Annotated in this window: 73 protein-coding genes, 1 tRNA gene, 3 pseudogenes and 1 riboswitch; of the genes and pseudogenes, 12 read left to right on the top strand and 65 right to left on the bottom strand. The window is 49.1% G+C overall.

Going from position 1 to position 93133, the window contains the following annotated elements; translation table 11 throughout:
* Window positions 1–439: 439 nt before the first annotated feature.
* From HMPREF0980_RS13695 to HMPREF0980_RS13680, 4 genes are read right to left on the bottom strand one after another with little or no spacing between them, the layout of a single operon-like run.
* Window positions 440–1456, bottom strand: coding sequence for an NAD(P)H-dependent glycerol-3-phosphate dehydrogenase (locus HMPREF0980_RS13695; protein ID WP_049729651.1), 1017 nt, complete (start codon window positions 1454–1456; stop codon window positions 440–442).
* A gap of 12 nt (window positions 1457–1468) precedes the next feature.
* The gene (gene plsY / locus HMPREF0980_RS13690; RefSeq protein WP_049729650.1) at window positions 1469–2110 is read right to left on the bottom strand and encodes a glycerol-3-phosphate 1-O-acyltransferase PlsY; all 642 of its coding nucleotides are present in this window, start codon (window positions 2108–2110) and stop codon (window positions 1469–1471) included.
* Window positions 2111–2112: 2 nt separating this feature from the next.
* Window positions 2113–3441: a ribosome biogenesis GTPase Der gene (gene der / locus HMPREF0980_RS13685; RefSeq protein ID WP_049729649.1), complete on the bottom strand. Its 1329-nt coding sequence runs from the start codon at window positions 3439–3441 to the stop codon at window positions 2113–2115.
* Window positions 3442–3473: 32 nt separating this feature from the next.
* Window positions 3474–4781, bottom strand: a complete 1308-nt coding sequence (locus HMPREF0980_RS13680) for a DUF512 domain-containing protein (RefSeq protein WP_049729648.1) — start codon at window positions 4779–4781, stop codon at window positions 3474–3476.
* Window positions 4782–4976: 195 nt separating this feature from the next.
* On the opposite strand from HMPREF0980_RS13680, the gene HMPREF0980_RS13675 reads away from it, so the two are divergent.
* Window positions 4977–6152 (top strand): ribose-phosphate pyrophosphokinase, encoded by a 1176-nt coding sequence (locus HMPREF0980_RS13675; protein WP_049729647.1) that lies wholly within the window; start codon window positions 4977–4979, stop codon window positions 6150–6152.
* A 300-nt stretch (window positions 6153–6452) separates the two neighbouring features.
* On the opposite strand, the gene HMPREF0980_RS13670 is transcribed toward HMPREF0980_RS13675, so the two are convergent.
* From HMPREF0980_RS13670 to udp, 10 genes are all read right to left on the bottom strand, one after another.
* Window positions 6453–7892: a polysaccharide deacetylase family protein gene (locus tag HMPREF0980_RS13670; RefSeq protein WP_049729646.1), complete on the bottom strand. Its 1440-nt coding sequence runs from the start codon at window positions 7890–7892 to the stop codon at window positions 6453–6455.
* Window positions 7893–7960: 68 nt separating this feature from the next.
* Complete coding sequence (locus HMPREF0980_RS13665; protein ID WP_049729645.1) at window positions 7961–9124, bottom strand: phosphoglycerate dehydrogenase; 1164 nt, start codon at window positions 9122–9124, stop codon at window positions 7961–7963.
* A 2-nt stretch (window positions 9125–9126) separates the two neighbouring features.
* A complete protein-coding gene (serC, locus tag HMPREF0980_RS13660) occupies window positions 9127–10209 on the bottom strand; it encodes a 3-phosphoserine/phosphohydroxythreonine transaminase (protein WP_049729644.1) in 1083 nt (360 codons plus the stop codon).
* 33 nt (window positions 10210–10242) lie between these two features.
* Window positions 10243–11925, bottom strand: coding sequence for a biosynthetic-type acetolactate synthase large subunit (gene ilvB / locus HMPREF0980_RS13655; protein ID WP_049729643.1), 1683 nt, complete (start codon window positions 11923–11925; stop codon window positions 10243–10245).
* Between the two features lie 17 nt (window positions 11926–11942).
* Window positions 11943–13616, bottom strand: a complete 1674-nt coding sequence (gene ilvD / locus HMPREF0980_RS13650; RefSeq protein ID WP_049729642.1) for a dihydroxy-acid dehydratase — start codon at window positions 13614–13616, stop codon at window positions 11943–11945.
* 101 nt (window positions 13617–13717) lie between these two features.
* Window positions 13718–14800 carry a 3-isopropylmalate dehydrogenase gene (gene leuB / locus HMPREF0980_RS13645; RefSeq protein ID WP_049729641.1) on the bottom strand — a complete coding sequence of 361 codons (1083 nt, stop codon included), beginning with the start codon at window positions 14798–14800 and terminating at the stop codon, window positions 13718–13720.
* A 97-nt stretch (window positions 14801–14897) separates the two neighbouring features.
* A complete protein-coding gene (locus tag HMPREF0980_RS13640; RefSeq protein ID WP_049729640.1) occupies window positions 14898–16088 on the bottom strand; it encodes a phosphopentomutase in 1191 nt (396 codons plus the stop codon).
* A gap of 41 nt (window positions 16089–16129) precedes the next feature.
* Complete coding sequence (gene cdd / locus HMPREF0980_RS13635) at window positions 16130–16528, bottom strand: cytidine deaminase (RefSeq protein WP_147629838.1); 399 nt, start codon at window positions 16526–16528, stop codon at window positions 16130–16132.
* A gap of 45 nt (window positions 16529–16573) precedes the next feature.
* Window positions 16574–17239, bottom strand: coding sequence for a deoxyribose-phosphate aldolase (gene deoC / locus HMPREF0980_RS13630; protein WP_049729638.1), 666 nt, complete (start codon window positions 17237–17239; stop codon window positions 16574–16576).
* 2 nt (window positions 17240–17241) lie between these two features.
* Window positions 17242–18030, bottom strand: coding sequence for a uridine phosphorylase (gene udp / locus HMPREF0980_RS13625; RefSeq protein ID WP_049729637.1), 789 nt, complete (start codon window positions 18028–18030; stop codon window positions 17242–17244).
* A 133-nt stretch (window positions 18031–18163) separates the two neighbouring features.
* On the opposite strand from udp, the gene HMPREF0980_RS13620 reads away from it, so the two are divergent.
* The gene (locus tag HMPREF0980_RS13620) at window positions 18164–18838 is read left to right on the top strand and encodes an MgtC/SapB family protein (protein ID WP_049729636.1); all 675 of its coding nucleotides are present in this window, start codon (window positions 18164–18166) and stop codon (window positions 18836–18838) included.
* 51 nt (window positions 18839–18889) lie between these two features.
* Here HMPREF0980_RS13620 and HMPREF0980_RS13615 read toward each other — a convergent pair whose 3' ends face one another.
* The 4 genes from HMPREF0980_RS13615 to HMPREF0980_RS13600 all read right to left on the bottom strand — a co-directional run bounded on the left by HMPREF0980_RS13615 (window position 18890) and on the right by HMPREF0980_RS13600 (window position 24696).
* A complete protein-coding gene (locus HMPREF0980_RS13615) occupies window positions 18890–21154 on the bottom strand; it encodes a glycogen/starch/alpha-glucan phosphorylase (protein WP_049729635.1) in 2265 nt (754 codons plus the stop codon).
* A gap of 201 nt (window positions 21155–21355) precedes the next feature.
* Entirely contained in the window at window positions 21356–21658 is a 303-nt protein-coding gene (yajC, locus tag HMPREF0980_RS13610; protein ID WP_049729634.1) for a preprotein translocase subunit YajC, read from the bottom strand.
* Window positions 21659–21749: 91 nt separating this feature from the next.
* The gene (gene tgt, locus HMPREF0980_RS13605) at window positions 21750–22883 is read right to left on the bottom strand and encodes a tRNA guanosine(34) transglycosylase Tgt (RefSeq protein WP_049729633.1); all 1134 of its coding nucleotides are present in this window, start codon (window positions 22881–22883) and stop codon (window positions 21750–21752) included.
* Window positions 22884–22911: 28 nt separating this feature from the next.
* Window positions 22912–24696: a L,D-transpeptidase family protein gene (locus HMPREF0980_RS13600; protein WP_049729632.1), complete on the bottom strand. Its 1785-nt coding sequence runs from the start codon at window positions 24694–24696 to the stop codon at window positions 22912–22914.
* 160 nt (window positions 24697–24856) lie between these two features.
* Between HMPREF0980_RS13600 and aroC the strand changes: the two genes are divergently transcribed.
* The 6 genes from aroC (at window position 24857) to HMPREF0980_RS13570 (ending at window position 31334) form a co-directional block, all read left to right on the top strand.
* Complete coding sequence (gene aroC, locus HMPREF0980_RS13595) at window positions 24857–25975, top strand: chorismate synthase (RefSeq protein WP_049729631.1); 1119 nt, start codon at window positions 24857–24859, stop codon at window positions 25973–25975.
* Between the two features lie 133 nt (window positions 25976–26108).
* A complete protein-coding gene (locus HMPREF0980_RS13590; protein ID WP_049729630.1) occupies window positions 26109–26648 on the top strand; it encodes a helix-turn-helix domain-containing protein in 540 nt (179 codons plus the stop codon).
* Between the two features lie 22 nt (window positions 26649–26670).
* Complete coding sequence (locus HMPREF0980_RS13585; RefSeq protein WP_049729629.1) at window positions 26671–27744, top strand: ABC transporter ATP-binding protein; 1074 nt, start codon at window positions 26671–26673, stop codon at window positions 27742–27744.
* Complete coding sequence (locus HMPREF0980_RS13580; RefSeq protein WP_049729628.1) at window positions 27716–28564, top strand: ABC transporter permease; 849 nt, start codon at window positions 27716–27718, stop codon at window positions 28562–28564. The genes HMPREF0980_RS13585 and HMPREF0980_RS13580 overlap by 29 nt, the downstream gene beginning before the upstream one ends.
* A complete protein-coding gene (locus HMPREF0980_RS13575) occupies window positions 28564–30444 on the top strand; it encodes an extracellular solute-binding protein (protein WP_330375915.1) in 1881 nt (626 codons plus the stop codon). The genes HMPREF0980_RS13580 and HMPREF0980_RS13575 overlap by 1 nt, the downstream gene beginning before the upstream one ends.
* Window positions 30445–30458: 14 nt before the next feature.
* Window positions 30459–31334 carry an RluA family pseudouridine synthase gene (locus HMPREF0980_RS13570; RefSeq protein ID WP_049729626.1) on the top strand — a complete coding sequence of 292 codons (876 nt, stop codon included), beginning with the start codon at window positions 30459–30461 and terminating at the stop codon, window positions 31332–31334.
* A gap of 31 nt (window positions 31335–31365) precedes the next feature.
* On the opposite strand, the gene HMPREF0980_RS13565 is transcribed toward HMPREF0980_RS13570, so the two are convergent.
* The 11 genes and pseudogenes from HMPREF0980_RS13565 to ilvD (HMPREF0980_RS13515) all read right to left on the bottom strand — a co-directional run bounded on the left by HMPREF0980_RS13565 (window position 31366) and on the right by ilvD (HMPREF0980_RS13515) (window position 47010).
* The gene (locus tag HMPREF0980_RS13565; RefSeq protein WP_049729625.1) at window positions 31366–33033 is read right to left on the bottom strand and encodes a nucleoside kinase; all 1668 of its coding nucleotides are present in this window, start codon (window positions 33031–33033) and stop codon (window positions 31366–31368) included.
* A 49-nt stretch (window positions 33034–33082) separates the two neighbouring features.
* Complete coding sequence (locus HMPREF0980_RS13560; RefSeq protein WP_049729624.1) at window positions 33083–33862, bottom strand: Nif3-like dinuclear metal center hexameric protein; 780 nt, start codon at window positions 33860–33862, stop codon at window positions 33083–33085.
* Window positions 33863–33881: 19 nt separating this feature from the next.
* Window positions 33882–34574, bottom strand: a complete 693-nt coding sequence (locus tag HMPREF0980_RS13555; RefSeq protein WP_049729623.1) for a tRNA (adenine(22)-N(1))-methyltransferase — start codon at window positions 34572–34574, stop codon at window positions 33882–33884.
* Window positions 34575–34587: 13 nt separating this feature from the next.
* Window positions 34588–35701 (bottom strand): annotated as a pseudogene (gene rpoD, locus HMPREF0980_RS13550) (RNA polymerase sigma factor RpoD).
* Between the two features lie 39 nt (window positions 35702–35740).
* Window positions 35741–37510, bottom strand: coding sequence for a DNA primase (dnaG, locus tag HMPREF0980_RS13545; protein WP_049729622.1), 1770 nt, complete (start codon window positions 37508–37510; stop codon window positions 35741–35743).
* A gap of 105 nt (window positions 37511–37615) precedes the next feature.
* Window positions 37616–38623: a deoxyguanosinetriphosphate triphosphohydrolase gene (locus HMPREF0980_RS13540; RefSeq protein ID WP_049729621.1), complete on the bottom strand. Its 1008-nt coding sequence runs from the start codon at window positions 38621–38623 to the stop codon at window positions 37616–37618.
* An 18-nt stretch (window positions 38624–38641) separates the two neighbouring features.
* The gene (locus HMPREF0980_RS13535) at window positions 38642–39664 is read right to left on the bottom strand and encodes a DUF2804 domain-containing protein (RefSeq protein WP_049729620.1); all 1023 of its coding nucleotides are present in this window, start codon (window positions 39662–39664) and stop codon (window positions 38642–38644) included.
* Window positions 39661–41205, bottom strand: coding sequence for a polyphosphate:AMP phosphotransferase (gene pap / locus HMPREF0980_RS13530; protein WP_049729619.1), 1545 nt, complete (start codon window positions 41203–41205; stop codon window positions 39661–39663). Before pap ends, HMPREF0980_RS13535 begins: the two co-directional genes overlap by 4 nt.
* 303 nt (window positions 41206–41508) lie before the next feature.
* Complete coding sequence (locus HMPREF0980_RS13525; protein WP_049729618.1) at window positions 41509–44919, bottom strand: diguanylate cyclase domain-containing protein; 3411 nt, start codon at window positions 44917–44919, stop codon at window positions 41509–41511.
* A 143-nt stretch (window positions 44920–45062) separates the two neighbouring features.
* Window positions 45063–45147, bottom strand: a tRNA-Leu gene (locus HMPREF0980_RS13520).
* Between the two features lie 192 nt (window positions 45148–45339).
* On the bottom strand, window positions 45340–47010 hold the full coding sequence (gene ilvD, locus HMPREF0980_RS13515; RefSeq protein WP_049729617.1) for a dihydroxy-acid dehydratase: 1671 nt from the start codon (window positions 47008–47010) through the stop codon (window positions 45340–45342).
* A gap of 222 nt (window positions 47011–47232) precedes the next feature.
* Between ilvD (HMPREF0980_RS13515) and HMPREF0980_RS13510 the strand changes: the two genes are divergently transcribed.
* Window positions 47233–48114, top strand: a complete 882-nt coding sequence (locus tag HMPREF0980_RS13510; RefSeq protein ID WP_049729616.1) for a LysR family transcriptional regulator — start codon at window positions 47233–47235, stop codon at window positions 48112–48114.
* Between the two features lie 23 nt (window positions 48115–48137).
* Here the strand turns inward: HMPREF0980_RS13510 and HMPREF0980_RS13505 are convergent, their stop codons facing one another.
* From HMPREF0980_RS13505 to HMPREF0980_RS13490, 4 genes are read right to left on the bottom strand one after another with little or no spacing between them, the layout of a single operon-like run.
* Window positions 48138–48695 carry a DUF5662 family protein gene (locus HMPREF0980_RS13505; RefSeq protein WP_049729615.1) on the bottom strand — a complete coding sequence of 186 codons (558 nt, stop codon included), beginning with the start codon at window positions 48693–48695 and terminating at the stop codon, window positions 48138–48140.
* 27 nt (window positions 48696–48722) lie between these two features.
* Window positions 48723–49385, bottom strand: a complete 663-nt coding sequence (locus tag HMPREF0980_RS13500; protein WP_049729614.1) for a TraX family protein — start codon at window positions 49383–49385, stop codon at window positions 48723–48725.
* Between the two features lie 2 nt (window positions 49386–49387).
* Window positions 49388–51079: an alpha-amylase family glycosyl hydrolase gene (locus HMPREF0980_RS13495; RefSeq protein WP_049729613.1), complete on the bottom strand. Its 1692-nt coding sequence runs from the start codon at window positions 51077–51079 to the stop codon at window positions 49388–49390.
* Window positions 51080–51095: 16 nt separating this feature from the next.
* Window positions 51096–52106 (bottom strand): sugar ABC transporter substrate-binding protein, encoded by a 1011-nt coding sequence (locus HMPREF0980_RS13490; protein WP_049729612.1) that lies wholly within the window; start codon window positions 52104–52106, stop codon window positions 51096–51098.
* 193 nt (window positions 52107–52299) lie between these two features.
* On the opposite strand from HMPREF0980_RS13490, the gene HMPREF0980_RS13485 reads away from it, so the two are divergent.
* Window positions 52300–52635, top strand: coding sequence for a DUF1292 domain-containing protein (locus HMPREF0980_RS13485; RefSeq protein ID WP_049729611.1), 336 nt, complete (start codon window positions 52300–52302; stop codon window positions 52633–52635).
* Here HMPREF0980_RS13485 and HMPREF0980_RS13480 read toward each other — a convergent pair.
* The 24 genes from HMPREF0980_RS13480 to HMPREF0980_RS13355 all read right to left on the bottom strand — a co-directional run bounded on the left by HMPREF0980_RS13480 (window position 52618) and on the right by HMPREF0980_RS13355 (window position 80917).
* Window positions 52618–54459 carry an ATP-dependent helicase gene (locus HMPREF0980_RS13480; RefSeq protein WP_049729610.1) on the bottom strand — a complete coding sequence of 614 codons (1842 nt, stop codon included), beginning with the start codon at window positions 54457–54459 and terminating at the stop codon, window positions 52618–52620. The two genes, HMPREF0980_RS13485 and HMPREF0980_RS13480, sit on opposite strands and share 18 nt — an antisense overlap.
* 9 nt (window positions 54460–54468) lie before the next feature.
* Entirely contained in the window at window positions 54469–55926 is a 1458-nt protein-coding gene (gene gltX / locus HMPREF0980_RS13475) for a glutamate--tRNA ligase (RefSeq protein WP_049729609.1), read from the bottom strand.
* 2 nt (window positions 55927–55928) lie between these two features.
* Entirely contained in the window at window positions 55929–56669 is a 741-nt protein-coding gene (locus HMPREF0980_RS13470; RefSeq protein ID WP_049729608.1) for an SIR2 family NAD-dependent protein deacylase, read from the bottom strand.
* A gap of 52 nt (window positions 56670–56721) precedes the next feature.
* Complete coding sequence (locus tag HMPREF0980_RS13465; protein WP_049729690.1) at window positions 56722–57174, bottom strand: threonine/serine exporter family protein; 453 nt, start codon at window positions 57172–57174, stop codon at window positions 56722–56724.
* 14 nt (window positions 57175–57188) lie between these two features.
* A complete protein-coding gene (locus HMPREF0980_RS13460) occupies window positions 57189–58421 on the bottom strand; it encodes a GNAT family N-acetyltransferase (protein WP_049729607.1) in 1233 nt (410 codons plus the stop codon).
* 59 nt (window positions 58422–58480) lie between these two features.
* Window positions 58481–59434, bottom strand: a complete 954-nt coding sequence (locus HMPREF0980_RS13455) for an InlB B-repeat-containing protein (protein WP_147629831.1) — start codon at window positions 59432–59434, stop codon at window positions 58481–58483.
* A gap of 135 nt (window positions 59435–59569) precedes the next feature.
* The gene (gene grdD, locus HMPREF0980_RS13450; RefSeq protein ID WP_049729605.1) at window positions 59570–60721 is read right to left on the bottom strand and encodes a glycine/sarcosine/betaine reductase complex component C subunit alpha; all 1152 of its coding nucleotides are present in this window, start codon (window positions 60719–60721) and stop codon (window positions 59570–59572) included.
* Window positions 60722–60733: 12 nt separating this feature from the next.
* Window positions 60734–62272, bottom strand: coding sequence for a glycine/sarcosine/betaine reductase complex component C subunit beta (grdC, locus tag HMPREF0980_RS13445; protein ID WP_049729604.1), 1539 nt, complete (start codon window positions 62270–62272; stop codon window positions 60734–60736).
* A 57-nt stretch (window positions 62273–62329) separates the two neighbouring features.
* Window positions 62330–62800: a glycine/sarcosine/betaine reductase complex selenoprotein A gene (gene grdA, locus HMPREF0980_RS13440; protein ID WP_082912768.1), complete on the bottom strand. Its 471-nt coding sequence runs from the start codon at window positions 62798–62800 to the stop codon at window positions 62330–62332.
* 64 nt (window positions 62801–62864) lie between these two features.
* Window positions 62865–63182 carry a thioredoxin TrxA gene (gene trxA / locus HMPREF0980_RS13430; protein ID WP_006443888.1) on the bottom strand — a complete coding sequence of 106 codons (318 nt, stop codon included), beginning with the start codon at window positions 63180–63182 and terminating at the stop codon, window positions 62865–62867.
* Between the two features lie 13 nt (window positions 63183–63195).
* Window positions 63196–64140, bottom strand: a complete 945-nt coding sequence (trxB, locus tag HMPREF0980_RS13425) for a thioredoxin-disulfide reductase (RefSeq protein WP_049729601.1) — start codon at window positions 64138–64140, stop codon at window positions 63196–63198.
* 39 nt (window positions 64141–64179) lie between these two features.
* Window positions 64180–65490: a glycine reductase complex selenoprotein B gene (grdB, locus tag HMPREF0980_RS13415; protein ID WP_084002787.1), complete on the bottom strand. Its 1311-nt coding sequence runs from the start codon at window positions 65488–65490 to the stop codon at window positions 64180–64182.
* 18 nt (window positions 65491–65508) lie between these two features.
* The gene (locus HMPREF0980_RS13410; protein ID WP_198146271.1) at window positions 65509–66789 is read right to left on the bottom strand and encodes a glycine/sarcosine/betaine reductase component B subunit; all 1281 of its coding nucleotides are present in this window, start codon (window positions 66787–66789) and stop codon (window positions 65509–65511) included.
* A 103-nt stretch (window positions 66790–66892) separates the two neighbouring features.
* Entirely contained in the window at window positions 66893–67276 is a 384-nt protein-coding gene (locus HMPREF0980_RS13405) for a GrdX family protein (RefSeq protein ID WP_049729597.1), read from the bottom strand.
* A gap of 137 nt (window positions 67277–67413) precedes the next feature.
* Window positions 67414–67525, bottom strand: a riboswitch (glycine riboswitch).
* A gap of 152 nt (window positions 67526–67677) precedes the next feature.
* Window positions 67678–69045 (bottom strand): alanine/glycine:cation symporter family protein, encoded by a 1368-nt coding sequence (locus HMPREF0980_RS13400; protein ID WP_049729596.1) that lies wholly within the window; start codon window positions 69043–69045, stop codon window positions 67678–67680.
* A gap of 269 nt (window positions 69046–69314) precedes the next feature.
* A complete protein-coding gene (purB, locus tag HMPREF0980_RS13395) occupies window positions 69315–70748 on the bottom strand; it encodes an adenylosuccinate lyase (RefSeq protein ID WP_049729595.1) in 1434 nt (477 codons plus the stop codon).
* A 51-nt stretch (window positions 70749–70799) separates the two neighbouring features.
* On the bottom strand, window positions 70800–72227 hold the full coding sequence (purF, locus tag HMPREF0980_RS13390) for an amidophosphoribosyltransferase (protein ID WP_049729594.1): 1428 nt from the start codon (window positions 72225–72227) through the stop codon (window positions 70800–70802).
* 18 nt (window positions 72228–72245) lie between these two features.
* Complete coding sequence (gene purC / locus HMPREF0980_RS13385; RefSeq protein ID WP_049729593.1) at window positions 72246–72953, bottom strand: phosphoribosylaminoimidazolesuccinocarboxamide synthase; 708 nt, start codon at window positions 72951–72953, stop codon at window positions 72246–72248.
* A gap of 165 nt (window positions 72954–73118) precedes the next feature.
* A complete protein-coding gene (locus tag HMPREF0980_RS13380) occupies window positions 73119–73799 on the bottom strand; it encodes an amino acid ABC transporter ATP-binding protein (protein ID WP_049729592.1) in 681 nt (226 codons plus the stop codon).
* Between the two features lie 10 nt (window positions 73800–73809).
* Window positions 73810–74460: an amino acid ABC transporter permease gene (locus tag HMPREF0980_RS13375; RefSeq protein WP_049729591.1), complete on the bottom strand. Its 651-nt coding sequence runs from the start codon at window positions 74458–74460 to the stop codon at window positions 73810–73812.
* A gap of 113 nt (window positions 74461–74573) precedes the next feature.
* Entirely contained in the window at window positions 74574–75434 is an 861-nt protein-coding gene (locus HMPREF0980_RS13370) for an amino acid ABC transporter substrate-binding protein (RefSeq protein WP_049729590.1), read from the bottom strand.
* Between the two features lie 104 nt (window positions 75435–75538).
* Window positions 75539–76321: a hypothetical protein gene (locus HMPREF0980_RS13365; protein WP_049729689.1), complete on the bottom strand. Its 783-nt coding sequence runs from the start codon at window positions 76319–76321 to the stop codon at window positions 75539–75541.
* A complete protein-coding gene (locus tag HMPREF0980_RS13360; RefSeq protein WP_049729688.1) occupies window positions 76296–77579 on the bottom strand; it encodes a DUF5716 family protein in 1284 nt (427 codons plus the stop codon). The genes HMPREF0980_RS13365 and HMPREF0980_RS13360 overlap by 26 nt, the downstream gene beginning before the upstream one ends.
* Window positions 77580–77596: 17 nt before the next feature.
* The gene (locus tag HMPREF0980_RS13355; protein ID WP_198146269.1) at window positions 77597–80917 is read right to left on the bottom strand and encodes a DUF5717 family protein; all 3321 of its coding nucleotides are present in this window, start codon (window positions 80915–80917) and stop codon (window positions 77597–77599) included.
* 101 nt (window positions 80918–81018) lie between these two features.
* On the opposite strand from HMPREF0980_RS13355, the gene HMPREF0980_RS13350 reads away from it, so the two are divergent.
* Window positions 81019–82116, top strand: coding sequence for a pyridoxal phosphate-dependent aminotransferase (locus HMPREF0980_RS13350; RefSeq protein ID WP_049729588.1), 1098 nt, complete (start codon window positions 81019–81021; stop codon window positions 82114–82116).
* Between the two features lie 324 nt (window positions 82117–82440).
* On the opposite strand, the gene HMPREF0980_RS13345 is transcribed toward HMPREF0980_RS13350, so the two are convergent.
* The 7 genes and pseudogenes from HMPREF0980_RS13345 to HMPREF0980_RS13315 form a co-directional block, all read right to left on the bottom strand.
* Window positions 82441–82785: a cupin domain-containing protein gene (locus HMPREF0980_RS13345; RefSeq protein ID WP_049729587.1), complete on the bottom strand. Its 345-nt coding sequence runs from the start codon at window positions 82783–82785 to the stop codon at window positions 82441–82443.
* Window positions 82786–82921: 136 nt separating this feature from the next.
* Window positions 82922–84907 (bottom strand): ABC transporter permease, encoded by a 1986-nt coding sequence (locus tag HMPREF0980_RS13340; RefSeq protein ID WP_049729586.1) that lies wholly within the window; start codon window positions 84905–84907, stop codon window positions 82922–82924.
* The gene (locus tag HMPREF0980_RS13335; RefSeq protein ID WP_049729585.1) at window positions 84900–85667 is read right to left on the bottom strand and encodes an ABC transporter ATP-binding protein; all 768 of its coding nucleotides are present in this window, start codon (window positions 85665–85667) and stop codon (window positions 84900–84902) included. Before HMPREF0980_RS13335 ends, HMPREF0980_RS13340 begins: the two co-directional genes overlap by 8 nt.
* A 124-nt stretch (window positions 85668–85791) precedes the next feature.
* Window positions 85792–86811 carry a sensor histidine kinase gene (locus tag HMPREF0980_RS13330; protein ID WP_049729584.1) on the bottom strand — a complete coding sequence of 340 codons (1020 nt, stop codon included), beginning with the start codon at window positions 86809–86811 and terminating at the stop codon, window positions 85792–85794.
* A pseudogene (locus tag HMPREF0980_RS13325) lies at window positions 86808–87481 on the bottom strand (response regulator transcription factor). Before HMPREF0980_RS13325 ends, HMPREF0980_RS13330 begins: the two are co-directional and overlap by 4 nt.
* 199 nt (window positions 87482–87680) lie before the next feature.
* A complete protein-coding gene (carB, locus tag HMPREF0980_RS13320) occupies window positions 87681–90878 on the bottom strand; it encodes a carbamoyl-phosphate synthase large subunit (RefSeq protein ID WP_049729582.1) in 3198 nt (1065 codons plus the stop codon).
* Entirely contained in the window at window positions 90878–91948 is a 1071-nt protein-coding gene (locus HMPREF0980_RS13315) for a carbamoyl phosphate synthase small subunit (RefSeq protein ID WP_049729581.1), read from the bottom strand. Before HMPREF0980_RS13315 ends, carB begins: the two co-directional genes overlap by 1 nt.
* A 365-nt stretch (window positions 91949–92313) precedes the next feature.
* Here HMPREF0980_RS13315 and HMPREF0980_RS13310 point away from each other — a divergent pair, with 365 nt between their 5' ends.
* Window positions 92314–92820, top strand: a complete 507-nt coding sequence (locus tag HMPREF0980_RS13310) for a CarD family transcriptional regulator (RefSeq protein WP_049729580.1) — start codon at window positions 92314–92316, stop codon at window positions 92818–92820.
* 92 nt (window positions 92821–92912) lie between these two features.
* Here HMPREF0980_RS13310 and HMPREF0980_RS19255 read toward each other — a convergent pair.
* A pseudogene (locus tag HMPREF0980_RS19255) lies at window positions 92913–93133 on the bottom strand (group II intron reverse transcriptase/maturase); the annotation flags it as partial.

The raw sequence follows: 93133 nt of genomic DNA, 5'->3' as shown, positions 1-93133 counted from the left end.
AACGTTTGCAGCGAGGCGTGCACGCCGTTGCTGCAGGAAGAGCCGGAATCAGGCAAGGGATGTTATCTCACATAACAGCCCTGTACCTGATTCCGGCTCTTCCTCATTATAATTATAATTCCATTTTGCCAAAGGTTTTCACTCGCTCAGCTTTTTTATTAATATACCGGCACAGATAAATTCCTTCCGACCGCCAGTAACGTCACACAGCCGTCCCCGCCCGTGCCAGTAAAGTAGATAGCCGCTGGGGAGGCAGGGGGCAGATGCGAAGGTATAAGCGGGAGGGACGGAGAATCCTCACCAGATTCCTTGGCCCGTGGGGTGTGAGCCGCTATCGGCGAACATTCCACAGGCTTAGGAATCTGTGTGATAGTCGCAGTCCCGGACGCATCGCAGCAGATGCCCCCTGCCTCCCCAGCGGCGTCCTAATTTACGAAACTTACATTTCCTTCCACGGCAGCGCACTGTGTTCTGCCTTGCTGTCTCTGAGCATGAGCTCATTGACCGCCTCTCTCGGGTTTTTGTTTTCAAACAGGACTTTATTCACTTCCCCGATAATCGGAAGTGCTACATCATACTTCTCGCCAAGCTTCACTGCCGCTTTGGTGGAGTACACCCCTTCCACCACCATCTTCACTTCGTCCATCGCCTCCTGCATGCTCATGCCCTGGCCGATAAGATAGCCTGCCTTCCGGTTACGGCTGTGCTGGCTGGCACAAGTGACAATCAGGTCGCCGATTCCTGTCAGCCCGGTAAAGCTTTCAACCGCTCCGCCCATCTTCACGCCAAGCCTGGCAATTTCCGCAATTCCGCGGGTGATAAGTGCTGCTTTCGTATTATCTCCATAGCCGAGTCCGTCTGCGATGCCCGCCGCCAGGGCGATGACATTTTTAAGAGATCCGCCAAGTTCCATGCCGAGCATATCAGGACTCGTATATACGCGGAACACTTCATTCATGAACATCTTCTGGAGATATTCTGCCGTGTTCTTTGTCCTTGCCCCTATCACGACGCTCGTCGGTAGACCTCTCCCCACTTCCTCCGCATGGCTCGGCCCGGACAGCACTGCCACGTCTGCCTGCGGAATCTCTTCTTCAATCTGCTGGGAGAGGGTCATCAGCGTGTTCTCTTCAATCCCCTTTGCCACGTCCACGATAATCTGCCCGTCAGCCACAAAAGGCTTCATGCTGCGCGCCGTGCTTCTCGTAAATGGAGACGGCACCGCCAGCACGAGAACGTCTTTTCCTTTGATGGCCATTTCCATGTCCGTCATAAATTCCATGTCTTCTGGAAGCTTGACTCCCGGGAGCTTGCTCGCGTGCTCCCTCTTCGTGGAGAGCATCTCCACTTCTTCCTTGCTGATAGACCAGACGGCCACCTCGTGTCCGTTCTTGTGCAGCAGAAGCGCCAGTGCGGTTCCCCAGCTGCCTGCTCCCATAATACCCACTTTTGCCATAATGCATCCTCCTTATTTTCTGCCGAGACTCAGTTTATTTTCCGTCCCGTTCATTAACCTCCTTATGTTCGCCCTGTGCTTGAAGAAGGCAGACACCACGAGCAGCGCCGCTATGCCATACATCTCCCACAGATGGCTGCCCGATACGCCGAAACCTCCCATCTGCCCATACACGACAACTTCTGCCAGATATATGATTACGACAGCCAGAGAGCCGAGGGAGACATAACGGGTGCCCGCCACGATTCCGACGAACACGACAAGACAGATAAGTACCATCGTTACGTTCACCGTACTGACAATCAGCCCGGCGGTGGCCGCAATCCCCTTTCCGCCTTTGAAGCCGAGATAAAACGGATAATTATGGCCAAGCACGGCTCCCATGCCGGCATACATAGACAGTACCGGTATCATGTCCCCATGGGTCTTCCTGTAAATAAGATATACCACTACGACAGCGAACACACATTTAAAGCAGTCTCCCAAAAAGGTCACGGCGCCGGCCTTAAAGCCGAGCGTACGCAGGGCATTCGTCGTCCCCGCGTTGCCGCTCCCCTGCTTTCTGATGTCTATATGGTGGAGCCTGCCATAGATATATCCTGTCTGCAGCAGGCCAAATGCGTATCCAATCATCACACATATCAAGCGTTCCATAGCTACCGATCCTTTTCCTTTCTCTCCCGTACAAAGAATTTCAGCGAAGTGCCCTTGAATCCAAAAGCCTCGCGTATTTTATTTTCCAGATACCTCGTATAAGAAAAATGCATGAGCTCCTTGTCGTTGACAAAGATGACAAAGGTCGGCGGCTTTACCGACACTTGCGTAATGTAATATAGTTTCAGCCTCTTCCCTTTGTCGGAAGGCGGCTGCTGCATTGCAACCGCTTCCATCATGATCTCATTGAGCACACCGGTCGCCACACGAAGTGTCTGATTTTCGATAACCATGTCAATCTGATCATATAGTTTGTTCAGACGCTGTCCCGTCTCCGCTGACACATACATGATTTCGGCATAAGGCATGAACGAGAGCACCTGCCTCACACGGTGTTCATACTCACGCATGGTCTTGTCATTTTTCTCAATGGCATCCCATTTGTTCACGACGATTATGACGCCTTTGCCACGCTCATGGGCGATTCCCGCAATCTTGGCATCCTGCTCTGTCACGCCTTCTTCTGCATCGATGACGACAAGGACGACATCCGCACGCTCCACGGCAGTGACGGTACGGATAATACTGTACCGCTCCAGCTCTTCTTTGATCTTGCTCTTCCTGCGGAGCCCTGCCGTATCGATGAAAATGTATTCCCTGCCGTCATGTACGATTTCCGTATCAATGGCATCACGTGTCGTCCCCGCTACATCAGATACGATGACTCGCTGTTCTCCGAGCAGCTTGTTCACGATGGATGACTTCCCGACGTTTGGTTTTCCTACGATGGCAATCCTGGGGCGTTCGTCATCCTCCTCTTCACCGCTGTGCTCCGGAAAGTATTCCACCACACGCTCGAGCATGTCGCCGATACCGAGGCGGGAAGCCGCCGACACCGGCACCGGTTCTCCAATTCCAAGGTTGTAAAATTCATACACATCCGGCATGAACTTGTCAAAATTATCAACTTTATTTACGACGAGCACTACCGGCTTTCCGGACCTGCGCAGCATATCTGCCACTTTTGAATCGGAATCTACAAGCCCCTGCCTCACGTCTGTAATAAAAACGATGACATCTGCCGTGTCGATAGCAATCTGCGCCTGCTCTCTCATCTGAGACAGGATGACATCCTTGCTCTCCGGTTCAATGCCGCCCGTATCGATGAGCGTAAACTCCTTGTCAAGCCAGCTGACCTCCGCATAGATACGGTCTCTAGTCACTCCGGGAGTGTCTTTTACGATTGATATCATCTCGCCTGCCAGTACATTGAAAAGTGTGGATTTGCCTACATTCGGCCTCCCCACGATAGCTACAACTGGTTTACTCATATTTTTTCTCCTACTCTATATTCAATCCATGCCTATCTTATGATTGCATCTATAAAATCTCGTCCGCTTGATTTTACAATATCTGCCTGGACTTGTAAAGTCTCTTTCAGCTCGTCAATCGTCACGTCGTCGAGAAATACTTCTTCTTCGCTCCGGAACATATTGCACGGAAGCAGAAGGCGTCCGCCGAGCTCCTTCCCTTTTAGCTGGCTCATCAGATCCTGTCCGGTAATGAGGCCGGATACTGTGATGAGCTCCCCGAAGAAATCATTCCGTATCGCATATACATGTACCGTCGTGCCCGGATATTTCTCCTTAAGCCGCTCTGCCATCTTCCTGATGTACGGCTCCGCCAGATAGCCTGTCGCGACAGAAACTTCCCGCTCCTGTCCATCCCCTTCAAGCTCCGCATAAGCCTCTTCAAACTCATCTTCAAGAAGGCGCAGCATGCCGACACCGTTCTCAAGCTGAAGGTATCCGTCATACCTGTCCTCCTCCGGCATGTCCTGTCCGGCAAGGATGTACCACTCGTCGCCGGCATGTATAAAATGCAGGCCGTATTCTTCGTACAGCCTGTCCTGCCAGCGATGTATCGTCTCAAGCACTTCCAGTGCATCCACTTTTGTAAACGGTTCCAGAGGATAGAGACCGTCCCTGTATCTCGTCAGCCCTACCGGCACCACCGACACGCTCTGCAGGTGCGGCAGGTAGCGGGACATGTCGCGGATGCTCCGCTCCAGCTCTTCTCCGTCGTTGATGCCCTTGCACAGCACGATCTGCCCGTTCATCGTGATGCCGCCCTCGTACAGCCTGTCCACCTTTTTCAGCGCGTCGCCCGCGAACCGGTTGTGCAGCATCTTGCAGCGGAGTTCTGGATTCGTCGTATGGAACGATATATTGATCGGCTCCAGATGATACGATATGATACGCTCGATATCATGATCGTCCATATTTGTAAGCGTGATATAATTGCCCTGAAGGAAGGACAGGCGGGAATCATCATCCTTAAAATACAGCGTCTCTCTCATTCCTCCCGGCATCTGGTCGATGAAACAGAACATACACTTATTACGGCAGGAGCGGTACTCATCCATCAGCCCTTGTTCAAATTCTATCCCGAGATCTTCTTCATACTCTTTTTCGATTTCAAGCTCCCACTCCTCCCCGTCCGGCTTCTCAATCAATATGACGAGTTCCTCTTCGTTTACACAAAAATGATAGTCAAATACATCTTCTATTATAGTATCATTAATGGACAGCAGCCTGTCTCCGGGCTCAATTCCCATCTCCTGCGCAATGCTTCCCGGGACAATTTCCTTAATGACATGTTCGTGTCTCATACATAAGCTCCTCAGTTTTATTTTATCTTAGCCTTATTATTATACCCCACCTTCTGAAATTAGTCTACCCGAAGGCAAAAGGGTGTTGACCATCTCATGGAAAAGGTGATATAAATAAGTTATACGAACGTGTATACATATTGGACTGCTGTTTATCAGCAAGTGCAAAATATTGTTAAGATACAGGAGAATATTATGCCGAATATTAAACTTATGGAAGAAGCCCTTCCGGTAGCACCTCTTAAAATCGCGGCTCTGGAAGGCTGTAGAGAGCTTGGGCAGAAGGTAAATGATTACATCGTACGGTTTCGTCAGGATACCTTGAGAGAATCACTTGATTCTCCCCTTTTTTCCAGCTACCAGCTCGAAAATTATCTGATAGAATGTAAATGTCCGCGTTTTGGCACAGGTGAAGCGAAAGGAATTATCGGAGAATCCATACGAGGCAAAGATCTGTTCCTTATGGTCGACGTATGCAATTACAGCCTTACTTACACTGTAAACGGCCATCTGAACCATATGTCCCCGGATGACCACTACCAGGATTTGAAGAGAATCATCTCCGCCGCCACCGGCAAAGCCCACCGTATCAATGTAATCATGCCATTCTTGTATGAGAGCAGGCAGCACAAAAGGACGAAAAGGGAATCTCTTGACTGTGCCCTCGCACTGGAGGAGCTTATGGAAATGGGCGTAAGCGATATCATCACTTTTGATGCCCATGACCCGCGTGTCCAGAATGCGATTCCGCTCCAGGGCTTTGATAATTTCAATCCTCCCTATCAATTCATGAAAGCGCTGCTTCGGGCCGAGCCGGACCTCCCGGTCGACAAGGATCATCTGATGGTAGTGAGTCCCGATGAAGGTGCCATGCACCGGGCTGTATATTTCTCCAACGTACTCGGGGTAAACATGGGCATGTTCTACAAGCGTCGTGATTATTCCACCGTGGTAGGCGGCAAGAACCCTATCGTGGCCCATGAGTTCCTCGGCGATGATATCAAAGGGAAAAATGTAATCATCGTGGATGATATGATCTCCTCCGGCGAGAGTATGCTGGACGTGGCAAAGCAGTTAAAAGAACGAGGCGCGGGACGGGTATTCGTATGTACCACGTTCGGACTGTTCACAGAAGGTTTTGACAAGTTTGACGACTATTATGAAAACGGTTATATCGACAGGGTCATCACGACGAACCTAACGTACCTTCCGCCGGCCGCCTATGAAAAGCCTTATTTTGTCGTTGCAGACTTAAGCAAGTTCATCGCGCTGATCATAGACTCTCTGAACCACGACATTACGATTGGGTCCGTTTTAAATCCGACAGACAAGATTCATGCATTGCTTGATAGACACAACGCTAAAAAATAAGAGGGGACGGTAATCCCCCTCAGCAAAAAGAAGCCGGACCCCTTCGGGTCCGGCTTCTTTTTTCCCTCTCAATACTTTATAATTAGTGCCTCTCCATGTATGTCGTAAGAGCAGTCTTTTCTGTAAAGTATTTCTTTAAAGCAGAAACTAAATTCTTCATCGAATCTCACTTCCTTTTATATCAATCTTTTATTTTTCTTTCCGTTAAAAGATTAACACTTGTAGGAAGCATTGTAAAGATAAATATTTAACAAACTTTGCATATTTATGCAGGTTGTTTTTGTGCATTTTTTAACAAAGTTAAAAATCCGTATACACTCCTCCATTCTGCAGCGTATTCCCCTTCGCCGCAGCAAGTTCGGATACCGTCACAAGCTGGTATCCCTCGTCCACGAGTTTGGGAATCAGTTCCAATGCCGCATCTACGCTCTCCGTATGTATATCATGCATAAGAATGACATCCCCGTCCTTGACGCTCCCCATTACTGCATCGATTGTCTTCTGTGCATCTTTTGTCTTCCAGTCCAGCGTATCGATATTCCAGAGCATCATCGGCATGCCGGCCGCCGTCTTCATCGTACCGCTTATGGCGCCATAAGGCGGGCGAAGCAGGCTGGCCTCCTGCCCCGTGGCCTGCCGTATGTTCTCATTGGTCTTGCTTATCTCGCTCTGCACGCCCTCCTCGTCCATCTTGGACAGGTCGGCGTGGTCATAGGAATGATTGCCCAGCTCGCAGCCAAGCTCCTTCATCCGTTTCACCTGCTCCGCATAGGAAGGCACCTTTTGACCGAGCATGAAGAACGTGGCATGGGCGTTATATTTCTGGAGTGCGTCCAAAAGCTCTTTCGTCCGAGTTCCCGGTCCGTCGTCAAAGGTGAGCGCGACCATCGGCTTGTTTGGATCGATGCTGCTTTCTGTTTTAGACAGCAGCCTGCCGTCTTTATCAAACACGCACCGTGTCAGGCCGAGATATTTCTCCCCCGTCACCATCTTTGCCTCATTGTCAAAGTAATACGCCGCACCGTCCATTTCCTGCCATCCTACAGCCGCGGCGCCTTCCTCAGTAAAATAGTAACGGCTTTGTTCTATATCCTGCCAGCCTGTCTTCATGACGCCTTCTTCATCAAGATAATATATTGCCCCGTCTCTATTCATGAACCCTGTCGCTTTATTGCCATCCTCGTCGAAATAATATGTATTCCCTTTTGATACTACGAAGTCATTTATCACATAGCTTCCGTCATAGCGACGGAATCTGGAGCCTTCCCATTCTCCCACCGGATTCTTTACACGGATCAGTCCGTCTTCCACTTTGATCGAGACAAGGCCCACCCATGCAGCATCCAGCGCACCGCTGACCCTCTCATCCAGTCTTACCTGTACCGGATAGTCGCCCTCTGCCGATGCATCTGCCTGGCATTCGAGCGTGTAGCCTTTTCCAGCATTCAAGTCATCCAGCAGATCTCTGACCGTATAGCCGGACTTTCTGTCCAGCACCGCTCTGTCATTGCCTTCTCCATATATCCGGATCCCCGCCTGAGGAAGCTCTTCTCCTTGCAGTATCTCTCCGGATGTAGCCTTGATGACAATCTGCTCTTCCTGTTCTGCCGCAGCCGCTGTCCGGAATAAAAGGAACGGCATGAGACAGACGACAAAAAGAGCAAGGATTCTGAAACAGATCCCGGCCCTTCCTTCATGTCTTATATTTGTTCTCTTTCTCCTGCGTACTCTTCTTTTCATTCGTTTTTCTCCCCTGTAATGATCAACCTTCTCCCCTGTTCATTTTTAGTATACAGCCTTTCCGGCTGTTATTCAATGATTCTTACACGCCTTACCCCTTCGATCTTCAGCAGTTCGTCTGTCACGCCTTCCGGAACCTCTGAATCGATATCAATCATCGTATAAGCGAACTCGCCTTTGCTTTTATTGGCCAGGTCCGCGATATTTAGGTTTTCTTCTGCCAGCACTTTCGTAAACTGCCCGAGCATGTTCGGAATGTTGTGATGCAGCAGCACGATTCTGGCATTTTCACCTTTATATCCCATGTCGCAGTCCGGGAAATTGACGGCGTTCTTTATATTTCCGTGTTCGAGATAGTTCCTGACCTGCTTCACTGCCATCTTGGCGCAGTTATCCTCTGATTCTTCTGTGGAGGCCCCAAGGTGCGGTATGACGATAGCCCCTTTCACACCTGCCATTGCCGGTGTCGGGAAGTCTGTGACATAGTGCTTCACATGCCCCGACAGCAGCGCGTCTATCATCGCTTCTTCATCCACAAGCACATCCCTTGCAAAATTCAGTACCACAATCCCCTTCTTCATAAGGCTGAGCGCATCTGCGTCAATCATACCTTTCGTGCTGTCCAGCGCAGGCACATGAATCGTAATATAGTCGCAGTCCTTATATATCTCATCCACAGTCTTCGCATGGCGGATACTTCTGGAGAGCCTCCATGCTGAATCCACAGACACATACGGATCGTAGCCATACACATCCATCCCGAGATGTGTGGCCGCGTTTGCCACGAGCACGCCGATGGCTCCAAGGCCGATGACGCCCAGCTTCTTGCCGTCCAGTTCACAGCCGGCAAATGCTTTCTTGGCCTTCTCTGCGTCTTTGGCTATATTGCCGTCCTCTTCATTTTCCTGCACCCAGTTGATGCCGCCGATGATGTCCCGGGATGCAAGGAGCATGCCTGCAATCACAAGTTCTTTTACACCGTTGGCATTTGCCCCAGGCGTATTGAATACTACGACGCCGTTCTCAGAGCAGCGCTCAAGCGGAATATTGTTTACGCCGGCCCCGGCCCTGCCGATTGCCTTAAGGTCAGGACCGAAGTCCATCTCATGCATGGATGTGCTTCTGACGAGCACCGCATCTGCCGCTTTTGCATCACTTACCGGGACGTAGTCTTCCGTAAACTTTTCCAACCCTACGCCGGAGATTGGATTTAAGCAATGATATTTATACATGATTACAAATTCTCCTCTTCAAACTTTTTCATAAACGCAACAAGAGCTTTTATGCCTTCTTCTGGCATGGCATTGTAGATGCTGGCCCGCATGCCGCCCACGCTGCGGTGGCCTTTCAGGTTCTCGAAGCCTGCTGCCTTTGCCTCTTTCACGAATTTGGCATCCAGCCCGGCATTTCCTGTTATAAAAGTCACGTTCATCATGGATCTGTCCTTTGCCTCGACCGGACTTTTGAACATCTGGCTTTCATCCAGATAGTCATACAGAATCTTTGCTTTCCTTGCATTACGTTCTTTCATGGCTGCAAGGCCTCCCTGTCTTTTCAGCCAGCGGAATACTTTTCCGCATATGTATATGCCGTAAGCCGGGGGCGTATTGTAGAGGGAACCTGCGTCAGCATGCGTCTTATACTGAAGCATGGTCGGTGTTCCCGGAAGCACGTCGTCTGTTATGAGATCTTCTCTTATAATGACGATGACGACTCCGGCCGGCCCCACGTTCTTCTGCACGCCGCCGTATATGACCCCGTACTTTGTCACATCCACGGGTTCAGACAGAAAGCAGGACGATACGTCTGCCACGAGCGTCTTTCCCTTCGTGTCCGGAAGTTGTTTGAATTTTGTTCCGTAGATCGTATTGTTCTCACATATATATACATAGTCTGCGTCATCTGACACAGGAAGGTCTGTACAGTCTGGAATATAAGAAAATGTCTTATCCTCGGAAGAAGCGATTTTATTGGCTTTCCCGTATTTCTTCGCTTCAGCATAAGCCTTCTTGGACCACTGCCCTGTAACGATATAATCCGCGACCTTATTTTTCATCAGGTTCATCGGAATCATCGCAAACTGCTGAGACGCCCCCCCTTGCAGGAACAATACTTTGTAATTGTCAGGAATGTCCATCAGCTCTCTCAGATCAGCCTCTGCCGAGTCTATAATCTCCTGGAACGCTTTCGAACGGTGGCTCATTTCCATAACGGACATGCCCGTCCCGTTGTAGTCAAGCATTTCTGCCGCTGCTTCCGTTAACACTTCCTCCGGCAATACTGCCGGTCCTGCCGAAAAATTATACACTCTGCTCACAATACATTCCTCCACTTTCTTATTCCGTAATAATTATCTGCTCTTTTCTTCCAGATCTTTTTCGTCAAAGGCTTCGCTGATTGCCGCGCCGGGCGCCACCATCGGCCACACCTTTTCATCAGAATCAATCTGGCAGTCGATGACGACCGGCTTCCCCAGCGTAAGAGCCGCTGCGAATGCCTCTTTGAATTCCTCCTTAGTCTCAGCGCGGACGCCTGTAGCGCCGAGCGCCTCCGCCAGTTTCACGAAATCCACGTTGTCGTTCAGCACCGTAGCCGAATAACGCTCTCCATAGAAGAGGTTCTGCCATTGTCTCACCATGCCGAGCACGTGGTTGTTTACTACGACCTGGATAATCGGGATATTATAACGCGCCGCGGTCGCAATCTCATTCATGTTCATGCGGAAGCAGCCGTCCCCGGCTATATTGACGACCGTCTTGTCTGGCATGCCGATCTTTGCGCCAAGAGACGCCCCGAGGCCATAGCCCATCGTTCCAAGGCCGCCTGACGTAAGGAAGGTTCTCGGCTTCGTATACTTATAGAACTGGGCGGCCCACATCTGGTGCTGCCCTACTTCTGTTACGATGACGGCATCTCCTTTCGTCTGGCGGTATATCTCTTCCACCACGAAGGGACCGGTCAGCGTATCCTCGTGGTACTTGAGAGGATACTGTTCCTTATAGGCCATGATCTTCTCTATCCATTCAGAGTGGCACTGATCTTCAAGTCTGTCGTTCATGATGGCGAGTGCCACTTTGATATCGCCTACGACCCCGTCGGTAATCAGCACATTTTTATTCATTTCAGCAGCGTCCACATCAAACTGCAGGATTCTGGCATTCTTGGCAAATTTCTTTGCATTGCCTGTCACACGGTCGCTGAACCTTGCGCCTATAACGATGAGAAGATCGCATTCACTCACCCCATAGTTGGAGGTTTTCGTCCCGTGCATTCCAAGCATTCCGGTGTACAGAGGATCTGTCCCCGGGAATGCGCCCTTACCCATGAGGGTATCTGTGACAGGCGCATCTACCTTTTTCACGAATTCATACAGCTCCTGGCTCGCGTCTGCGAGAACCGCTCCACCGCCTACAAATATGTATGGTTTCTTTGATTTTGAGATGATCTTAAGCGCGCTCTCAATCTCTTCTTCACAGACAGCCTGCGAAGCTGTCACCGGAGCAATCTCCTGTTTTTTATACTCTGTCTTGTTGGCCGTCACATCCTTTGGGATATCGACCAGCACCGGACCGGGCCGGCCTTTTTGGGCTATCACAAATGCTTTCCTGATAGTTTCGGCCAAATCTTTTACATCTTTGACGATATAATTGTGCTTCGTTATCGGCATCGTGATGCCCGTGATGTCGATCTCCTGGAAGCTGTCTTTTCCCAGCAGAGAGACCCCGACGTTGCAGGTGATTGCCACAATCGGGATGGAATCCATGCATGCCGTCGCAATTCCGGTTACCAGGTTTGTAGCGCCCGGTCCGCTCGTCGCAAAGCACACGCCGACCTTTCCGGTTGCCCTCGCATACCCGTCGGCTGCGTGTGCAGCCCCCTGTTCATGTGATGTCAGTATATGTGTTATCTCATCACTGTGCTTATATAATTCGTCATATACATTCAGTATGGAGCCGCCCGGATAGCCGAATACGGTATCTACCCCCTGCTCCTTCAGACACTCTATAACGATTTCTGCTCCTGTCAATTGCATACCTTCGTATCTCCTATCTATTTATTCTTCGGCACTTCCAGGATGGCTCCCCTGTTGCCTGACGTAACCATGGACGCATATCTTGCCAGATATCCTGTTGTAATGCGTGGCTGTCGCGGCTCCCACGCCTTCTTTCTCTTCTCCAGCTCTTCCTCCGGCACATCCAGTTCGAGTTTCAGCCCCGGTATATCAATCTTGATGATATCCCCTTCTTCAATGAGTGCAACCGGCCCGCCGACAGCAGCTTCCGGAGACACGTGACCGATGGAAGCTCCTCTGGATGCTCCGCTGAACCGTCCGTCCGTGATGAGGGCGACGGAAGAGCCAAGGCCCATGCCGGCTATCGCGGAGGTCGGATTGAGCATCTCCGGCATACCCGGCCCGCCCTTTGGTCCCACATAGCGGATTACAACGACATCTCCTGCTGCAATCCTGCCTCCTTTGATGGCTTCGATTGCATCTTCCTCACAGTCAAATACCCTGGCAGGACCTTCGTGTACGAGCATCTCCTCTGCAACTGCGGAACGCTTCACGACGCTGCCGTCTGGTGCAAGATTTCCTTTCAGTACTGCAATTCCTCCTGTAGTACTATATGGATTGTCGATTGTTCTTATAACCTCAGGGTCTTTGTTGACCGCTCCTGCTATGTTCTCACTGACTGTCTTTCCTGTAACAGTCAGGCAATCCGTATGCAGAAGCCCTTTCTTGTTCAGCTCTGCCATGACGGCATACACGCCGCCCGCCTCGTTCAGATCTTCCATATATGTAGGTCCTGCCGGTGCAAGATGACACAGGTTCGGCGTCTTCTCGCTGATTCCGTTGGCAAAGTCTATCTCAAAATCCATCCCGATCTCATGGGCAATTGCCGGAAGATGGAGCATGCTGTTGGTAGAACAGCCGAGTGCCATATCGACCGTCAGCGCATTTAATATCGCATCTTCGGTCATGATGTCTCTTGGACGGATATCATTTTTCCACAGTTCCATCACCTGCATGCCTGCATGCTTCGCCAGACGAATCCTCTCTGAGTATACTGCAGGAATCGTGCCGTTGCCGGACAGCCCCATGCCGAGCACCTCCGTCAGGCAGTTCATGCTGTTCGCGGTATACATGCCGGAGCATGAACCACACGTCGGGCATACTTTATTCTCAAACTCGCATACATCTTCTTCCGTCATCGTTCCAGCCGTATAAGAGCCGACTGCCTCGAACATGCTGGAAAGGCTCCGCTTCTTCCCCTTCACATGTCCTGCAAGCATGGGGCCTCCGCTGACGAATATGGTCGGCACGTTGATTCTTGCAGCCGCCATCAGCAGTCCGGGCACGTTCTTGTCACAGTTAGGCACCATGACGAGCGCGTCGAACTGGTGCGCCAAAGCCATAGCTTCTGTTGAATCTGCAATCAGGTCTCTTGTCACAAGAGAATATTTCATTCCGATATGTCCCATGGCTATTCCATCACATACCGCAATAGCCGGGAACACGATTGGCGTTCCTCCCGCCATGGCAACACCCATCTTCACAGCATCAACAATCTTATCCAGGTTCATATGACCCGGAACAATCTCATTGTGCGAACTCACTATACCTACTAGCGGACGCTGTAGCTCCTCCTTCGTATAGCCGAGCGCATTGAATAAAGACCTGTGGGGTGCCTGCTGCATCCCCTTCGTTACTGTATCACTTCTCATATTATCCCTCCTGGTTAACTAATTCAGGACGTGATCTTTTTGAAAAGGGTTACGTCCCAAATTGAACTTTATGGTGTACCTATATGGATTTTGCCCTGTACCTAAATGCAATCTGCTATCAGGTTACCCATTTCTTCTGTTCCTATCTGTGTCTTTCCTTCTGACATGATGTCGATGGTACGGCAGCCTTTTTCCAGCACTTTCGCAACGGCCGCCTCTACCGCGTCTGCTTCCTTGTCAAGGTCGAAGCTGTATCTGAGCATCATTGCCATAGAAAGTATTGTCGCTATCGGATTGGCGATTCCCTTTCCTGCTATATCTGGTGCTGAGCCGCCGCTTGGCTCGTACAGTCCGAATTTCGTCTCGTTCAGGCTTGCGCTTGCAAGCATGCCGATAGAGCCGGTCACCATGCTTGCCTCGTCGGAAAGGATATCCCCGAACATATTTTCTGTCAGGATTACATCAAACTGCTTAGGATCTTTCACAAGCTGCATGGCGCAGTTATCTACCAGCATATGCTCCAGCGTCACTTCCGGATAGCCTGCCGCAACCTCTTCCACGACTTTCCTCCACAGCCTTGATGTATCGAGCACGTTTGCCTTGTCGACGCTCGTCACTTTTTTTCTTCTCTTCGCGGCAATGTCAAAGCCGCGCTTTGCAATTCTCCTGATTTCGTTCTCATTATATGTAAGCGAGTCATGTGCCGTAAGCACGCCGTCTTTTTCCCCGGTACTCCGTTCACCGAAGTACAGCCCTCCGGTCAGTTCCCGCAGGATGACCATGTCAAAACCGCCTTCCGTAATCTCTTCCTTCAACGGACATGCACCTTTCAACTCGTCATACAGCACGGCCGGCCTTAGATTCGCAAAAAGGTTCAGCTCCTTACGTATCTTAAGCAGCCCGGCTTCCGGCCGTTTGGACGGCTCAAGCCGGTACCACGGAGATGTCCCGGCATCTCCTCCGATGGAGCCCATAAGCACGGCATCGCACGCTTTTGCCGCTGCTACTGTCTCATCGGTAAGTGGAATGCCATGTACATCAATAGATGCACCTCCCATCAACAGTTGTGTATATTTACACGTATGTCCGTATACTTCCGCAACCTTATCCAGCACTTTCATAGCCTCGGTCACAATCTCAGGACCGATTCCATCTCCTTTAATCACCCCAATGTTCAGGTTCATATGCTCTCATCCTTCCTGTATAAAAATTCAGTAAAAAAATCTATAGAATTAATCATATCCTATTTTAATGTTTGTTTCAAGACTTTAATTCGCTAAATTACTCAATGAAGTGCATCAATGAATGTCCTATCGTACCTTCCGGCATCTCCACATTAAAGTTCTCCGCTATCGTGGCTCCTATCACGGCAAATGTATCCTGTTCGCCCAGGCTGCCTGACCCACCCATGGATTTAGAATACACGAGAAGCGGTACTTTCTCCCTCGTGTGGTCTGTCCCCTTATAGGTTGGATCATTTCCATGGTCTGCCGTTATCATCAGCAGGTCATCCTCCCGCAGCACATCCAGCAGCTGCCCGAGCTTTCTGTCAAAATGTTCCAGCTCCTCTGCGTAGCCCTTCGGGTTCCTCCTGTGTCCCCACAGCGCATCAAAGTCCACCAGGTTTACAAAGCAGAGACCGTGAAAGTCCCCTTCCGCCGCCTCTTCCGTCTGTTCCATGCCATGGACAGAGCTTTTGGATTTGACCGCTTCCGTTATCCCTTCACCCGCAAATATATCTTTGATCTTCCCGATAGATATCACGTCATATCCTGCTTGCTTGAGCGCGTCAAGCACTGTAGGGCCGGAAGGGTTGACCGCATAGTCGTGCCGGTTGCTCGTGCGTACGAACTCGCCTTTCTTTTTTCCTACATACGGCCTTGCAATCACCCGCCCGACTTTCCACTCATCTTTCATCGTAAGTTCCCGTGCAATCTCGCAGCACCGGTACAGCTCCTCGAGGCCGAACGTCTCCTCGTTCCCGCAGATTTGGAGAACGGAATCCGCAGAAGTATAGACAATCATATGCCCGGTCGCAATCTCTTCCTCCCCAAGCTCCTCCAGAATCTCCGTACCGCTTGCACTTTTATTGCCGATAACCTTATGGCCGGTTCTTTCTTCGAGTTCTTTTATCAGCGCTTCTGGAAAACCGGTCTCTGTAAATGTCTTGAAGGGTTTTGTCGTATATATCCCCATCATTTCCCAATGACCGGTCATCGTATCCTTTCCATTGCTCCGCTCCTTAAGCGTCCCGTAGTATCCTGCGGGATGCTCTGGGGCAGGCTCATTCGCGGACGGATGTACATTCCATAAGCCAAGCTTTGCAAGATTAGGCAGCATAAGCCCGGGAACGGTTTCCGCGATATGCCCGAGCGTATCAGCCCCCTCATCTCCGAACAGCGCCGCATCTTCCATCGCTCCGACACCGAGCGAATCCAGTACAATGACAAATATCCTGTGAAACCTCTCCATATGGCAGACCCCTTTCTATTCATATACTTATATATACTCACCTATCCCTCCAGATTACCTGGACCGAATCCCAGAGGGAGCAATTCTTCAAGCGTGTATATTTCATAATGAGCTTCATCGGCTGCAAGGATGATATAAAAATCATCCGGCCGGCAGAACTCCATCATGACCTGACGGCACACTCCGCACGGAGGGCAAATGCCGTGGCCGCCTTCCGCGTCCTCGTTTACGATGCAGATGGCCGAAAAATCCCGCTCTCCTTCACTGACCGCTTTGAACATTGCCGTGCGCTCCGCACAGTTGCCCGGAGAATAAGCGGCATTTTCAATATTGCAGCCGGTATACACAGTGCCGCTTGCTGTAAGCAGCGACGCCGCGACCTTAAAATGAGAATAAGGCGCGTAGGAAAATCCGAGCGCTTCCTCCGCTTTCTGAATCATGAGCCGTACCGGCAGTTTTTCTTTTTCCAATTCTGACACTCCCTTTTACTTTATGTCGTGGCCTTTACTCTTCGCTATCCTGACAATCCTGCTCGTTCCAAGTCTTTCTGCCCCAAGCTCCAGAAAGTCTTCCGCGTCCTGGATGGAGCGGATACCTCCCGCCGCCTTAATCTTCACATCTGCACCCACATGCTCTGCAAAGAGTCTCACATCGCCGAACGTCGCCCCCTCTGATGAAAATCCTGTCGATGTCTTGATATAATCGGCCCCTGCCCCCGTGACGATCTCGCACATCTTCACTTTCTCTTCTTCGCTGAGAAGGCACGTCTCTATAATAACCTTAAGCAGCCTGCCGTCCGCCGCCTCTTTTATCTGCCGTATCTCAGCCTCCACGCAGTCATATTTCTTATCCTTGACCCATCCGAGATTGATGACCATGTCAATCTCATCGGCTCCATTCGCCACCGCGTCCTTTGTCTCCGCCACTTTGACCGCTGTCGTGTTATACCCGTTCGGAAAGCCTATGACTGTACATACTGCCAGCTTATCACCCACGTATTCCTTAGCCGGTCTGACATAGGAAGGCGGTATGCACACAGATGCGGTATGGTATGCCATGCCGTCGTCACAGATACTGCGTATCTCTTCCCACGTGGCAGTCTGAGCCAGTAAGGTATGGTCCACGTGCTTTAGTATTTCCTCTATTTTCATAATTATTTCTCCTCCTTTTGTCTGTCTTTTTTTATTAGAATGCGGATTGCTTCGACTGCTGCCAGAATCGGCGCTTCCGTATCGTGTACGACCGGGTTCGGAAGTCCTTTTCTGGCCCGCTCCTGATTCGCCATGACGAGCATGACGGAACCGACCCTTGCGCGCAGACAGCTGCCGACGATATACAGCGCCGCCGACTCCATCTCAGAGGCGAGGCAGCCACATTTGACCCATGCGTTCCATTTCTCCATGAGCTCGTAGCCGACCGGCTTCGTGTCTGGTGAGTGCTGCCCATAAAAGGAATCCTTGCACTGAACGACACCCGTATGATAAGCGAGATTCTGATTGGCGGCGGCCTCCATCAGGGCATTGACAACTGCAATATCCGCAACAGCCGGATACTCTATGGGCGCATACTCTTTGCTCGTCCCCTCCATACGTACCGCGCCTGTCGCTATCACGATATCCCCGCTCTTTACTTCTTCCGCCATCCCTCCGCTCGTGCCGACACGGATGAATGTATCCGCACCTGTCCTGACGAGCTCTTCCATGGCAATCGCTGCGGACGGCCCTCCTATACCGGTGGACGTCACGCTAACTTTTTCACCGTCCAGACAGCCTGTATATGTGACATATTCCCTGCTGTCGGCAATCAGCCTGGCATCTTCAAAATGTGCGGCAATCTTTTCACACCTCTTTGGATCGCCCGGAAGGATAACATACCTGCCGACTTCCCCTCTGGCAACCTGTATATGATATTGTCTGTCTTTGTCCTCTGAATAGTTGATCATGTGCACATCCCCTTTCTTTTCCTCCCTATATCATATCATTCTGTCCCTTGATAAACCAGTCTTTCCTGACAATTGTATGGTTTTTTCCCTGTGCATCATATATACTTAATATATAGTAAAAGGAGGTATGGAAATGTCAGCTGCTGTTCTTATGCAATTAGAATATTTTCTACGCGTGCTTGGAGCCGCTGCCTGCGGCGCAGTAATCGGCTATGAACGAGAAAGCCACATGAAGTCCGCCGGTATCCGCACGCATGCCATCGTAGCCCTCGCCTCTTCGCTCATGATGGTCCTGTCAAAATATGGATTTTATGACATACTGGCCAGAGAGCATATCGGTCTTGATCCGTCACGTATCGCGGCGGGCGTCGTCACGGCAGTAGGATTCCTCGGTGCAGGCGTCATATTCAACCGGAAGATGAATGTGGTAGGTATCACGACTGCGGCCGGCATATGGGCAACGGTGGGCATCGGCATGGCATTCGGCGCCGGAATGTATGCTCTGAGCGTTGCTTCTTCGCTGTTTATCGTATTCCTGCAGTTTCTTTTCCACACGAGGTTCCTGTACGGCAGAAATGCAATAATGGAACAGATAACGATACAGGTTGATTCCAAAGAAGAAATCAAAGGGCTGTTGGGTGGCATCTTCTCGTCCAGCAAGATAAAGATATCCAACATCAATGCCAGACGGATAGATGATACGACGCTGGAAATCAAGCTGTATGTAAAATTCCCCGAATCTTACGATATTTATGAAATATTCACACTGTTAAAAAACAATCCACAAATCAAGTCAATTAATATATAATTTGAAAGGGGTCAGACCCCTGCGGCTGCAGGGGTCTGACCCCTTTCAAAATTACTGAAGATGCCAGATATCTTTATTATATTCTGCAATTGTTCTGTCAGATGAAAAATAACCTGCTTTTGCAATATTTGTGAGCATTTTCCTGCTCCATGCCTTGCGGTCTGCATAATCTTCATATGCCCGGTTCCTGGCCGCTATATATTCTTTCAGATCCAGCAGTGTCATGAACCAGTCTTTGTAGATCAGTTCCGCGTGTATCTGCAGCAGGTGGTATGGATCCCCTATCCTCATCATCTCAGGGCTTATGATGAAATTGATGAGGGAACGTATCTGTTCGTCATTGATATAATAGTCCGCGGCACGGTAGTCTCCTTTTGCATAATGCTCGATTACCTGGCTGCTGGACTGCCCGAAGATATAGATGTTGTCATCTCCCACCAGCTCATGTATCTCAACGTTCGCTCCGTCCTCCGTACCGAGGGTGACAGCCCCGTTCAGCATGAACTTCATATTTCCGGTGCCAGATGCCTCCTTGGACGCTAGAGATATCTGTTCTGATATGTCGCAGGCCGGTATGAGATGCTCCGCCATCGTAACATTATAATTCTCTACCATAACGACCTGGAGATATGGTGACACCTCCGGGTCATTGTCAACGAGCTCCTGCAGGCAGAGGATTAGGTGGATGATATCCTTGGCAATCTTATACGCCGGAGCCGCCTTAGCCCCAAAGATTACCGTTATCGGTGTCGACGGTATCTTTCCGGCCTTTATCTCCAGATATTTATAGATGACATATAACGCGTTCATCTGCTGCCGCTTATACTCATGAAGCCGTTTCACCTGAATGTCGAAGATAGAGTCCGGGTTCAGCTTGATTCCCTGCGTTTCTTCCAGATAACGTGCAAGCTGCACCTTCTTCTCATGCTTCACATCAAGCAGCTTCTCCAGTGCGATGTCACTCTCGATATGGCGCAGCAGCTTCTCCAGCTTGTTGGCATCTCTTCGGAAATCTTCTTCCACATATCCGCTGATCCACCGAACAAGCTCTTTGTTGCAGTGAAGGAGCCAGCGGCGGAACGTGATTCCGTTCGTCTTATTGTTAAACCGCTCCGGATAGATATCATAGAACGGCTTCAGCTCCGTATTCTTAAGAATCTCGGTATGAAGCGCCGCGACACCGTTGACGCTGTGCCCGTAATGGATATCCATATGGGCCATATGCACCCGGTTCTGCCTGTCGATGATATGCACGTTCTCATCCGGATATTTCCCTTTTATCCGAAGATCCAGCTCTTTTATGACAGGTACGATCTGCGGCGCAACCTGCTCAAGATACGCAAGCGGCCACGTCTCCAACGCCTCCGCCAGAATCGTGTGGTTCGTGTAAGCACATGTCTTCTGAACAATCTCTACCGCCTCGTTGAAATCGATATTCTTCTGTACGAGCAGACGAATCAGCTCGGGTATGACCATGGATGGATGGGTATCGTTGATCTGTATCGCAACATGCTCATGCAGCCTGCGAAGCTCGTAACCGTTTTCTTCGCATTCTTTTAATATGAGCTGGGCACCGCTAGACACCATGAAATACTGCTGATAAATCCTGAGCAGATTTCCCGCCTTATCGCTGTCGTCCGGATAGAGGAACAAAGTAAGGCTGCGGCGGATATCATTTTTATCAAAAGATATACCGTCTCCGACGATATTATCATCCACTCCCTCTACATCAAACAGGTGCAGCTTGTTCTTTCCGCTTTCATAACCCGATATGTCCATGTCATATAGGTGGGAGGTGAGCGTGAAGTCCTTGAAGGGCACCTGGAAGGTCAATCCCGTGTCCGTAAGCCAGCTGTCCTCTCCTATCCACGGATTCGGAAGTTCCTTCTGCTTATGGCCCTCGAATACCTGGCGGAACAATCCAAGGTGGTAATTGAGGCCGATACCGTCGCCTTCAAATCCGAGCGTTGCCACAGAATCCAGGAAACAGGCGGCAAGCCTTCCAAGCCCTCCGTTGCCGAGAGAAGGTTCGGGCTCAACCTCTTCAATCTTCGCCAGCTCCTTTCCGTTCTTAGCAAGCAGCTCTGCCACATCGTCATAGATGCCCAGGTTTATCAGGTTGTTAGACAGCAGCCTTCCTATGAGAAATTCTGCTGAAATATAGTATAATTTCTTTCCTCCTGTATTATACGGCGTACTTTTTAGCTTTTCCTTCGTAAATGCAAGCAGGGCGTAATAGATTTCTGCATCGTTCAAATCTTTGATTTCTCTGCCATATTTTGTTTTTGCAATTGTTTCCAGTCCGTTCAGTTCCATAACTGTCTCCTTCATTCAATCTTCTGAAATGGGTAAATAAACCATTACTACCATAATCTGTATTCATGTATTTGTCAACGATACTTTCTATCCTTAAGTATTCCTGTTTTCACACAAAATATAACCTGGGGCTCATGTAAAGCATCCGCAAAAGGGACGAAAAAAAGGAATCCTTTCCAGGATTCCTCTCATCTCTTGTCCTTATTCCACGCTTGCTTTTTCAACCTGGGCGATTGCCGCTTTCTGCATAGGGATGCGGCAGTTCTTGTTGCTGCCGAACTCCACGATTACGTCATCATCTGTAATATCAATGATTACGCCGTAAAATCCACTAGTAGTAAGTACTGTATCTCCCACTGCCATATCTGCAATCATAGCCTGCAGTCTCTTCTGCTCCTTTTTCTGCGGTCTCATAAAGACAAACCAGAAGCCTCCGAATATCAATACATATACTAAGATGAGTAAAATCCAATTACTCCCGGACTGTGCTGCTAATGCGTACATATCTTATTCCTCCTAATATCTTTAAACACTATTGCTATCATACACAAAAATGCTTTTTTCATCAAGTGCTTTTCCATATTTCATGGAAATTTTATACTTCCCGGCCTGCCATTCGTGTAAGTTTATCTGCCTTATAGTTCCTGAAGCAGCCCCTTTCGACCGCCTCTCGGATCTCTTCCATCATCGTATTGTAAAAATAGAGATTGTGCAGGACGCAGAGCCTCATCCCGAGCATTTCTTTTGCTTTCAGCAGATGCCTGATATATGCCCTTGAATAGGTCCTGCATGCCGGACAGCCACAGCCTTCTTCAATCGGACTGCTGTCCAGCTCATATCTTGCATTGAACAGGTTAAGCTTCCCGTAGTTCGTATACACATGGCCGTGCCGGCCGTTCCTGCTCGGATACACGCAGTCGAAGAAATCTACCCCTCTGTCTACTGCCTCCAGTATATTTGCCGGTGTCCCGACTCCCATCAGGTAGGTCGGCTTGTCGGCAGGCAGATAAGGTACGACGGCATCCAGAATGCGGTACATATCCTCATGAGACTCTCCCACCGCCAGACCGCCTATCGCATATCCGTCCAGGTCCATAGCCGCAATCTCTTTTGCGTGCCGTATGCGGATATCCTCATAGATACCGCCCTGGTTGATACCAAACAGCATCTGCCGCGGATTGATCGTATCCTTCCGGCCGTTCAGACGCCGCATCTCTTCTTTACACCTTCCGAGCCATCTCGTCGTGCGCTCTACGGACTTTTCCATATATGGACGGTCTGCAACGCTGGACGGACATTCGTCAAATGCCATGGCAATGGTAGAAGCCAGATTAGACTGTATCTGCATGCTCTCTTCCGGTCCCATGAATATCTTCCTGCCGTCAATATGGGAATTGAAATACACCCCTTCTTCTTTGATTCTTCTAAGCCCTGCCAGAGAAAAGACCTGGAACCCGCCCGAATCGGTCAGAATCGGCTTGTCCCAGACCATAAATTTATGGAGCCCGCCAAGTTTTTTCACCACATCGTCGCCAGGACGCACATGCAGATGATATGTATTGGAAAGCTCCACCTGTGTCTTTATTCCCTGCAGATCCTCTGTAGAAACCGCGCCCTTAATCGCCGCAGCGGTTCCTACATTCATAAATACAGGAGTCTCGATGACCCCGTGTACTGTCTGCAGCCTTCCTCTTTTGGCAAGACCATCTCGTGCCAACACTTTATACATGATCTTTACCTCTTGCTTTTTATAATTATCAGTAATGCAGAATTACCGGCGTTCCGGCTGAAATCAAATCGTACAGCTGAGACGCTTTGTCATAAGGCATGTTTACACAGCCATGCGAGCCGTTCGTCTGATACCTGGATCCTCCGAATGTCGGCTGCCAGGTGGCATCATGGAATCCGATGCCTCCGTTGAACGGCATCCAGAACTTGACCGGGGACTCGTACTCATATGTCCCGTCCGGCAGCTTCTTGCCCCTGAGCACCTGGTCAAGTGCCTTGTAAGCCAGCGAATACGTCCCCTGCGGGGTTGCGTGCCCTTTGCCCGGATTCCCGGTTACAATTCCGCTCTGAAGCACGACCTGCCCGTTCTGTATAAAATACATCTGCTGGTTCGTAAGGTCTACCTCCGCATACGTGTTTCCGAAATCATTCGTGTCGTGACTCGCTGCGCGGCTCGAATACTCGGGCTCTCTCGTCACCGTCTCTCCGTTCTTGATGTTCGCGGTCAGCGCGTTATATTCAGCCTCCTGGTCAATCCTCCAGCCATAGCTTCCGCCTTCGACCGTGACGCTGTTGCCGCTCGCCGTGGTAAATGTTCTCGTCTTGCCTTTCGTATTATACTTATCGGCCAATGTCTGGATATACGCCTTAACCGCCTCTTCATCGAAGGTAACGTTCATGTCTCCGTCCACCTTCACCCACTGGGAGATTACAGAAGCGTCCACAACCTCTGTGCTTGGACTGAAATCATAAGTAACGCTTGCGCCAAGGTAACTGTTCATAGCGTCCTTTGCCGCGATTACTTCTTTGGAATCCGAGACAAATCTGGGCCTGATATAGCATCCGGCATCCGACAGGTTCAATGTTGACGCAAATCCGTTGATTGCGGCGGCTACCGACTCATTGAACTTCTCTGTGTCAATCTGCGTTCCTATCACTTCCGGCACAACGACAAACTCTGTATCCTTGAATTCCGGATGCGCGTCCACAGACGCTGTCTGGTTCTCCGGGTTCAGGCAGTTCAAATTCTCGACGATACTTTTCAGGGCATTCTCATCATATTTGACACCTACTTCTGCCGTAATCTCCGGATGGTTCCAGAGCGACTCTATCCACAAGAGATTATTCTGTTTTTTGACAAGCTCTTTCAATTCCTTGCCCTGGACATACTCCAGCGAAATATCTGAACCTTTGACCGTCTCCGTTCCTCCGTCCGATTCTTCCAGCGTAAGCACATAGTCGGCAACCTGCTTCTCCATATGCTCTTCCACCTGGCTGACGCTCTTCATCGAAAAGTCCTGTCCGTTTATCTCTGTAAAAAACATAAAATGGCTGCTGAAATAAAGGGCGAACCCGAGATAGATAAGTATAAGCGCTCCAAGAACCGAGGCAGCGATGATTCCTGCCTTCTTTCTCCTTCTGTGCTTCCTTAACTCCTTCTCAGCCTCTGTTTCCTCTTTCTCGCCCTCATCCTCTTCGTCATCGTCCTCAGAATCATATTCTTCAGAATCAACGGCGGCTTCTTCCGCATCAAAATCCTCGTCGTCTACTTCTCCGGCTGCTTCAATATCACTGTCATCAGAAGATATGCCACCGGTGTCAGTATCTTCACTATCCGGCCTGTCATTTTCTTCTTCTGTTTTATCTTCCTGACCAGATTCTTCGTCTGCCTCTTCGGATTCTTCATTCCTATCATCCATTTCTTTAAATTCGTCCGAGTTGTTGATATCGTCAAAGATTTCCTTCATAGTCTCTTCTATGATCTCTTCGGATTCTCTGTCGATATCTTCTGGTCTCTTCTGCATATCTGACATAGTCGTCTACTCCTCATTAAAATATTCACACGCATCTATTATAATATGATGCCTGTCAAAAGTACAGTGCAAATTCGTGAAAAATTGCTGAAGAATTCTTGAAGATTTAGTGATTACGGGTATAATAGGATTATGTATCACACTACAAAGGAGACAAATCATGGCAGGATCAACATACGGAACCTTATTTAAAATCACAACCTGGGGAGAGTCCCACGGCCCGGCCGTCGGCGTTGTTATCGACGGCTGTCCCGCAGGGCTCCCTCTTACCGATACAGATATCCAGGATTACTTAGACCGCCGCAGGCCGGGACAGAGCCGATATACCACTGCACGGAAGGAATCTGACCAGGCAGAGATATTATCCGGCGTATTTGAGGGCAAGACGACTGGCACGCCTATCTCGCTCCTCGTAAAGAATCAGGACCAGCGCTCCCGGGACTACGGTAAGATTATGGACTGCTACCGTCCCGGGCATGCGGATTATACATTCGACTGCAAGTATGGTATACGGGATTACCGCGGAGGCGGCCGTTCCTCCGGACGCGAGACGATCGGCAGGGTTGCCGCCGGAGCTGTCGCATCCCGCCTGCTTGCTTCGCTCGGTATACGTGTCACGGCTTATACGACCGCAATCGGTGATATTACTGTACCCCATTCTGCTTATCATTATGACTGCATCAATGAAAACGCCCTATATATGCCTAATAACGAGTATGCAGCCAAGGCCGCCGCATATCTGGAACAGTGCATCAAAAACCTGGATTCCTCCGGTGGAATTATCGAATGCACTGTAACGGGGATGCCGGCGGGCATAGGGGAAACTGTCTTTGACAAGCTGGATGCCGGCCTGGCCAAAGCAGTTATGTCAGTCGGCGCTGTAAAAGGCGTTGAAATAGGCGATGGTTTTCGCGCCGCGGCCGCTACGGGCAGCACGAACAATGACGCGTTCCGGGCCGCAGACGGACAAGTGACGAAAAAAACAAACCACTCGGGAGGCATCCTTGGCGGCATGAGCGACGGCAGTACCATCCTGCTGCGGGCAGCCGTAAAACCTACGCCTTCCATCGCCAGGCCGCAGGATACCGTCGACAGGTCGGGCCGTAACACTGAAATCACCATTACCGGCCGGCATGATCCCGTCATCGTCCCCCGGGCGGTCGTGGTCATTGAATCTATGGTGGCAGTCACGCTGGCAGATCTGCTGATGTCCAACATGTCCGCCCGGATGGAATGGCTGGAGCGCTTCTACTGCAGTAGGGAAGAGCAGAACTCCTGATGAAGAAGAAATTTCCTAAAAATGATTGCACTTTCTGCCGTTTATAGTATAATAGATTTTGCACGCCAGTTAAGAAATACTAAACTTTATGTTTATTTTTACTTTTACAACCATACATTTACGGAGGACAGTTATGGATATCGGAAAAAAGCTGAAGGAACTACGTATCGCCAAGGACCTGACACAGGAAGAGCTGGCGGACCGCGCCGAGCTTTCCAAGGGTTTTATCTCGCAGCTCGAAAGAGACCTTACCTCCCCTTCCATCGCCACACTCGTGGACCTGCTGCAAGTGCTCGGGACGACCATCAATGAATTTTTCAGCGAGGATCCGGAAGAGCAGATTGTCTTCCACGATGAGGATTACTTTGAAAAGATAGATACAGAACTTAAGAATAAGACAGAATGGATTATTCCGAACGCGCAGAAGAATATGATGGAGCCAATCCGGCTGACGCTTGAACCGGGCGGTTCCACTTACCTGGACGTCCCTCATGAGGGGGAAGAGTTTGGCTATGTGCTCAAGGGAAGCATCAAGATTCACATCGGCAAAAAGATATACAGTGCCAGGAAGGGGGAAGCCTTTTATTTTACCCCTCACTCCGAACACTATATAGAAGGAAATAAAACGACAGGGGCAACTGTCATATGGGTGAGTACCCCGCCAAGTTTTTAAATATACGAATCAGGAGGAAGCTATGTCTAACAAATTAATTGATATTGTAAATGTCTCTAAATCTTTCGGGGATAACCTTGTGCTCGATGACTTGAATCTGTATATAAGGGAAAACGAATTTTTAACGCTGCTCGGCCCGAGCGGCTGTGGTAAGACTACTCTTCTGAGGATTATCGGCGGGTTCGAGTCTCCTGATACCGGAAAGGTAATCTTCGACGGGAAGAATATTACAGACCTTGCGCCAAATAAGCGCCAGCTGAATACGGTATTTCAGAAGTATGCCCTCTTTACCAATATGACGATTGCAGAAAATATCGCTTTCGGACTGAAAATCAAAGGTAAGACAAAGTCCTATATCAATGACAAGATCCGCTATGCCCTAAAGCTTGTCAATCTGGAAGGCTTCGAGGACCGGACACCCGACTCTTTAAGCGGCGGCCAGCAGCAGCGGATCGCCATCGCGCGAGCCATTGTAAATGAACCGAAAGTTCTTCTTCTCGACGAACCTCTTGGGGCGCTGGACTTGAAGCTGCGCCAGGATATGCAGTATGAGCTTATCCGGTTGAAAAATGAACTCGGCATCACATTCGTCTATGTCACCCATGACCAGGAGGAAGCGCTTACCATGTCAGATACCATCGTCGTCATGAACCAGGGGTACATTCAGCAGATCGGTACGCCGGAGGACATATATAATGAGCCGAAGAATGCCTTCGTTGCTGACTTCATCGGAGAAAGCAATATACTCCCGGCAACGATGGTTCAGGATAAGCTTGTAAAAATACTTGGAGCCAGCTTCCCATGTGTTGACGTCGGCTTTGGCAGAAACCGGCCTGTGGATGCCGTCATCCGCCCCGAGGACATTGACCTTGTGAAGCCGGAAGATGGCATTATCGAAGGGGTAGTGACCCATCTTATCTTCAAAGGGGTACATTACGAGATGGAAGTGACGGCCAATAACTTCGAGTGGCTCGTACACAGCACGGACATGGTTGAAGTAGGGACCGAAGTAGGGATACAGGTGGATCCTTTTGATATACAGATAATGAAAAAACCTGAATCTGAAGATGCGGAGGCGGTTACCATTGAAGAATAAACATAAGAAAATGAAGCAGCTGCTGGCAGGGCCTTATATGTTCTGGTGTGCCGCTTTTATCATCATACCTCTGCTCATGATTTTGTATTATGGGTTCACGGACAAAGACGGAGGGTTCACTTTTCTCAATATTGCCAGGATAACAACGCCAGAGAATTTAAAAGCGCTAGGGCTGGCGCTGCTGCTCTCTTTCGTCAGCACGGTGTTCTGCCTTATCCTTGCCTATCCGCTCTCCATGATACTTACGAATCTGGGGGTGAACCAGCAGAGCTTTATCGTACTGATCTTCATCCTTCCTATGTGGATGAATTTCCTTCTGCGCACGCTGGCTTGGCAGAACCTGCTGGAAAAAAACGGTATCATCAATGTCGTCCTGGAGTTCCTGCATCTGCCGTCGCTGGATATTATCAATACGCCGTATGCCATCGTACTTGGCATGGTTTATAATTTCCTGCCGTTCATGGTACTGCCCATATATAACGTACTGTCTAAGATAGACAAAGACATTATTGCTGCTGCCAGAGACCTTGGTGCCAACAGCGTCCAGACGTTCCTGCGCATCATCCTCCCCTTAAGCGTACCGGGCATCATTAGCGGGGTTACGATGGTATTCGTCCCGGCTCTTACTACATTTGTAATCTCTGACCTGCTCGGAGGGAGCAAGATACTGCTCATCGGCAATGTCATCGAACAGGAGTTCAAGCAGGGAAGCAACTGGCATGTAGGTTCCGGGCTTTCACTCGTACTTATGGTATTCATTATCATAAGCATGGCGCTTATCGCCAAATATGACAAAGACGGGGAGGGGACAGCATTTTGATGAAGAGCGTATTACAGAGAATCTATCTTACCCTTATCCTGATCCTTCTTTACGCGCCGATCGTAACCTTGATGATACTGTCGTTCAACAAGTCCAAGTCACGATCCAAATGGGGAGGATTTACAACAAAATGGTATGTGGAATTGTTCCGCAACGACCAGATAATGAATGCTTTATATACGACGCTTATCATCGCGCTGCTCTCCGCCCTGATAGCCACTGTCATCGGAACAGCCGCCGCTATCGGAATCCAGGCGCTTCGGAACAGGTTCCGTACATTTATGATGGGAGTCACCAACATACCGATGCTGAACGCGGATATCGTGACAGGTATCTCACTCATGCTTCTGTTCATCGCATTCCGCTTCTCCCTCGGTTTTTCTACGATTCTGCTGGCACATATAACGTTTAATATCCCTTATGTCATATTGAGTGTCACGCCGAAGCTGAAACAGACGAACAAGAGCACCTATGAGGCGGCGCTGGACCTGGGAGCCTCTCCTGTCCACGCATTTTTCAAAGTCGTATTTCCAGATATCCTCCCCGGTGTATCCTCCGGTTTTCTCCTGGCCTTTACGATGTCGCTGGATGATTTCATCATCACGCATTTTACAAAGGGGCCGGGAGTGGACACCCTGTCCACAAAGATATACAGTGAAGTGCGCAAGGGAATCAAGCCTGAGATGTACGCCCTTTCTACCATCATGTTTGTCACCGTGCTTCTCCTGCTCATCCTCGTAAACATATCTCCTGAGGAGAAGCAAGGCCGTAGGCGTGAACCTGTAAGGCAGCGGCGCAGGCATAAGATTAGCCGCCTCCTCTTCCGTAAAGTCGTTCCGGTCATGATGGCGGTGGTCGTAATCGTAGGAGGCGTCTTCTACGGTTCCAGGACAGACACCGGCGGAGATAACCAGGTCATCGTCTACAATTGGGGAGAATACCTGGATCCGGACGCGATTGCCATATTTGAAGAAGAGACGGGCATCGATGTCGTCTATGAGGAATATGAGACAAATGAAATCATGTATCCGAAGATACAGTCAGGCGCGATTGCGTACGACGTTGTCTGCCCTTCTGATTATATGATTCAGCGGATGATAGAAAATGACCTGCTCGCTGAGATTGATTTCAGCAATATACCTAATATAAAAGAAATTGGTGACACCTATATGGGGATGTCCCGCCAGTTCGACCCCGATAACAAGTATTCTGTCCCTTACACATGGGGAACCGTAGGTATCCTGTACAATAAGACGATGGTGGATGAACCAATCGACAGCTGGAGCGTGCTCTGGGATGAGAGATACAGAGATAACATACTGATGCAGGACAGCGTCAGGGACGCTTTCGGAATCACATTGAAATATCTCGGCTTCTCATTGAACTCCACGGACCTGGATGAACTGGAAGCGGCCAAGAAGCTGTTGATCCAGCAGAAACCGCTCGTACAGGCTTATGTCATAGATCAGGTCCGCGATAAGATGATCGGCAATGAAGCGGCCATCGGCGTCATCTATTCCGGGGAGGCCATATACACTCAGTGGGAGAATCCGGACCTTCAATATGTCATACCAAAGGAAGGCTCTAATGTATGGGTTGATTCCTGGGTTATCCCTAAGAATGCAAAGCACAAGGAAAACGCGGAAACGTTCATCAACTTCCTGTGCCGCCCGGATATCGCCAAGATGAACTTCGACTATATCACCTACTCCACCCCGAACGTGGGAGGACGCGCGCTGATTGAGGATGAATCGCTCCGGGACAATCCGATAGCCTTCCCCCCTGCAGAGGATCTGGACAGATGTGAGACGTTCCGATTCCTCGGGGACGAAAACGATGCCATATACAATGAATTGTGGCGGGAAGTAAAATCTAAGTAGCAAAGAGGTGCAGTATGGAACGGGTACTTGACTACAGCATATCAAAAGAATATGAAGGGATGGATATCCTCGGCTTTCTAAAAAGCCGGGGATATTCTCGTACCATAATCACCCATCTGAAACGGACGCCGGACGGCATCGTCCGCAATGGGGCATGGGCCAGGACCGGAGATACCCTTGCAGTCGGGGACAAGCTTATGGTTAGCATACAGGAAAGGGAAGGGTCCTCCGGTATTCTGCCGGTTCCCCTTCCCTTACATATTATGTATGAAGACGAAGATATCCTCGTCATTGACAAACCGGCCGGCATGCCCATCCACCCGTCCCATGGCAATCACGACAACACGCTGGCCAACGCCCTCGTCTCCTATTACAACACCAAGGGCATTTCCTTTACATACCGCTGTATCAACAGACTGGATAAGAATACGAGCGGACTTCTCATCGTGGCGAAACACATGCTGAGCGCCTCTCTTCTGTCTGCCATGATAAAAGAGAGGCGCATCGGCCGTGAATACCTGGCACTGGCTTCAGGCCTGACCCCGGCTGAAGGGACGATTACAGCCCCTATCGCCCGCCGTTCCGGGTCCACCATCGAACGATGTGTAGATACATCGGACGGTGAATACGCCTGCACCCATTTTAGACGGCTCGATTACAGAGATGGGTATTCTCTTCTGTCTGTCACGCTTGATACCGGGCGCACGCACCAGATACGCGTGCACCTAAAGCATATCGGGCATCCTCTTCCGGGTGATTTCCTGTATCATCCCGACTATACTGTGATAAGCCGGCAGGCGCTCCATTCCCACCGGCTCACATTTACACATCCTATTACGGGTGAAACGATGCAGTTCCTCTCTCCGCTTCCGGACGATATGAAGCTGTAATTCTCCCTTCGGAGTCCTTCCTATCTGTTCCTTACACGTTAAAGCAGCCTCCGCCGATAAATTCTCTGAGCAGGGAATTTGTCGGCACATACTCACTTCCAATCCCCACAAAATAATCGAGGAATTTCAGAAGCCTTTTTGCCTCTATATATTCCACGGAGTCCTTCTCGATGCCAAACAAAAGAGCCTCCACATACGGCTTCAGGACCGCAAGCTCATAGATGAGGGCAGAATTGAACATCACGTCCGCCTCTTCCTGGAACGGAAATATGTTCCGCTCCTCTCCCCTCCTCACGGATGGCCACATGCTGATAGTCCTTCTGGCAGACGAACCGCGGGTCCTTGCATCTCGTACGATTCTGCGTATCAGCCTGCCGTCAGTGGTCGGAATCCTGTTGTGCTCATCGATATTCAGCTGCGTCAGGCCACTGATATATATCTTATATTTGTTCTCATCCGCCAGCTGTTCGGTAAGCTTTGGATTCAGACAGTGGATTCCTTCGATTACAAGCACGTCGTTCTCTCCGAGCTTCTTAGGCTTGTTCGTATACTCCTTATGTCCCGTTACGAAATTAAAATTCGGAATGATAACTTCTTTTCCCTCTGTCAGCTCACGAAGCTGTCTGTTAAACAGATCCACGTCCACGGCCTCAAGGCACTCGAAATCATAATTTCCGTCCGCATCCTTCGGATTGTCCTCTCTCTCCACAAAATAATTGTCCACGGCTATCGGATGCGGAACGAGCCCGTTTGCCCGAAGCTGGATGGAGAGCCTGTGTGAAAATGTCGTTTTTCCGGATGAGGACGGGCCGGCGATAAGGACAAATTTAATCTCCGGACGCCCTGCTATCTCTGAAGCTATGTCTGCAATCTTCTTCTCCTGCATCGCCTCCTGAACGAGCACCACTTCCCGTACATCGCTCTTCGTTATCTTGTCGTTCAGCGCACCGACTGTCTCGATGCCTTGTATATCGCCCCACTTTGTAGATTCTTTAAGCACCTGGAATAACTTGTTCTGCGGTTCGAACGGAGGGACGATATCCGGCGCCTCTTCCACCGGCATCTGTACGACAAACCCTTCATCATACAGGTACAGTTTAAAATACTTCAGATAACCGGCGCTCGGAACCATGTATCCGTAGTAATAGTCTTCAAATTCATTCATGCTGTATATATTGACCTTCGACACTCTCCTATATTCAAACAGCCTCTCCTTATCCCGCATTCCATGCTGGCGGAACAGCGCGACAGCATCGTCCGTATGGATGCTTCTTTTATGGATAGGCATATCCATCTCGACCATCTCGCGCATACGCGCCTCTACTTTATCAAGAAAATCCTGGTTCAATTCGATATCTCCTTCTACCGTGCAGAAATATCCTTTGCTCACCGCGAAATGGATTCTCACTTTGTCGATGGCCTCGTGGTTGGCCACGTCATAGACAGCCTTTACAAGCATCAGGCTCATGCTTCTCTTGTACGTCTTATGACCGATATTCTCCGCAGTCGTCACAAAGCTGACTACACAATCGGATTTTAACGGCTTATAAAGCTCCTGAAGTCGACCGTTCACAAATATCAGCACGATGTCATAAGGATAATCCTTCTGGTATTCCCGGGCAATCTGCTCATATGTAGTCCCGCTCTCATAGCGCTTTATCTCGTCCCCTATCTGTACGCTGTACAATTCCTTATCCATATCTTCCTCCTTCTCCCGTCATCCGTCCTGTGGTTACGTCGTGCAAAGCTCAAATGATTACAAACGGATGCCGGATGGGTGCGGCAGCCACTTCTATACCTTGGGCATGCTCTTCCAGATATCTTTTCATATCTTCAACAAAGATATGTTCCACCCCATAATGCCCGGCATCTATAATGCAGAGTCCTTCCGCCACCGCGTCAATGCCCGTATGATGGTCGATATCCCCAGTGACAAGTACGTCTGCTTTCTTGCCGAGCGCTGCTCCAATCATGCTTTTGCCCGCTCCCGGCGATATGGCTACTCTCTTGATCCTGCGCCCGAGCTCCCCGAACACCTTGACCGGTCCCGGGTTGAAGCTGGCCTTTACCGCCTCGGCACATTCTGCAAGCGATATGGACTCCTCTAAATCAGCCACTCTGCCGATTCCTTCCTGGCTTCCGTCATCCCAAGTCACTTCCAGCACTTCGGCATCGTGAAGATGGAGCATCCTTCCGGACAGATCCGCCATACCGAGTACATCATAATTTGTATGCATCGCATAATAAGATATGTCATTCTGCAGCAGTTTGATAATACGCCGCCCGATAAAGTCACGGTTTGTCACCTGCCTGAGACCGCCGAATATGAGAGGATGATGGGTGATAAGCATATCCGCCCCCTGTTCCGCCGCTGCTTCTACGACCTCGTCCGTCGCATCCAGAGCGATGTAGATACGTGTTACTTCCTTGTCGTCCCTGCCCGCAAGCAGTCCTACGTTATCCCAGTCAAGCGCGTACTTTTCCGGATAGCTCTTCTCTATAATATCTATGATTTCCTGGCAAAGCATACCAAAACCTTCCTCTCTGCTATCTATAGTGGTCAAGAGCCTCATCTATAAGGCGAAGCTCCTTTTCGATCTCGCTTTCGCGCTCTCTGGAGCGCGCGTTTCTGCTGCCGCCCAGCCGGACAGCTATATCATTCTTTATACGCTTCTCCCTCAGCAGATATTCCTTTAATACTGGATGCCGCTGTTCCAACAGCAGCTTTCCATAGAGCAGCTCTGCCTCCGTATATACCCCTGCGGTTCCGTGCACTACTTTCATCATGGGATAGTACTTTCCTTCTTCCTCCACCATATCTTCTTCCGCTATGGAAAAGCCATGGCTGACCAGATAGCTCCGTACCTTTTTGATTTCAGACTGGGGCTGGAGAATCAGCTCTTTCATCTGCCCGGTCACTGCTTTCCCGGCTTCCAGTATCCTGATGATTAGCCCCCCGCCCATTCCGGCCGCTATCATCGTGTCTGCCTCTCCCGGCCTGACCGCCTCCAGCCCGTCCGAACGTCTCGTCTCAATCTGGCCGGCCGCGCCGCTCTCCTGAATATGTATCCTGGCCCTCTCAAGCGGTCCTGCATTGATATCCGAGGCAATCGCCTTCCTGGCGGTTCCAGACATGATAAGATATATTGGTATATATCCGTGGTCAGTACCGATATCTGCAACAGAGGCGCCCTCTGTCACAAGACCGGCTACTGCACGCAGTCTTTTTGATAGTTCCATAGGCGCCTCTTCCTTAATCCAGATAATCTCTTAATTTTCTGCTGCGGCTCGGATGACGAAGCTTTCTGAGCGCTTTCGCCTCAATCTGACGGATTCTTTCCCTCGTTACGTCAAATTCCTTGCCTACTTCCTCCAGCGTGCGGGCCCGTCCATCATTCATGCCGAATCTCAGGCGGAGCACCTTCTGTTCCCTCTCTGTCAATGTATCCAGCACCTCGTCAAGCTGCTCTTTCAGAAGTGTCTGAGCCGCTGCCTCCGCAGGTACGGGTACGTTGTCATCCTGTATGAAATCGCCGAGATGGCTGTCTTCTTCCTCACCAATCGGCGTCTCAAGCGACACCGGCTCCTGGGAGATTTTTAAGGATTTCCCTCACTCTCTCCACCGGCATGTCCAGTTCGGCCGCAATCTCCTCCGGCGTAGGTTCTCTTCCCAGTTCCTGCAACAATTGTCTGGACACACGGATCAGCTTGTTGATCGTCTCTACCATATGGACCGGAATCCGGATGGTTCTTGCCTGGTCGGCAATCGCTCTGGTAATCGCCTGACGGATCCACCACGTGGCATACGTGCTGAACTTGAACCCTTTATGGTAATCAAATTTTTCTACCGCTTTGATCAGTCCCAGGTTCCCTTCCTGAATCAGGTCAAGAAACAGCATCCCCCGCCCTACATAACGCTTGGCGATACTGACTACAAGACGAAGGTTCGCTTCTGCCAGCCTCTTTTTGGCCTCCTCGTCCCCGTCTGCCATCCGTTTTGCAAGGTCGACTTCCTCATCCGCCGTAAGAAGCGGAACTTTACCTATTTCTTTCAGATACATGCGGACAGGATCTTCTATGCTGATACCGTCCGGAACAGAGAGATCTATTTTCTCAACATCTACCTCATCTTCTTCGGAGATGATGATATCTGCGTCGTCGATATCATCGTCGTCCCCGCTGATGCGCAGCACATCGATATTGTTTGTTTCCAGGTGCTCAAACACTCTTTCCATCTGTTCGGATTCAAGTTCCATGTCAGAGAAGAAATCGTTGATCTCCTGAAGCTCCAGAATACTTTTCTTCTTTTTTCCGAGAGATACCAGTTCTTTTAATTTCTCCTCAAATTTCACTGTGTTTTCTTCCATGTAGTGTCCATCCTCTCATTGCTTGTTTATATTTTATCCTTAATTGACAGAAATATGCAGTTTTTCAAGGCCCTGCAAGGCTCTTTTGTCTTCCATCAACTGTTGTAGTCCCTGGATATCCGTAGGTTCCAGATTCCGTGTGGCCTCCTCGATACCGTGGCTTTTGACCCGTATTACCGTTTCCTTCAGTGCTTTTTCCTGCTCAGCGGCCGTTGAAAGTTCTTTGATCTTCGTGTGGAACAGTCCTGCAACCTCCCGGTGCTCTTCCTCATCCGTGAAATGATTCATAAGCTTTGCAGGATTCACTTCTCCTGCATCATACTGTTCATACAGAAGCTGTGCAACCGTCCGGTACAGCCCTCCCGAGAAATCCGAAGGCTTGATATATTTTTCAATCTGCCGGAAGATGCTCTCTTCCTCAATCAGCCACGTAAGCAGTATTTTCTGGGATTTGACAATACCATTTTCCTTCTCCCGTCCAGACGCTGTCTTTGCCCTGACGACAGGCTTCGCAAGCCCTTTCTGGATTGCCATCTTCCCGACCAGCTTTCTCAAATCTTCGTAGCCGACGTGATATGCGCCCGCTACTGCTTCTATGTAATTATTCCGTTCAATCTCCTCGTCAAACTCTGTAAGCCTTGTGGCTGCCGCCCGCATGAATTCCGTCTTGCCTTCCGGAGACTTCATGTCATACTGCTTCTCCAGAATTTCCAGGCCGAACATGAATCCGTTCCGTGCCTTGCCAATCCGTTCCTCGAAAGCCTCCGCTCCCAGGTTCTTGATGAACTCATCCGGGTCTTTGTACGGTTCCATGCGGATAACCCTGGCAGTGATTCCAGCTTCTTTTAGAATAGGCGCGGCCCTGAGCGCCGCTTTGGTCCCCGCCTCATCGCTGTCATAGGTCAGATACACTTCTTCGACATACCTCCGGATGAGGGAAGCATGTCCCGAAGTAAGCGCTGTCCCCAGCGAAGCTACCGCATTGCCGAATCCGGCCTGGTGCAGAGATATCACGTCCATATACCCCTCGCAGAGCAGAAAATAAGGTTTCCTGAAGGTTCTTGCCCTGTTGAGCCCATACAGGTTTCTGCTCTTATCAAATATCATCGTCTCCGGAGAGTTGAGGTATTTAGGCTGTCCGTCGCCCATCACACGGCCCCCGAATCCAATGACCTTGCTGTTCGCGTCCATGATTGGAAACATGACTCGGTTCCAGAACTTGTCATAAGGACCGCTTCGTTCGTTAAACGCAATCAGTCCCGCCTTAAACAATATGTCGTCTGAGTACCCTTTAGACTTCAAGTATCTGTACAGTTCTTTCCCGGACTTGCCGGAATACCCAAGTCCGAAAGCGCGTATCGTGTCGTCACTCAGCTCCCGGCGTTTCAGATAGTCTAACGCATGCTCACCTCTTGCGTCTTTCAGCTGCGCATAATAAAACTGTGCCGCCAGCTTATTGATTTCCAGCAGAGTCGTCCTCACCCCCGCCTTTTTCTTCGCCTCTTCGGAATCGTCCTGCTCCGGCAGCTCGACGCCTGCGCGTTCCGCCAGATAACGGAGCGCTTCCACAAATGTATAATTTTCATATTCCATTATGAAAGTAAAGACGTTTCCTCCGGCACCGCACCCGAAGCAGTAATACATCTGCTTCTGTCTGCTGACTGAAAATGACGGCGACTTTTCATTATGAAACGGACATAATCCAAAATAGGAACTTCCTTTTTTCTGCAGTTTCACATAACCTGAAATCACATCTACTATGTCATTTTTTGCTCTCACTTCTTCAATCAGATCATCTGAATAATACATCGTTCCTCCTATATTTACGCTGAGATACCCGGCGCAGAATCATTTATACTGCTCCGGGTAAAAATGTCCTCATATATAGTATTCGACAAAACCATTAGATTTCCTTTAAATTTTCCAAGATTCCGGTACAAAAAATTCTTCAAACTTCTTTACTGCGTATGTATCCGTCATTCCGGCAATGTAATCACACACGATCTGTTCCCTGCTCACCCCGTTTGCATCCATCATGGACAGATACTGCCCGGGCAGAAGCTCCATATGCCTTATATAATACTCATACAAGTTGGTAATCATATTGACAGCCTTGACTTCTTCTCCCTTTGCCGTAGGATTCTGGTATACATTCTCAAACATGAATCTCCGGAGGCCAAGCGTAGCTTCCCGCACCTCCTGTGACATGCTGATCTTTGGCTGGTTCATACTGTTGGTGATGACATTGTGAATCATCGTGTCGAGCCTCACTTTGGTCGTATTGCCCAGTATATCCGTGTATCTGGCGGGAATATCCTCCTCTTTCAGGATGCCTCCCCGCACGGCATCATCTATGTCATGGTTGATATAGGCAATCTTATCCGACAGCTGTACAATCTGCCCTTCCAGCGTGTGGGGGCTGCCGCTGGACTTATGGTTTAATACTCCGTCGAGGACCTCCCACGTGAGGTTCAGGCCTTCCCCCTGCTTTTCCAGGCATTCGACTACTCTGACACTCTGTTCATTGTGGCGGAACCCATCTGGATTAACATCGTTTAACGCCCTCTCTCCCGCATGGCCGAAGGGCGTATGCCCAAGATCATGGCCCAGTGCGATAGCCTCCACCAAATCTTCGTTCAAGCGCAGCGCCTTTGCCACCGTCCTGGCATTCTGCGACACTTCCAGCGTGTGGGTAAGCCTCGTGCGGTAGTGATCCCCTTTCGGAAGCAGAAACACCTGCGTCTTCTGTTTCAGCCTCCGGAACGCCTTACAGTGCAGGATTCTGTCTCTGTCCCTCTGGAATACGGGCCGGATATCACATTCTTCCTCTTCCTTCTTCCTTCCCCGGGAATCCTTGCTCAGTGCGGCATATGGACTCAAATATTCGATTTCCCTTCGTTCCAGCTGTTCCCTGATTGTCATCCTCAATCCTCCGCTCCTTTAATACCTGTTATGTACCTCTTCTGCAAAACACATCATATCTTTTACTTCTATCACTTCCCCGTCATCCAGAACCGCCCGCCCGCTCATTTTGCCGAACACCTGATGCTGGTCTGTCACGATGACGAGGGCCGATGTCCTGGCCGCCCTGTCAAGAACCGGTTCAAAGTCCATCTCGAACCGCCCGTCGCTCGATGTGAATGTCCAAGGCTCCATATAATCATTCTTAGGAATATGGAATGTCACATCATCTAATTTATGACACTTGCCGCCGTAAAATAACATATTTTCCGACGCTGCCGAAGTATCTCCGAACCCGTATCCGATATTGAACCCAAAAGGCTTCCCGTCAATCGTGGCATTGCCGGATCCCCAGTACCACCGGTTGTCATAGGTCCACACACCCCGCCCCCAGTCTAGCGTTCCGTAGTCAGCATCCGGGCAGAACGTATATGTTTTCCCATCGTAATGCATGGCTCCTTCCGCTTTCATACAGTTTATCTTCTGATTATAATAGAATGCTGTTTTTTTATTTCTCCACGGTGTCGCGATTACCATCGTGTCCATGTCAGGCTGATGCAGCAGGATATCGCATGAGAATGGCTTTCCATGATAAAAGTTGTCAAAGCTGCACGTAATGCGGCGCTGTCCTTCCACGACGGCGAAGCGCATCTGCAGGCGCCTGTCTCTGTATACCGTGTCGCCTGCCACTGATGTAGCGGGCAGCCCAAATTTCCCCATCGGAAAGGCATTCAGTATCGTCTCCGTATGTTCCCACCCTTCCTTAAAATTCAGCAGCGAGACGGACTGCAGCCCGATATAGCCGTCGTCCGATATGGTAAACGCCCCCGCAAACTCTTCATTCAGTACAAGATAGTAATCCCACTCCTTAATCCTGAACTTGGGCGCCTTGATCTGGCGCCTGTCATACTGCTGTAAGAGTCTTTTTGACCAGCCCGGCTCTCTGAGAGAGCCGTCTTCTGTCAGCAAGGGCTGCATTTCCGTCACCTCGTGGTTTCTCATCGATCATCCCTCTTTTCTGCTTCGAGGCGCTTTTCTATCGCCTCCACTACCGTCTCTAAAACTTTGATTCTTGCATAGTACTTACAGTTTCCTTCCACGACAATCCATGGGGCCTTTGCCGTGGATGTACGTATGAGCATCTCATTGACCGCCTCTTCATACTGGTCCCATTTCTCACGGTTCCTCCAGTCTTCGTCTGTTATCTTCCACTGTTTTTCCGGATTCTCCTGCCGGGCTTTGAACCTGCGCTCCTGTTCCTCCCTATCGATCTGCATCCAGAACTTCATTACGATGGCGCCTGCATCTGTCAGGTCTTTTTCCATATCATTGATTTCTTTATAAGCCCTCTGCCACTCTCCTCTTGTACAGAAGCCTTCGATACGTTCTACCATCACCCTTCCGTACCAGGTACGGTCGAATATGGCTACGTGCCCCGCTTTCGGCATAGCAGTCCAGAACCGCCACAGATAGTGGTGCGCCTTTTCGATATCATTTGGGGATGCCGTCGGCCGGACGACGTATCCTCTCGGATCCATCTTCGCTGTCAGCCGTTTGATTGCGCCGCCTTTTCCTCCTGCGTCCCACCCTTCAAATCCAAGTACGACCGGTATCCTTCTCCGGTACAGTTCTCCGTGCAGTTTCGACATTTTGTTCTGCAGCTTATCCAGCCTCTTCTTATACTCCTCTTTACTATATGAAAGGCTCAGATCTGCCTTCGCCAGTATGGATTCGCCGAGCTTCTTATCCTTTTCTGCCTCTTCCCCTGACAGCTCCTGAAGGTCTTCTGCCGTGTATACCTTGACATTTTCTCTTTCTTCCAGCTCTTTTTTCACACAGTCTACACGCTCTGACAGCGCCTGGATTACGATAGAATAAATTTTTGCCGCAGCAAACCGCCGGTCCGTCGCTTCTACGATATTCCAGGGCGCATAGTCCGTATCGGTCCGGGCCAGCATATCTTCGTTCATCTTTTCATATCGTGCAAAATCCTTGTTGCGCCTTCTGTCACCCTGGCTGACTCTCCACGCTGTCTCTTTAGAATCCAGCAGCTTCTCAAACCGCTTCTTCTGTTCCTTCTTATCTATAGCCAGAAATATTTTGATCAGCACCATGCCGTCGTCCGTCAGCTGCTGCTCAAAAGAGCAGATAGAATCATAGGCCGCCGACACGTCCTTCTTCTTCGTCTTCTTGTCGAACCGGTCGATCAGCACCTTACGGTACCATGTGCTGTCATAGATTGCGATCCGCCCTCTCGAAGGCATCTTTGTCCAGAACCTCCACATGAACGGGTGCAGCCGTTCTTCCTCCGTCTCGTTCTTCACTGCATGCACTTCAAAGCCTCTCGGATCCAAAGCCTGAATGAGCTCACCGATCTGTACGCCCTTGCCGGCGGCACCATAACCTTCAAAAGCGATCATGACCGGAATGCCTAGCTCACGGCACTCCCGCTGTAGTTTTCCAAGTTTTGGCTCCAATTCCAACATCTTGTCCCTATATTCAGACTTGCTCAATGATTTTGTTAAATCCAACTTCTCCAGCATACAAATCCCTCCATTTTCATAGGGGTCAGACCCCTGCTGCGCTGGGGGTCTGACCCCTATCGCAATTTCCATTATTTAACTTCATTATACACCATGCGATACATAATGTTAGACTTTTTATTGCATTTTTTTAATTCATCAGAATTATTAGTCTTTTTTTTATTTCTGCATTTTTATTACTAACATGCCCCCAAGTTCAGCGTATTATTCTTGACGATATTTCACGCAAGCAAAAAGCGGAGGACATATTTTTTTTTATATATCCTCCGCTGTCAATTAACTGATTTTGTTATGAATCACTTGTTACTCTGCCGGGGCTTCAAACCGGGCGGCAAGGCAGAAACCGTCGCGGTTCATCGACTTCCTGCGGTAGAGGGCGCTGTCGGCCCTGCGGTATAAGTCGTAAAAGTCTCTGCCGTCTTCGGGGTAGCAGGAAACCCCGATGCTGACCGTGGCCCTGACTGACTCATCATTGATGCCCATCGGCTGATGGAGTTCGTCTACGAGAGCTTCTGCCTTGGAGATCACTTCCCGGACCTCTCCGCTGTAAGACATGAAGGCCAGAAATTCGTCGCCGCCCACTCTCCCGATGATATCCGCCTTACGGAACCGTTTTTGGATCCGCCGCGCAAGGCTGTGCAGTACGGCATCTCCGGTGAAATGCCCATAGGTATCGTTCACTTTCTTAAAATGGTCTACGTCAATCATGAAAAACGCATAATAATCCCCGTCACACGCACCGTCAAGGACGTTCCGTATCCGTTCCTCCGTGGCGGCTTTATTGAGCAGATCCGTCGTCGAATCTCTCTGAGACTTTATGCGCAGCTGCTCCAGTTCTCTTTTTTCTTCATCTATGTCCGTTAGCTTTGCCAGCACGGTCATCGGCTTGTCGCCAAACTTTTCCGGTACTGTCATCGTAACGGACAGCCAGCGGTACGTCTTGCCCGGAACAAGCAGCCGCAGCTCTACAGGGTCAGGGCGTATCCCGTTCTTCGCCGCCGCTATCCCTTCCATCAGCGCGGGGACATCCTCCTCATGTACCCTGGCCATCACTTCGGAAAGCGATATCTTCCCCTCATATCCGAATATGCGGTTAAAATTATCAGAGAAGGCCATCTTGTCGCTGGCAAAATCATATTCCATATAATATTCTCCGAGCTGCTCGGCAACCATTTCATACCGGTTCGTAATATTCAGACCCTGCTCGGTATCCGCTCTCTTCTCTCCGCTATCCGTGATATCCATCACCATAGAATAAGCCCGCTGTATCCCGTCCTCATCTGCTTCACAGAGCTTAGATATCGTTTCAAGCCAGATTAGCCGGCCATCCTTACATGGAGACCGATATTTCATAGTGACGATGTTGCTGACTTTCAGCTGTTCAAGAATATCGTTCGTCACCAGCGCCCTGTCCTCCTCATAGATGAGGTTGATATATTTGTTGTCAAATATCTGGCTGATCTCATCCCTCGTATATCCCGTGAGATTCAACATGCTTTTTGAGATATAGTCTATCGTGAAGTCCGCATCAAACCTGACACATTTGACTCCCGTAGGAAGGTTGGCCAGTATCTTTTCCGCTGTCGTATATTCATTTTCCCTGGCAATCTGCCTTCTCTTGTTCGCATCATTATTGATGATAACGACTACAAGGCTTGACGTGCCGTCGGCTCCGCGGTATACGTTGCCCGTTCCCACAATCCAGATCGGCCAGCCGTCTTTTCGGACAACCCGGAATTCTATCGTCACGGTATCGCTCTCCCCAAGCTGCCTGCGGATCTCTTCGTTCACATATTCGATATCGTCTGGATGTACGAGCCCGAGTGCATGGTTTTTAAACTTCTTCTCCATCTCCTGCGCCGTGTAGCCAAGCATACGCCTGTATCCCTCGTTACAGGTGAGAAGCGAGAATTGTTCATCTATGCCGACCTGGAAGATTCCAGCATAGGCGCTGTCAATCATCTCCTGGGCCTTCATCGGCTGAGCGGGCCGGAAGGATGCATAGACAAGGCTCTGGCTGTGCTCCGGCCTGGAACGCTCCGCTATCGTATACGTTCCGGCCAAAAGCCCTGTAAAATACTTCGCTTCAAACTCCTTCACTCTCAGAGGATAGCTGTAAAAATATCCCTGGAGCAGATCTGGATTCAGACGGCATACGTGTTCCTCCATCTTACTGTCCTCGATTCCTTCTACGCATACTTCCATATTCATGTTCCGGCTCAGGTTTACCAGCGTGGAAAGCAGAGCCTGATCTGTCACATTGTAGGAAATACGCTCCAAGAATGACCGGTCTATTTTCAGCTCGTCCGCGCTCAAAAGCCGGAGAACTTCCAGTGAAGAATATCCGGTCCCAAAATCGTCCAAAGCTATATGGACACCCTGGGCCCTGATAAAGTCAAACTCTTTGCTCAGAACGACCGGATCTTTCACTTTACCGCTCTCGGTCAGCTCCAGCGTTATATTCGCAGGGTTTACCCGGTAATCGGTAAGCATATCCATCAAAAGGAATTTGAAGGACGGCACTTCAAACTGGAGGCTGGACACGTTAATGTTCATCTGGAAATCCGCTTTGTATCTGCACCATTCGGCACACTGGCGGATGGCCGTTTCCAGCACCCATCTGCCCATTTCCAGCATCAGCCCGTTCTCCTCTAAAATGGGAATAAATTCTACCGGGGATATCTCCTCCTCTTGTGGAAAGACAGGAGTGTCCCACCTCAACAGCGCCTCACATCCTACGAGCTGCTGGTTCTTCGCATTTACTATCGGCTGGTATACCATATAAAACCCTTTAAAGCCTAATACGACAGATTCCCGCAGCGCTGACAGAAGTGACGCGTGCCTCTTGTCCTTTTCTGCCAGGTCCTCACTGTATACGACCAGACAGTTTTTTCCGCTCTTCTTGGAAGTCTGCAGCGCTTTGCCCGCATTGCGGTAAAGCGTTTCAAAGTCTTTACCATCCTTTGGAAAGCAGCATGCACCCCCGGATATCGTCAGAAGGAACTTATACTCTGCAGCACTGAATTTTTCCGCAATGCAGCTTTTCTTCAATCGCGTGTACCACTCTTTTACATCTTCCTCATCGCAGTCCTGCATAACGATGCCAAAGCCATCTCCATCCAGCCGGAACAGGCTGGCGTTTTCCGGCAAAAGCTTCTGGATCCGGCGGGCGCAGTCCTGCAGGAGCAGATCCCCTGTGGAATAAGAAAAGAGTTCATTTATATTAGAAAAATCGTCGATTCCCAACATTATTACAGCCCATCTGCCATCTTCCCCTACCTTCTCAAATAAATATTTTCTGAAGCTATAATTATTGGGGAGTGCAGTGACAGGGTCAATAATATTATAGTAATCTGCCTCGCTTATAATGCCAGCCAGATATATAACGTCCGACAAAGTGTCCTCTACGGGCCACAGCCTGACCCCCATATACTGATAGTAGCCATACAGATTCCTCATACGGTACAAATTCGCACTGCTGCAAAAAGTGCCATCCGCAATCTTTACATAATCACCCATAAAGCGGGCAACATCATCTTCATGCAGCATACAGGCAAAATAATCTTCTATACGTTCACCATTTCTCGGTCTCTTCATCGTCTTAAGGGTTCCTTGTGACCAGAAAACTTTCTGACTTCCGAGCTCCACAATGAACATCCCGGACTCTACGTCAGACCGCAGATTTCCTCCTGATAATGCCTCCATATACGCCATATGCTTATCCCCTCCCTGCCTAAGTGATTCGCTCCGTTACCGAAAAGTAGCACTCTTATTATCTATCGACCCACTTAGCGCTAAATTAAGCACAAAAAAAACTGAGAAGCTTTTATTCTAAAGCTTCTCAGTTTCCGGTAAACTGCGGAAGATGGGACTTGAACCCACACGAGCGCATTGCTCACAAGATCCTTAGTCTTGCTCGTCTGCCAGTTCCGACACTTCCGCATGACTTAAACCGTCCGAAGAATATATTACTATGACTTGGTCCAAATGTCAACAAATTTTTTCAATTTTCTCATCTTTTTTCACCTCATCCGAACGCCGCCCTGACAGACGGCCTTAACCGGTATTAGTGTCCCGGGAGCCAGGACAGGCAGGTATACCGGGACACTAATTATGAGACAAATGCAAAACCGTCTATCTTTTAAATCTGGCTCTAAGATCCCATGGCTGCATAGCCCCGCCTTCTTCTGCCGGACGGCACATCTTGGCATAGATGTTGAGGCAGCCCTTTTCCTCTTTAAGCGGCGGGCATACCCACTTCTCTCTTCTCCTTGCCAGCTCTTCTTCCGGCACGAGCATGGACACTTCCCCTCCGGGAATATCAATGACAATCTCATCTCCTTCTTCCACAAGAGCGATATTACCTCCATCATAGGCTTCCGGTGATACGTGGCCGATGATTGCCCCATAATTGAAGCCCGAGAATCTAGCGTCGGAAATCAACCCGACACTCTTGTGAAGTCCGAGTCCGATAAGTGCATCTATGCTCAGCATCAGCTCCTTCATGCCCGGGGCACCCTTGCAGCCTTCATAACGGATGACAATGATATCTCCCGGAACGATCTCGCCTGCCTGGATGGCGTCAAATGCAGCACGGTCTCCCTCGAACACCTTCGCCCTTCCCCTCATGTATTTCACCTCTTCGTATACTGCCGTAGGCCGTACGATAGCACCGTTCGGCGACAGGTTGCCCCTGAGTATCTTCAGTCCCGGCTCATGGAACAGAGGACGTTCCAGTGAGTGGATAACTTCATTCTCCTCGGGTGTGACTTTAGAGAGCATCTCAGACCATGACGTCCCGTACATGCCGGTCACATCCGTGAACAGCTTGCTCTCCAGCATCTTCATCACATTCATCACTCCGCCTGCATAGTGGAAGTCCACGACCGTATACGGCCCGCTCGGTACGACGGCATTGATACACGGAATTTCCTTTGCATATCTTTCGAAGTCTTCCAATGTAAGTTCAATGCCAAGCTCGTAGCCGTAGGACAGAAGGTGGAGGACGGCATTCGTCGATCCTGCAACCGCCATGTCAAACATAATTGCGTTATGCAGCACTTCTCTTGTGATAAGTTCTGACGGCCTTCTCCCTGCCTTAGCCATCTCTACCGCACACATGCCCGCCTCTCTCGCCTTTCTGAGCTTTGCATTGTCAGAAGCCGGTATCGTGGATGTCCCCGGAAGAACGAGATTGAGCACCTCTCCGAGCATCTGCATCGTATTGGCCGTACCCATGGAAGGGCATGCCCCAAAGGACGGGCATACATTGTCTTCCATCTCCATAAGAGATTCTTCGTCGGCCCCGGAAAAGCGCGCGGCATCCAAATCTGCTTCCACGACAGTCTTTCCGCAGTGCTGGCCGGGCTGCATAGAGCCTCCTGTAACAATCATAGACGGTATATCCAGCCGCATTGCCGCCAGATAGCAGCCGGCTATGATATTATCGCAGGAAGCAATCATCGCGAGCCCGTCAAAGTTATGTACCCTCGCGACAAATTCGACGCTCATCGCCACGATATCACGTCCCACCTGCTCGTACTTCAGCTCTTCCGCGCCATTGGCTATGTTCCCGCACGTCGCCGGAATACCGAACTCTACCGGTACGCCTCCGGCCGCCCAGATCCCTTCCTTCACCGCTTCCGCTATCTGCCTCAGATGGGCAGATCCCGGCGAGCCCGCCATATAGGAGTTCGGCACTCCGATGTGAGGTTTCTTCCTGATGTCTGTATCCGAATATCCTGCCGCTTTCATCATGACCCTTCTGTGAGCAGCTTCTGCCCCATTCCAAAATTCTGTTCCCATATGATTTCTCCTCCTTGCATTTGTCTGCCGTCTGTTCATAACTTGCTTGACAATAATTTATCATATATGTTTATAATAGAGAAACGAGACCTGATAATAAAGCCAGCTTTACTTAAGGATATGTTCATTTTTTCTTATATGTAGTGAGAATGCATGATTTCCGTCTCATACTTAAGTAGTTTTGAACAGAGGCTTTAAAATATCTAATACAAAGGAGCTGCCATGAATAAATATGAGATCATCATCAGCGTATGCGACACCCACAGCATATCCAAAACTGCCGCCAGCCTGAACTATACGCAGTCCGCCATCAGCCAGGCCATCAAGAACTTTGAAAAAGAGCTGGGCTTTCCCCTGTTCAAGCGTTCAAAGCATGGCATGGACCTTATGCCGAATACAGAGGAAATCATCGAATCGCTAAAAATCATCTGCCGGGAGAAGAATAAGATCAGCCAGATTGCATTAAACCTCACAAGCCTGGACAGCGGATATATCCGGATTGGCACGATACAGAGCATCTCTTACCACTGGCTGCCCGACATCTTGAAGCACTTCTCGGACCTGTATCCGAATATCCGTTTTGAGATGACCGTAGACGGCTTTAATCCACTGAAAGAGAAGCTCCAGACAGGCAGGCTCGACTGTATCTTCGTATCCCGCTACAGTGTCCCGGATCTGCCGTTTATCCCGATGGGAATTGATGAGCTCATGCTTGTGACTCCCAAGTCGCATCCTCTGGCTGAAAAGATAGCAGTATCCCTGTCTGACGTGAATAACGAAAATTTCGTGCTTTCCTCCGACGGGCTTGATTATGAGACGGGCTATATCTTTAAGCAGAATAATATAAATCCAAAGATACAGTACAGGCTCAATGAGGACTTTGCCACGCTTAAGATGGTAGAGAAAGGGTTCGGCATCACGATACTGCCCCGGCTGCTTCTGTACAATGCCCCCTTTGAAGTATGCACGCGTTCTTTTACAGAACATTACTCCCGCACGCTTGGCGTGGCCTGTCCGAAAGACGTTCCGCCTTCGCCGGCCACTGTAAAGTTTCTGGACTATGTGAAGGAATGGAGCCGTCATCTGAATCAGGACGGCAGATAGAAAAGAGGAAACAACGGCGTCAGTCACCGCTGTTTCCTCTTTCTTTTATTATCCATCACTACTTTCCTTATATATGCAAATGTCTTATCTTCGCCATCTTCTGCAAGCATTTTTAACAGATGATGGAGAAGCGCTGCCGTATCCTTGTGAATCATCCTTCCAAGTTTGGCGGCGCCTTTTTCATAGTATTCCAGCGGATGGGAGTCCGTATATGCCTCTTTCATATATGTCTTGGACGCCGCAATCCGGTCCATGAACATCTCGATTACGTACCGTGTCGGCATCCTCTGCCCGACAATCCCTTCCCCGGGGTCGGCACTGTAGTCTATCCAATACTCATAATGATGCTTGTTTCGTCCTTTATGGTGCAGCCACGCGGTAGAGTATCCGGTATCTTCCCTCTCTGCATTGTTCGGACTTCTCGTCCCCTGGTAGTACCTGCAGCCTATGAGAAACTCCGAAGGCGAATACTTGGACATGTCATGCAGAAGGCCCTGCTTGTATAGTCCGACTTTGAAACACTGCTTCATCACCAGCATCTTATGGTGATTGATCGTACAAAAATGCTTCCATGCTTTCATAACTCTTACTCCACTTCCATATCTTAACTATATCAGCCATCTGGCAATCCCATACAGGAGGAGCAGGTGCAGTGGATAAAACGCATAAAAGAAATACTTCATGCTCCGCCCACGCTCGCCGTTATACAAAGCAATCGGAACCATTGCCAGAGCGCCGTACTTCTGTACAAAGCCATTCCAGACAAAACACCATGCGGCCCCCGCCGCAAGTTTTATCCATAGCCGGTTCCGCAACAGAAAGAATGCAGCTATCAGCAGTATTCCCTGGGAGCCATAATCCGTCTTAAGCACCTCCGCCAGCCACATCACAAGCAATAGTTCTATCGCCTTCACCGGCCACTCTGCCGCCTTTTGCAATACATACATGAGAACGACACCTAAAAACAACGTAAAAAACACATTCTGGTATCCGAACTCTATAATTGTGCCCCGGAATGCCAGATCATATGGAATTTCGGACACAAAAGCAAATATCAGAAGCCTGACCATATAGCGGTGTATGTTGCTCGTGTGGGTGAAGCCTTCCACGAGCAGAAAACAAAATATCGGAAAAGCAATCCGCCCAATATAGCGGAGCAGCAAGCTGCCGGGGAATAATACTGCCCCGGTATGATCAACGACCATAGATATGATTGCGATGCATTTCAGCTGAAATGTAGTTAAACCAAGGTTATTACGAATCCACTCCATATTTACCGTCCTGTCAGCATAATAACCGTACGCTCCTCGACTTCAATGAGCCGCTGGTTCTCAAGCTGCCTGCCTTCCGCAAGTATACCATCTTTCGTCGAGGCCGCCACATACCATTTCTTTTCTTTTGGCAGGGACGGCAGCGCAAATGTATGCGGAAGCCAGTGCATGTTATAGACTACAAAGCAGTCATCGTCGTCGGCATATGCTCCATAATAATAGACTCCCAGCTGCCTGCTGGACACCTCAGAAGGTATTTTCCACGCGTTTTCTCCATGGTAGGATACGTCAGGCATTCCGCAGCAAAGCATATCGATACCTTCCGCCTCCTTCTCAGGATACAGCACCGGATGCTTCTTCCTGAGGGCTATGAGCCCTTTTACAAAGGTGGACAGCTCTGATTCTTTTTCTGCTTTTCCCCAGTCAATCCATCCGGTTGGATTATCCTGGCAGTAAGCATTGTTGTTCCCTTTCTGGGAGTTGGCAAATTCATCGCCCGCCAGAATGCACGGCGTGCCCTGGGCAAGCAGGAGCAGGAAGAATGCGTTTCTCATCTGCCTCCTGCGCAGCTGCAGGACCGCCTTTTTTCTCGTAGGCCCTTCCGCCCCGCAGTTCCAGCTGTAGTTATAATCTGGACCGTCCAGGTTGTTCTCCCCGTTTGCTTCATTGTGCTTCCCATCGTAGGATACGAGGTCGTTAAGCGTGAAACCGTTATGGCCGGTTATACTGTTGAATATTCCATCCTGCCTGGAATTATGCTTCAGCCAGTAGATGGCCTCTCCAACCATGCCCTCGTCCCCCTTCAGAAATCGGCGCATCACGGTCTGAAAGCCCATATCATGCCTCATGATCTTAGTCTTTTTCAAGATAGAATCGCCGTAGAGCGTCTCCATCGGCGCCACCGCCGGATTCATGATAAAACCGTCAACGTGGTACTCCAGCATATAATACCGGAGGCATTCAACCATCAGCTGCTTCGGCGTCTTATCGGTAAACGGCATTTCGAGCACGACTTCAATGCCGGCCTTATGGCACGCCTTCACCATGTCTTTCAGTTCCTTTACCCCATCGCCGGACGCTGCATAGGCGCTTTTGGGAGCAAAAAAGAATCCGTCTCCATATCCCCAGTAATTCGTGTACTGCAGGCTTTCCTCAAATTCATAGACAGGCATGCAGTGAATCTGGTTGATGCCAAGCTCCGTCAGATACGGTATCTTTTCCACAACTCCGGCAAACGTACCTTTATGTGCCGCTTTGGATAAGCTGTGCTTCGTAAATCCACGGACATGGAGACTGTACGCTATCACTTCATTATAAGGGATTTGGAGCGGCGTATCGTCCTCCCAGTCATATGTCCCGGTCTGTATGATTCCCCTCACTTCATGCTGCTGTATGTCATATTCCCGGCGCCATACGCTCCTGCCCGCCAGTGCCCTGGCATAAGGGTCAACCACAATCCGTTCATCGAACATATAATTATATTCATACGCCTCTCCTTCCATGCCTTCAAGTGCAGTAAAGTGCACCTCCCCGACCGATTGCTCCACAGGGAACATCCCGCACGGTTCACGGTTTCCGGCCTCGTAAATCAGAAGGCTGCACATCTTGGCCTCCGGCACTGCGATGGAAAAATTAATCCTGTTTTCAGTGATTGTAACGCCTAACGGCAATGGTTTCCCCTCAACTGCTCTCATACCTAAGTCCTTCCTGTTATTGCCAGCCATCTATTCCATACATATCAACATTGTCTTTATTAATCATGAATACTTCTTCATATACTTCCGGCTCGAACTCTTCGCCCTTTAAAATGCTGATTCCCGTCTTTGCCGCCGTCTTGCCCATATTGATAGGAGACTGGGCCGCTGTCCCGGCTATCTGGCATCCAGCTTTTTTAAACTCCTTCTTTATGTCAGGAGATCCGTCTACACCATAAATGATGACGTCTTCCATCTTAGCGAGATTCACCGCGGTCATCGCACCTACCGCAATCTGGTCGTTACCGCACATGATTGCGGTGATGTCCGGGTTCTCTTCCAGAATCCGTTTCGAAGCCTCCAGTGCTTTGTCAAACTCGCCTCCGGTGTCTTCCCTCGCCACAACTTCAAAGCCCTTTTCCGCTTCTGCAATCGCTTCCTCAAAGCCCGTGATGCGGTCATTGATAGAATTCTGGGTCGGACACTCCAGTATAGCGATCTTGCCTCCGTCGGGGCGCTTTGCTATCAGGTCCTCCCCGCATATAAATCCGGCGTTATGATTGTCAGAACCTATGTATGCATCCACATACTCCATCTCTTTCACCTGGCTGTCCACATTTATAATCCGGACTCCCGCATCCTTCAGCGCTTTGAGCGAATCTGTTATCTCCTCCCAGTCGACGGGACAGAGAAAGACAGCATCGATGCCTTCGTCTATCATCTCCTGTATCTGCGCCCCCTGCGTTGCCGCGTCAGAAGCCGGATCCTTCGTGATCATACGATACCCGTTACTTTCTACGGCCTCTCGTGTCGCGCCTTCCAGCGTTATAAAATAAGGGTTCTGCATATCGATTACGGAGAAGCCGAACACAAAGGCATCTTCGTCGTCCCCTTCTATATTATCATCGGACTCCTCATCTTTTACAGCATTGTCCTCCGGCGTCCCTACATTTTTTTTACAGCCTGACAGCGCACATACACAGATAAGCATCACCGCTATTACACTTAACATTCTCCTCTTCTTCATAATGTTTTATCCTCCTTATGCATTATTTTTCAAACGCACAGATATATTTTACACTATTTTCACTGTTTTGGCTACTCTTTTCCCATCCGCCTGACGATGGCAAAAACTCCCTTGCTTTTTATACGTTCCTTTGGTACAGTTAATGTATCTTGATATGTAAGATATAATTCTGTATATAAAAGGAGATAAAACTATGAGCGAACAGCAATGCAATTGCGGACACGATGACTGCTGCGGACATGACGAGACACCTATGGTTACTCTGACGCTTGATAATGACGAAGTGGTGGAATGTGCCATCCTCACCGTATATGAGGCCGGCGGCAATGAATATATCGCACTCCTCCCGCTTGATGAAAACGGAGACAGCGAGGAAGGCGACGTGTACATCTACCGTTATAAAGAGACGGCTCCGGGAGAACCCGAACTGGAAAATATCGAAGATGATGATGAATATGAAATCGCTGCGGATGCCTTTGATGAATGGCTGGACATGCAGGAATTTGACGAATCAGACAGTGAGGAATAATTCATTTACAAAACGGGAGGGATTGGCTTCTTTCCCGTTTTTTTCTTTGACATAGCTGATGATAAGCTTTCGCTTCGCCCTCGTCATGGCGACATAAAAGAGCCGCCGCTCTTCTTCTATCTCCTCTTTTGTCTTCGCCTTCTTATATGGAACTACCCCCTCATTGCCCTGGATGATAAACACGGTATCGTACTCCAGCCCTTTGGAACCGTGCATCGTCATCAGGGATACGCTCTCCCCGGCGTCTGCGTTCTTCTTTCGCTGTTCCTTCAGCATAGTTCTATATTGCTCCACACGCGCAAACCAGGCGCCAATCGTTTCGCATCCTCTGGAAAGTTCCTGTATCTCATCGAGCACCTGAAAGAGCTCTTGGCCAGGTATCTGCCTGTATGCCGCATATTCCTTCAGGAACTCGTCATAACCGATACTTTTTCTTATATACTGGATTGCAAGATATGGCGGCTTGTTCTCCATCATCTTCATATCCCACTCCAGCTGGTCTATCCGGTTCATCATCCAGTCCTTGTCACAGTAGAAACGGCGAAGAGATTCATATGATACAGGTTCCCCGCTCATGCTGTCCCGACCGATGTACCGGTTCGGCCTGTTCGCAATCTGCAGGAAATACCTGCGTTCGTATTCTTTCAGAGCGAGATGGAAATAGCTGCTGATGTCCCGGGCGATAAAATGGTCATAGATGTTGTCCATATACTCTTTCATAGTGAAAGGTATCTGGTATTCCATCAGACGTTCCGACAGCGCTCTCGCGTCAAGGGCCGTCCTGTACAGGACGGCTATCTGGCTGTAAGGGATTCCCCGGGCGTTCAGCTTACGTATCTGCTCCTCGACGTATGTGCCCTCATCCACACAATCTTTCACTTCCTGAACGTGCACCGTCTCCCCCGGCCTTCTGTCTGAACGGACCGCCTTTTTGAATCTGTTCTGATTGTGTCCGATTACTCTGAGCGCCCCGTTGACAATATGGGACGTAGATCTGTAATTCACATCGAGAAGCACCTGCCTGGCATCCGGATAGTCTTTTTTAAATTGCGCCATAATCCCTGGCCTGGCACCCCGGAACCCATAGATAGACTGGTCGTCATCTCCAACCACAAACAAGTTGTCTTCTGGTGACGCCAGCATGCGCGCCACATCATACTGCACCTGGTTGATGTCCTGAAATTCGTCTACAAGTATGTAGCGGAATTTCTGCTGCCACTTTTCAAGTATATCCGGACGCTGCAGGAACATCTGGCAGCAGAGCAGCAGCATATCCTCGAAATCAATCTTATTCCATTTTTTCTTCGCCGCCTCGTAATCGCGGTAAATCGTCCGAAACCGCTCCGTTCCGAACCGGGCAGATTCATACGTGTGGATATCCAGCCGGTCGTTCTTAATCCTTCCAATCTCTGTAGAGAGATCCTTCACGTAGTCCTTTTCCTCTTCTTCCGAGAGGACTCCGTCCAGGTGCGACTCTGATAGGATCTGACGCAGAAGCTGGTATCGTTCTTCTTCCGTAAGCAGATTATGCTGACCGATTCCACGGGCCCATTTCAGAATCCCATAATAGATGCCGTGGAACGTTCCGAACGTAACCGGCAGCTGTTCTCCCATCACGGCCTGAAACCGTTTTTTCATCTCATTGGATGCATGCTTGGTAAAGGTAATGACCAGAATTTCTTCTGGCCTTACCTTATGCTTCTGAATCAGATATTCAATTCGTTTAGCGATGGTGAGTGTCTTCCCGGAACCGGGACCTGCCAGGACCATACAGGGTCCTTCGTGGTGGGCGACCGCCTCAATCTGAGCACTGTTTAAACTCATACATACCTCTTATCTGCTTAATAATTCTATTCCCCTGCGTATCCTTTTCAGAGATTCCTCTTTCCCGAGTATCTCCATAATCTCCGTGGCGCCTCCAGGTGTATTCTGCTTGCCTGATACGGCCGTACGCACCGGCCACATCACGTATCCCACCTTGCAGCCTTTCTCATCCACATAACCCTTCAGCACCCCGAACAGCGCATCATTGCTGTAATCATCCTGTGCCTCCAGCACAGGAAGGATATCTGTAAGCACTTCCAGGGAATTCTCTTCATTCGTCTTCATCTTCTTATGGCAGTACATTGCCGTGTCATACTCCGGAAGCTCCTCAAAGAAGTCGATCTGTTCATTGATATCTGGGAATATTTCTATCCTCGTCTTCACGAGCGCTGCAATCTTCTTCAAATCATAGTCCTTTGTAACGGCCTCTTTCAGATAAGGCTCTGCCATCTCATAAAATCTGCCAAAGTCCATGGCCTTCAGATATTCACCGTTCATCCATTTCAGCTTCACAACGTCAAATACGGCCGGGGATTTGCTCATATGGCGATAGTCAAATGCCTTCACGAGTTCCTCCAGCGAGAAGATCTCCTGATTGTCTTCCGGGCACCATCCAAGCAGCGCCACATAATTGACAATCGCCTCGGACACAAATCCCTGTTCCAGCAGATCTTCATAGGAAGAATGCCCGCAGCGCTTGCTCAGCTTCTTGTGGTTCTCATCCGTGATAAGCGGACAGTGTACATAAGTCGGAACTTCCCATCCGAAAGCCTCGTACAGACGGTTGTATTTCGGCGCGGAGGACAGATACTCATTACCGCGTACTACATGGGTGATACCCATGAGGTGGTCGTCGATGACATTGGCAAAGTTATAGGTCGGATATCCGTCTGATTTCATAAGAATCATATCATCCAGCTCTTCATTCGGAACCGTGATATCTCCATATATGTCATCATGGAAGGTCGTCGTCCCCTCCGCCGGCATATTGATACGGATTACATACGGCCTGCCTGACGCCAGGTTCGCCTCCACCTCTTCCCTGCTCAGGTTCAGGCAGTGCTTGTCATAGGCGACAATCTCCGTTCCAGATTCCGACACCTTGCTCTTTAACGAATCCAGGCGCTCCTTGTCGCAGAAGCAATAGTACGCATCCCCCTGCTCGACAAGCTTCTTGGCGTATTCCATATATAATCCGGAGGCATTCCTCTCACTCTGTACGTAAGGGCCCACACCCCCGTCTTTATCCGGCCCTTCGTCATGGATGAGTCCGGTCTTCTCAAGCGTACGGTAAATAATCTCAAGCGCACCGTCCACAAAGCGTTCCTGATCCGTATCTTCGATTCTGAGCATAAAGTCCCCGCCTTCATGCTTCGCAATCAGATACGCATACAGCGCTGTTCTCAGATTTCCTACATGCATTCTTCCGGTAGGACTCGGTGCAAATCTTGTTCTTACTTTACTCATGATCATTCTCCTAATTCTTTTAGTATTTCTCCAAGTGCATCTTCTACACTCTTATGTACGATTACATCGGCCAGCTTATCCGAGAAGTGCTTCTCCGGATTGATCAGAACGAGCTTATCTCCTTCATAGTAATCAATCAGCTGGCTGCAGAGATAGGTCTTCAGATTGGTCCCGAGCACGAGCAGTACGTCTGCTTTCCGGACCTCTTCTGCCGCCTCAGTGATAACACGGTTGTCGACCATCTCGCCAAACAGGCATATCTTTGGGCGTATCGGTGTACTGCATACCTGGCAGAGCGGTATCCTCTTCGACCCGGTGATATACTCGACCGGATATTCCTTTCCGCAGTGTGGACAGTAGTTCTCATACACGCTGCCGTGGAGATTGACGACATTTTTACAGCCGGCCCTCTGTGGAAGTCCATAGATGCGTCTCGTGATGACCGACTGGACAAGGCCTCTTTTCTCCAGCTCCGCCATCTCATAAAAGCATTTGCCAGGCGGCTTATCCAGCATTTTCAGTATCTCGTTGCGGTAAAATTCATAGAACTGCTCTTTCCTCGTGGAGTAGAAGGAGCTGCTGAATATCTCCTCCACGGAATAGCCGTACCTCTGCTCGATCTCATACGACTCATCCCCATCTCTGATTGCAGGGTACCCGCTTTCCAGGAGCATGCCAAAACCACTTAAAACTGTAGTATACCTGCTTTCCTTCAATATGTCCAATAGCGTCTTTCCTAACATACGCCAGCCCTCCCTCCTGCTGTTTATCGTATTATTATTGTACCATATTTTCCTATTTGCTCCAACCTTTTCTAATTCTTCTTTCCTTCCAGTAACGAATCTGGAAGAATTCTCTCGGTATGGATACGATAAATACGATTCCAAGTACGATTCCGAACGCGATCTTGATAGAGTCCAGGCCTTTCTGGGCGGCGAGGGACAGCTGGTTCGTTACAAGATAATAGGCCGTATAATAGATGCCGGCTCCGGGCACGAGCGGAAAGATGCCGGAGACGAGAAATATCGTTATCGGGCATTTCATCCTCACCGTGAGCATCCTGGAGATGAGCACCACGACAAGCGCGCCAAGGAATGCCGCTACCGCAGAGGACGTATACCGGCCTGATAAGGCAAAGACAAGCCAGCCGGCCGTGCCGGTCATACCACAGCTAAGGTAATATCTCTTTGGTACGTTGAACAGCACCGCATATGCCATCGTCCCTATAAACGGGCAGGCAACATTCATAAAAATGTCATGTATCAAAGCGCCAGCCCTCCTAACATATTATTATAGATACTAAGTGTGATTCCCACTCCGATGGCAATATATACAAACACGAGCAGGGCATCTATCATCCGCACCGTTCCTGACAGGAAATCGCTGTCTGCTATGTCGCGGATCGCATTGACAAACGCGACCCCAGGAATGAGCGGCATGATGGAGCCGATAATCATCCCCTCCAGCCTGACCTTCTCGGGAAAGGGCAGATGGACGGCCGCGATAGCCAGTGCGGTTATAATCACGCCTCCGGCTATATTAATGATAATCTTTGACATATGATGCCGCTTTCCAACGAGCACCCACATATAGAGCAGACAGCCGATGCTAAACGCGATGATGCTCTCCAGAGCCGAGGCACCGAGCAGGAAACCGAAGAACCCGCTCCCTGCCCCGGCGGCCAGTATCTGAAAGTAGCCGCGTTTGGGTGGAATATCGTCTATCTCCCCAAGCTTCTGAAGCGCCTCATCCACCCCGACACGGCCCGCCGATATCTCTCTGGACAGATCGTTCACTTCAGCGACTATCCCAAGGTGGGGAGCGGAAAGGGGTACGTGCTTCACCTTCGTATATGCTTCCTGCACACCGTTTTCAGCGCTCACGAATATGCCGTGGCTCAGCGTGAATATATCTACCTTATCCACGTGGAAACGATTGCATATACGGGTAATCGTCTCTTCCACCCGAAAGATCTCACCCCCGTTTTTCAGAAGTATCCTTCCGGCTTCCAGAGCCAGGTTCACCACTTTCTTGACATCCACTTCGGAATCCAGATACTTCTTAAGATACACCATGTCCGTCAGCAGCTTCCCGTCCTCATAAATCGGCTCATCGTAATTGTCAATAAAAAAATTCATGACTATATGGGAATTTACGAACCCGCATTTCTCATAAAACCCAATACTCTTGGCACAGTTGCCCGTGCCGACATACAGCGTGTCACACCGGTTGCTGTAATGCTCACACAAATAATGGATCATATATCTGGCATATCCCCTGCCTTGGTGCTCCGGTCTCGTCGCTATATTCTTAAGCTCGCATTTCCTGTTTTTCAGCACGGCCACGACCGCGACGGTCATTACCTGTTCCCGGTCGCACAGCACGAACATCTCGCCGTCGTCAAGATAACGGTCAATCATGCTTTCCTGAGGGTCTGCCAGCAATAAATAGTCCAGATATGCCTTCTTGTCTTCTGTTATCTGTCTGATATTCATACTTATTTCCCCTGTGTCTATTTAATCCAGCCTATTATATCACCAGTCGCCCACTAATTTCAATCACTTCCCCAATTATCTCGCCCTGCCGGAAATACATAGAGTGTTCCATCTGCCTTGTACAATATTCCTCCGTCGCTGTAGTATGCAGGATTCCCATCCGCCACTTCTATATACATGAGATTGGGGAATGATTCCAGAACGCCCGGCGCGATATAGACGATATTCGGCGGAATATAGAAATCGAATATCAGATCCTCCAGACCGGCGAAAGCACCTGCCTCGACTCCGAGACAATCCGGGGATGTCGGCAGGATGATGGTAGCATCATCTGCAACTGCATCCGCATCGGTGTAGCCGGTTATATATCCTCTGTCATCACAAATATAAGTCGGAAATTCTTTCCATCCTGCATACAGGTGTACCTCTGCCTGCCCACTTTCAATGCCTGTAAACGGTACGGTGCAGGAAGGATCCGTGTACCAGCCGTCGAATACCTTTCCTAGTCTTCTAGGTTCCGCCACCGTAGAAATATCCAGATAATACTCATCAAGCGTCATCTCCGCCACAGACAGCGTACCTCCGTTGCCGTGAAAAGTGACACATACGGAAATTATCGGTTCCCCGCCCGTATCCGGCAGTTTATCCTCTTCTTTCTCAGCGCTTCCGGAAACCGGGCAGCGGCTGTCTGCCGTATCGACTCTCTCCACATTCAGATTATCTGTAGACGGTATGTCAGCCACAGGTTCTTTCCAGGGAAGAATTACAATTCCTGCTTCTTCCGGATGGTCCAGCAGCCGCCTGAAAGGCTTGGCATCCGGCAGTCCAGGACCTGGTCCCGGTATCTGTATAACCGTGTCTTCGACATATTCCAATCCGGAGGAAACCGTCTCCGGTTCTGACTGTCTCAGACTGGCAATATACAGGCAGCCCAAAGACGCAGCAAGAAGAGTGCCTGTCATAATCTTTCCGGGTTGAATTCTGAATCTTCTCCCTGTTGTTCGTAATGTCAAAACATCTTCCACTATTAACACCTCACATTCAATTCATTATAAGGCTTGGAAAGAACATATGAAAAGTGGCATCTCGCCACACGCAAGACGCCACTTTTCATATTAGAAAACAATCTGGTGGTTTTCACGGATAATTTAATTGATAAATCCTGCTTTCTTAAGCTCTTCCTCTGCTTTTGCAAGATTCGCGTCTGAAACGAGGATAATCGGTCCTGTGCAGCCCATACCACTTTCTGCATAGACACCAATCTTCCACAAGGCTTTCACGCCGTCCTCAAGATCCATGATTTCAATCCCCGCTATCTGGGATGTAACCGGCTCTTTCGGAGGTGCGGCAACTTCCTCGGAATCTCCTGCTGTTTTTTCAGAAGCTTTTCTGGCTGCGAGTATCTCTTTCAGGCCCGCTTTGTTGGCCGCATCGAATTCCTTCTTTGCAACTTCAAACACCTTGCCCCTGACAAGCTGCGCCGCGTAGCGGATTGCCCCGGTGATAAGCGGTGCGCCGGAAGCACGGGAGATAATCATCACAAGCTGTTCATACCCTTCTCCAATCCCAGGGCCATAGCCATATCCCGATGCCTCATAGCTTCCACCTGTCGTATAGGAGGACAGCATCTTGATCAGGATGTTTCCTGACAGGGAATCGCATACCATAATGTCCGGTGAGCCCTGGAGCACGTCGTTGCCTCTCATCACGCATCCTCCGTCCGCTCTTGCCGATTCCGCGAAGTTGATATCATAACCATTCTCTTTCAGCTGTTTCAAAGCAATCTCCGTCTGACGGGCGCCGTCTACATTCAGGATCCCGACAGTCGGGTCTGCCTTTCCACATGTCTTAGCTGCTATAATGCCGTAGATTGCATTTTTTATCATGCCTTCGATACGGTCGGCACTCGATGTACCTGTCGTCGTCGCCACATACATCTCTCTGCCCTTAGACGGTGTAATCGCACGCCCCACAGTGGATACACCAATCGGAAATGGAAAGTGCATCGTTACTGCACCGTCTACTTCCTTATTCTTCAGGAGTTCTTCCATCTTCTTATGGCCTTCGTCTTCGTCAGCCACTTTCACTGTAGTAACTCCCTCCGCTTCGAGCGTACCGATGTAATACACATCGATGCCCTCTCTCGCCGCTGCTACCGCTGCTTCCATGGAATTCTCTTCCCCATGTTCACTTCCCATGCCTGTCAGCGCAATCTTTGGCTTCTTTCCAAAGCTTCCGGTCTCAAGCCCTTCTGCCATCTCCAAAAAGGTGGAGGCAATCATTTTCTCAATATTCGCCATATTCACCACCCCTTACTCTGCCATCAGAGTCGCAGCAAAATCTTTCATCGCTTTCGCAATGAGTCCTTTAACTTCCTCTTCGGATACGCCTGCCGCAGCACTTTCTTCATCGGCCGTATTGCCGTGGATTACAAAAGATACGCCGTCAAACAGATTGGTCATACGTCCGAGGAAAAGGCTTCCCTTACCGATAATCATCGCATTCCTGATCTTGCCGTCAAGGATATCCTCACGCGCAAATCCGATGTACGGAACTCCTGACGGAATGTGCCCCTGTGTAGGAGCCCATCCGGTAAGACCGTGTTCCTTTGTAAACGCAGCCAGCTCCTTCTTATCCAGCTCACCGCGCTTCACTGCCAGAGCTGCAATCATCTTGTAGTTTGCAAGCGGAACGTCTCCTGCCCCCGCCGGCTTCGTGATGTCTGGATTCTGCATCTCCGGTGAATACTTGTCGATATCCGGAATCTTCATACCTGCTTTGTCAAGCGAGTCTGTAACAAGGCTTCCGATAACAGCCTGTGGCGCAGAACCGGTACCGACACTGTGGCGGCCGAGCATATTCAGATCTATCTCCGGGTTCACGCCGTCATTTTCAGAAATGACTACCGCAAAGCCTCCAAGGCAGTCTTCCAGAATCGGAAGTCCTTTTTTGATATGATCCTTGCCGTTCATGCCAAGCTTGGCCGTACATCCTCCGGATGTAACGACGACTGTCTTGTATGCGCCTGATTTGACAAGGGCTGCCGCTTCGATCACAGCGTGTGCCGGTGCGGCACAGAATCCTCTTGCATCAGAACCTGTAGCGCTGACCAGGCCCGCAACTTCTGCCGCCGCTTTGGCGAAGTTTCCGCCGCCTCTCTGGTTCATGTCGCCGCATGCCTCTTCTGCACAGTCTATAACATATTCCACATCCGCCTTGTCAATTCCTGCATTGCGTACCGCATAGAGCAGCGCCAGGACACTGGAAGCCTTGCTCATAAGGTTCTCATGCATAACATGGGCAGATAAGTTAACATCAATATCATGGGCTCTTTTTACACAGCCTACTAATTTTCCATCGTGATATAATCCTTCTGCATGCTCTTCGTTGACGAAATGCTCTATCTCGCTCAGTTCCACGCCTTCGTGGACTTTTTCAACGATATCCTCTGAGATGATTGGATTTGCGGCAAAGGCGTCCTTATATTTGGCCACGAATTCTCTGTCCAGTCTTACGACCTCGAACATATCGCTTGCCTGCACGAGGAACAGGAATTCCTCCTGCGGCATAATCTCACCATATTTGCCGTAACGGTCAGCCCCCTCTTTGTTCTTGTCATACCAGGGGAACTCTACCTGTGCCAGTTCATCCGGATGCACATTACCGATATATGTCTGGTTCGGCCAGTACTCTACTGCCTCTTTAAAAGAGCGCAGGTTGTTCGGCACCTCTTTTAAATATTCGGAATCTGGATTGACGATTCTTTCAGTCGTCTGAGTCGTTCCATTATATAAAACCATATCCGGGGTATGTACTAATACATAGCTTGCCCCTTTGATTACACTGTTCATTGGTTTTCCACCTTTCATTAAATATACGGGGTGGTGGGGTGACACCACCCCACACACTTAAAATTTACAGAACTCGTCTCTGATGGCTGTCATTTCATTAATGATATCATCAACATCGAGTACCATTTCCATCATACTGATCTGCTCATCATACACTTCTTCGTCGAACTCTTCTTTCATCTCTGGTTCGCACACGTGATATACTTTGAGTCCAAGCTGGACCCCTGTCAATGGACCTGCGAAAGTAGGATCTCCTGCTGTTACAGTTTCTGCTGCAAGGCCTGAAGCCTCACCTTCTGCAGCACCGAGAACTACTACTAAGTTCTCTGCACCATATTCATCAGCAAATTCTTTTACTCTCTTCTGATTTTCCAAGTCCATTGCGCCTGCGCTCGTTCAGACGAAACATTCCGTGGATGAAAATACTACCTCAGCGCCGGCTGTCTTAACGCATTCTGCGATAGCCGGTCCCGGGATTCCATCACGGTCTCCGATAATTATTGCTTTTTTTCCATCTAAAATAGCCATAATTATGCTTTCTCCTTTCTTGTGTGTTGCTAGTTGTATTTATGATAAAGAAAACTATCTTCAATTAGATATATTTCTTAATCATCGCTTCAATGTTCTCTGGTGTAGCGTCATCTTTCACGACCTCTTCCACCTTCTCGCCGTCTTTGTATACAGCCATGACGGGAAGCCCTAACACTTTCTGTGCGATAGCAAGGCGACGTGCCTTTGTCGTGTTCAGGGATGTGAATTTCATCTTGTCTCCGTATGTGTCTGCAAATTCATGAACCTTTGGCATCAGAGCCTGGCATGGTACGCATCCGTCTCCGTAAAAGTCTACAAATACATATCCTTCTGCTTTTAACACTTCTTCTTCAAATGTTTCCTTCGTTACATCAATCATCTTCTTCTACCTCCTAGAAATAATCTGATAAGCTTCTCTCCACCTGGACTGCAGCAATGGCTCCGTCCGCAGCGGCAGTTACAACCTGTCTCAGGCTCTTGATACGCACATCGCCGGCCGCATACACGTTCGGAACATTCGTATGCATATCATCGTCCGTCTTAATATATCCTCTCTCGTCCATATCTATGATACCTTCAAAGAGTTTGGAATTTGGAACCGTACCGATGAACCCGAACAAGCCGAACATGCCGTCCTCTGGGTCGGCCTCTACTTTGCGTGTCTCGCCGGTCTTAACATTCTTTACAATCATGCCCTGGAGGATGTCATCCCCATACACCTCTTCTACGACACTGTCCCAGAAGAAGTCAATCTTCGGGTTGGCAAATGCCTTCTCCTGGATAGACTTTGCGGCGCGAAGCTCGTTACGTCTGTGGATAATCGTAACTTTTCTGGCAAACTTAGTGAGATACATCGCTTCCTCAACCGCAGAGTCCCCGCCGCCGACGACATACACCTCAAAGTCTTCAAAGAAATTCGCATCACATGTGGCACAGTAAGATACGCCCTTGCCCATGAATTCCGCCTCACCTTTGCAGCCGATAGGCCTTGAGTAGGCGCCTGTGGCGATAATGATATTTTTTGCCTGATATTCTGCCTTTGTGCTCTTCAGCACCTTCACGTCGCCTTCCAGCTGTACTTCGGTAATCGTATCTGATACACGTTCAACGCCGAATTTTTCAGCCTGTCCCGTCATCCTAGCGATGAGCGAAGGACCTGATTCGCCTTCTACCATCTGTCCCGGATAATTTTCAATCTCGTCTGTGATTGCAATCTGTCCGCCATCCTGCCCTTTTTCAATAATCAGCGTAGAAAGACGGCTTCTTCCTGCATACAGCCCTGCCGCCAGACCGGCAGGACCTGCACCCAGGATAATTACGTCATAAATCTTGCCCATGGGATTCATCTCCTTTTTCTTGTTAAAGTAACATCTGCTCTAGTCAAAAATCGTCTGTCCGTCAACTTCCGTCGTAAGAGCGTCAAGCGCTTTTTCAACAATGTGGCGGCGAAGCTCCTTCTCCTCAGAAGCATCCAGCGCCGGATTGCCGAGCGGATGAGGAATCGCGATAGCCGGTACGATTCTGTTCGCGCCAACTGTCATTGATATCGGAGTAACTGTACAAATATGTACAACCGGGATGCCCGCTCTCTCGACCTCTTTCACCATCGTTGCACCGCAACGAGTACAGGTGCCTCATGTAGAGGTGAGGATGACAGCATCTACTCCGTCAGCAAGCAGCTTCTTAGAGAACTCAGCTGCAAATGCCTTGGAAGACGCGACTGCGGTTCCGTTACCGGTCGTCGTATAGAACAGGTGATGAAGTTCACCGATCTTTCCTTCTTTTTCCATGTCACGGAGCACATCTACCGGAAGTACGCGGTCTGAATCTTCATTTGCGTATACCGGATCATATCCGCCGTGAGCTGTCTCGTAAGTCTCTTCCGTCAGGTCCATGACACCCGCGATATCGTATTCTCCGTAATGTGACGCACTGGAGCTCTCGATATGGTCCGGATTTCCTTTCGGTACGATACCGCCTGATGTGACAAGCGCAATTTTGGCATGTGCAAGATCTTTGACCGCCGGGTTTGGATCTACCCTGTCAAAGTCCGGCATCGGGTATTCTGTAGTATACGGCTTGTCAGCCAGTTTCTGAAGCAGCATCTTTACCGCTCTCTTTGAACCTCTTTCTTCCTCGAAGAAATTCACGCGGACGCCGTTCGGCATATAGCCTTCCTGACAGGACGCGCCGATTGCTTCTCCTTTGGCAAGCTTAAGAGCTAATGGAGCCATCTTCGCTACCGCGCCTCTCATACCGGCTGCGCTGTTCTTCGTGGCAACCATGTATACCTGATTTTTGAACATGTCGGCGCCCGGGTTCTCCACATACATGCCTGTGATGGCCGGTATGCCAAGCTCTTCCTGGACGGCTGCCGCGATAGTACCACACGCGACGCCATAACGTCCCGCATTGAATGCCGGGCCTGCGATGAATACGTCAGGAGCCTGCTCTTTTACCATGGCAAGGACATCTGCTTTAGCTTTCTCAAGGTTCTCGTTAAAGTAGGAGTCGCCGCACACGATAGTTGCGATGATTTCTGCCTCATCTTTAAAATTCATGTTAAATGCCATACCCGGTCCAACCACTTCACCTACGCGAAGTTCCGCCGGATAATCCGCTTTTTCTTCTCCGCCGATGTTAGCGAAGAACTGGTTAATGTAATGTACAACTTTAATTTTGCTCATTTACTGTATCCTCCCTTATTATCTCGCGCTCAGTTTGTTGAAACCAGTTTCGTTTGTCGCACCTGTCAGCACCTGAAGTTCCACTTCCAGGGAACCGTCTTCGCGGAGAGTCTCTTCGCTGGCTCCGGCAATCTTAGTCACATAGTCAAGAGTTCCGATAACTTTGTCCAACTTAGGCAGGATAATAACCTGGTTAGCGTTTCCGCCTGTTACTACCGCGTCTGCTGCCGCGTCTGCATCCGCAAGAGACTGGGATCTGCCGTCACGTCCGGCATATTCGTCTGTGATGATGACTGTCTTGACACCTTCTGCCTCAATCTTCTTACAGTTCATAATCAAGTCTGTATCCGGGTTTCCGAATCCTTCCTGGGATACGATGACGCCGTCAAGGTCTAACATCTTGCAAAGCTTTGCCGTCCAGTCTGAGGAACGCTGCTTGTCTGCAAGGTATACATTTTCATTAGTGATGATCTGGCATACAAAGTTGATAGTCTTGCCGTGCTCTTCAAACATATCATGTACGACCGGATTGTTCAGGTGCACATAAGTCGGGTTCTTGTCACATGCAGATACACAGTTGCCGGATACGATAGCGCCGTCCATGATTTCCGTCGGATTCAGGACAGTCGGAAGCACTTTCTTTGCGTCTACGCCGTATACATATGTATCGTGCAGAAGTCCCTGGCTCTGAAGCATCTGTACGTATGCGACCCTTGGAAGGTCCGGATATTTTTCCATGCCTTCTTTGATCGTGCATGTCTCATACACTTTTGTTTCGTCCGGTGTAAGGTTCCGTGCAAGTTCCCCGATATATACCGCAACCCGGAAGCCTGCAAATCTTACTGCCTTTTCGTAATCGTGCTGTTTGATTCCGTCAACCGGTTCACATACCATAACAAGGTTGAGCGTCTTTGAAAATGGCGTATAGTCCGCACCCGGGCCAGTCATGTCGATGATACCTTCCTGGAAGCCTACTATCTTGCCGGCTGTTACGACTGCCATCCCTTTTAACGCATAGGTCTTGCCGCTTCCTACCGTATCTACTTTAGAGATGACGCCCGGGAAGATTCCCCCTCTTCCCTCTACTTTAACGCGTGGCTCGATGACATCCTTAACCGGGGTGATTCTCACACTCTCACCTGGCTTTGCAATGTCGAATGATACGCTTTTAATCTTCTCGTCTTCGAGAGCTACTGCCTTTACAGCCTCTTCTGATACATAAAGGATTCCGTCTTCAATCTTGGATTCTGCCGCAAACTGAATATCCTTGATGTATATGTGTCCCATTTCTAATTTCACGTATTGTTCCCTCCTTAAGTTAAATGTTGTTATTTGTTGAAGCTTTCGCTTGTTACAACCTCCCGCATACCCGGCCGGACGCTTCATGCCCGGCTTGCAGACATTACCACACGTCTGCCGATGTTATCGCGCTTTCCAGTAGGGTCCAGTCTATCATCTGAAAATCATCATATACCTCAGGCTTATACTTGTCTGACTTGAACATAAACTTGCCGCACGCCTCTATGGCATTCTCAATGATAACGACCGACCTTGGGTCTACCTCCCCCTTTCCTGCCGACAGCATGATTGATTTATATGGTGTTTCATTAGGCTTTACACTCCCCGACAAAGGGTGTGATAAAAGCGTGTGCCCTTCATGTATTCTGTCTCTTACTGCCTTGAGCACTTCCTCATAGGAAATCTCTTCGTATTCCACATTATGCGTTCCGCCTATCTTCTCCGGTACGAGTGGATTATTCGTTATTATTATGTAATCATTCTGCATCCCATCCACCTCTATATCTGGATAATTATGGTAATTAAATTTTGAATAAAAAAAGGACGATTTAAACACAGATGTGTAATTCGTCCTTTCTGTCTTTTGGCGTAATCAAATTACTTCAACACAAGATTCAGAATGCGGTCCTTTTCCCAGTCCTTTTGCCTGAAAGTTTCACCCCACAAGTGTTCACCCTCACTTGTCCGGCTTGCCTCTTCGGCGGCCATAAATATGGCTCTCTCTTGAAAAAAATCATCCCGCTGTTTAATTTTATTTATAGACGCAATGAATATATCTTATTGCTTGTTTTAATATTAACTTATTGTTAATAATTTTTCAACCTTTTCAAATGAGAAAGTTCGATTTGGTAATTTCACACAACAAAACTTCTCCGATTTTATGTATTTTTACTTTTTCTTATTTAGAAAGTTTTTGTAATAATCATCATGCACTTTTTTGATGACGCCGCTCAGCGCAAACAGACCGAGTATATTCGGGATGACCATCATGGAATTGAAGCAGTCGGCCATATTCCACACAAGATCAACCTGAGCGAGAGAACCGAGTATGACGCAGGCTGCCACGAGCAGGGAATACACCTTTACGGCTTTGGCGCCAAACAAGTATTTGATGTTCGCCTGGCCGAAGAAATACCACCCCACGATTGTCGAAAATGCAAAGAAGAACATGCACACCGCGATGAAGATATCCCCTCCCTTGCCGAATAAGGTGGAGAATGCATACTGGCTCAGTTCCGCTCCCGTCTTGCCTGTCGGGATAGATTTTGTCGTAATGATGACAAGCGCTGTAAGATTCAGAACGACAAACGTATCGATGAATACGCCAATCATCGCCACAAACCCCTGTTCCACCGGATGGTCTACCTTGGCCACCGCATGTGCGTGTGGCGTAGAACCCATGCCGGCCTCATTGGAGAAAAGGCCGCGGGCCACACCCTTTGTGAGCGCCAGTTTGATTGTCGCCCCGACTGCTCCCCCCGCGATGGATGACGGGCTGAACGCGCCGACGATGATTGCGTGGAACGCGTAAGGTATGTTCTTATAGTTATAGATAATCACTATCAATGCTCCAACGATATATAAGGCTGCCATAATCGGGACTATCGTCTCTGTGACCTTTGCAATCCTCTTCATGCCGCCCATAAATACGGCCAGTGCCAGAACTGCGATGACAACGCCCATCACTGCCTGGGGGACACCGAAGGCCGTGTGGAATGCTGCGGCGATTGAGTTGGACTGTACCGCGTTACCCATGAAGCCGAGCGCCAGTATGATCAGGACCGCAAATATGCCTGCGAGCACTTTGCCGAACGTCCCCTTGAACGCCGCCCGGATATAATATACCGGTCCTCCCGTCACCTCACCGTCGTCGCCTACACATTTATACTTCTGCGCCATGATAGCTTCAGAAAATATCGTTGCCATGCCGAGAAATGCAGCGACCCACATCCAGAAAATTGCCCCGGGTCCGCCGATTGCAAGCGCCGTAGCCGCACCGGCTATGTTGCCTGTGCCTACCTGTGCCGCGATTGCCGTAGCCAGCGCCTGGAATGAGGACATGCCGTCTGCTCCTGCCTCTCCCTTCTTGTGGAACAAGCCGCCGAACGTCCTCTTCAAGCCTTCCTTGAATCCTCTTACCTGGATAAATCCAAGCCTCACGGTAAACCAGATGCCGCCAAACAAAAGAGCGGCAATGAGGATGTAATCCGCAAGATAATGCTGAATCGTCAAGACAATGTTATTTAATGTCTCCATGTTCCTTCCCTCCTTCTCTCATAGATAGGGCCGATAACCAAACCTTACCTATCGATAAGTATATGATAAATTATTAACAATGTAATTGCAATAGGATTCTTCATTATTGGTAATTTTTGGTGAATTTTCTTCAATATTCATATTTACACATTGAATTTACGTCAAATTATTTTTGAAGATCTGTGAAAAATGCCAGAGGACAATCCCCTATGCGGCAAAAAGGCGGCTGCCTGGGCAAAATCCCGGCAGCCGCCTATAAGTTCTGTCAGTTATACATTGATTTCAGCGCTCATGCCAAGCACTTCTTCGTTCGCCTCAAGCAGCGGGGATACCGAATCCTGAAGGAATGCTTCTACCTGCACCGCTGCACGTCCGGTATATTTAGAAGGATCCATCGTCTTTTTAAGCTCTTCTTCGCTCAGATTGAATGCCGGGTCCGCCGCGATGAGTTCCAGCAGATTATTGTCCAGCCCTCTTTCTTTGACATTTCTTCCTGCCTCCATGGACAGCTCCCTGATCTTCTCATGCAGTTCCTGCCTGTCGCCGCCTGCCTTGACCGCGTCCATCATGATATTTTCCGTCGCCATGAACGGGAGTTCCGACATCAGACGCTTCTCAATCACCTTTGGATACACCACCAGACCATCTACCACGTTCAGGCACAGGTCCAGAATACCGTCGACGGCCAGAAAGCCCTCTGGTACGCTCAGACGCTTGTTCGCAGAGTCATCAAGCGTCCGCTCGAACCATTGCGTCGCCGAAGTGATGGCAGGATTCAGCGCATCTGCCATCACATAGCGGGACAGGGACGCAATCCGCTCGCTTCTCATAGGATTTCTTTTGTACGCCATCGCAGAAGAGCCTATCTGTGTTTTTTCAAATGGTTCTTCCACCTCTTTCAGATGCTGCAGGAGGCGGATATCGTTAGAGAACTTATGGGCGCTGGCCGCTATGCCTGCGAGCACATTCACGACTCTCGTGTCCACCTTGCGTGAATAGGTCTGGCCGGATACGGGATAGCATGCTTTGAATCCCATCTTTTCCGCGATCATCGGATCAATCTTATCTATCGTCTCCTGATCTCCTTCGAACAATTCCAGAAAGCTCGCCTGGGTCCCGGTCGTCCCCTTGGAGCCGAGCAGCTTCAGGCTCTCCTTTACATACTCCAGATCTTCCAGGTCCATCATGAATTCCTGCATCCAGAGCGTAGCCCTCTTCCCTACCGTCGTAGGCTGAGCCGGCTGGAAATGAGTGAATGCCAGTGTCGGAAGCGCTTTATATTCGGCTGCGAATCCAGCCAGCTCCGCTATAACGTTGACAAGCTTCCTTCTCACAATCTCCAGCGCTTCTGCCATGATGATGATATCCGTATTGTCACCGACGTAACACGAGGTGGCGCCGAGATGGATGATTCCTTTTGCCTTCGGGCACTGCTGTCCGTATGCATATACATGTGACATCACATCATGCCGGACGACCTTCTCGCGTTCTTTCGCCACTTCATAGTTGATATCGTCCCTGTGTTCCTTTAATTCTTCAATCTGTTCCTCCGTTATCGGAAGCCCGAGTTCCTTCTCTGTCTCGGCCAGCGCAATCCAAAGCCTTCTCCACGTCCGGAACTTCTTGTCCGGGGAAAAGACGTACTGCATCTCTTTGCTGGCATAACGCTCTGATAACGGGCTTACATATCTGTCTGTACTCATAATCCTTATCCTTTCATCACAATTCGTAAATTCGCCGCGTGGGCTTCCAGTCTATTCAAATGCCTGCGAAACATCTTTCCCCGGCACTTCCATCGGATAGTTCCCGGTAAAGCATGCATCGCAGTATCCGAGATCTCCCACCATATCTTTCAGCTTGTCAATCTCCATATAACCGAGAGAGTCCGCCCCGATCTTCTTCCGTATCTCTTCCGGCGTATGCGTGTGGGCTATCAGCTGTTCATTGGAAGGTACATCTGTACCGAAATAGCATGGATACAGAAATGGCGGTGAGCTTATTCTGACATGCACTTCCAAAGCACCTGCTTTTTTCAGCATCTTGATGATATTGGCGCACGTCGTGCCCCGCACGATGGAATCGTCTACCATAACGATTCGTTTGCCCCGTACTACTTCTTCGATGACATTGAGTTTTATCTTTACGCTTGATTCCCGCTCGCTCTGGTTTGGTTTGATGAACGTACGGCCTACATAGCTGTTCTTATGGAATGCCATACCGTAAGGAATCCCCGACTCTTCCGAATAGCCTTTTGCGGCCACGAGACCGGAATCCGGCACCCCGACAACGAGATCCGCGTCTACGGGATAAGACTTTGCAAGCGCTTTCCCAGCGATAATCCGGGAATGATACACGTTCACTCCGTCAAGCGTACTGTCTGTCCTGGCAAAGTAGATATATTCAAAGATACATCTTGCCTGTTTTCGTGCGTCGATTGCCATGCTCCTGTCAGACTCGATACCGTGTTTTGTAAAAGAAACGATCTCGCCCGGATCCACGTCGCGTACGAAGTCCGCCCCCACTGCAGAAAGGGCGCAGCTTTCCGATGCCAGTATATACGTGCCGTCCCGCTTTCCGATGCAGAGCGGCTTCAGTCCGAACGGGTCTCTTGCCCCGATCATCTTCCTCGGGGAACTGACGACGAGCGCATATGCCCCCTTGATTTTCTTCATGGCGTTCTTCACGGCATCCTCGGCCTTCCCTGTATTCAGGCGTTCCCGTGCGATATGGTACGCGATTACCTCAGAGTCGATGGTCGTCTGGAAGATGGCACCGGTATACTCCAGCTCTCTCCGAAGCTCCACCGCATTTGTCAGATTACCGTTGTGGGCTATGGCGAGCGTCCCCTTCACGTAGTTGATGACAAGGGGCATGGCATTCTCTGCCCGGGACCCTCCTGCTGTAGAGTAGCGTACGTGTCCTACTCCGAGATTTCCTTTCAGTTCTCTCAGAGACTCCTCGTCAAAGACATCATTGACAAGTCCGAGCCCTTTCTTCGAGCGTACTTTTCTTTCCCCATATGTGTCTGTCACTGCTATGCCGCAGCTTTCCTGCCCGCGGTGCTGTAATGCAAAAAGCCCATAATATACGGTGGGGGCTACATCGCCCCCATCCATATCATAGGCTCCAAATACACCACATTCTTCTCCCATACCTGTTGTGACCTTTTCAAATTGGTTCATGAATGTTCAAGCTCCTTACTATTTTATGCCGATTCTTCTGAACACTTCCTGATATGCGTCTTCTACATTGCCCATATCCCGGCGGAAACGGTCCTTGTCCAGCTTCTCATGCGTCTTTATATCCCACAGGCGGCACGTATCTGGAGATATCTCATCTGCCAGGATAACCTCTCCGTGAAATCTTCCGAATTCAATCTTAAAATCAATCAGCTCGATTCCTGCATCTGCAAAGAACTTTTGGAGTACTTCATTTACTTTGAACGTATACTCCGTAATCTTCTCGATCTCTTCTCTTGTAGACGCACCGATTGCGATTGCCATATAGTCATTGATCAGCGGGTCTCCCAGGTCGTCATCCTTATAGCTGAATTCAAGCGTAGGCGCCAGCAGGCTTGTCCCTTCTTCGATTCCAAGTCTCTTGGAGAAGCTCCCGGCAGCCACATTGCGGACGATGACTTCAAGGGGTACGATTTCCACCTTCTTAACCGCTGTCTCCCTGTCGCTCAGCTCTTCTACAAAGTGGGTCGGTACTCCTTCTTTTTCAAGAACCTGGAATACGTAGTTCGTCATCCGGTTGTTGATGACGCCCTTACCTACGATTGTTCCCTTTTTTTCTCCATTAAATGCTGTCGCATCATCTTTATAGTCTACAATTACAATATCTGGATCTTCTGTCTTAAAGACTTTTTTAGCTTTTCCTTCGTATAACTGTTCTAACTTCTGCATACTAACACCCATCCTTTTCTTGTTTTATCATCTGAATCTAAAGGCCTGATTAGCGCAAGCTGATATGGGAACCTGCGTTAAGACGCCCTGTGCACGTATAAGTATAATACAAGGCAGAAGGAAAAGCAATAATCCCGTCTGCCTTGTACAAAATACTTATAAGTTTTAACCAAATTTTCCGAGGAACTCCTGCATTCTCTCGTTAGATGATCCAAAGACTTCTTCCGGGGTCCCCCGCTCCGCGATGTACCCGTCATCCATGAATATTACATGGTCTGATACGTTTTTCGCGAAGTTCATCTCATGGGTTACGATTACCATCGTCATATGCTCGGCCGCCAGATCCTTGATTACCTTGAGAATCTCACCTGTCAGTTCCGGATCCAGTGCAGACGTAGGTTCATCGAAGAACAGGATATCCGGGTTCATGGCCAGCGCCCTTGCAATGGATACCCTCTGCTGCTGTCCTCCCGACAGCTGGTACGGATAGGCATCCTCTTTGCCCTCCAGCCCCATCTTTCTAAGCAGCATCCTCGCTTCCGCGACGACTTCTTCTTTTTTTCTCTTCTGTACCTTCAGAGGTGCGTCTATGATGTTCTTCATAACAGAATAGTGCGGAAACAGGTTGAAGTTCTGGAATACGAGTCCAAACGTACCTTCATAGCGAATCTCTCCTGAGTCAGGCGTCTCCAGGTTCGTGGCACACCGCAGGAGCGTGGATTTCCCGGAACCGGAGGGACCGATGATTCCCAGGACCTCTCCCGTATCCACGGTGAGTGATATGTCTTTCAGCACTTCCGTATCGCCAAAGCTTTTCTTAATATTTTTCATCTCCAACAGACTCATGCCTATCCTCCTACCGGTAATAACTCATCTTATTTTCAATCGCTTCCATCACCACTGCCACTATCAGGTTGAACACATAATAGAAGATACCGGCCGCCACAAAAGCTGTCATTGAGGTCTGGGCGGCTGCAATCTGTTTGGCGGTTGTGAACATCTCAGGAACTGCCACGACAAAAGCCAGGGACGTATCCTTTACGAGCGTTATCACTTCATTTGTGACCGACGGAAGAATCCGCTTCATCACCTGAGGCAATATGATGCGGAAAAAGGTCTGGGGCCTCGTGTATCCAAGCACGCGCGCGGCTTCATACTGTCCCGCCGATATGGATTCGATGCCTCCCCTGTAAATCTCCGCAAAATACGCGGCATAGTTTATCGCGAACCCGATCAGAACCGCCGTCAGCCGGTACGAGGCCGATATACGCATACCGAACAGATAATAGGGTCCGTAATATACGACCATCAGCTGGAGCATGAGGGGAGTCCCGCGCATCACCGATATGTACAGCTTTGTAATCCACTGTACAGGCTTGATCTTGGACATCCTTCCAAACGCTATGATTAATCCAAGCGGCAGCGAAAAAATCAGCGTCGCCGCAAATATTTCTATCGATACGACCATACCTCCGGCCAGCTGTTTTATAATCAAAGCCACATTCATCTAATCTTCCTCCGAATCACATTCTTATCATCAATAATATCTTCTCTCAGACCGAAAGAAGCCAGGCCTGTCCGGCCTGGCCTCTGTTATGTGCAATCAATCCCTGGATGGACTTATTTGCCGAGGCAGACCGCATCTGCGCTGATGCCGCCGTCGGCCCACTTCTCTACTATCTTGTCCAATGTGCCGTCTTCTGCCATCTCGTCCAATGTCTTCTGTACCGTGTCACGAAGCTCTTCATTCCCTTTTTTGAAGCCTATTCCGTACTGTTCCGTGGACAGTTTTTCATCCAGCAGCCGGAATCCTCCTCCTCTGCTGTCAATCTGGTAATTGGCTACACCGACATCCATCGCAATCGCTTCACATGCTCCCGATTCCAGATCCATAAACGCGGTGTTATAATCCGCCACCTGGTTCAAGGCCCCGAACGTAGCTGCCAGCTCCGCCTGACCGCCTTCTTCTTTGTCGTCGCTCTCAAGCGTATGTAATGCGGAAGAATCTGCCTGCACTTCTACCATCTTGCCTGCCAGGTCTTTGAATTCCTTAACGTCGGAATCCTCAGGAACAACGATTACCTGGCTGTTATCTACATATGGCTCTGACCACGTATATTTATCTTCTCTGCCATTCATCGTAAATCCGTTCCAGATACAGTCGATTGTTCCGGAACTGAGCTCCATATCTTTTGAATCCCAGTCTATTGGCTGCTTTTTCAGTTCCCACCCGTTTCTGTCACACACTTCCTGTGCAAGGTCAAGGTCAAAGCCCACGTATTCTCCGCTGTCATCTTTGTATCCGTACGGCGGGAACGCTGCGTCGAATCCTACCACAAATGTATCGTCGCCATTGTCCGCCTTCTCTTCTTTTGCGCTGTCCGTCTTTGCGTCTGACTTCTCTTCTTTATTTCCGCATCCAGCTGCCGCCATCCCTGCAATCATTACAAGAACTAATAATACTGCTAATTTTCTTTTCATCAATGCTTCCTCCTCATCTGCGACAATACGCGGCGTTTCATCCGCTGTACTGTTTTACCAGTTCATCAGTTGATTACTTTACCACACTAAATCGCTCTGTTATATTAGCATATTCCATGATTCTTGTCAATCCTGCGGTACTCTTTTTTCCACTGTTCCAGCTGCTCTCTGCTTATCTCCATATTAATCTCCCTGCGTATTCTCTTGACATCCTCTTTCAGCAGGGAAGCCGTACTTAAATATGCCGGGTTGCCCGACATCATCTTCACGAACTTTTCATCCGCCATCCCCCTGTAGCAGCTGTAGATATAGGCTTTCAGCATCTGGGGCTCCTCGCACAGCCGGTATGCCTCCTGGTACATCCTCGCCGCTTCCTCGTATAAGAAGAGACGACCGTATGCCGTGCCGAGACATCCGTAGACTCGTCCGTAAAAGCCCTTGTCCAGAGAGTCGTCCCACTCCTTGCTTACGATTGCCTGGTACACGAGGATTGCAGAGGCATATTCCCCGCTCTTGAGCAGGCTGTCCGCCTTGTACTTTTCCCGCTCCACATCGTTCTGATTCTGCAGGTGCTCCAGGATGCCCTGTATCTTGTTGATGTCGGACTTTGAATATATCGTAGATTCTTTCAGTATTGTCAGCACGAACTGTTCCACCGAGCAGTTCTGCGTAATCTCCTGGCGGAGCCTTTCTGCCAGCGTTCTCAGTTCAAGCTCCTGCTCGATCCAGTCGCAGAGCTGCGTATTCATTATCGTATAATCTATCAGGTAGAGGTTATTGCAGATATAGTAGCACAGCTCTTCTATCGTGTATATGCGGACGTGGATTCTCGTGATCTCATATGGCTGTTTCGCTTTTTTATTATGACATAGAATTAAACTGCCCATTGATTCCTCCTAAATGTATCTCTTTCTCCACCTGGAAGCCTGTAGGCGGATAGAATTCCCCGAATCCGATATCTTTGAATTTGAGCCTGCACGTCCTCTCATCCAGAAACATCGTCTCGATCAGCAGGCGCAGGGAATAGTCTTTCCTGTCCGGAAGTCCTTCCAGCCGCACGGTCTCTACCTGGAGGTCTCCTGCCGCAAGCGTCTCGATATGAATCTCCACGTCTGACGTATCTTCCAGTATCACTTCCCACTGTCCGTCCGCTTCATACCAGTGCGTCCCCCACGACACGATAGGATGCCAGCCTTCCTGCCCGTTTACCCTCATACGCAGGCATATCTGCTCGGTCATCTTCGTCTCGTCCAGATAGACCGGTCCTTCATCATAATCCCGGCATTTCCGGATAGAAGTATAACACGCCCCCTTGCTGTACAGGTTGTTTCCCAGAAAAGCCCTTCTGCCGTTGCACAGCACTTTCAGCGAATTAGGGTACCAGTTGTTTTCAAACCCTTCCCCTGTCAGATACACCGAAGAGACGACTTTTTTCTCAAACACGCTCTGGATGAACGTCTTGAACCTGCCGTCCGCGTCTTTTGCCTTGTCCACATTCAGTACCGGGTAGATGGCTTCAAGCTCTTTCATCCGGGCGTTCGCCACTTCGTCCACCGTGACGAACTTCTCGTTCCCCCGGCTGGACACCGTGTTCAGCCGGCGCAGCATATACGCCTTGATTTCATGCGCATCACAGTAAAACAAGGCCGATTCATACTGCCACAGCTCCTTTGGCTGATAGAACATATACTGGCAGAAGCTTTCCTTATAGTCCTGGACACATATATGATCCTTCCCGATTCCAAGGTGTCTCCCGATGCCTTTCAACATCTTTGTCATGTCGATGTTATTTTCAGGTACAGAAAAGGTGATATATGTTATCTCATCAAATTCCTCAAGAGACAGGCTTATGAACTTGGCAAGCAGCCATACCGCATCATGCGTCTTGGCCCCTACCCTCACTTTTTCCTGCCTGACGGCCAGGTTGAAAAGATCCGAGACCGTGCATCCCTCATTGACGGCCGCCAGCCTCTTTGCCTCCTTCCCATACACCCACCGGTCTCTGAAATAGCCAAGCATCAGAGGAATCTGGTAATTGTCCACCGCGACTTCCATCGTCACCGGCTCGTCTTTTGTCTCATCATAATAACTTATCTGACAGCTCTTCTCGTTCAGATCATAGCCAAGCATGCTCCCCTTATTCAATACCATCTCCTCCTCTCCTAGTATATCTTATATATTTCTCCCGCCATAATCTCTTCCTCCTTATACAGGAGCATTGCCTTTTTCTTGCTGGCAGGGCTCATGGCGGCCATTGCATTCAGCCGGCCGAACTTTCCGGCACCGGAAGTTTCCCTGTCAATGGCCAGCGTCTCTTTCTCTGTCGTAATACTCTGTCTTCCCGCTGTCTCTTTGATATAATAGCTGATGCTTTCGTCCGCATACAGGATAAACTGCTTTACATATATGTTTTCATATGCAGGCGTCATCACTTCCATCCGATAGCCCAGTTCTTCTTTTCTCCCCTGTTTCAGCTTATAGTGGAGCTCTACCCGGCTTCCTGGCCTGGCCTGATACTCGATCATGACTTTGTCATAAAGCTGGTTCTCTCTCAGCCAGGACTCCTTATAGTTCAGATAGCATGGGAACACGAGCTGTTTCTCGCACATCTCCCTGAGCACTTCGTGGAGCACCGGCTCCTCGCCCGCCGTATACTCCTGTGCGGAAAAGTACTTCAGCAGCGCTATCTTGCAGATGTCCGGCAGTTCCTCTTTCTTTTCACACTCGTGTATGATTATATCGAACACGATCCTGCCGGTCTCCCGCCCCCGCAGTATGAATTCTCTGGATACATAAGCAAGATACGCCTGCTTAAGCCGGAAATACACGCTGTCAGAGAGATAGTAATCTTCAAATATATCTTCCTCCCTGAACAGGTCCTCAGAAAAGACCATCTGGGTAATGATACGTTCACCGACTTTATTGGCCGGAATACCATAATCTTTCAGCACCTTCCAGAGCTGTTTCATATCGGACGTAGCCCCACAGTAATAATTGGCGAGATACATGAGCGTAACCTTGTCATATTGTTCTTTTTTAAACAACTCAAAGCAGAGGTAGCTTAAGAATTCATCCTCCTCATAGTTATCTTCCCTTATCCTTTTGCTGCAGAGCCGGAAGATGTCTTTTTCATCAAACGCATCCATTCCCATCTGCCTGATATTCTCAAAAGTCGCCTCCTGCTTCTTCTCTTCATGCTTCCATATGCCGGCATGGGCGGCGTACTTCTTATACATGTCAAGAAAACGCGGCTCATAGAACAGCCGCTTCGTCTCGTACGCGATAGAATCTGTATAATGCCGCCCTTCCAGAGACTCCCACACGACTCTTGACTCCTTATCATACAGGAAGATGACAGCGCCGTCCTCCTCATCGTAGGGAATCCTCTGCCGGACATTGCCGTCTTTTTCTATAACGAGCACACAGTTCATGTTGCGCACCTTTGTAGTGATTTCATAGGCAAAGCAGATATCATGCAGTGCTTCCATACGCTCTGCAGTCATCTCATCTTCCCGGAGGAATCTTTTGTACAGAATCTTCAGCGGCTCTGTGATGTGGCGCCTCTCCAGCTGGTCCCATGTAAAAGCGACCATCTGCTCCCTGTAGCTAAGATACAGGTCGCTTCCTTCTTCTTCATAAGTAATCAGGTTGGCATACAGGAATGCCGCCTTTTTATAGTCGAGCGTATTGCCGTGCATAAAATAAAGGAAGATAGACTTCGGCAGCGGGCCTCTCACCCGCTCCTCCTCTATCGTCACCATATAATATTCATATAGCTGCGCTATCTTGAGTTCTGCGTCTACCGCCCGTTTATACCACTCGAAATAACGCTGCTGGGTCTTGTTGCCCTTGATCAGCAGCGTGCAGATCGTATTTAATATCATAGTCTCGCTGTACATCTTATAGATTCGTTCCAGAATGCGGAACAAGGCATCGCTGTAGTTCTTCTGCTGGCTGGCAAAATTGGCGACATACAGAGCAAGCTCTTTCGTCATCAGCCTGTATTTTGACGCAAAATTTAGTACCTGTATCTCAAATTTCCCAAGCTTTTTCAGCAATGTCGGCTTTTCCTTATAGCATTCGTATGCGGCCAGATAAAAGAGCACCTCATGAATTTCAAAACTGAACTGCTGTTCCAGCACCTCGATCCGTTTATAAGGATTGCGGTATCTGGAATCCAGATTGATCAACATGCTGAGAAGCGGCCAGGAATCCTGATGCCGCATATATGTCTTTCCTATCTCGTCGAGGACCCTGTCTATATGGCTTCCTTTTCCTCTGATGAGTGCCGTGAGGTACAGGTAGTAGCAGTTCGTCACCGGATCTTTCCCTATGGCGAACCGGTTGTAATTGTAGTTTTCAAGTATCCATTTTGCCTCTTCCGTCTTGTTGCCAATCACATATATATGAGCCTGCAGAAGCTGCAGCGTCTCGCTCTGCGGATCCATCTTGCGCAGCGCCGCCATCTTCTCAATCGCGCTTTCTACCCAGTTGTTCAGTTCCACCCTTCCGGCCACATATCCGACATATCCCTTCAGGATCTGGGCCTCCAGCAGCTCCTTCATGCGGTGGTCTTCGTCATAATCCTGGTTCTGCAGCACTTCTATCTCGTATATGAGCGTCTCGTACGGCGTGATGAACTTCAAGGCTCCAAAGTTTCTTCCGCCGTGCAGGTGCTCGGGTCTTACAAGGTATTCTACCTCATACGTATTGCCGACGAAGTCTTCCGTACTCAGTTCCGGGCGGAGCACTTTGATGAACTTCCCCTCGGCCTCCACCTTGATCGGCATGAATCCCCACGTATTCTTCATAAGAGTCAGCGTGCCTTTTGTGGACTCTTCAATGTCCTCAAACAGCATGCCTTCTCCGGGCAGCGTAAGGAAGATGCATTCTTTCTGTTTGATGCCGACGAGGAATTCCTCCATCGCCTGCTCCCCAAGAGACCACTTCCTCATATTGTCGTACAGGTAGAAGATCCTCTCGTTTTCATATTTTAATATTTCATAAAATTCTCTGGAACGGAACAGACGTCCCGCCTCCGAATAATCCTTAATTGCCAGTTTCCTGAAATCATCTGTGCTCTGTACTTTTCCGTAGGAAGTCATCACGTACGGTTTCTCGATAATGGCGGTGAAGGAAAGCTCGTACTCTCCACCGTTGCAGACAACCGTAAACTTGCCTTCTTCCACATGTCCGGGACGTAAGCCTCTGCCGTCATAAGTAAATTCTACTCTTGCAGGATTCCCCTCAAATCCCTGGTCTTTAAAATGTACACGAAAAGAAGACGGGTATATCAACCCCCGTATATTCCCCTCTGTCTGGCTTTTCACAGAAAAACTTCCCCTGTACACTTCTCCTTCTCCGATTATCATTACGAGATTGGTTTCCTGGAAGATTACATCAGGATGTGCATTATGGAAGTCACCCTTAGAAAATTTCTGAATTTTGTTTTTCAAGCCTGCCACCTGCTTCTTTCGTTGCATTTTTCTAAAAACATACTATAATGAATTATAGCATTGTTCTGGCTGTGATGGCAATGCTGTAGATACAAAATCTTGAAAATATATGGACAGGAAGTATAGATATGGATAAAAAACCTGAATTTCACGGAAGTGACATTGAACAGATCTCACAGTACTACCACATACCGCAGGAGGAAATTGTAAGCTTCGGCGCCAACGTCAATCCACTTGGCCTCTCTGAACATGTGAAGGAACAGCTTGCATCCCATCTGGATGTGATTACCCGTTATCCTGACCGGAATTACGCCGGGCTCAGAGATACCATAAGCATGTATTGTCATGCAGACCCCGAGCATATCGTGGTAGGGAATGGCTCTACTGAGCTGATTTCTCTTCTTATCAGCGGCCTGCGCCCGAAAAAGGCGCTCGTCGTCGGCCCCACCTACTCTGAATATGCCCGGGAGCTCTCGCTCGTCGGCGGTACATTAGAGTATTACAATCTGCGGGAAGAAAAGGACTTTGTCCTCGACGTGCCGGAGCTTCTGGCCGCCCTTACCCCGGATACCAGGCTGCTCGTAATCTGCAATCCGAACAATCCTACCTCCTCGGCGCTCGCCTGCGCGCAGCTTGAAGAGGTCTTCCGGTTCTGCAAGGAGAAAGGCATATTCGTTATGATTGATGAAACATATGCCGAATTTGCTCCGGATCCGGAATCCATTACAGCAATCGGGCTCATACCGAAGTACGACAACTTTATGGTCATCCGCGGGGTGTCCAAATATTTTGCCGCCCCCGGCCTTCGTTTCGGATACGGTATCACGAGCAGCAGGACCTTCCTCGATGTCCTGCACCGGCATCAGAATCCGTGGAGCTTGAGCAGCATCGGCGCCTTTGCCGGAGGGCTCATGCTCGAAGATACCACATATATCCGGAAGACATGGAATCTGATAGACTCTGAACGTACCCGTCTGTACGGCGAACTCTGCACGTGGGAGGGCGTCAAAGCCTACCGCCCGTATGCCAACTTTATCCTCGTCAGAATCCTCCGGAAAGGTCTCACTTCTTCCGACGTGTTCGAGCATGCGATCCGGCACGGCCTCATGATACGAGACTGTTCTTCATTTCAGAGCCTGGACGGGGAATATATCCGGTTCTGCATCATGAAGCCGGAAGACAACGACAGGCTGATGGCCTGCCTTCGAGGTTATTTGGGGGGGTAGTAAACTAGGACGCCGCTGTGGAGGTAGGGGACAGATATTTTATCATTCATCTCATGCAGCCATCGGCCATCCGCTGGCCAGTAACGCCACACAGCCGCACTCGCCCTTGTTAAGTGAAGTAGATAGCGGGCGGGGAGCCGGGTGGGAGATGCGCAGGTACAAGCGGGAGAGGCAGAGAATCCTTTCCGTAGCCCTTATCCTGCGGGATGCAAGCCGCTATCGGCGCGCATTCCGCAGGGTTAGGGATACGTGAAATAGTCGAAGCCTCGTACGCATCGGAGCAGATGCCACCCGGCTCCCCGCCCGCAGCCACTTTACTTAAACTTACAGTTTCAATATCAATGCCACGAAGGAAAGGTCTTCGGTCCCTGTATTCTTCAGGCCATGTCCGTCCCCGTCCTTACAAAATGTCACGTCTCCTGCTTCAACCGGTACCGCCTTGCCATTGTCATCATACATTCCAGTTCCGCTCAATATGTAATATGTCTCCGTCTCCCCGTGATGCTCATGATAGCCGAGCTCACAATTCGGCTTTAAAGTCACCCGGCTGAACATCTTGCAGTGCTCTCCGAGCTGTTCCTGGCTGATGAGCGCCTCCTTCATGATAAATCCGGCTCCGCCGTTGACACGCTCTACCGTAACTACTTCCCTTTCTCCTGCTTTCGTCATCCTGTTTCCTCCTTTATCCTGTAACAGCTTAATAATCTCATTGTAATATAGTGTATACAAAAATTCAAGTACGTGAAATTTCGAAAGGGGTCAGACCCCTCCGCACAGCGGGGGTCTGACCCCTTTCGAAATTCCGTTAATTGACAATCTTATAATACTCTCTTGCCGTAATTGCAAATACAATTGCATAAAATATCGCAAATACCACGACGGTTGTTATCGTACAGGTGAGGAACAGAGATACATTTACAAAATTCAACGCTTCCAACATTCTTGTGATTACCTTGAACGCAACAGCTATATGGATTATCGCCGCGGCCAGGGGAAGGAAGAATACGGTCAGCACCTGGCTTCTGATGGAGCGCTTTACTTCTTTTTTGCTCATCCCGACTTTCTGCATGATCTGGTATCGTTCTTTGTCATCGAAGCCCTCTGATATCTGTTTATAGTAGATGATAAGCACCGTAGCCATCAGGAACATCAGCCCGAGATATATTCCGATAAAAAGCAGGCCGCCATAAAGCATGTAGAAGCTTTCTATACTCATTTCTCTGCTCTCGCAGAACGATGGTGCGGCCTCTGATACGATCCGGTCCCCCATGGCTTCCATCGCGCTGAGTTCTTTCTTCCCATTCTCTTCGAAATCGATGCGGACGGTGTAGCGTACATTTCCCATCTTCTGTGTCCACGTGTCCTCCATCTCGCTGTCGCCGTAGGCTTCGTTTGTGATATCCTCCACCTGCTTAAGGCTGGGTACCACGATGAAGAGATGCTCCATCACATTGGATTTATTTTTCTTCTCCAGCGTCATATCTTTCAACTCTCTGGCTACTTTATACCGCCTGCTGCCAAGTTGGATGCTATCTTTGCCATACATTTTTCCTGTCATGTACAGAAGAACCTCATCATCTTTTAAAGATACGTCCGCTTTTTCATATTTATTGTAATCCTCCAGCGGTATCACGCTTAATTCTACCACGTCGATTACATCATAATTCCCGCTTTCTTCAAGCCTTACCTTTCCGCCTTCCAGAATCGCGCTCATTTCTCCGGAACGGTATGAGATTTCATCCTTTATCGTGACGCCGGCTTTTTCTGTCTCTTCCTTGATGATGCGGTCTATCTTTTCCATCCCTTCTGCATTCGCGGCATAATTCGTGACTTTAAACTGTTCCGGGAACCTGGTGTTCATTATATCGTCCATTCCCGCATACAGAGACACCGTAGAAGAAATCATCACAAGTACCATCGTGCTCAGGATACAAATGTTTGCAAGCCCTACTGCGTTCTGCTTCATCCGGTAGATCATGCCCGATACGGATGTGAAATTTTTCGTCTTATAATAGAACGACTTTTTCTTCCGAAGGGCTTTGAGCAGTGCGATGCTGCCGGCAGTGAACAGTGCATATGTGCCGAGTATGACGCAGATAACTGCCACAAAGAACAGCATAAGCGCCTCGAGTGGGGATTCAGTAGTGATAGCGATATAGTAGCCGATTCCAATCGTGATAACTCCGAAAACAGTCAACAGAATCTTCGTCTTAGGCTCTTTCTCTCCCTGGCTTCCGCCCCGCAGCAGCTCTACCGGATTTGCCAGATGAATCTGCATCAGGTTATAGAGCAGGGTTAGCGCAAATATAGCCGCGAATAAGGCTATTGTACGTACGATTGATATTGGCGATATCTCAAATGTCATCTCTACGTTGTAGTGGAGCAGCTTCAGCAGTATGAGATACATCAGCCTGCTGAAAACAATGCCCGTTACGAGGCCCGCTGCTATGCTTGTCACTGCTGTAATCAATGATTCTATCGTGAGCATTTTTGCGATATGTCTCTTCCCCATTCCGAGGATATTGTATACGCCGATTTCTTTCTTCCTCCGTTTGATCAGGAAGCTGTTCGTGTAGAACAGGAAAATGACCGCAAATACGATGATGACACCCAGAGCATAATTCAGGCATGCTCTCAGGCTCCCATCTCCTACGCTTTTATTTCTCGCAAGCGCATCCATGATATAATACATCATCACAGTAAGGACTGCCGTGAGAATGTAGGGTATATAGGTCTTCCGGTTGTTTTTTATATTTGTTACAGCCAGTTTGGAATATATGGACTTATTCACCCCTTTCACCTCCTGTTGTCAGAACAGTCAGCGTATCTGCTATCTTCTGGTACATCTGCTCGTTCGTCAGGTTGCCCCTGTACAGCTGGTGGAATACCTCCCCGTCCTTAATGAAGAGCACCCGTTTTGCATTGCTGGCGGCCTTCACGCTGTGTGTCACCATGAGTATCGTCTGGCCGTCATTATTTATCAAGCCGAACAAGTTCATAAGTTCATCCGCAGCTCTTGAGTCCAGGGCACCCGTCGGCTCATCCGCAAGGATAAGCTGCGGTTTTGTTATGATAGCCCTCGCCACGGCCGCACGCTGCTTCTGGCCTCCGGACACTTCATATGGAAATTTGTTCAGCAGGCTCATTATCCCGAGACGGTCGGCTATCGGCGCAAGCTTCTTTTCCATTTCCTCGTATTTTTTACCGGAAAGCACCAGCGGAAGGAAGATATTATCCTTGAGAGAAAACGTATCCAGAAGATTAAAGTCCTGAAACACGAACCCAAGATTCTGCCGCCGAAACGCCGCAAGCTCCTTTTCCTTTACTTTGGCCATATCATTTCCCTTCAGATACACCTTTCCACTCGTAGGCTTATCAAGGGAAGCCAGTATATTCAGAAGCGTCGTCTTGCCAGAGCCGGACTCTCCCATGATAGCTACATATTCTCTCGGCTCTACAGAAAAGCTTACATTTTTGAGCGCCTCCACCTGGTTTCCCCCAAAACGGGTCGTGTATATTTTCTTGACATTTTTGACATCCAATAATGACATGTTCCATACCTTCCTTTCATTCTGTTCTTTTTTACAAGTCCATTATAATAAAAGAAGGAAATGTGCTGCCATTGATTTGACTTACATTTCCTGATCCTAACCTTACAATCATGTAAGATACTGTCTATTCCGGTACAATTTCCTTTCTCTCCAGCGACAGATATACTTTCGTGCCGGCGCCGACCTCCGACTCAATCCACAGGCTGTGCCCGAGCTTGTCCATGACTGTCTTGCACAGATACAGGCCTATGCCTGTGGACTTCTTATCCTTTCGCCCGTTATAGCCCGTAAAGCCTTTTTCAAACACACGCGGAAGATCTTCTGCCTGAATTCCGATTCCCGTATCCTCTATAACGAGCACTTTTACGCCCCTGCTCATATCCATATGCACGGATATGCTGCCGGACTTCGTATATTTGAGCCCATTGGAAAGCAGCTGCTCCACTACGAACACGAGCCATTTTTCGTCTGTCAGCACCATATCTGCAGATGGCGTGTACTCGAGTTTGATTTTCTGCAGGATGAACATTTGGGAATATTTGCGAATGGCCTGTCTCACAATATCGTCCAGGCCGTACCATTGCAGCACCATATCTGAAGACATGCTGCCAAGGCGGAGGTAGGACAGCACCATCTCTACGTACTGCTCTATCTTAAACAGTTCCAGCTTCAGCTCTTTCAGGTGCATATTTCCATCCGGCGTCCGCTCCTCCTCCCACGACTGCAGAAGTACACGCATAGCGGCAATGGGCGTCTTAATCTGGTGTGCCCAGAGGCTGTAATAATCTATCATCTCCTGCCGGGCTATCTCTCCTTCTGATTCTATCTCTGCCTTGCTGTCAAAAAGCGTTTTTATAATCCTCTGGTAATCCTCCTCCAGGATGCCCGCCGCCACCGGCAGCTCCGCCCAGTCTGTTTTGATTCTTCTCTCTGCTTCCAGCAGCTTCCCGTGCCGGCCGGCATACCTTATAAACCCAATGCCCCCATATACGACGAGCCATATGACAGATAAAAGAAATGCGTACAGGACAGCGTCCATCGGAATATTGCTCAGATAAAAGATAACAGCAAATACGCCGATGAATCCAGTATAAAGGCAGATGGATTCGATATGTTCTTTCAGATATCTACATAACAGCTTCATACTTCCACCATATACCCTATTCCTTTTTTGTTTTGATCATATCTCCAAGCCCGATCAGCTCTAATCTTTTGCGCAGCCTTGCCACGTTGACCGTAAGGGTGTTGTCATCGATGAATTCATCGCTCTCCCAAAGCCGTTCTATAATGTCATCGCGGGACACGATCTGTCCCGCGTGCTCCATCAGCGACTGTAGAATCTTAAATTCGTTCTTCGTAAGTTCCAGCCTCTCTTCCCGGTATATGACCGAGGCATCGCTCAAGTTCAGCAGAACTCCTTTGTGTTCTATCACATTTAGCGAGCCCTGGAAAGAGTATGTCCTGCGAAGCAGAGCCTGTACTTTCGCTGTAACGACATTCAAGTCAAAGGGCTTTTCAATAAATTCATCGCCGCCCATATTCATCGCCATCACGATATTCATATTATCATTTGCCGACGAGATAAAGACAATCGGCACTTTGGAAACCTTGCGCATCTCCGTACACCAATGGAAGCCGTTGAAAAACGGCAGTGCGATATCCAGCAGCACAAGCTGAGGATCATGCTCCACAAACTCATTCATAACATTTTTGAAGTCCTCCACACAGCGGACCTCATAATCCCATTTCGACAAGTGCCTCTCAAGTGCACCAGCGATAGTCATATCATCTTCAACAACCAATACTTTATACATGTACACAACTCCCACTCTCACAAATCATCTGTACTGAAAGATATTCTACAATATTTTCCGCTCCATGTGTAGTAAACCACAAAAATTCAATAAATCTTAACTTTTCCCCATGTTCCGAAACGCAACACCCCAAAAAGGTACAGGGCAAAACGCAATTTGGGACGTAACAAAATTGAAAAAGGTTACGTCCCAAATTGAATTATATCTTTGCTATATCTATCAATGTGAGCTTTCGTATGTCTGTATTTTCAAGGCTGGTGATTAGTGCTTCGGCAGTATCTATCGCAGTGAGTACGTTGACTCCGGTTTCTATCGCGTTTCTTCGTATTATGAAGCCGTCTTTTGACCGGTCCGCACCTTGCGGCGGGGTATCGATGACGAGGTCTATCTTATGGCCGAGTATCAGATCCATAAGGTTCGGAGATTCCTGCTCTATCTTGTTGACTGGGTTGGCCTTGACTCCTGCCTTGTTCATGGCCTCTGCCGTACTGCGTGTAGCGAAGATGCGGTAGCCGATTTTCTCAAAGCGGCGCCCGATTTCTACAGCATCCGGCTTGTCTTCGTCCCGTACGGTTATTATCATATTTTTGTGCTTCGGCAGCTTGATGCCTGCACCTAAAAACGCCTTATACAGTGCTTCGTCAAATGTCTTCGCAATGCCAAGACACTCTCCTGTGGACTTCATCTCCGGCCCAAGGCTGATGTCTGCTCCACGGATCTTCTCGAATGAGAACACCGGCATCTTCACTGCATAGTAGTCGGCCTCCGGCTGCAGCCCAGGCTTGTAGCCAAGCTCTTTCAGCTTATGACCGATGATTACCTTTGTGGCAAGCGGTACAATCGGTATGCCAGTCACTTTGCTGATATAAGGCACAGTACGGCTGGAGCGCGGATTTACCTCGATGACATAGACGTCCTCGCCGCACACGATAAACTGGATATTGATCAGTCCGATGACGTGCAGCGACTGTGCCAGCTTTCTCGTGTAATCTTCAATTGTCTTTTTCGTCTTTTCTGTAATGCTCTGCGCCGGATAGACGGAAATGCTGTCGCCGGAATGGATTCCTGCCCGTTCAATATGTTCCATGATTCCCGGTATGAGAATATCCACACCGTCACATACCGCATCTACTTCTATTTCCTTGCCCTGAAGGTATTTGTCTACCAGAATCGGATGGTCCTGCGCTATCCGGTTGATGATTCCGATAAATTCGTCTATATCGTGATCACTTATGGCAATCTGCATGCCCTGGCCGCCGAGTACATAGGAAGGCCTTACGAGCACCGGATAGCCAAGTCGGTCAGCCACCTCCTTCGCTTCCTCTGCCGTATATACCGTCCCGCCTGTCGGCCTTGGAATCTGGCATTTTTCCAGAATATCATCAAACAATTCTCTGTCTTCTGCCGCATCTACGTTCTCGGCGGACGTTCCAAGTATCGGAACCCCCATTTTCATCAGTGCTTCCGTAAGTTTAATGGCGGTCTGGCCGCCAAACTGCACCACTGCCCCATCCGGCTTCTCCAAATCCACGATGCTCTCTACATCCTCCGGCGTCAGCGGCTCAAAATAAAGCTTATCAGCAATGTCGAAGTCCGTGCTCACAGTCTCAGGATTGTTGTTGACGATAATCGTCTCGTACCCTTCTTTGGCAAATGCCCACGTACAGTGGACGGAACAGAAGTCAAATTCAATTCCCTGGCCGATTCTGATAGGGCCGGATCCAAGTACGAGCACCTTTTTTCTGCCGCTTGTCTCTTCTGCTTCATTTTCGCTTCCGAACACGGAGTAGTAATACGGTGTCTCTGCCGCAAATTCAGCCGCACACGTATCTACCATCTTGTAAGCTGCCGTCACCCCGTACTCGTGGCGCATGTCGTGAATCTGACGTTCCGTATTGCCGGTTAGCCTTGCGATGACACTGTCCGGAAATTCCATCCTCTTCGCCTCCTGGAGCAACTCTGCGGACAATGTCGTATTCTGAAGCTTCTGCTCCATCTCAACAAGGATGGCAATCTTATCAATAAACCATCTGTCAATCTTCGTTGCACCGTGGATCTCATCAAAGGTGATACCCTTGCGCAATGCCTCTGCAATCCTCCAGATACGCATATCATCGACCTTCTCCAGCTCTTCCAGAAGCTCTTCTTTCGTCAGTTCTGAGAAGTCATATGACATGAGGCTGTCTACGTGCTGCTCCAAAGACCGAATGGCCTTCATCAGCGCACCCTCAAAGTTGTCACAGATGCTCATGACTTCCCCGGTCGCCTTCATCTGCGTCGTAAGCGTACGCTTTGCGCTGATAAACTTGTCAAATGGAAGCCTTGGGAGCTTCACGACACAATAATCAAGCATAGGTTCAAAGCTTGCATACGTCTTCTTCGTGACCGCGTTCCTAATCTCATCCAACGTATAACCGAGCGCTATCTTGGCGGCTACCTTGGCAATCGGATAGCCCGTCGCCTTAGAAGCCAGCGCAGAGGAACGGCTTACACGGGGATTCACTTCGATTACGCAATATTCAAACGTATCAGGGTGCAGCGCGTACTGGACGTTGCAACCACCTGTAATATTCAGTTCACTTATGATGTTCAGCGCAGAAGTACGAAGCATCTGATATTCCTTATCTCCAAGCGTCTGCGACGGCGCCACTACGATACTGTCACCGGTGTGTACGCCGACAGGATCGATGTTTTCCATATTACATACTGTAATGCAGTTGCCATTACCGTCACGCATCACCTCATATTCGATTTCCTTCCAGCCCGAGATGCAGCGCTCTACGAGCACCTGCCCGACGCGGGAGAGGCGGAGTCCGTTCTCCAGTATCTCAACAAGCTGTTCCCGGTCCTTTGCGATGCCTCCCCCGCTGCCGCCGAGCGTATATGCGGGGCGGAGTACGACCGGATAACCGATCTTTTCCGCAAATTTCACACCGTCTTCCACATTTTCAACTACGAGGGATGCCGCACATGGTTCCCCTATCTTTTCCATCGTCGTTTTAAATTCCAGACGGTCTTCTGCCTTTTTAATCGTCTCCGAAGTCGTACCGATAAGACGTACGTTATTTCTCCTCAGAAAACCATTTTCATCCAGCTCCATGGCAAGGTTAAGAGCCGCCTGTCCTCCAAGCGTCGGCAGAACGCTGTCTGGCTTCTCCTTCAGTATGAGCTGCTCTACCACCTCTACAGTCAGAGGCTCGATATAGACGCGGTCTGCAATATCTTTATCCGTCATGATTGTGGCGGGATTAGAATTCAGAAGGACGACCTCCAGCCCTTCCTCCTTGAGAGAACGGCATGCCTGTGTCCCAGCATAGTCGAATTCTGCAGCCTGTCCAATGACGATAGGGCCGGAACCTATCACGAGTACCTTCTTAATCTCTGTATTTCTAGGCATTATTCTGCTCCTTTCATCATATCCATGAATCTGTCAAACAAGTAACCGGAATCCTGAGGCCCCGGACATGCCTCTGGATGGAACTGTACGGTAAATATATTTTTCCCGGTGTAGGCAAGTCCCTCGTTCGTCCCGTCGTTTACATTGACAAACGCCTCTGTTGCAACCGAAGAATCCAACGAGCTTGCATCCACTGCATATCCATGGTTCTGGGAAGAAATGTACACCCTGTTGCTGCTCAGGTCTTTAACCGGATGATTTCCACCGCGGTGCCCGTATTTCAGCTTATATGTCTTTCCGCCGTTAGCAAGCGCCATAAGCTGATGCCCAAGACAGATTGCAAAAATCGGTATATTCGTATTGTACAGCTTTTTGATTTCATGAATAACAGATACGTATGTCTCCGGGTCCCCAGGACCATTTGACAACATGATTCCGTCCGGATTAGAATGAATGACCGTCTCAGCTGGTGTGTCGGCCGGATAGACAGTCACTTCACACCCTCTTCGATTCAAAGATCTGGCAATATTATGTTTCGCCCCGAAGTCCATAAGCGCCACTTTCGGACCGCTGCCTTCTAAGATATAAGTTTCCCCGCAGGTTACTTTAGATACGACATCACCTATTGAATAGGCTTTTAACTTTGGAATAATCTCGTCCAAATCGTAGTTTTCATCCGTCGTGATCATTCCATTCATTGTTCCCTTTTCTCTCAGAACCTTCGTAAGTGCCCGGGTATCAACCCCTGCGATTCCCGGGACATCCTGACCCTCCAGGAACTCCTGTATAGAGCCTTCGCACCTGAAATTACTCGGCGTTCTGGATAGTTCCCTTACGATATATCCGTCAGGCCATGCCTTCTTTGATTCCATATCAGGGGTAATGCCGTAATTACCGATGAGCGGATAGGTCATAACAACGGCCTGCCCGGCGTAAGAAGGGTCGGTCAACACCTCAAGATACCCTGTCATCGAGGTATTAAACACAATCTCACTGATCATGTCCCTTTTGGAACCTATGCTGGCTCCGGTAAAGACGGTTCCGTCCTCCAATATAAGAAATGCTTTCATATATTCACCCTTTCCCTTCCTTATCTGTATGCTATGATGATGGGGCCAAAAGTATTTTGTCCCCGTGATACCATGGATTGCCGCGCGACGTGCCTACGGCAGAATAAAAGGCAGTGTGTGCAAGCACAACCGCCTCCCCTATATGCTGCTGACAATCTTCGTCTGCACAAATTGTAAAAATTATACTACAGTTTCCGAGTTTTTTCAACTAAAATTATTTTAATTTTTAAGGCAGATATTTCTTACTTCACTACAAGATTAGTAATTTTATAAAAAGTATGCTATAATAATAAATGTAACTGCTGTTTGCATAATATTTTTATTTTTTCAAATGGCTCTTTAGTGAAAGAAAGTATGGTGTAAAAATGTATAAGGTTAATGACGTTGTTGTTTATGGCTGCAGTAAAGTCTGCTCTATCAAAAAGATAGCTGCTCCTGATTTCATGAGCAAGCCCCAGGAGTATTACTGGCTGCAGCCTATAGGCGACGCGGCGACGATGCTGTACGTAAAAACCGAGCACGAGGATAAAATGCGCTGCATTCTGACCAGAGGCCAGGCTGACGAGCTCATTCGTGAACTGCCGGAAATGGAAGAAATGTATGACAGCTCCAGCAAAGTACGTGACAGAGAATATATTCAGGTTATGAAGTCCAGAGACTGCAATGAATGGCTTAAGATGTGGAAGGGCATAACGATTGAAAAAATGCGGAAGGAGCAGGACGGCAAAAGCCTGAATGCCAGCGATGAAAGCAACCTCAAGCGGGTGCAGGACTGTATTTCATCCGAATTTTCCGCCATTTTCCAGACGACAAAAGATAAGATAGTTGACAGAATAAGGCACTCTCTTGATGCGAATCTGATTACTTTATAGACTTGCAGCGGTAATCGGGTAGGAGGTAAATAATTATTTTATTTACCGTCCTCCCACACCACCGTACGTACGGTTCCGTATACGGCGGTTCTTTAATTTTCACAAACTGTTAGATAATAGCCAAGTAAGGATATGTATCCCAGCTTGGCTATTATTTTGTTTGAAAAGATTTGGTTTAGCACCTGTGCCATTCTCCAATATCCTTTTCTGCTACAAGCTAGTTCCTTGGCTTTCCAATGTTCTATGCCGAGCGCTTTTAACATTCGGTATCTCGTTTTGATTTTCTTCCATTGTTTCCAGTAGACTGCTCTGA

Source organism: Dorea sp. D27, assembly GCF_001185345.1.
Taxonomy (GTDB): domain Bacteria; phylum Bacillota; class Clostridia; order Lachnospirales; family Lachnospiraceae; genus Extibacter.
This window is presented reverse-complemented; position numbering and strand designations above follow the sequence as displayed.

Excerpts from the sequence above, each read along its gene's own strand:
- HMPREF0980_RS13695 (WP_049729651.1), bottom strand. The coding sequence starts at position 1,456 with ATGGCAAAAGTGGGTATTATGGGAGCAGGCAGCTGGGGAACCGCACTG.
- plsY (WP_049729650.1), bottom strand. The coding sequence starts at position 2,110 with ATGGAACGCTTGATATGTGTGATGATTGGATACGCATTTGGCCTGCTG.
- der (WP_049729649.1), bottom strand. The coding sequence starts at position 3,441 with ATGAGTAAACCAGTTGTAGCTATCGTGGGGAGGCCGAATGTAGGCAAA.
- HMPREF0980_RS13680 (WP_049729648.1), bottom strand. The coding sequence starts at position 4,781 with ATGAGACACGAACATGTCATTAAGGAAATTGTCCCGGGAAGCATTGCG.
- HMPREF0980_RS13675 (WP_049729647.1), top strand. The coding sequence starts at position 4,977 with ATGCCGAATATTAAACTTATGGAAGAAGCCCTTCCGGTAGCACCTCTT.
- HMPREF0980_RS13670 (WP_049729646.1), bottom strand. The coding sequence starts at position 7,892 with ATGAAAAGAAGAGTACGCAGGAGAAAGAGAACAAATATAAGACATGAA.
- HMPREF0980_RS13665 (WP_049729645.1), bottom strand. The coding sequence starts at position 9,124 with ATGTATAAATATCATTGCTTAAATCCAATCTCCGGCGTAGGGTTGGAA.
- ilvB (WP_049729643.1), bottom strand. The coding sequence starts at position 11,925 with ATGCAATTGACAGGAGCAGAAATCGTTATAGAGTGTCTGAAGGAGCAG.
- ilvD (WP_049729642.1), bottom strand. The coding sequence starts at position 13,616 with ATGAGAAGTGATACAGTAACGAAGGGGATGCAGCAGGCACCCCACAGG.
- leuB (WP_049729641.1), bottom strand. The coding sequence starts at position 14,800 with ATGAACCTGAACATTGGGGTGATTAAAGGAGATGGAATCGGTCCTGAG.
- HMPREF0980_RS13640 (WP_049729640.1), bottom strand. The coding sequence starts at position 16,088 with ATGGAGAGGTTTCACAGGATATTTGTCATTGTACTGGATTCGCTCGGT.
- cdd (WP_147629838.1), bottom strand. The coding sequence starts at position 16,528 with ATGATTCAGAAAGCGGAGGAAGCGCTCGGATTTTCCTACGCGCCTTAT.
- deoC (WP_049729638.1), bottom strand. The coding sequence starts at position 17,239 with ATGAAAATAGAGGAAATACTAAAGCACGTGGACCATACCTTACTGGCT.
- udp (WP_049729637.1), bottom strand. The coding sequence starts at position 18,030 with ATGATCAACTATTCAGAGGACAAAGACAGACAATATCATATACAGGTT.
- HMPREF0980_RS13620 (WP_049729636.1), top strand. The coding sequence starts at position 18,164 with ATGTCAGCTGCTGTTCTTATGCAATTAGAATATTTTCTACGCGTGCTT.
- HMPREF0980_RS13615 (WP_049729635.1), bottom strand. The coding sequence starts at position 21,154 with ATGGAACTGAACGGACTGGAAACAATTGCAAAAACAAAATATGGCAGA.
- yajC (WP_049729634.1), bottom strand. The coding sequence starts at position 21,658 with ATGTACGCATTAGCAGCACAGTCCGGGAGTAATTGGATTTTACTCATC.
- tgt (WP_049729633.1), bottom strand. The coding sequence starts at position 22,883 with ATGTATAAAGTGTTGGCACGAGATGGTCTTGCCAAAAGAGGAAGGCTG.
- HMPREF0980_RS13600 (WP_049729632.1), bottom strand. The coding sequence starts at position 24,696 with ATGTCAGATATGCAGAAGAGACCAGAAGATATCGACAGAGAATCCGAA.
- aroC (WP_049729631.1), top strand. The coding sequence starts at position 24,857 with ATGGCAGGATCAACATACGGAACCTTATTTAAAATCACAACCTGGGGA.
- HMPREF0980_RS13590 (WP_049729630.1), top strand. The coding sequence starts at position 26,109 with ATGGATATCGGAAAAAAGCTGAAGGAACTACGTATCGCCAAGGACCTG.
- HMPREF0980_RS13585 (WP_049729629.1), top strand. The coding sequence starts at position 26,671 with ATGTCTAACAAATTAATTGATATTGTAAATGTCTCTAAATCTTTCGGG.
- HMPREF0980_RS13580 (WP_049729628.1), top strand. The coding sequence starts at position 27,716 with ATGCGGAGGCGGTTACCATTGAAGAATAAACATAAGAAAATGAAGCAG.
- HMPREF0980_RS13575 (WP_330375915.1), top strand. The coding sequence starts at position 28,564 with ATGAAGAGCGTATTACAGAGAATCTATCTTACCCTTATCCTGATCCTT.
- HMPREF0980_RS13570 (WP_049729626.1), top strand. The coding sequence starts at position 30,459 with ATGGAACGGGTACTTGACTACAGCATATCAAAAGAATATGAAGGGATG.
- HMPREF0980_RS13565 (WP_049729625.1), bottom strand. The coding sequence starts at position 33,033 with ATGGATAAGGAATTGTACAGCGTACAGATAGGGGACGAGATAAAGCGC.
- HMPREF0980_RS13560 (WP_049729624.1), bottom strand. The coding sequence starts at position 33,862 with ATGCTTTGCCAGGAAATCATAGATATTATAGAGAAGAGCTATCCGGAA.
- HMPREF0980_RS13555 (WP_049729623.1), bottom strand. The coding sequence starts at position 34,574 with ATGGAACTATCAAAAAGACTGCGTGCAGTAGCCGGTCTTGTGACAGAG.
- dnaG (WP_049729622.1), bottom strand. The coding sequence starts at position 37,510 with ATGTATTATTCAGATGATCTGATTGAAGAAGTGAGAGCAAAAAATGAC.
- HMPREF0980_RS13540 (WP_049729621.1), bottom strand. The coding sequence starts at position 38,623 with ATGACAATCAGGGAACAGCTGGAACGAAGGGAAATCGAATATTTGAGT.
- HMPREF0980_RS13535 (WP_049729620.1), bottom strand. The coding sequence starts at position 39,664 with ATGAGAAACCACGAGGTGACGGAAATGCAGCCCTTGCTGACAGAAGAC.
- pap (WP_049729619.1), bottom strand. The coding sequence starts at position 41,205 with ATGCTGGAGAAGTTGGATTTAACAAAATCATTGAGCAAGTCTGAATAT.
- HMPREF0980_RS13525 (WP_049729618.1), bottom strand. The coding sequence starts at position 44,919 with ATGGCGTATATGGAGGCATTATCAGGAGGAAATCTGCGGTCTGACGTA.
- ilvD (WP_049729617.1), bottom strand. The coding sequence starts at position 47,010 with ATGGGAACAGAATTTTGGAATGGGGCAGAAGCTGCTCACAGAAGGGTC.
- HMPREF0980_RS13510 (WP_049729616.1), top strand. The coding sequence starts at position 47,233 with ATGAATAAATATGAGATCATCATCAGCGTATGCGACACCCACAGCATA.
- HMPREF0980_RS13505 (WP_049729615.1), bottom strand. The coding sequence starts at position 48,695 with ATGAAAGCATGGAAGCATTTTTGTACGATCAATCACCATAAGATGCTG.
- HMPREF0980_RS13500 (WP_049729614.1), bottom strand. The coding sequence starts at position 49,385 with ATGGAGTGGATTCGTAATAACCTTGGTTTAACTACATTTCAGCTGAAA.
- HMPREF0980_RS13495 (WP_049729613.1), bottom strand. The coding sequence starts at position 51,079 with ATGAGAGCAGTTGAGGGGAAACCATTGCCGTTAGGCGTTACAATCACT.
- HMPREF0980_RS13490 (WP_049729612.1), bottom strand. The coding sequence starts at position 52,106 with ATGAAGAAGAGGAGAATGTTAAGTGTAATAGCGGTGATGCTTATCTGT.
- HMPREF0980_RS13485 (WP_049729611.1), top strand. The coding sequence starts at position 52,300 with ATGAGCGAACAGCAATGCAATTGCGGACACGATGACTGCTGCGGACAT.
- HMPREF0980_RS13480 (WP_049729610.1), bottom strand. The coding sequence starts at position 54,459 with ATGAGTTTAAACAGTGCTCAGATTGAGGCGGTCGCCCACCACGAAGGA.
- gltX (WP_049729609.1), bottom strand. The coding sequence starts at position 55,926 with ATGAGTAAAGTAAGAACAAGATTTGCACCGAGTCCTACCGGAAGAATG.
- HMPREF0980_RS13470 (WP_049729608.1), bottom strand. The coding sequence starts at position 56,669 with ATGTTAGGAAAGACGCTATTGGACATATTGAAGGAAAGCAGGTATACT.
- HMPREF0980_RS13465 (WP_049729690.1), bottom strand. The coding sequence starts at position 57,174 with ATGAATGTTGCCTGCCCGTTTATAGGGACGATGGCATATGCGGTGCTG.
- HMPREF0980_RS13460 (WP_049729607.1), bottom strand. The coding sequence starts at position 58,421 with ATGAATATCAGACAGATAACAGAAGACAAGAAGGCATATCTGGACTAT.
- grdD (WP_049729605.1), bottom strand. The coding sequence starts at position 60,721 with ATGGCGAATATTGAGAAAATGATTGCCTCCACCTTTTTGGAGATGGCA.
- grdC (WP_049729604.1), bottom strand. The coding sequence starts at position 62,272 with ATGAACAGTGTAATCAAAGGGGCAAGCTATGTATTAGTACATACCCCG.
- trxA (WP_006443888.1), bottom strand. The coding sequence starts at position 63,182 with ATGATTGATGTAACGAAGGAAACATTTGAAGAAGAAGTGTTAAAAGCA.
- trxB (WP_049729601.1), bottom strand. The coding sequence starts at position 64,140 with ATGGGCAAGATTTATGACGTAATTATCCTGGGTGCAGGTCCTGCCGGT.
- HMPREF0980_RS13405 (WP_049729597.1), bottom strand. The coding sequence starts at position 67,276 with ATGCAGAATGATTACATAATAATAACGAATAATCCACTCGTACCGGAG.
- HMPREF0980_RS13400 (WP_049729596.1), bottom strand. The coding sequence starts at position 69,045 with ATGGAGACATTAAATAACATTGTCTTGACGATTCAGCATTATCTTGCG.
- purB (WP_049729595.1), bottom strand. The coding sequence starts at position 70,748 with ATGAGTACAGACAGATATGTAAGCCCGTTATCAGAGCGTTATGCCAGC.
- purF (WP_049729594.1), bottom strand. The coding sequence starts at position 72,227 with ATGAACCAATTTGAAAAGGTCACAACAGGTATGGGAGAAGAATGTGGT.
- purC (WP_049729593.1), bottom strand. The coding sequence starts at position 72,953 with ATGCAGAAGTTAGAACAGTTATACGAAGGAAAAGCTAAAAAAGTCTTT.
- HMPREF0980_RS13380 (WP_049729592.1), bottom strand. The coding sequence starts at position 73,799 with ATGAGTCTGTTGGAGATGAAAAATATTAAGAAAAGCTTTGGCGATACG.
- HMPREF0980_RS13375 (WP_049729591.1), bottom strand. The coding sequence starts at position 74,460 with ATGAATGTGGCTTTGATTATAAAACAGCTGGCCGGAGGTATGGTCGTA.
- HMPREF0980_RS13370 (WP_049729590.1), bottom strand. The coding sequence starts at position 75,434 with ATGAAAAGAAAATTAGCAGTATTATTAGTTCTTGTAATGATTGCAGGG.
- HMPREF0980_RS13365 (WP_049729689.1), bottom strand. The coding sequence starts at position 76,321 with ATGGGCAGTTTAATTCTATGTCATAATAAAAAAGCGAAACAGCCATAT.
- HMPREF0980_RS13355 (WP_198146269.1), bottom strand. The coding sequence starts at position 80,917 with ATGCAACGAAAGAAGCAGGTGGCAGGCTTGAAAAACAAAATTCAGAAA.
- HMPREF0980_RS13350 (WP_049729588.1), top strand. The coding sequence starts at position 81,019 with ATGGATAAAAAACCTGAATTTCACGGAAGTGACATTGAACAGATCTCA.
- HMPREF0980_RS13345 (WP_049729587.1), bottom strand. The coding sequence starts at position 82,785 with ATGACGAAAGCAGGAGAAAGGGAAGTAGTTACGGTAGAGCGTGTCAAC.
- HMPREF0980_RS13335 (WP_049729585.1), bottom strand. The coding sequence starts at position 85,667 with ATGTCATTATTGGATGTCAAAAATGTCAAGAAAATATACACGACCCGT.
- HMPREF0980_RS13330 (WP_049729584.1), bottom strand. The coding sequence starts at position 86,811 with ATGAAGCTGTTATGTAGATATCTGAAAGAACATATCGAATCCATCTGC.
- carB (WP_049729582.1), bottom strand. The coding sequence starts at position 90,878 with ATGCCTAGAAATACAGAGATTAAGAAGGTACTCGTGATAGGTTCCGGC.
- HMPREF0980_RS13315 (WP_049729581.1), bottom strand. The coding sequence starts at position 91,948 with ATGAAAGCATTTCTTATATTGGAGGACGGAACCGTCTTTACCGGAGCC.
- HMPREF0980_RS13310 (WP_049729580.1), top strand. The coding sequence starts at position 92,314 with ATGTATAAGGTTAATGACGTTGTTGTTTATGGCTGCAGTAAAGTCTGC.